Genomic DNA, 110,992 nt, shown 5'->3' with positions numbered 1-110,992 from the left:
GAAAAGCTCGAGCAGGAAGGGCTGACCGGGCAGGTCAAGGTCAAGACGATCGAGCGCGACGGTGGCATCGACCTTCATCCCTTCAACATCCGCTTCGTCGCGCTGTCGCACTCGATCCCCGAGGGCAATGGCGTCCTCATCGATACGCCGCACGGGAAGATCTTTCATACGGGCGACTGGAAGATCGACGAGACCCCGGTCCTCGGCACCCCGACGGGCGACGAGGCAATGCGCAGGATCGGCGACGAAGGCGTTCGCGCGCTTGTGTGCGACTCGACCAACGTCTTCGACAAGCATCCCTCGGGCAGCGAGGAAGGCGTGCATGACGGCCTTTTGCAGGCGGTCCAGGGGGCCACGGGCCGTGTTCTCGTGACCACCTTCGCTTCCAACGCCGCTCGCCTCGAAACGCTCGGGCGAATTGCCCGCGAAACGGGTCGGCAGCTGGTCGTCGCGGGCCGTAGCCTCGATCGCATCATCCGAACCGCGCAGTCGACCGGCTATCTGCTCGATTTTCCCGAGACGGTGCGTTTTGACGAGGCCATGCAGTTGCCGCGCTCGCAGGTCATGATTATCGCGACCGGCGGGCAGGGCGAACCGCGCGCCGCGCTCAATCGCATCGCGCATGGCCAGCATGAACTGAAGCTGGTCGAAGGCGATACGGTGATCTTCTCCTCCAAGCAGATCCCCGGCAACGAGATCGCGATCGGGCGGATCATGAATGCCCTGTCGGACCTTGGCGTCCACATGATCACCGAGAAGCAGTTCCATGTGCATGTCTCGGGTCATCCGGGCCGTCCCGAGCTCAAGCAGATGTATGAGTGGATCCGCCCCGACGTGCTTATCCCCGTGCATGGCGAGAACCGCCACATGCGCGAACATGCCCGACTGGGCCGCAAATGCGGTATTCCGCACGCCATCTTCCAGCAGAATGGCGATGTCGTGCGCCTGGCTCCCGGCGATCCCGCGATCGTCGACCGGGTGCGCACCGGGCGGCTCGTCCTCGACGGCGACATCATCCTGCCTGCCGATGGCGCGACGATGAACCAGCGGCGCAAGATCGGCTATAATGGCGCCATCGCCGTGGCAGTGCCGGTCGATGGGGACAACCGCCTTGCCGGCGAAGTTTGCGTCAGTGCACTGGGCGTTCCGGTGGAAGCCGATCGCGACGATTTTCTGGCCGATTGTGCCGATGCCGCGGGCAAGGCCTGGGACGGCGGGATCGATCCCGAGAAGGCGCGCGAGAAAGTGCGGCTCGCGGTGCGACGCTGCGCCACGCTGTGGACCGGCAAGAAGCCGGTGGTCGAGGTGATGATCGCGCCGTGCAGATAGGGTCGATCATTGCGATCTATTTCCTGTTCTGGGTGGCCACGGCCTTCCTGATGCTCCCGTTCGGGGTGCGCACCGATGAGGAGGTCGGCGCGCCAAAGGTGCCCGGCCAGGCCGACAGCGCGCCTCACAAGTTCGACCTCAAGCGGCATCTGCTCAAGGCAGGCGGGATCGCGATCCTGCTGACCCTGCTTTACGTCGCCAATTATGAATTTGGCTGGATCACCGCCGACCAGCTCGACTTCTACAACTAGCCGCGCCGCGAAACGACCTGCGAAAGGGCAGCGTAAAGCTTGCCCATGTCCGACCCCATCAGCGTCACCGCCATGACGTCGCCGTCGCGCTCGGCGAGAACGCGGCGGAGCATCGCCTCGAAATCCTGCACATAGCGGTTCACCGCGTCCTGGAATTCGGCATCGTCGGAATAATGCTGGCCCAGTGCCCGCGCTTCCGAAGAGGAGAGAAGTTTGACGGCCTTGCGTGTGAAGACGCCGCGTTCGCCCTTGAGATAGGCGGCCCAGCTCTTCTCGTCGACATCGTCGGACAGGATCTTCTCGACGTCGATCGCTGCCGAATGCATCGATTCCATGAGGTAAGCGGTGCGGCGGGCGAACTCCTCGCTCTGCGCGCCACGCTCGTCGGCCTCGATCTCGTTCATATAAGCCTCGAGCGCACCCGCGGTCTGACCGAGCGAGAGCATCTGTGCCGCGAGCTTGTCGGTGGCGCCGCGCGCGGCCTCGACCGCACGGGCAGCCAGCGCATCGACGCCGCGCAGCTGCTCCTCGACACCTTCGCGGACGGCGCGTTCGAGCGCCTCGCGCGCGGCTTCGCTGAGCTCGCCCGCACTTTGCGGAATGGCGGCGGAAATGGCTTCGCGAGCCCGTTCGGCGGCATGGCTGGCAGCCTCGCGCACACGTAGCAGCGCTTCGACGAGGGCAGGACCGGTTTCGCTGGTCAGCTTTTCACTTTCGCCGCCGACCTCGGCAATCATCGCCTTCAGTTCGTCGAGACGACGCTGCGCCATGCCGACACCGCCGTCGACACCCGCCATGAGCTCGCCGAGCCGCTGGTGGCTGGTTTCGATGGTCTCGGCACTTTCGGACAAGCGCTGGCTGGCCTGTTCCGCTTCCTGGCGCATCGCTTCGATGCTGGGCGTGAGTTCGTTCGCGACCGCAACGAGCGATCCGGCCTTGTCGTCGGCTTCGCCGAGAGCGGTCGAGAGCTGTTCGCGAACCTGCGCCGCCAGCCTTGCGACCTGTTCATGAAGGCCAGTCGTCCGCTCGCTCATTGCGAGCAGGCCATTGTCCTGTTCCTGCGCGGCTTCCTCGATCCGGGCGAGTTCTTCGCGAACATTCGCCAGCGCCTCGCGCATCGCGCCGGCCCGCTGGTCGCCACTTTCGGCAAGGCCGGCAAAGCGCTGGTCCAGATCGTCGATCCCATGCCTGAAATCACCCAGCATCGATTGCGTGGCGGCGTCCTGAGCGGCGACGCGTTCGGAGAAGCGCGCGAGCTTCTCTTCGGCCCGGCCGATCTGTTCGCCGAGCAATGCTGCGGCTTCGCTCCCCGAATTGGCCAGACCGGCCTGCGCCTGGGCGACGAGCGCGGAGACGGCGGCGGCCTGCGCATCGATCCCGCCGCGCACTTCGCCGAGCGCCTCCGCAGCTGCGGCGAGCAGGTCATCTACCTTGCTCCGTGCCTCGTCGACCATCGTGCCGGCCTTACCGCTGGTTTCGTCAATAGCGCCGAGCCGTTCGGCCAGCGAATCGCTCGCGGCGGACACTTCCTGCTCGGCTTTTGCCGAGGCTTCGGCGATGCGCTCGATGGCATCGGCCAACTGGCTGGTCTGGTCCGAAGCCGTGCTGCCGGCCTGCTGGAGCTTTTCGCTCAAGGATGCAGCATGTTGATCGGCTTCGGGAAGCTGGCTGAGCAGCGTTTCCATGTCGGCGCGCGCCGCGGCGGCGCTGCGGTCGAACCGCGCGCCATGTTCGGCCATTCGGGCGGTATCCTGCGCGATCGACTGGCTGGCGCCCGCGATCCGCTCGGCGGCTTCACTTGCCATGCCGTCCAGCTCGCTGGTCATTCCGGCCAGCGCGGTGCGGCTGTCGTCGATGCGACGCACCAGCGAGGACAGCTGGTCCTCGAGCGCGCGCGCCTCGGCCTTCATGCTGATCACCGAGCGGGTGAATTTTTCGGCTTCGCGGCGCCTCGTGCGCCCGAACATCAGCCAGGCCAGAGCCAGCATCGCCAGCGGCGCGGCGACGACCGCGACCCATTGCGCGATGGCAGGGGTGGTCAGCGGCGCACCGATCAGCGCCCGTCCCGCCGACCAGCTGGCATAGCCAGTCCAGCCAATCGCGAGGAGCGCGAGCGCCCAGCTCAGCACTGCCCGTCCGCCCGCGTCGGCAGGAGCCTCGGTCTCCGCCGCCTCTTCCCATTGATAATGGTCGAAACCTTCCACGCCTTGCTGGCTGTCCGGGTCGTCGGCCGGAGAGGGGAGGTCAGGCGAGAGCGGTTGCGGGCGGGATGCAGTCATAATGGCGAGTTTACCTATTTTCGGGCTGCTGGAAAGCATCTTTGGCTGGAAATGGGAAAGCGCCTCCGCCATGAATTGGAAATGGACAAAGGGAGGGTCGGGGCATGGCGCTGGCAGCGCTGATCGGTGCCTATGAGGAAGAGGACAAGGGTGGTCTGCGCGCATTGTTGCCGATCGCGGGACGTCCCCTTGTCGAGATGCAGTTGCGCTGCGCCGCGGCGCAGGGCGCATCGCCGCTCGTCCTCCTCGTCGATACGCCTCCGCGCACTCTCGTTACGTTGGCCGACCGCCTGCGGGGGGAGGGGCTGAACATCGTCCTGGCCGAAGGTGCCGAGGATGCCGCCGCCCGCTTCGAGCCCGAGACCCTGGTTATCGTGATGGCGGACGGCGTGGTGCCCGACATGAACGATCTCGATGCCATGATCCGCGCCGAGGAGACTGCCGTTGTAACGGTGCCCGACGATGAACGGCACGAACCCTATGAACGGATCGATCTCGAGCGGCGCTGGGCGGGCCTTTCCATCGTCGAAGGTCGGGAAATCGGTGCGACTGCCGCGATGCTCGGCGACTGGGACCTGCCATCGACACTGCTGCGCCGGATGGTGCAGGCCGGATGCCTGTTCATTCCGTCGGCGACGGAAGAGGGCAAAGGTCCCCTCTGGGTTGCCTCTGCGGCCGATGGGGAGGGCTATTCGCGTCGTCTGCTCGCCGAATCGCGCGGTGCGCGGACCGATTGGGTCACGCGCTACCTGCTTCCTCCGGTCGAGGACGCGCTAACCCGCTGGCTGGCGTCGAGCCATGTCCGGCCCGCCACGATCATGTTCGGCGGGCATTTCCTGACGATTGCCGCGATCGTCGCTTTCTTCTTCGGGCACGGCCTGGCGGCAATCGTCCTGCTTCTGCTGGGCTTGCCCTTCGATCTTGTGGCCCGGAGAGTCGCGGCCCTGCGGCTCAAGCCGATCGCACCCGACGATTGGCGCGACCGGCTCCAATGGCCCTTGTCTGCGGTGCTGCTGGCGGCCCTTGCCGCATGGCGCTTGCCGCTCGATGGCTGGGGAATCGCGGCCACCGCGCTCGCGCAGGCGGTGATCGCCGAAGCGTTGCGACCCCTTCGACGAGGCGCGCGCTTCTCCCTTTGGCTGTTCGACCGACGCCCTGCGATTCTCCTTCTGCTGCCTTTCGCCATCGCGGGAGCCTGGGCGGCGGGTCTGATCGTCCTGATGGGCTATGCCGGAGCGTCACTGATTATCGCACAACGCTTTCGCAGCGATTGACCCTGCGTTAACCATCCATGGGTTAAGCTTGCGACCTATGAATGGAGAATGGCCCATCACCGCCGGTTCGACCAGCGATATAGCCGATGTGCAGAAGGCGTCGATGCTTCGCGCGATCGTCGATGGCGCGGACCATCTGATCGCGGCTGATCCGCCGCTTGCCGACCTGCAAAAAGCGAAGGGCGGCCGTGTTGGCGGAAAGCTCGCGCTTCCCGAGGTCGCCGACGTGGTCAAGCTGGCGCGCCGGCTCGATATGCCGGTCACGCGCGAAGCCAAAGTCGATGGCCAGAGCTTGTGGATCACCGCCGAAAAGGATGACGATCTCGTCCGGCTCGCCGTCGAGCCCTGGGCGGGCCCGAAAAGTGCTGCGGCTTCCGCGAACGGCGAAGAGCCCGACGGTATCGACGATGCCTTGCGCTCCCCGGTCGATCGCATCATCGCCGCGGCCGACGGGATCGCGGGCGAGGCCGATGGCCCGCTACAATCCGATTATGCCACTTATGGAGCCGATATCGCCGCTGCGGGGCGGCATCTCCTGTCGGTTATACGCTCGATGGGCGCACGGATCGGAATGGCTCCCGAAGAGGAAACGGCCGATCTTCGCAAATTGGGCCTCGAGGCGTGCAGCCTGCTGCAGTCCAAGGCGGACGCCAAGAAGGTCGATCTGTCGTTCGCGCCCGGACAGAATGAGGTGCGGGTGAAAGGCAGCAAGAGCGCCATTCTCCAGATCCTCGTCAACATTCTCAGCAATGCTGTGCGACACACACCCGAAAATTCGCGGATTTGTATCGAATTCCCGAAAGAGGCCGGTAAGGGCGCCATCTCGGTGACCGACGACGGGCCGGGCATCGCGCCCTGGGATCAGGAACGGATTTTCGAGGCTTACGAACGTGCCCATGACGATGATGACGGAGGCAAGGGCCTCGGTCTGGCGATCGCGCTTCGCCTTGCCCGCGACAATGGCGGGGACATCACGCTGGAAAGTCCGCCGGGGCAGGGCGCCTGCTTCACGCTGACGCTGCCTGCCGCCGGATAGGCTTTCCTACCGTTCGTCCATCGGGACATAATCCCGCTGCGTCGCGCCGACATAGAGCTGGCGCGGACGGCCGATCTTCTGCTCGGGGTCCGAGATCATCTCGTTCCACTGTGCGACCCAGCCGGTGGTGCGGGCCAGCGCGAACAGCGCCGTGAACATCTCGGTGGGGAAGCCGATCGCGTTGAGGATAATGCCCGAATAGAAATCGACGTTCGGATAGAGCTTCTTCTCGACGAAATAATCGTCGTTGAGCGCGATATGTTCGAGTTCGCGAGCGACATCGAGGACCGGATCGGTGAGGTTGAGTTCCTTGAGGACTTCCTCGGCGGTCTGCTGCATCACCTTCGCACGCGGATCGTAATTCTTGTACACGCGATGCCCGAAGCCCATCAGGCGGAACGGGTCGTTCTTGTCCTTGGCGCGCTCGACATAGGTCTTGATGTTTTTCACATCGCCGATTTCGCGCAGCATGTTGAGCGCGGCTTCGTTGGCGCCGCCATGTGCCGGACCCCAGAGACAGGCGATGCCCGCCGCGATGCAGGCGAAGGGGTTGGCACCCGACGAACCTGCAAGACGCACGGTCGACGTCGAGGCATTCTGTTCATGGTCGGCATGGAGGATGAAGATCCGGTCCATCGCCCGTTCGATGACGGGGTTCACTTCATAGGGTTCCGCCGGAACACCGAAGGTCATCCGCAGAAAGTTGCCGGTGTAGCTGAGATCGTTCTGCGGATAGAGGAAGGGCTGGCCCAGCGAATATTTGTGCGCCATCGCGGCGATGGTCGGCATCTTCGCGATCAGGCGGTGCGATGCGATCAGCCGCTGGGTCGGGTCGGTGATGTCGGTGGAGTCATGATAGAAGGCCGACAAGGCACCCACCACGCCGCACATCACGCTCATCGGATGGGCGTCGCGGCGGAATCCGCGGAAGAAATGAACCAGCTGTTCATGGACCATCGTGTGGTAGGTGATGGTCTTGCTGAACTTGTCGAGTTCATTCTTCTTGGGAAGATCGCCGTGGAGCAGCAGATAAGCGACTTCCATGAAGGTCGAATGTTCGGCCAGTTGGTCGATCGGATAGCCGCGATGCAGAAGCACGCCTTCGCCGCCGTCGATATAGGTGATCGCGCTCTGGCAGCTGGCGGTCGAGGTGAAACCGGGGTCGTAGGTGAACTTGCCCGACTGGCCGTAAAGCTTGCGGATGTCGACGACCTCGGGCCCTACCGAACCGGGCAGGACGGGCAGGTCATATTCATTCCCGTCGGTCGAAAGGGTCGCAGTCTTTTCGGTCATCAATTCGGCTCCACCATTTGATCGGCAATGCGGGCGAGGGCTTCGTCGCGTCCAAGCAGGACGAGCACGTCGAAGATGCCCGGCGATGTATTGCTGCCCGTCAGGGCCGCGCGCAGCGGCTGGGCGAGTTTCCCTAGCTTAACCTCGGCTTCTTCCGCAACCTTCCTTGTCGCATCTTCGACGGCCTCGATTGTCCAATCCGGAACAGCCGAAAAGGATGCATGGGCACAGGCGAGAAGCTGCCGCGCGTCTGCATCGAGAAGGCCTTGCGCTTTCTCGGTCATTGCGAGGGGGCGGGTCTTGAAGAGGAATTGCGCGCCTACGGCCAGCTCATTGAGGTCGCGGGCCCGGGCCTTCAATTCGGGCATGGCGCGGACCAGGAGATCGCGGACGGCGCCTTCGGGCATCTTGTCGAGGACGAGGTCGGCAAGCCGCTCGTCGTCGGCCTCGCGGATGTAATGGCCGTTGAGGTTCAGAAGCTTCTTCATGTCGAAGCGCGACGGGCTTTTCCCGATGCCGTCCAGGCCGAACCATTCGATTGCCTGTTCACGGCTGATGATCTCGTCATCGCCATGGCCCCAGCCAAGCCGCAGGAGATAGTTGAACACCGCTTCGGGAAGGAGGCCCATTTCGTCGCGGTAGCTGTCGACGCCCAGGGCGCCGTGCCGCTTGGAAAGCTTCGCTCCATCCGACCCGTGGATCAGCGGCACATGAGCGTAGACAGGCTCGTCCCAGCCCATCGCGCGGATGAGCGGCAGCTGACGGAAGGCGTTGTTGAGATGATCATCGCCGCGCACGATGTGGGTCACGCCCATGTCATGGTCGTCGACCACCACCGCAAGCATATAAGTGGGTGTGCCGTCCGAACGAAGCAGGATGAAATCGTCCACTTCCTCATTCTGGACCGCGATCCGGCCCTGCACCTTGTCCTCGATGACGGTTTCGCCCTCGTTGGGGGTCTTGAGGCGCACGACGAAGGGCTGGCCCTCCTGCTCGGGCCCCGGCGTGCAGTCGCGCCATTCGGAATTGATACGGAAGGGGCGCTTTTCGGCCTGTGCCTTTTCGCGCCGGGCCTGCAGTTCCTCGCTGGTAAGATAACAGCGATAGGCATGGCCCTTCGCCAACAGTTCTTCGGCGACCTCGACGTGACGCTCGCTGCGCTGCGACTGGAAAACGGGCGGCTCGTCGCCGAGCAGGCCCAGCCATTCGAGCCCGTCATGGATCGCCTCGATCGCCTCGGGAGTGGACCGCTTCTTGTCGGTATCCTCGATGCGCACGAGATATTTGCCCCCCGACGCCCGGGCGAGAAGATAGTTGAACAGGGCGGTGCGTGCGCCGCCGATGTGCAGGAATCCGGTCGGGGAAGGCGCGAACCGGGTGACGACCTGTTTGGTGCTTGCGCTCACGCGCCTGATCCTCTCGTAAGGCTGGTTGGATATGGTCAGCGCCTCCAAGACGGACGCTGCCGCGCCGTTACTGGATGAAAGGCCGAATTTCAACAACCAGTGGCGGCGGCTCGGTCGGCCAGTGAATGCCGCGCTCGAGGCCGAGCGAGCCCAGCTGCCCCTGTGGGCGGTTGTGTCCTTTGGCGCGGGTATCGCTGCCTGGTTTGCCTTGCCGGAACCACAGGTCTGGATGATCTTCCTGCTGGTCGCGGGAGCGATCCTGGCAAGCGGGTTCGTACTTGGCGACCGGCTGGGCCGGGCGTTGAACTGGATGGGCCTGCTGGCCGCCCTGGGATTGTCGCTGATCTGGGTGAGGGCCGAGTGGGTCGTGCCGAGGTCGAGCAGGTCGAGCCGCTGGTGGCGATTTGATCCACGCATGTGCGGCAGCCGATATCGTTGTCGCGGAGCGGCGTAAGCCACGGGCCGGCACGCCGCGCTGGCTCAAGCTCGACCGACTGGCACTGGAGGAGGGCGGCGGCCTCGCCATCTATTTCGAGCGCACGCCGCGCATCAAGAGCGTTCGCGACCGTGTCGGCGCCCATCCCTGGAGAGCGGGCGCCGACAGGCGCAAGGATCAGTAACGGCGGATGATACCCGCCAGGCGACCCTGGATGCGGACCCGCGCTTCTTCATATCGCTGCGGCTCGTAGGACGGGTTGGCGGGATCGAGCCGCACCGTGGCGCCTTCGCGATGGTAGGTCTTGAGCGTGGCTTCCTCATTATCGACCAGCGCGACGACGATTTCGCCGTCGCGGGCGCTGTCCACCCGGCGGATCAAGGCAAAATCGCCATCGAGAATGCCTTCCTCGACCATCGAATCGCCCGACACTTCGAGTGCATAATGTTCGCCGGGGCCTAGAAGGGCAGCGGGAACCGCAAAGCCTTCATTGCCCTGCAACGCCTCGATCGGCGTGCCAGCCGCGATCCGGCCATGCATGGGGATTTCCACGACGTCATTGGCCGCGGCGGGAACCACCGGAGCCGTCTTGGCCGCAGCCTTGCCTTCGTCGACGCCTTCCGGAAGCTTCACCACTTCGAGCGCACGGGCCCGGTTGGGCAGGCGGCGGATGAACTTGCGTTCCTCGAGCGCGCTGATCAGGCGATGCACACCCGACTTGGACTTGAGGTCCAAGGCCTCTCGCATCTCGTCGAAACTGGGCGAAATGCCGGTTTCCTTCAGGCGTTGATGGATGAATTGGAGCAATTCATGTTGTTTGGGCGTAAGCATCGGGCCTCCCCGTTCTTAGGAACGAATGGAGAACGATTAGGCAACATCCCGTTCCGCGTCAAGCGCTTTCCGTAGCGCAGAGCCGAGTGAAACCGCGAAGCAGCGCGAGACCATGTTCGCTGGCGATGCTTTCCGGGTGAAACTGGATCCCGTGGGCAGGCGCATCGCGATGCCGCATCGCCATTACCAGGCCATCATCGCTCCAGGCATTGGCGACGAGAGGGGCAACCGGGTCGGGCACCGCCAGAGAATGATAGCGCGTCGCGGCAAAGGGCGAGGGCAATCCTTGGAACATGCCGCTGCCGTCATGGCGCACCGCGCTGATCTTGCCGTGGCGGGGAGACACGCGGGCGACCATGGACCCGCAGGCAAGTCCCAGAGCTTGGTGACCGAGGCAAATGCCGCAATAGGGGATCGACCGCTCGACCGCCGCCGCGGCAAGCGCGACGCTGATCCCGGCATCGGCGGGATGGCCGGGACCCGGCGAGACGAGGATGCCCGAAGCCCCCCTTGCCAGCGCCTGTTCGACGGTGAGCGCATCATTGCGGAAGACTTCGACCCCGGCGCCCAGCTGCTTCAGATAATCGACCAGCGTGAAGGTAAAGCTGTCGTGATTATCGAGGACCAGGATCAATTGTTGCCAAGCAGCCGCGCCTTGGCCGCCGCGATTGCCTCATCGTTACGGGTGACGCCCACGTCACGGATGATCGAATTGGTGAACTGCTGGGCAAGCTCGTTGGTCATCGCGGGCCGGAACTCATTGGCGAGTTGCGTCACCAACCCCGGCTGATTGCCGGTGTCGCCCGGTACCACCTTGTCCAGCTTGACCACGAAGACCCCCGACTGGTTGGGCGCGGCGGCCATGCGGCTGTCACCCAGGCGCAGGCGGAACAGCATGTCGATGGGTGCAGGAACATTGCCCTGGAACTGGCTGAGGGCCAGGCGCTGCAGGCTGACATTTTCAGGTGCGGGCAGGCTGACCTTGGCTTCGGCGGCTACCGCGCGCACGGCTGCGGCAAAGGCTTCGCCCTTCTTCAGCCGTTCCTGGATCTTCTGCGCTGCGGCGCGGGCGCGCTCGTTGGCCTTGGCCTTCACATAATCGGAACGCACCTGGTCGCGGATATCGGCAAGTGGCGCGGGGGCCGCTTCGATGATGTCGGTCACGCCCACCATGACATAGCCCTTGCCTTCGCCGAGCGGCTCGAGAACCGGCGTATCGTCGGTCTGGAGGGCAAATGCCGAGGGAAGGGCAGGAATCAGGTCCTCGGGAACGCTGTAGCTGCTACCGTCCCGCGCCTTGCCGGCTGCAGTGATCGGCGGAGTTTCGATGATGTCCAGGCCCGCGGCCTGAGCGGCTTCGGTGAAGCTCGCGCCGCTGACGAGGCCGTTCTCGACTTCGCTGGCGAGATCGAAAAGGGCTTCCTGCCGCTTGCGCTCGGTCAGCTGGCGGGTGACTTCGGCGCGGAGGTCGGCTTCGCTGCGGCCATCCTCATTCTCGATGTCTTCGACGCGAACCACGTGCCAGCCGAATTGCGAGCGCACCGGCCCGACGATCGAGCCTTCGCCCACGGAGCGTGCGAACACCGCATTGGCCACTTCACGACCGGCGAGCTGGGTGAACTCCTCGCGGCTTTGCGGGCCGACCGACACGTCGGCGGCGCTGAAGCCCTTGGGCACGACGGCATCGACAAAGCTGCCGCGCCGCGCTGCCTGCGCGACTTCACGGGCTGCGGCCTCGGTCGGAAGGACCGCCTGGCTGATGACGCGGATTTCCTGCGATCCGGTCGCTCCGCCATTCGCCATCGCTTCCTCGATTTCCGCCTGGCTGGGCTTCACGTCGGCGAAGCGGTCGGGCGTGAGGCGAGCGAAGCGGACGACGCGCCGTTCGGGAATGGTGTAGCGGGCCGCATTGTCGCGATAATATTGGGTGATGGCCTTGTCGGTCACTTCGACGCCGGACGCGAAATTGTCCGCAGCAAGCGTCGCAATCCGGCCGCTGCGCTGTTCGAGAAGGCTCGCCGCATAAGGGGTGGCAAAGCTGCTGGGGATGCGCATTTCGCTGGTCGCGGGCATGATCAGCAGCCGCTGGTAAAGCTCGGCTTCGACGAGGCTGCGGAATTGCGCGTCGGTCATCTGCCGCGACTGGAGATAGGCCTGGTAGCTTTCGGTGGTGAAACGGCCATCGAGACCTTCGACGCCCGGGATCTGCGCGATCTCGGCATCGACCAGCGCCTTGGAAAGGCCGAAGCCATGATTGTCGGCAAAGGCGGCCAGCGCCTTGAAGCCGATCAGCTGGCTGAGGATGGCATCGAACTGGCCTTCGAGATCGGCCATGGTCGCATCGGGCTGGCTCTGCCGCACGATGGCCAACTGCTGCTGCATGATGTCGGAAAAGTCGCGCTCGGTGACCGCCCGCCCGTCGGCTTCGGCAAGCGTGTCGCTGCCCAGACCGAACCCGTTCTGCCGGATATTCGAGAGGTCGGCGAGGGCGAAGGAAGCCAGCACCAGGAGAAGGAAAATGACCAGCCCGATGGTCCCGACTGTCGATTTCGACAGGTTGCGAACAGACGACAGCATGCGTGATATCTCTTGTCAGCGAATAGAGTGAGCCGTTGCTTTAAGGTCGCATTCCGCCAAGTTCAATGGGGTGCCCTTGGCGTCGGCCAGCTAAATTGCTACCCGCCCCGCTTCCGACACACATCTGAAGGGGGAAGTGGGCCATGGCACGGCGGATGCTGGTAGCCGGAAACTGGAAAATGCATGGGCTGGGCGCCGATCTTGGCGAAGTGACCATGATTTCGATGGCCGCGGAAAAGAACCGCCGCGTCGACACCGCCTTGTGCATGCCCGCCACGCTCCTCCACCGTGCCGCGGCCGCGGCTCCGGGCTTCGATATCGGGGGACAGGATGTGCATCCCGAAAAAGGCGGCGCGCATACCGGCGAGATCTCGGTCGATATGATCAAGGACGCCGGCGGGGCGCTCACCATTGTCGGGCATAGCGAACGGCGCGAAGCCTGCGGGCAGAGTGACGGGGACATCGCCGCCCGTGCCGCTGCGGCACTGTCAGGAGGCCTCCACGTCATCCTGTGCGTGGGCGAAAGCCTTGACGTGCGCGAGGCCGGCAATGCCGTCGAACGCGTGACAAGCCAGCTCAAGGCCTCGCTTCCCGCCGATCCCGATCCCAATCGGCTCGCCATCGCTTACGAACCCATCTGGGCGATCGGTACCGGCAAGGTCGCCGGTCCCGAGGAGATTGGCGAAATGCATTCGGCGCTTCGCGGCGCGCTTTCCGAAAGCCTGGGCGCCGAATGTGCCGACAAGGTCCGCATCCTTTATGGCGGATCGGTGAATGGCGACAATGCGGAAACCATTTTTGCCGTCGATAATGTCGATGGCGCTTTGGTGGGCGGAGCCAGCCTTTCGGCGGCCAAATTCGTCCCCATCATCGAGGCGGCTTCGGCCCGTTCAGTTTGACTTAAGCCGGCTTCGCTATAAAAAGCCCCGAAATTCAATGGGAAAGGACACCATGAAATCGATTTTTACTGCCGTCGCCGCTGTTGCCATTGCCGCAGCTGCTCCTTCCACCCCGGCTTTCGCGCAGGATGCTGCCGTTGCCATCGCACCGGGCATGACCGTCGTGCATGACAAGACCGGCGATGAAGTCGGCACCGTTGCCAAGCTTGCGGACGGAATGGTTTTCATCTCGACCGACCAGCACAAGGACATCCCGATGCCGGCCAATGCCGTGCTTCTGCACGAAGGCAAGGTGCTGTTCGGCATGACCAAGGCCGACCTCAATGCCGCCGTCGCCGCCGACAAGGCGAAGGCCGCCGCTTCGGTCGCGCTCGGCAAGGAAGTCAAGGACGTGAACGGTGCCGTCGTCGGCAAGTTCGAAGCCATGAATGACGAAACCATCACCATCCGCCTGACCTCGGGCAAGGTCGTCCGCGTCCCCGTCGATGCGGTCCAGGGCGCAAGCACGGGTGCGATCGCGCTTTACAACGCCGCTGATCTCGAAGCCCTTGGCGTCGAACTGACCCCCGAACAGGTCGCCGAAGCCGAAGCGGCTCGCGCGGCCGAAGGCGAAGATGCCGATGAAACCGAGGAAAAGGCCGCTGACGCCAGCGAAGGCGAAGCTGCTGCCGGTGAAGGTGGCACGCTCTAAGCGCTGCCACGACTGATCCAGTCTTCGAAAGAGGCCGGGACGTTCGCAACGAATGTCCCGGCCTTTTCTTTTGGAGGGGCCTTCACTCTCCTTTGTTGAAAAAGTGAGGGCAGGTCGCTAAGTCGCCGCCAATTCCTGTCACGAGAAAGTCTTCCGACCCATGTTCACCTTCCTTCTCATTCTCCAGGCGCTGGTCGCTGTCGCTTTGGTCAGTGTCATCCTGATGCAGCGTTCGGAAGGTGGCGGACTGGGCGTGGGCGGTAACAGCTCGGGTTTCATGTCGGCGCGCGGCGCGGCCGATTTCCTGACTCGCGCGACCGCAGTTCTCGCGACGATCTTCGTGCTGCTCGCCATCGCACTCGCGGCGGTTGCCGGGACCACCGATCGCGGCGGCGAAATCGATACCTCGCTGGTCAATGATCTCGCGCCCAGCGCGCCGATCGCGCCGATCGATTCGGCTCCGGCCACCGCGCCTGCCGACGCCGCCGGCGACGACGCGGCCCCGATCACCGAATAAGTCGCCAAGCCGACCAACTTTTTTTCGCAAAAGCGATTCTTGCGCTTGCCAGACAGGCTCGCCTGTCCCTAAGCCCCAATTCCCATGGCGCGGTTCATTTTCATCACCGGCGGCGTGGTTTCATCGCTTGGCAAAGGTCTCCTTGCAGCGTCCCTCGGGGCGCTTCTCCAGGCGCGTGGCTACAAGGTCCGCATCCGTAAGTTCGACCCCTATCTGAACGTCGATCCCGGGACGATGTCCCCTTATCAGCATGGCGAAGTCTATGTGACCGACGACGGGGCGGAGACCGATCTCGACCTTGGTCATTACGAGCGCTTTACCGGCGTGTCGGCGCGGCAAAGCGACAATGTGACCTCGGGCCGCATTTATTCGGACATCATCGCCAAGGAGCGGCGCGGCGACTATCTCGGCGCGACGGTGCAGGTGGTCCCGCACGTCACCAACGCCATCAAGGAATTCGCGCAAAACGACATTGACGGTCTCGACTTCGTGATCTGCGAAATCGGCGGCACCATCGGCGATATCGAAAGCCTGCCGTTCGTCGAGGCGCTGCGCCAGCTCAAGAATGACCTCGGACCCGGCCAGACCTGCTTCGTGCACACCACGCTCGTTCCCTACATTGCCGCAGCGGGCGAGCTGAAGACCAAGCCCACGCAGCACAGCGTCCGCGAGCTCACCAGCTACGGCATCCAGCCGCAGGTCCTTTTGTGCCGCACCGAGCATCCGATTCCCGACAATGAACGGCGCAAGATCGCGCTATTCTGCAACGTGCCCGAAGGCGCGGTCATCCAGGCGCTCGATGCCCGCTCGATCTATGACGTGCCGCTGCAATATCATCACGAAGGTCTCGACCGCGAAGTGCTGAAGGCCTTCGGGATCGAAGCCGAGGATTCGCCCGATCTCACTCGCTGGATCGACATCATGGACCGGGTCGACAATCCCGAGGGCGAAGTGACCATCGGGGTCGTCGGCAAATATGTCGCTCTTCCCGACGCCTACAAAAGCCTTCGCGAAGCGCTCGTCCATGGCGGTCTCGCCAACCGGGTGAAGGTCAACATCAAGTGGCTCGACGCCGAGATGTTTGAAGGCGATCCTGAAGATCTGGTCCCACAGCTCGAGCCGCTTCACGCCATTCTCGTTCCCGGCGGCTTTGGCGAGCGCGGATCGGAAGGCAAGATCGCGGCGATCCGCTTCGCCCGTACGCGCAACATTCCCTTCTTCGGCATCTGCCTCGGCATGCAGATGGCCTGCATCGAGGCCGCGCGCCACCAGGCGGGCATTGCCGATGCGACCACCACCGAATTCGGTGAACAGGGCGAACCGATTATCGGCCTCATCACCGAATGGATGAGCGAGGAAGGCCTCCAGAAGCGCAGCGAGGACACCGATCTTGGCGGCACGATGCGGCTCGGCGCCTATGACGCCAAGCTGTCGCCCAATTCGAAGGTCGCGAGCGTCTATGGAACGACCGAGATTTCCGAACGGCACCGCCACCGCTACGAAGTCAATTCGCATTATATCCCGAAGCTCGAAGAGGGCGGGCTTATCTTCTCGGGCATGAGCCCCGATGGCGAGCTTCCGGAAATCGTCGAGCGGCCCGAGCATCCCTGGTTCATCGGCGTCCAATTCCACCCCGAACTGAAGAGCCGCCCGTTCGACCCGCATCCCCTTTTCAAGGGCTTCGTCGCCGCTGCGCTCGAACAGAGCCGCCTTGTCTGATCTCTAGACGCTTCCTAGGTAGTCAACCATGTCCGACATCAAGAAAACCAAGCTTCTCGTCCTCGGCTCCGGTCCGGCCGGCTGGACCGCCGCCATCTATGCCGCGCGTGCTGGCCTGAAGCCGATCGTGGTGCAGGGCATCCAGCCCGGCGGGCAGCTCACCACCACCACCGATGTCGAAAATTACCCGGGCTTCCGTGACGTCATCCAGGGCCCCTGGCTGATAGAGGAGATGCAGGCACAAGCCGAGCATGTCGGGACGCAAGTCGAATGGGACCATATTTCCGATGTCGATTTCACCCAGCGCCCGTTCCGCCTGACGGGCGACAGCGGCACCATCTACGAAGCCGACAGCGTCGTCATTGCCACGGGCGCACAGGCCAAATGGCTCGGCCTTCCTTCCGAAGAGCGCGCGAAGGGCAAGGGCGCCAGCGCCTGCGCCACCTGCGACGGCTTCTTTTATCGCGGCAAGAAGGTCGCGGTCATCGGCGGCGGCAATACCGCGGTCGAGGAAGCGCTCTACCTCACCAACCATTCGGATGACGTCACTCTCATCCACCGCCGCGACGAACTGCGTGCGGAGAAGATCCTGCAGGACCGCCTGTTCGCGAACGAGAAGATCAATGTCCTCTGGGACCATACGGTCGAGGAATTCGTGCTCGAAGGCGATCCCGAAGGGCTGGTCGGACTCGACGTCAAGAATGTGAAGACCGGCGAGGTCAGCCGGGTCGAGTGCGAAGGCGCCTTTGTCGCGATCGGCCATGCGCCCGCGACCGAATTGTTCAAGGGCAAGCTCGAACTCGACAGCGACGGCTATATTGTTGTCGAACCCGGCACACCCCGCACCAACATTCCCGGCGTCTATGCCTGCGGCGACGTGATGGACAAGCATTACCGCCAGGCCGTGACGGCTGCGGGAACCGGCTGCATGGCCGCGCTCGATGCCGAACGTTACCTCGCAGAGCTCGAATTCGCCGAAAAGGAAACCGTCGCGGCGGAGTAGGCGCTTAATCCAGCGCCAGGCGCCGGGCCATGGCGGTCAGGCGGCCGAAGGTCATGAAATCCTCGGCCTCGACGGCATCGTCCTCGATGAGGATGCCCAGCCGCTCTTCCAGCGCCGTCAGGAGATGGGCCACCGCCATCGAGTCAAACTCGGGGAGCGCGCCGAACAGTTCGGTATTTTCCTCGAAACGGTCGACTTCGGCCCGGTCGAGCCCCAGCGTTTCGGCAAGGAGCAGGCGCAGGGCATCGTCGACAATTTCCAAATCGCTATCGATCAAGGAATTTCTCCGAGGAACAAGGATGCCGCCGCCCCTAGGGAAAGTGCGGCCTGCTGGCAAGCTTCCAAGGAGGCGCGGTTGGCGCTAGGCGAGGGGAGATGGACATCCGCCCACTCGATCATCTGACAGCTTTCGGCGATCCCGACGCACCGGCACTGGTCTCGGGTCAGGAAGAGCTGAGCTATGGCGAGCTTGAGCGCGATGTGGGCCGGATCGCCGCCCGACTGCTCGCTTTGCGTCTTGCGAAAGGCGATCGCATCGCAACCTGGATGCCCAAGACGCGGCTAGCCTGCCAGATGCCGCTCGCCGCGGCGCGCGCGGGCCTGGTCCATGTCCCGATCAACCCCGTGCTCAAGGCACCTCAGGCTGCGCATATTCTCGCCGATAGCGGAGCGGGCCTGCTGATCGCCAACCAGGGCCGCCTCGGGGGGCTGGAAAGCCATGTCCCGACGATCGCTCTCGAAGACTGGCACGATGGCGAGGAGCACCTCCCGCCATCATCGCACGATACCGACGAACTGGCGGCATTGCTCTATACTTCGGGCTCCACCGGCAAACCCAAGGGAGTGATGCTCAGCCACGCCAATCTCTGGCTCGGCGCGGTGGCGGTCGCTGACTATCTGGGGATGGACGCCACTGAGCGCACATTGGCGCTTTTGCCTCTCGCTTTCGACTATGGGCAGAACCAGCTTCTTTCGACCTGGAAAGCGGGTGGCTGCGTCATCGCTTTCGACTATCTTCTTGCAAATGATGTGAAAAAGGCGGTTCGGCGCCATGACGTCACTTTGCTTGCCGGGGTGCCGCCTCTTTGGCACCAGCTGGTCCGCCTCGACTGGTCGGATGGCGAAGGGGCAAGCCTTCGCACGCTGACCAATTCGGGTGGCCATGTGCCCGAGCCGCTATTCCGCCAGCTTCGCCAGCTGTTCCCTAATGCGGCCATTCACCTGATGTATGGCCTCACCGAGGCTTTCCGTTCGTCGAGCCTCGACCCTGAACTCGCCGACACCCATCCCGACAGCGTGGGCACCGCCATTCCCTTTGCCGAACTTCTGGTGGTGCGCGAAGATGGCAGCGAGGCGGCTCCCGGAGAGGAAGGCGAACTCGTCCATGCCGGACCCTTGGTTGCCAAGGGCTATTGGCGTGACGAGCAGAAGACAGCCGAGCGTTTCCGCCCCGCTCCATCGCACAGCCGCCATGGGGGCATTGCCGCCTGGTCGGGAGACCGGATGGTGCGCGGCCAGGACGGCCTCTTGCGCTTCCGCGGACGTGACAATGCGATGATCAAGGTCAGCGGTAACCGCTTGAGCCCCGACGAAATTGAAGAGGCCGCGCTTGCGAGCGGCCAGGCCGTCGAGGCAGCGGCCATGGGCATCCCCGACGAGGAATTGGGGGAGGCGGTGATCCTCCACTGTGTCGGCAGCGGCGACGAACAGGCATTGCGCCGCTGGTTCAAGGTCAATACGCCTGCCTATATGATGCCCAAAACCATCGTCTGGCACGATCGCCTCCCCACCGGCGCGACGGGCAAGGTCGACCGCGCAAGATTGCGGGAGATGGCCCGGTGAAGGAAATGGGTCCGATCCCACCCTATTTCGATGCGACGCCGACAGGGCATTTACGCATCGGTGGGAAAGAGGCGGGCGACTGGCTCGAAGAGGGTGACGCCCCGCTCTTCGTCTATTCCGCCGACGTCGTCCGTCAAAAAGTTGCGCGCCTCCGCTCCGAATTCCCGGACCGTGTGAAACTGCATTATGCCGTGAAAGCAAACCCTTACCGGCCCCTTCTTGAAATCATGTCGGAGGAGGTCGACGGACTGGATCTCGCATCGCGCGGGGAGTTGGATCAGGTGAAGGGGCTCGGCCTCCCGCTAAGCATGGCAGGGCCCGGCAAGAGCGACGCCGATCTCGCGGCTGCGTTGAAGGCGGGGGTCACCATCCATCTCGAAAGCGAAGGGGAGGCCGAGCGCGCCCTTTCGCTGGGCAGGGAGCTTTCCCTGCGGCCCCAACTTGCCATCCGCATTAACCCGCCCTTCGCGCTCAAGGGCGCGGGAATGAAGATGGGAGGCCTGGCCAGTCCCTTCGGAGTGGATGCCGACCGGGTTCCCGCACTGGTGCGCCTCCTGGTCGAGGCCGATGCCGATTGGCGCGGCTATCATATCTATGCCGGGTCGCAATCGCTAAGCGCCGACGCTCTGATCGAAAGCCATCGGGCCACTCTCGACCTCGTGCGCAGTCTGACCGAAAAGACGGGAAAGATCCCGGCCGAGGTCAATCTCGGCGGCGGCTTCGGCATTCCCTATTTCCCCAGGGAAAAGGAACTCGACAGCGCCGCTGTCGGAAAGGCGCTTGCGGACGCGCTGTCCGACCTGCCTGCCGAATATGCCGACACGCGCTTCATCCTTGAACTGGGACGCTGGCTTGTGGGAGAGGCCGGCATCTATCTGACGCGCGTCCTCGACCGCAAGGAGAGCCATGGAAAGACCTTCCTCGTGACCGATGGCGGCCTCCACCATGTTCTCGCCGCCAGCGGCAATTTCGGCCAGTTCCTGCGCCGCAACTATCCCATCGCCAACACCAGCCGCTTCTCCGAAGAAGCACAAATGGAGGCAAGCGTGGTGGGAAGGCTCTGCACTCCGCTCGATCTCCTCGGCGACGAGGTCATGCTGCCCGACACCAAGGTGGGTGATATCATCGCGATCTTCTGCCAGGGCGCCTACGGCCTGTCAGCAAGTCCCACCGCCTTCCTCGGCCAGCCATCCGCGAAGGAAATCCTGAACGACCAGTGACTTGGCTGTCACTCCGGATAAATCGCCCGAACGAAATAGAGGCCATCCGGTGGAGCGTTCAGACCCAGCTCTTGCCGGTCCCTGGCCTCCAGCGCCGCCTTTACGTCATCGGCTTTCCATTGCCCGCGACCGACCAGCGACAGCGTTCCCACCATCGACCGCACCTGGTGATGGAGAAAGCTGCGCGCTGCCGCTCGGATATGGATCTCGTCGCCGACTCTCTCGACCTCGAGGCGGTCCAACGTCTTCTCGGGGCTTTGGGACTGGCAATTGACCGAGCGGAAGGTCGTGAAGTCGTGCCGGCCCACCAGATGCCGCGCGCCCTCCTGCATCGCCTCGACGTCAAGCGACTGGGGAATGTGCCAGACACGCCCGCGGTCCAGAGTGGGCGGGGCTCGACGGTTGAGGATGCGGTAGAGATATTCGCGGCCCACACAGGAAAAGCGCGCGTGCCAGTCGTCGTCGACCGGCTCGGCGTGCAGGATCGCGACGGGATCGGGGCGTAGCAGCGCATTCAGCCCTTCGCGAAGGCGGTGAGGCGTCACGGACTTTTCCAGATCGAGATGCGCGCTCATCGCGAGGCCGTGAACGCCCGCGTCGGTGCGTCCCGCGCAATGGAGGCGCACCTGCTCTCCGGTCATGTGCTCGGCCGCTTCCTCGATCGCCTGTTGCACCGAGGGGCCATGATCCTGCCTCTGCCAGCCCATGAACGGGCCGCCATCGAATTCGACGGTCAAGCGCCAGCGGGTCATGAAAAGCGCGCGCCCTTTGTAATGGGATAGCCGCGCAGCATCTCTTCGCTGCTCGCGGCTCCCTTTCCGGCGCGCTGCACGCGCGTGACGCGAATTGCGCCGTCGCCGCAAGCGATCGTCAGCCGGTCATCGATCGCCGTGGCCGCTGCGCCTTCGGCTTCCACCTCTTCGGCAGCGAGCAGTTTCAGCCGTTCGCCTTCGTGCATCGTCCATGCGCCCGGGAAGGGCGACAGGCCCTGGATATGGCGCTGGATCTCGGCGGCAGGCCTTTCCCAATCGATCCGCGCTTCCTCCTTGCTGATCTTCCGGGCGTAGGTGACGCTGTCATCGGGTTGTGGCGAGGCGTCATGGGCATCGGGGTCCGCCGCCCATTCCACGACCATCATCGCCCCAAGTTGGGCAAGTTCTTCAGTCAGTTGGGCCGCGTTCTTTTGATCTATTGCAATCTCTTTCCGAAGGATCATCGGGCCGGTGTCGAGCCCTTCTTCCATCTGCATCAGCGTGACGCCGGTGACCGCGTCTCCCGCCATGATCGCCCGCTGCACCGGCGCCGCGCCGCGCCAGCGGGGCAGGAGGGATGCATGGACATTGACGCACCCAAGACGCGGGGCATCGAGAACGGGCTTGGGCAGAATGAGGCCATAAGCCGCCACAATGGCCACATCGGCCTCCAGGTCGGCAAATTCCTCTTGTTCGGCCTCGCTCTTGAGACTGGTGGGACTACGAACGGGGAAGCCCAGTTCATGCGCCCGCTGTTCCATCGCGGTCGGCATCAATTTCTTGCCACGCCCGGCGGGCCTTGGGGGCTGACAGTAGACACAGATGACCTCATGCCCCGCCTCGACCAGGGCATTGAGCGTCGGCACCGCGAAATCGGGGCTTCCCATCATGATCACTCGCATGAGGATCGCCATAGCCGCAGCTTGCATGGCGCGCCAACACCCCTATTGAGTGACCATGGCATCGACCGAACTCGAAGCGCTGACGCAGGCCCTCTCGCGCTTGCCGGGCCTCGGCCCGCGTTCCGCGCGGCGCGCGGTGCTGCACCTCATCAAGAAGCGCGAAGGCGTGCTCGAACCCCTTCTGACCGCATTGGCCGAAGTCAACGAGACGCTTTCCACTTGCTCGATCTGCGGCAATGTCGATACCAGCGACCCATGCGGCATCTGTACCGACACGCGCCGTGACGAGCGGCTGTTGTGCGTTGTTGAGGATGTTTCCGACCTCTGGGCGCTCGATCGGTCGCGACTTTTCCCGGGGCGGTTCCACGTCCTTGGCGGACGTCTGTCGGCGCTCGAGGGTATCCGGCCCGAGGACCTGGCCATCGAAAGCCTGATCGCGCGGATCGAGAAAGGCGGGATCGACGAAGTAGTGCTGGCGATGAATGCGACGCTCGAAGGGCAGACGACGGCGCATTATCTGTCGGAAAGGCTCGAGAAATTCCCGATCCGGTTGACACAGCTTGCCCATGGCCTTCCGGTAGGCGGCGAGCTGGATTATCTGGACGAGGGCACGCTGGCGCAGGCGCTTCGTGCGCGGCGTCCCATCGCTTGATCCGCGGGCATTGACCGCCTAAATGGGGCGCATGGCCATTCTACCGATCTACGAGACGCCGGATCCTGTCCTGCGCGAAATTTCCAAGCCCGTCGAAAATGTCGACGACGATATTCGTACGCTCATCAAGGACATGTTCGAGACCATGTATGCGGCTCCGGGTATCGGCCTCGCGGCGGTGCAGGTCGGAAAGCCCATTCGCCTTCTCGTCATGGACCTCCAGGAACCCGAAAATCCCGACGATCCCGAAAGTCCCGTGAAGAAGGAACCGCGGGTCTTCATCAATCCCGAGATCGTCGAAAGCTCGGACCATGAGGTGCCCTATACCGAGGGCTGCCTGTCGGTTCCCGATCAATATGCCGACGTCATGCGGCCGGACCGCCTCCGCGCGCGCTGGCTCGACGAGAATGGCGAGGCCCACGAGGAGGAACTGGAAGGCTTGCTGGCCGTCTGCCTCCAGCACGAGATGGACCATCTCGAGGGCATTCTCTTCATCGACCATCTGTCGAAGCTGAAGCGCGACATGGTCCTGAAGAAGCTCGCCAAGGCCCGCAAGGTTCGCGGGGCGCGTGCCGCCTAGGCGCTGATCGTCATCGCCGCCTTGCGGCAGTCGTCGGCGCATTCGCGACAGATCTGCGCACACAGCTTGCAATGATCATGGTCATGCTTCTCGCATTCGGCCGCGCAGGCATCGCAGACGCGCGCGCACAGTTCGAGCATGTCCTTGAGGACCTGTTCATTGGTACCGCTGCGCCGTGCGCCCACGCGGCTCATCGCTTCGCAGATGTCCGAACAGTCCGAGCAGACCCGGATGCATTGCGTCATGTCCATTTCCTCGGCGGCGCAGGCGTCGGCGCAGCTCATGCACATCTTCGCGCAATACATGGCGTGATGGACGGCGGTGCCGAGCGGCTCGTTGACATGGCCTGACTTCACGACGTCAGGGTGCAGCGCGATCATCTTGCGAATGGACATGGAATAGCTCTCCTTTTGCTGAAGATGCCGACGCATCGAGAAGGTGAAGGTTCCGCTTGTCGCCATTCCAACGCTCGTCTAGGTTCATGCTTCGTTCTGCATTTTTAGGGGGAGGTATGGACCCGTTTCTCATTCTGACCGCGCTTGGCGGTCTTGCCATCGGCGCTGTGATCGGCTGGCTGCTCGGCAAGCAGGGTGCCGCCCGTGCCGAGGCTTCGGTCGAAAGCCTGAGGATGCAGCTCGACGCCGTGCGCGAGGAAAGGGACGCGGCCCTCAACGAAGTCAAATCGGGGTCCGCCGAGCTGGCGCGGCTCCGCGCGGAGGCCGAGCATTTCGCCCAGCGGATGAAGGATCTCGAGGATTCGAAGGACAAGCTGGTCGCGCAGTTCCGCGAAGTCGGCGACAAGATGCTCGAGAAGGCGCAGCAGGATTTCCTCGAAAAGGCCGGCGCGCGCTTCAGCGAAGCCGACAAGGAAAGCCAGTCCAAGCTGCGATCGCTTGTCACGCCCATTCAGCAACTTCTTGAAGAACAGAAGAAAAAGATCGACGCGGTCGAAAAGGAGCGGGTCGACCATTATGCCGGGCTCAAGGCCGTGGTCGAACAGGTGCGGCAGGGGCAGGGGCAGGTGCGTGACGAGACGCGCAACCTGGTGAACGCGCTTCGTTCGTCACCCAAAGCGCGTGGGCGCTGGGGTGAGCAGAGCCTTCGCAACGTGCTCGAGCAAGCGGGCCTTGCCGAACATACCGATTATGAGACCGAAGTGTCGGTGGACAGCGACGAAGGGCGTCTACGTCCCGATGCGGTGGTGAACCTGCCGGGCGGGCGCAAACTGGTTGTCGATGCCAAGTGCAGCCTCAATGCCTTCATCGATGCCAATGACGAGGTCGATGACGATCGCCGTGATGCGCATTTACAGGCCCACGCCGCTTCGCTGCGCAACCATGCCCAACAATTGGGCTCGAAAAGCTATTGGGCGCAATTCGACGATTCCGCCGACTATGTCGTCATGTACATTCCGGGAGAGCATTTCCTGACCGCCGCGCTCGAAAAGGATTCGGGGCTGTGGGACTGGGCGTTCGAAAAGAAGGTCTTGCTTGCGACCCCGACCAATCTCGTCGCAATCGCACGAACGGTCGCCAGCGTGTGGAAACAGGAAAAGCTCGCAAAGGAAGCGGGGCAGATCGCACAGCTCGGGCGCGACCTTCATCAGCGCATTGCCACCATGGCCGAGCATGTCGCCACGATGGGGCTCAATCTGGGTCGCGCCAACAATGCCTACAACAAGATGGTGGGGAGCCTCGAAAGCCAGGTAATGACACAGGCGAAGCGTTTCGAGGATTTGGGCGCAGGCAGCAGCAAGGAATTGCCCGATCTCTCGCATGTCGAGGCAGCACCGCGCGTCCTGACCAAGCTTGCCGCGCCCAAGGAGCGGGCCAATGACGAGGATGTCGCCTAGCGCGCCCTTCGGGCAGCGATCGTTCCCTGCCGATTGCGAAGCGTCAGCCCGTCGCGTGTCAGAGCGATTTCCGCAGGCGCGCCCAGAATGTTCGAGGCGGCGCTCTCCATGCTCATGTCAGCGCAGGCCATCCGGGTGGACTGTAGTGGGCCGGCGGTCAAAGTCTGGCCCTGAACAGTGACCGTGGCTGAAATGCGGTTGCAGCCGAAGCGGGCCTCCATCGAACCGCCGGGGAGGAAATTGATATAATAGCCGCTACGCGGGACAGGCTGCCCGTTGATCGACATCACGGTCCAGCTGGTGCGTTCGAGCATTGCGGCATTGCCCGAAGGCGGTCCTTCCCCGGCTTCGCGATAGAAGGACTGTGGCGCGCCGCAGCCTGTCCAGCGGTTCTGGTCGAACCAGACCACGACGCTGTTGGGATAGACGCGATCGCTCATGCCATCGGAGCAGCTTCGTGCCTCGATCACCATTACCAGCCGTCGGCCCTCGAAAACCTCACCTGCGGCGGTGGGGCGCACAGGCGGAACGGGTTCGCGGTAACTTAGGCCATCGGCAGTTTTGAACTGCATTTCCCGCCCGTCGAGTTCGAGAGACCAGAAAGGCTCGGTGCCGATTGCCCGATAGGGTTCGTCCTGAAAGGGTAGGGGCATCCCGTAATTGTCGGGGTAAGGCGCCGGATAGGGGGGATAATCACGGCCGCCATAGGGCTCGCGATAAAGACCGTCCGACCCATAGGGGGCCGTCGTGCATGCCGCCAATGCGAGGGCCAGAAGTGAGGCCGCCATTTTCATGCAGAGAGAAACGGCTTTCGCGGCCTAGCGGTTCCGCCAGTGGGAGCGAACCTGGAAGGCCGTGACCGCTGCGGCAATCGCGGCATTGAGGCTGTCGGCCTTGCCGGCCATCGGGATCTTCACCAGCAGATCGCAAGCGTCCTCATATTCCTTCGGTAGCCCCTGGCTTTCATTGCCGATCAGGAGGAAGCAGGGAGCCTTGTAGGGCGCGTCGGCATAATCGAAATCGGTGTTGAGGCTGGTTCCGACCAATTGGCCATCGCCGCACCGTAGCCAGGGAAGGAATTCATCCCAACGAGCCTGTGCGATCCCCTGGGTGAACAAAGCACCCATCGAAGCGCGAACGGTCTCCACGCTGAAGGGGTCGGCGCAATCGTCGATAAGAATCAGGCCTCCCGCGCCCACTGCATCGCCAGTGCGCAAGATGGTGCCGATATTGCCGGGATCGCGCAGCTTCTCGCCCACGAACCATATATCGGCGCTCGACCGGTCGATGGCCGACAGCGAGGTATCGGGCTGGGCATAGGCGCCCAGCAGCATCTGCGGGTTGTCCTTGCCGCTCATCTTGGAAAGGATGTCGGGCGAGGTGACGATGGCATCTCCGCCCGCCGCTTCGGTCTCCGCGATGATTTCCGCCGCGAGGGGGTGGGCCGCGCCTTTCTCGGAGAAAGCGATCAGCTGCGGCAATTGGCCTTCATCGCGCGCTTCGGCGATGATGCGGAGCCCTTCGGCAAGGAAAAGCCCATGCTCGCGCCGCGCTTTCTTGTCGCGAAGCGCGCGGATCATCTTGACCGTGCTGTTGGAAAAGGAACTGATCTCGCGCGGCATGGCGCCCGATCAATCCTCGCCGAACCGGTCTTCGACCAGCTTCGACAATTGCTTGAGCGCAGGCGCGGGATCGTCTCCGGTCACATGGATGGTGATCTTGTCGCCCATCGCGGCGCCCAGCATCATCAGGCCCATGATCGACGTGCCCGTGACCTTGTTGCCGTCCTTTTCGACATGGATGGTGTAGCCCTCGCCAAGCTCGTGGACGAGATTGACGAACTTGGCGCTCGCCCGGGCATGGAGGCCCCGGCGATTGCACACCTTAACCGTCTTTGCCTTATGTCCGTTCAAGCCGCGGCTTCCCCGAGAATTTCGGACGCGACCGAGATATATTTGCGCCCCGCTTCTCTGGCGGCGGCCACGGCGGCCTGCACGTCCATCGACTTGCGCGCGCCTTCGAGGCGGATCAGCATGGGCAGGTTGACGCCTGCGATGACCTCGACATTCTCGCCATCCATCAGGCTGATCGCGAGATTGGAGGGGGTGCCCCCGAACAGATCGGTGAGGATAATTACGCCCTGGCCCTGATCCACCTTGGCGATCGCCGCCCCGATGTCGCTCCTGCGTGCTTCCATGTCGTCATCCGCGTCGATGCAGATGCCGATGATGGCTTCCTGCGGCCCCACCACATGCTCCATGGCCGTGATGAACTCGGATGCCAGCCGGCCATGGGTCACCAATACCAAACCAATCATATAATTTCTTCTACCGCTCCAAAGTCAGTCATTGCCCGAACCGCCGGGCATCGACTCGATGGTGTCACTTGGTGCGGATTGTAGGTCACGATGACGGACATTGACCGTCAACCCCGCTTTACCAAGTCTTTCCGCCATTTCTGCTGCTGCCGCCACGGATCTGTGACGTCCCCCGGTGCAGCCGAATGCGACTGTCAGATAATGTTTGCCCGCGGCCCCATAGCGCGGAATGAGGTCGATAACCAATCCCTCGATCGTATCCAGCGTTTTCGACCATGCCGGGTCCTTCCTGACATGGGCCTGAACCGGCTCGTCGAGGCCGGTCAGCGGTCGAAGTTCGTCGATCCAGTGGGGATTGTCGATGAAGCGCATGTCGAACATGAGGTCGGCGGTGCGCGATGCACCGCGGGCAAAACCGAAGCTTCCCACGGTGATTACCGGCTCACCCCGCGATCCCCCATAACGGCGCTTCAATTCGTCGCGCAGCTCGACCGGTTTCATGTCGGTGGTATCGATGATGCTGTCGGCGGCCTGGCGAAGCGGTGCCGTTAGAGTGCGCTCGAGCGCGATACCGTCCTCGGCAGGACGGTCCATCGCCATGGGATGGCGCCGCCGCGTCTCGTCATAGCGGCGGATCAGCTCGGTTCCGGCGCAATCGAGATAGAGGATTTCGCTTTCGACGCCCTTGAGCGCGCGAACCTTTTCGACGAGCTTCTCGGGTTTGAAGCCCCGACTGCGCACGTCCATCCCCACTGCCATGGGGACAGGTTCCTCGCGAAACCCCGCCCCCGACACGAAGCGCTGGAGAAGCCCGAACGGCAAATTGTCCACGACATCCCAGTTCCAGTCCTCGAGCGTGTCGAGAACCAGCGACTTGCCCGCGCCCGACATTCCCGTGACGAGCAGGAATTGGGGAGCCTTGGCCATCTAGAAATCGAGCCCCAGCCGGTCGAGCGCCAGTTCGACCTTTGCCGCGGCCGACGCGGTATGTCCGTCGATCGCGATGCGGGGCAGATGGACGCCCAGCAATTCTTCGGTCTCGCCTTCCTCTGGCATCCGCCGCACCTGTCCGGCCAGATCGACATAAAGTGCCACCGGCACATCGTCGCTCATCGCCATTTCGAAGATGCCGAGGCCGCGGATCTCAATCTTCCCCGCAATCGAGGGCGGCGCCGATGCACGGATCTGGCCATCCTTCTCTCGCACCAATGTCTGGTCATCCGAGACGAGCGTGAATTCGCGGTCGATCACCAGCTGCAAGGCAAGGTCGGACTTGCCCACGCCCGAAGGGCCGGCCAGCAGGACCGCACGCCCGCGCTTTTCGACGCAAGTCGCGTGGATATTCTGATTGGACAAACGTGTCATTCGCTCCCCCATGCCGGCAGGGTGATGGTGAAACAGGCGCCGCTCGATGCGTCCGTCCTGTCCTCGACAATGATCGTTCCGTCATGGCCTTCGACAATCGCGCTCGCGATGGCAAGTCCCAGGCCCGAATGGCGTCCGAAATTTTCCGTTTCGGGACGGTGCGAATGAAAGCGCTTGAAAATCTTCTCACGCTGGTCCTCGGATACGCCCGGACCTTCGTCGCGGACCTGGACACGAACACGCGAACCGAGGTTGATCACAGAGATTTCGACCACGCTGCCAGGCGGGGAAAAGCTGATCGCATTGTCGATGAGATTGTCGATCGCGCGTGCCAGCCGCTGGTCGTCGCCGGGCACGATAGCACTCGATTTCCGGGGGCGTGCATATGCAAGCCGCACATCACTGGTCTCGCGCCGCTCTTCCCAGCTGGTCACCAATTGCTCGACCAGGTCGCCCAAATCGACGGGCTCGAACTGCGCTCGCGTCAATTCGGCGTCGGTGCGCGCCGCTTCGCTGATGTCGCTGACCAGCCGGTCGAGGCGAACCACATCCTGCCGCACGACATCGAGCAGCTGGCGACGAAGGTCGGGATCCTCGATCCGCTCGAGCCCGTCCACCGCCGAGCGCAGTGAGGCGAGGGGGTTCTTCAGTTCATGCGCGACATCGGCGGCAAATGCCTCGATCTTGTCGATCCGCTGGCGAAGCGACTGGCTCATGTCGCTGACCGAGCGGGCCAGCATTCCGATTTCGTCACGGCGCGATGGCAAGCGGGGGATGCGCACCGCTCGTGCACGGCCGAGGCGCACGCGGTGCGCGGCAATGGCGATGCGGCGCAAGGGGCGAGCGATCGTTCGCGCCAGGAAAAGCGAGAGCAGCACGGCAAGAAGCACCGATCCGGCAAGCGCCATGGCGATGCTTGCCCGCTCGCGCCGGACGGTTCGCGTGTAACTGCGATCATTGAGCGTCGCGAGCATCACCCCGTTAGCGCCCACGGGAGCCGCGGCGCTGAAGACCGGCGTGCGTTCGGGCGCAATGCGCACGCGAGTCACCACGTCGCCAACGCGCGCTTCGGCAAGTTCGGGCCAGGCCGAGGCCCGGTCGATTTCGGGTTCGACGAAATCCTCGGTGGGCGCTTCGCCGACCAGCGCGTTGAAGCCATCGTCCAATGCGCGGGCGACGCGCTTCTGCCACGCCTGTTCGTCGGGATCGCGCAGCCGATAGGTGGGTTCCGAAACATTCCAGCTGTCGGCGACCAGTCGCCCCTGCGGGTCGTAAAGGCGAAAACGCGGACCTTCCGTGCCTGCCATCGCGGCGAGCAGGCCTTCGCGTTCATCGGGGCGGACCCGCTCCGCCGCCGCAGCGGCTGCGCGCGTTGCCCCTTCCATGAGAGCGATCCGCTCTTCGCGGAGCTGGTTGCGATAGACGTCGAGCCAGAGAATGCCGAGCGCGAAGATAAGTACGACGAGCAGGTTGACCGCAAGGATGCGGTGAACGAGCGTCCAGCGCCGCGACCAGACCAGTTCCAGACCGGCCTCGCCATCCCGGTCCTGCGGAGCCGCTTTTCTCATTCCTCGCCGAAGCGGTAGCCTACGCCGTAGAGCGTCTCGATCGCGTCGAAATCGCTGTCCTTGGCGCGAAATTTGCGGCGAATGCGCTTGATGTGGCTGTCGATCGTGCGGTCATCGACATAGACATCGTCTTGATAGGCGACATCGAGAAGCTGATTGCGCGATTTGACCACTCCGGGCCGCTGCGCCAGCGCCTCGAGGATCATGAATTCGGTGACCGTCAGCGTTACGTCCTGGCCGTCCCAGTTCACTTTATGCCGAGCGGGATCCATCGTCAGGCGCCCGCGCTGGAGTAGCGGCGCGTCCTCGGCAAGGCCATCGTCTGTGCCATTCGCTCCGCTGGCGAACTGCTGGCGTCGCAGGATCGCCTTTATGCGCGCGATCAGCAGGCGCTGCGAGAAAGGCTTGGAAATATAATCGTCGGCACCCATCGCGAGGCCCAGTGCCTCGTCCAGTTCATCGTCCTTCGATGTGAGGAAAATGACCGGCATGGCGCCCAGCGCTCCACCGCTCTCGCGCACCCGGCGCAGCAGCTCCATTCCGTCCATCTGCGGCATCTTGATGTCGAACACCGCCAGATCGGGCGGGTTTTCGCCCAGCGCCTTCAACGCGCTTTCGCCGTCGGTATAGACCCGGGTGACGAACCCTTCGGCCTGAAGCGCAATGGAAACGGAAGTCAGGATATTGCGGTCATCGTCGACCAGCGCGATCACTTGGCTCAAGCTGCGGCCCCTTGCCGTTGACCCTCATGGTCCTAGCCAGCGACGAGCCGTTACACAAGCGAGGCCATGGTTTTTGACCCACCGCCAACCCGTCGCTATAGGCCGATCACATACGTATGCATGGGCGGCGCTGACGGGGCGCTGAGTGCTTGATTCGAAAGGAATAAATGTGACCGAGCGGACACCTGCACGAGGCCTTGACCAGCAGGGAATCACCACGGATGCCAAAATCCACTGGAATCTGACCACCGCGCCGCTCGTTGAGCAGGCTGTCGAACGGGGCGAAGGCAAGCTGGCCAAACATGGTCCGCTGGTCGTCAAGACCGGCAAGCACACCGGCCGCTCGGCAAAGGACAAGTTCATCGTAAAGGACAGCGTCTCCGAAGACACCGTCTGGTGGGGCAAGACCAATGTCCCAATGAGCGAGGAACATTTCGATGCGCTCTATGCGGACTTCAAGAAAGCGCTCGCCGAAAAGGAAGAGCTTTTCTGCGCCGATCTTTATGGCGGCTCGCAGCCCGAGCATCGCGTGAAGGTGCGCGTCGTCAATGAATATGCCTGGCACAATCTGTTCATCCGCACGATGCTCGTGCGTCCCGAGAGCGAGGAGCTGCCGGGCTTCGATCCCGAATATACGATCATCGATCTGCCCAGCTTCCGCGCCGATCCGGCGCGTCATGGCACGCGGTCGGAAACGGTCATCGCCGTCAGCCTGAAGCAGAAGCTGATCCTCATCGGCGGCACCGAATATGGCGGTGAAATGAAGAAGTCGGTCTTCGGCCTTCTCAACTTCCTTCTCCCGCAGGAAGGCATCATGCCGATGCACTGCTCGGCCAATATCGGGCCGGACGGCGACACCGCGATTTTCTTCGGCCTGTCGGGCACCGGCAAGACGACGCTTTCGGCCGATCCCAGCCGTACGCTGATCGGCGATGACGAACATGGCTGGTCGGACACGGCGGTCTTCAATTTCGAAGGCGGCTGCTATGCCAAGATGATCCGCCTTTCCGAAGAAGCCGAGCCCGAAATCTACGGCACGACCCGCAAGTTCGGCACGGTGCTGGAAAATGTCGTAATGGACCCGGTCACCCGCGAACTGGATTTCGACGATAACAGTCTCGCCGAAAACAGCCGCGGTGCCTATCCGATCGAATATATCCCCAATACTTCCGAAAAGAATATGGGGCCGGTTCCGAAGAACATCATCATGCTGACGGCCGATGCCTTCGGGGTTCTGCCTCCGATCGCGCGCATGACGCCGGACCAGGCGATGTATCACTTCCTGTCGGGCTACACCGCCAAGGTGGCGGGCACCGAGATCGGCGTCACCGAACCCGAAGCGACCTTCTCGACCTGCTTCGGCGCGCCTTTCATGCCGCGCCATCCGACCGTCTATGGCAACCTCCTCAAGGAGCGTATCGCCAAGGGCGGCGTAACCTGCTGGCTGGTCAACACCGGTTGGACCGGCGGCAAATATGGCGTGGGCAACCGCATGCCGATCAAGGCGACCCGTGCGCTGCTCAATGCCGCGCTCGATGGCAGCCTCAACAATGTCGAGTTCCGCAAGGATCCCAATTTCGGCTTCGAGGTTCCGGTTGCGGTGCCGGGCGTCGATGCGAACATTCTCGATCCGCGTTCCACCTGGGACGACAAGGAAGATTATGACCGCACGGCGGCGAAGCTGGTTGACCTGTTCAACGAGAATTTCGCCCAATTCGCGGACCATGTGGACCAGGGCGTGCGCGAAGCCGGCCCTGTCCAACCTGCGAATGCATGATTGACCCGGTCATCGACCGGGGATGAAGGAGAACCCCGGTCGATGACCGAGCATCCAATCCGTTTTTTCAAGAGCGACGAGGAAATCAGGCGGCTAGGCGAGGGCCTGCTCGCCTGCAATCTCGCGCGCTCCGACTGGACGCACGAAGCACATCTCGGCGCGACCGTTTATCTGCTGCTCAACCGGCCCGATGTCGATCTCGACCGCGAACTGCCGGGCCTCATCCGTCGCTTCAATGAAAGCGTGGGCGGAGTGAATGACGAGACGCAGGGTTATCATGACACGATCACCAAGGCCTATCTGGCGGGCGTGCGTCACTTCCTTGCCACCGAAGGCAAGGGGAGAAGCCTGACGGAAACCGTGAACCGGCTTCTGGCCAGCAATACCGGCAGGCGAGACTTTCCGCTCCACTTCTACAGCGAGGCACGGCTTATGAGTGTTGAGGCCCGGCTCGGCTTCATCGAGCCCGATCGCGCCCCGCTACCCTGCTAGTCGAAGTGCACGACATGGACGTATCGCGCTTCTCGCACCGTCACCATCCGCAACCAGCCCGGCCGTTCCGCCGTTGTCGGGCAGACATGATAGTTCGCCCAGACCGCCTTGCCCCAGCCGATATGCTCGCGGATATTGGGCGGGACGCGCAGCGCCAGCGGCTCGTCCTCGTCTTTGGCGGAGACAACACCCAGCAAGCGCTTGGTCTTGCGCGGCCAGATCCTCAAGGAAGGGCTGCCGTTGTACATCTGCATCCGCCCGCGCACCCAATAACAGTCATATTGCGGCTCCGCGGCGGTCAGCGCGAACAACAGCGCAAGCATCACGCGCCCTCGATATAGCGCGTCACATTCTTCGCCAGCACGTCCATCGGGACATTGCCGCCCGTGATCACGGCGTCATTGAAACCCTTGTAGCTGTAGCGGGCGCCCATTTCGGCCTGCGCTCGGTCGCGCTGGTTGTTGATCTCGATATGCCCGATTTCATAGCTGCAGGCCTGGCCGGGCCAGCTGCAATAACGGTCGATTTCGGGAGCAACCTCGGCGATCGCATTGCCGTTGGTTTCGTGGAACCACTGGACCGCCTGTTCGCGACCCCAACCCATCGCATGCAGTCCCGTATCGACGACCAGGCGGCACCCCCGGAAAGCGATCGACTGGAGGTATCCGAGCTTCAGGACTTTGTCGCCGTCGTAGACGCCCAGTTCGTCGGCCATCTGCTCGGCATAAAGTGCCCAGCCTTCCGAATAGGCACCGAAGCTCAAGAGCGTGCGGATGAGCGGCAAACGGTTGGCATATTCGCCCTGCCACACATGACCGGGGATGGCTTCATGGTGAAGCAGGCTCGGCAGGCTGAAACGGGGGTGGATCGCGGTGTCGTAAAGGTTGATCCAGAATTTTCCCGGAACGCTCCCGTCGATCGAGCCCGCGCCGCCATAGGCGCCCGGCGCGCCGGGTTCCTCTTCGGGCGGCAAGCGGCGGATCTCGACATTGCCGGGTGCCCGCGTGTTGAACGCGTTGGGCATTTCGGCGCGGATGATTTCCAGCCGCTCGTCGAGAAAGGCGAGCAGCTTCTTCCGGCCTTCATCGGTATTGGCAAAAAGATATTTGGGATCTTCGCCGAGCGCCTTCATGCGGTCGCCGACCGTGCCCGACGTGTAGCCGACCGATTTCAGAATGCTGTCCATCTCGGCATAGATTTCACCGAGGCGCTGATGCCCGAGATCGTGGATTTCCCTGGGCGTCATGTTGGTCGTGGTCGAGGCCTTTAGGGCCCAACGGTAGAATTCGGGACCATGGGGCCGGGCATCCATGCCGGGCGCGGAGGAGGCGAGGGGAGCCTGCCGCTTCATTTCGGCCAACTGCCGTTCCATGGCAGCGGCGACCGGTCCGCTGGCAACGGCATGGGCACGTTGCCCCCAGTCGCCTGCAAAGCCCTGCGTGCGTTTCTCCAGCGAGGTGACGAGCGAGCCGTCGCGCTTGCGCATATTCTCCAGCGCCGATTCCATCTGCGGAAGCGCCTTGGCGATCAGGAAATCGGGCGGGACCAGCCCTTCCTCGGCGGCCATGCGCATCCGCACGGTTTCGCCATCAAGTTGGTCGGCAAAGCTCGACAAGCGCGCGAGATAGGCCTCGGCATCCGCGGCATTCTTGACCTGGTGCTCACTGTCGAGAAAGCGCGGCACGTCGAGATAGGCGCCGACATTCTGGATCACGACGTAGGGCGTATTGCGCCACCCACCGACCGGCACGTCGCCATAAGGGAGCGCCAGTCCTTCGAGTGCCACGCCATAGGCCGAACGGACCACCTCCACGCTGGTGCGCTGGTCGGCAGGCAGACTGTCGACATTGACCGATGAGAGCTTGGCAAGATCGCTACGCAGCATCGCTGCCAGCGCTTCCTGGCCTGCGGCGCTGCGATCGGCGAGGCGCGAACGCAAGGGCGCACGCTCACCCTTGTCGATGCCCAGGGTCGTGGCGGTCTCGGGCTGCCGCCACAGCAGGTTTTCGGCAATCTGGTCGAGAAGCCCCGCGACATCGCCTGTGCCGGTGGCTAGCCGGGCCGGTGCACATGCGGTGAGGGCAAGCGTCGAGCTTCCGGCAGCCAGCGCTTCGCGTCGGGTCCACATTCCAGTCATGTCTTGTCCTTTTTACGCAGTAGGAGGCAGCGCCTTGGGTCTTGCGACCACGAGGCGCGTTCCGTCAACGCCTATCACTTCAAGCGGTTCGCCTGCCTTCGCCTCCACTTCGCCATGCGCATTCCATTCGGAATCGCCCAGCCGCACACGCCCTTCGCCATGGCTGAAATCGCCGACTGCAGTGACCTTCCGGCCGACCAGCCGCATCGCCCATTCATTGAGCGTGCCGTCGCTCTCGTCGACGCCGGGCTGGGCGTAAATCCGCTTGCCGATATAGACCGCGAGCGCGGTGTAGAGAGCGAACAGCGCCAGCTGGAAGGTAAGACCAAGGTCGAATAGCCAGGTGAAGATGCCGGTCGCGACCGCAGCAGCGCCAATGAAAACGAGGAAAACGCCGGGCGCGATCAGTTCGGCGGCGAGCAGCAGCAGGCCGAAGATCAGCCACAGCATGCCGGGGTCGAGATTGTCGTTCATTGGCCGCTCTTGGGCACCGACCGGCGGGTCGGCGTCGTGCTCGGGGGGCTGGCCTTGACCACATGATCGCCCAGCGCTTCCTTGGCGATCTCACCGATCCCGCCGATCGACCCGATGAGCTGGGTCGCCTCGACCGGGAAGAGGATCGTCTTGGCATTGGGCGAAGTGGCGAACTTGCCGACCGCTTCGACATATTTCTGCGCGATGAAATAGTTGATTGCCTGGGCATCGCCCTTCGCGATGGCGTTGGAGACCAGTTCGGTCGCCTTGGCTTCGGCTTCGGCCAGGCGGATACGCGCGTCGGCTTCGGCATAGGCCGCTTCGCGCTCGCCTTCGGCTTCGAGGATCTGGCTCTGCTTCTCGCCTTCGGAACGGAGGATTTCCGATTGCCGCTGGCCCTCTGCCTCGAGAATCGCGGCGCGCTTCTCGCGCTCGGCTTTCATCTGCCGGGTCATGGCAGTGACGATGTCGCTCGGCGGGCGGATGTCCTTCACTTCGACGCGGGTGATCTTGACGCCCCAGGCCTCGGTCGCGGAATCGACCACCGAAAGAAGGCGCGCGTTGATTTCGTCGCGCTTCGACAGGGTCTCGTCGAGGTCCATCGATCCCATCACCGTGCGCAGGTTGGTGGTCGAAAGCGCCATGATCGCACTGTAGAGGTCGGAGACTTCATAGGCGGCTTTGGAGGCGTCGAGCACCTGGAAGAAGACCACGCCGTCGACCGACACCATCGCATTGTCGCGGGTGATGATTTCCTGTCCCGGAATATCGACCACCTGTTCCATCATGTTGATCTTGTGCCCGACCCGCTGGAAGATCGGAGGCACGAAATGGAAGCCCGGGGTCGCAGTGCGCGTGAACCTGCCGAAATGTTCGATCGTGTAGCGATAGCCTTGCCGGACGATCTTGATGGCGGATACGACGTAGAGCACTACGAAGAACACTACCGCTGCGAGCACATATTCCATGGATCTTCCCCCGCCTTCGCTGCTTGTCGGAAGCCATGATGCAAGGGGAGAGGCCATGACGCAAAGAAAATTCGCCAACCGGGCCCACCTCTTCGACCGGCCCGCCGTCCTGTTTCTTCCTGCCTCGAGGCCATCGGCCATCGCCAAGGCCCGTGCGAGCAAGGCCGACATGGTCATCCTCGACCTCGAAGACGCGGTCGGTGAAGGCGATAAGGAAATGGCCCGCGAAGCGGCAGTCGATGCGGTCGCCGAATCCTGGAATGTCCCGGTGGCGATCCGCGTCAACGGGTTAGGGACGCCCTGGCACATGGCCGATGTTCAGGCGGTGATGGGATCGGGGTGCGACGTCATCGTCCTCCCGCTGGTGTCCGATCCGGTCGAGGTCGAGGCGGTTGCCGACAAGGCGCCGCAACCCGTCGTCGCGATGATCGAGACCGCGCGGGGCGTGTTGGGCGCCCCCGCCATCGCCGACGTGGCGGCGGCGCTGATCGTGGGAACCAACGATCTTGCCGCCGATCTCCGCCTGCCTGGCGGGCAGGGTCGGGGCGCCATGCAGCATGCCATCCAGCACGTGCTGCTGTCCGCGCGTGCCAAGGGCGTGGCTGCCTTCGACGGGGTGTTCAATCGCATCGATGACGAGGAGGGTTTCCTTGCCGAAGCGCGCGAAAGCCGTGCTCTCGGCTTCGACGGCAAGACACTCATTCACCCGCGCCAGATCGCGCCTTGCCACACGGCCTTCGCTCCGGCCGAAGCGGATGTGGATCGCGCCCGTCGCCTCGTCGCAGCAGCGGAAGGTAGGGGCGGCGCGATTAGCTTCGAAGGCGAGATGGTCGAGGCGATGCATGTGGCCAGCGCCCGTCGCCTGCTCGAGCGTGCGGGGGTTGGCGAATCGGATCGCACATGACAAAGGGCGGGATGGCCCACGATATTCCTCTTGCACTGACCTTCGACGACGTCCTTCTGCAACCGCTGGAATCGGACGTTCTTCCTTCGCAAACCGACACTTCGACGCGCCTGACGCGCTCGATTTCGCTCAACATCCCGCTGCTTTCCTCGGCCATGGATACCGTGACCGAAGCCGACATGGCGATCGCGATCGCGCAGCTGGGGGGCATGGGCGTCCTGCATCGCAATCTCACCGTCGATGAGCAGGCGGCGGCGGTGCGCGCGGTCAAGCGCTTCGAAAGCGGCATGGTGGTCGAGCCGATCACCATGCGCCCCGACCAGACGCTCCACGAAGCGCTGGAACTGATGAAGGCCAACAAGATCAGCGGCATCCCGATTGTCGAGGACAGCGGCAAGCTGGTCGGCATCCTTACCAATCGCGACGTGCGCTTTGCCGAACATCCCGAGCAGCCCGTCCGCGAATTGATGACTTCGGAAAATCTCGCGACCGTCCCGCTGGGAACGAGCCAGGAGGAGGCACGCAAGATCCTCCACCAGCGTCGAATCGAGAAGCTGCTGGTGGTGGACGGCGCCGATCATTGCGTCGGCCTCATCACCGTCAAGGATATCGAGAAATCGGTCGCCAGCCCGCACGCCACCAAGGACGAAGCCGGAAGGCTTCGCGTGGCGGCGGCCTCGACCGTGGGCGACAAGGGTTTCGTCCGCGCCGAGGCGCTGGTCGATGCGGGTGTCGATCTCATCATCATCGACACCGCGCATGGCCATAACAAGGATGTCGCCCGCTCGGTGCGGCGAGTGAAGGATCTCGGCAAGGACGTTCAGGTGATCGCTGGCAATGTCGCGACCGCCGAAGCTACCGAAGCGCTGTGCGATGCCGGTGCCGATGGCATCAAGGTCGGCATCGGGCCGGGTTCGATCTGCACCACCCGCATCGTCGCGGGCGTCGGCGTTCCCCAGTTGAGCGCAATCATCAATGCGGCGCAGGCGGCGGCGAAGAAGGACATTCCGGTCATCGCCGATGGCGGCGTCCGCACGTCGGGCGATGTCGCCAAGGCGCTGGCGGCAGGGGCCAGCTCGGTCATGGTCGGCTCGCTCCTCGCGGGGACCGAGGAAGCGCCGGGCGAAACCTTCCTCTACCAGGGGCGCGCCTACAAGGCCTATCGCGGAATGGGCAGCGTCGGCGCGATGAGCCGGGGCTCGGCCGACCGCTATTTCCAGCAGGACATCACCGACCAGATGAAGCTGGTTCCCGAGGGCATCGAAGGTCAGGTTCCCTACAAGGGGCCGGTGCGCGACATCGTTCACCAGCTCGTCGGCGGGGTGAAGGCGGCGATGGGATATACGGGGTCGCGCAGCATTGCCGAACTGCAGAAGCGCGCCAAATTCGTCCGCATCACGGGCGCGGGCCTCAACGAGAGCCATGTCCATGACGTCGCGATCACCCGCGAGGCGCCCAACTATCCCACCCGCTAACCGGGTTTGCGCTTGCCCAGGCTGGGTTCGTGGGTGAGTTCGCCTTCCTTCATGATCTGCGCGCGAAGCTCACTGCGCTTTTCATGAATGGAGGCGATCACCGGCCCCATCGCAAGGCCGATATCGACCAGCACCGCTTCGGATAGCTGGAGCGAGGATTCAAGCGTTTCCGGCACCGCATCGGTTACGCCTGCCTTGTAAAGCTTGGCGGCATGGACGCTGTCGCGGGCACGCGCGATGATCGGTAAGTCGGGATGCTGGCTGCGCACGCGTCGCGCCAGGCGGGCGGTCAGCACCGGATCGTCCATGGTGAGAACCAGCGCCGCCGCCTTGTCGAGGCCCAGTCGATCGACCAGTTCGGCGCGGGCCACATCGCCATAGAGAATGTCATAGCCCTCGGCACGAAGCCGCGCACAGGTGTCGATATCGCTGTCGACCGCGAGATATGGGCGGTCATGCTCGCTCATCATGTCGGCGACCATCCGGCCCACCCGGCCAAAGCCGAAGATGACCGTACGACCCTTGGCCGGATCTTCCAGACTCTCGGTCGCCGCTTCCTTTTCGACACGCCGCGCCGCCAAGCGGCCAAGGCTGGCGAGGAAGGGCGTGATCGACAGGCCGAGCGCGGTCACCGCCGACCAGAAGGCCACGGTGTCGCTCGCCAGGACGCCTGCCGTGCCCGCTGCGCCGAGAACGATAAGCGTGGTTTCCGACGGGCTCGCCATGAGAACACCGGTCTCGGCGGCCACGCCGCGCCGGGCGCCTGCCAGGCGGAGAAGAATGCCGGTCACGATCGCCTTGACGATGAGGACGCCGAATAGCCCGCCGAGGAGCAGCGGCCAATTCTGCAGCACTTCGACGACATTGATTCGCATGCCCACGGTAATGAGGAAGACGCCCAGCCCGAGGCCCCGGAAAGGCGCGGTGATGACTTCAACCTCGGAATGATATTCGGTTTCGGCAATGAGCAGGCCTGCGACCAGCGCGCCCAAGATAGGCGACAGGCCCACCGCGCTCGTGGCGGAGGCGGCAAGGATCACGACAAGCAAGCTGATCGCAAGGAAGACTTCGGGATTCTTGGTGCGCGCGGCCTGCGCGAACAAAGGCGGCAGCGCGATGCGCCCCACCACCATCATCACCACGATGACCCCGATGCCAAGGAGCATCACATTGGTCAGGCCCGCAACGTCGGCGCCGCCGACGCTGCCGAAGATGAACAGCATCGGGACCAGCGCCACATCCTCGAACAGGAGCATCGCCAGCGCCGCGCGCCCCACCGCGCTCTTCGTCCCGCTGATCGGCAACACGATGGCGGTCGACGACATGGCGAGCGCAAGGCTCAAGGCAGCCGCGCTTCGCATCGGCCAGTCGAAGGCGATCAGAACCATGCCGATGATCGCGGCGGTGCCGAGCATTTCGGCAGCGCCGATGCCGAACACCATTCTTCGCATCGCCACCAGGCGCTTGATCGACAGTTCGAGCCCGATCGCAAACAGGAGGAGGATGACGCCGAAATCGGCGAAAGGTGTGATGGCTTCGGTGTCCTGGATGGTGAAATGCTCGAGCCATCGAAGCTCGCGGTTCACTGCCAGTTGGCCCAATCCGAAGGGGCCGGCGATGATGCCGACCAGGATGAAGCCGATCACCGGGTTGATCTTGAACCGCGCGAAGGTCGGAATCACGATCCCAGCCGCGCCGAGAATGACGAGGGCGTCGCCCAAGCTGCTGGTATCGAATTCGCTAGCCATGCGCCTTTCAATCACGGCGGGGCGCCGCTGTCACTGGCACAATTGTCAAAAAGGCGCGTTTTTTCAAAAAATCGGAAAGGAAAAGATGATGGTCCAGACCAATGCCTTCCACCGCGGGGACCGCGTCGAATGGAACACGTCGCAAGGAAGGATCGAGGGCCGGGTCGTCAAGCGCCTCACTGAAAATTGCAGTATCGAGGATTATGACGTCAAGGCGTCCGAGGATGACCCCAAATATCTGGTCGAAAGCGACAAGACCGGCGAACGGGCTGCGCACAAGCCGGACGCGCTTACGATGATCGAAAGCTCCGACATCGGTTGATCAGAGCCGCGGGCAAATCGGGTGGCTTTATCCCCCGCCCGGTGCCTGCGTTCCCAGAGGATCCTTGCGCGGCGCGGTCTTCCCATGCGCGCCCTTGGGGTCCCATTTGATATCGTAGAGGTCGAAACGGCGATCGGCGAGATTGCGCACCGTGCCTTCGGCTCTCGCCCAGCTGAGGTCGGCCAGATTGACGTCGCTGATCGTCAGTGTCTCGACATTCTCGGTCGCTTCGGCGGCAATCCCGTCCCGGGCGAAGGGGAAGTCGCAGGGCGTGAGGATGCAGCTCTGCGCATATTGGATGTCCATATTGTGGACATTGGGCAGATTGCCGACATTGCCGCTCATGACGACGAAGCACTGGTTCTCGATTGCCCGCGCCTGGCAGCAATAGCGAACGCGCAGATAGCCCTGGCGGCTGTCGGTGCAGAAAGGCGTGAAGATGATCCGCGCGCCTTCGTCGACGAGGCGACGCGCCAGTTCGGGAAATTCGCTGTCGTAGCAGATGAGTACCCCGATCGGCCCGCAGTCGGTGGGAATGGCGTCGATCCCGTCGCCGCCCTTGATGTTCCACCAATAGCGTTCGTTGGGAGTGGGGTGGATCTTTTCCTGCTCATGCACCGCACCGTCGCGCAGGCAGACGAAAGCGACATTCTGGATATCGCCATCCTCGGTGCGCGTCGGATGCGAGCCGCCGATGATGTTGATATTATATTTCATCGCCATTTCGGCGAAAGCGTCGCGGATCTTGGGCGTATATTCGCTCAGCCGCTCGATCGCCTGTTGGGGCGGCAATTCCTCTTTCTCGAAGCTGAGAAGCTGGAGCGTGAAAAGCTCGGGAAAGAGAATGAAGTCGGCTTCATAATCAGAAGCGACATCAACGAAGTAGCGGACATTGTCGAGAAACTCTTCGAGGCTCCTTACCGGGCGCGCCTGTAATTGGCAGGTTGCGATCCGGACGCTCTCGACCCCGCGGGGCAAGCGGAATTTCTTGGGGCTTTCGCGATCGACATAGGGATTGCGCCACACCATGTGGACCGCATGGCCCATCGACCGGCTGTCCTCTCGCAGATATTGCTTGAGGATGCCAATGGGCTCGAAGCCGTTGGCCAGCTGGAAGCGGATCACGGGGTCGTGGATTTCGCCCGCCATGACTTTTTCGAGATAGTCCTGCGGCCCGGTTACGCGCCGCCTCGACCGGCGGTAATTGGGCATTCGTCCGCCAAAGGCGATGCCCGTCAGTTCGAGCTCTTCGGCCAGCTTGCGCCGAGCCTCATATAGGCGTCGCCCGATCCGCGTTCCGCGCACGTCGGGTGAAACGCACATTTCATAGCCGTAAAGCCAGTCGCCGGTGGGGTCGTGGCGACTGCCATAACCACCACCGGTAATTTCGCGCCAGCTATGGGGTTCGAGGGCGATTGCACCCCCGATCCGCATCGAGGCGCAATAGCCGACGATCTCGCCATCCAGCTCGGCGACGAAACAGCCTTGGGGAAAATTGTTGATCTGCCCCGAGATCTCGCCGCGCGAATAGGGCGCGAAATCCTCATAGACGCGGGCAGCGAGCGCCACGACCTTGGGAATGTCGCGGCGCGCGGCCTGGCGAACGTCGAGGCGGGCTTTTGATTTTTGACTTACCATTGGCCCGCCCCCATGTTCCTTACGACCAGTTCGCCATTTCCTTCTCGAAGTTCTGGACGATGGCCTCGAAGAATTGTTCCGTGGTCATCCAGCTCTGGTCAGGCCCGATGAGGATCGCGAGATCCTTGGTCATCTGGCCGCTTTCGACCGTTTCGATGATCACGCGCTCGAGCGTTTCGGCAAAGCGGACCACTTCGGGCGTATCGTCGAACTTGCCGCGATACATGAGGCCGCGAGTCCAGGCGAAGATCGAGGCGATCGGGTTGGTCGAGGTCGACTTGCCCTGCTGGTGCTGGCGGTAATGGCGGGTGACGGTGCCATGCGCGGCTTCGGCCTCGACGGTCTTGCCGTCGGGCGACATCAGGACCGAGGTCATGAGTCCCAGCGAACCGAAGCCCTGCGCCACGGTGTCCGACTGCACGTCGCCGTCATAATTCTTGCAGGCCCAGATGAACTTGCCGTTCCACTTGAGCGCCGAGGCAACCATGTCGTCGATCAGGCGGTGCTGATATTCGATGCCCTTGGCCGCGAACTTGTCGGCGAACTCATTGTCGAACACTTCCTGGAACAGGTCCTTGAAGCGCCCGTCATAGGCCTTGAGAATGGTGTTCTTGGTCGAGAGATAGACCGGCCAGCCACGGTCGAGGCCATAGTTCATGCAGGCGCGCGCAAAGTCGCGAATGCTGTCGTCATGGTTGTACATGCCCATGGCGACGCCCGAGGTCGGGAACTGGTGCACTTCCTTCTCGATCACTTCGCCATCTTCGCCGACGAACTTCATCGTCAGCGTGCCCGGACCCGGAACGAGGAAATCGGTCGCGCGATACTGGTCGCCGAAGGCGTGACGGCCGACGACGATGGGGTCGGTCCAGCCCGGCACGAGGCGGGGGACATTGTCGATCACGATCGGTTCGCGGAAGACCACGCCGCCGAGGATGTTGCGGATCGTGCCATTGGGGCTTCGCCACATCTTCTTGAGGTCGAATTCCTCGACGCGCTGCTCGTCGGGAGTGATGGTCGCGCATTTCACGCCCACGCCATGTTCCTTGATGGCATTGGCGGCGTCGACGGTAATCTGGTCGTCGGTCTCGTCGCGCTTCTGAATCGACAGGTCGTAATATTTGAGGTCGATATCGAGGTAAGGCAGGATCAGCCTTTCGCGGATCCACTTCCAGATGATGCGGGTCATTTCGTCGCCGTCGAGCTCGACGACCGGGTTTTTCACCTTGATCTTGGCCATGTCTTTCCCTGTCGATGCAATGTTTGTTCGGCCCGCGCTCTAAGGATGCGCGGGCCAATAGGCAACCGGTGTGGGACGACAAGCATTGGAGAGGCGATTGTTTCGTCGCGCAACGCGTCCTAAGGAGGCACCATGTCTCAGATCGAAAATCCCGATAGCCAGCTGACCGCCGTGAAATGGCGCTTTCCGGCCGTGCATCCCGAAGGGCGCAAATTCACGCTCATCGCCGCCTTCATCAGCCTGACGCTGTTCTGGCTCCTGCCGGACATCTTCGGTTGGCTGTTCGTCGGCATCACCATCTGGGTCGCGGCCTTCTTCCGCGATCCGGTGCGGACCACGCCTCTCGATCCCAAATATGTGATCGCGCCGGCCGATGGCCTTGTTACCATGATCACCAAGGTGCCGCCGCCGCCCGAACTGGCGGGGGAGGGCGGCCTCACCGATCCCGAAATGTGCCGCGTCTCGATCTTCATGAGTGTCTTCGACGTGCACATCAACCGCACGCCGATCGCGGGCATCATTCGCCGCATCGTCTATGTCCCGGGCAAGTTCCTCAATGCCGATCTCGACAAGGCAAGCGAGGACAATGAACGCCAGCATTTTCTCGTCGAGCGCGAGGACGGGGTGAAGATCGGCTTCACCCAGATCGCGGGCCTTATCGCCCGTCGCATCCTTGCCGAGAGCGAGGAAGGCCAGGCGGTCAAGGCGGGCGAGCGGATCGGCCTCATCCGTTTCGGCAGCCGGGTCGATGTCTATCTGCCGATGGGCACGGGTTCGCGCGTCCTTCTCGGGCAGCGCACCATCGCGGGTGAAACGGTCATTGCCGAACTGGGCGTCGATCGCAGCGTCGCGGGCCGTAGCGAATGACCCCCGAGCCGGTCGATGATATTCCCGCGCGCCGGGGACTGCCGTTCCGCGCGCTCGCGCCCAACGCGATCACCGCTCTTGCCTTGTGCCTTGGGCTCACCGGCGTGCGTTTCGCGGTCGACGGCAATTGGGAAGCCACGCTCTATTGCATCATCGGGGCAGGGGTGCTCGACGGCATGGACGGTCGCATTGCTCGCCTCCTGAAAGCCGCGAGCCGGTTCGGCGCCGAGCTGGATTCGCTCAGCGACAATATCGCCTTTGGCGTGGCGCCAGCACTCATCATGTTCCTCTGGTCGCTGCAATATGCGCCCAAGTTCGGGTGGATCGCCAGCTTGGCGCTCGCGGTCTGCTGCGCGCTTCGACTGGCGCGCTTCAACGCGCAGATCGACGCCGACGAGCAGCCGCACAAGTCGGCGGGATTTCTGACCGGCGTTCCGGCTCCGACCGGAGCGGGGCTCGCTTTCGTCCCGCTCTATGCCTGGCTGATCAGCGGCGATCCCATTTTCAGGGCCTGGTATGTGGTCATGCCCTGGGTTCTGTTCGTCGCGCTGCTGATGATCAGTTCGATCGCGACCTATAGCTGGTCATCGCTCCGGTTGCGGCGCAGTTGGCGCATTCCGGCACTGGCGGGGATCGGCCTTCTGGGTGCTGCGCTCCTGACCATGCCCTGGGTCACTCTTCTCGTGATTAGCATCGGTTATCTCGCGATGCTGCCGTTCAGCGTGGCGAGCTATCGCCGGGTCAAGCAGCGGCGCGCCACTCAGGTGCAATGATCTCGCTGGCGCGGGGGCGGACCCAGCGCAGGGTGACCTGAACGGGGGCATCGCGCCCGTTCGCGATCGGCGAGTTGCCCGCGAGGGCAGCCGAGATCTTGGCGCCATCGCGCACGACCATCACCAGGCCCATGGCCACCAGGAAGAGCGCGGCGACGAAGAACAGTGTGGTAGCAATCATGATCATTCCCCTGTCATTTTGCGGCGGGACCGGTCCGTTTCGACCTGTTCCCCTTCCGTTCTTGTTGGTTAGTTCGCCCTTTGTTCTCATCTTGTCAAGCCCCCGAAACAATTCGGGCGGCAAGCGGTGCGGAAGGGCTTGAACGACAAGGGAAAGTCGGCTAGTTCGCGCGCCATCTCGCAGGCGGGACCACCATACCGGTGCTCCATTATGGGGTGACAGGACCCGCCGAGGATAAACCGGAAGGAGACCAACTATGGCGGCACCTGTCGTCACGATGCAGCAATTGCTTGAAGCCGGATCGCACTTCGGCCACCAGACCCACCGCTGGAACCCGCGCATGAAGCCGTACATCTTCGGCGCGCGCAACGGCGTTCACATCATCGATCTGTCGCAGACCGTTCCCCTGTTCGCCCGGGCGCTCGAATTCGTCCAGCAGACGGTGACACGCGGCGGCAAGGTGCTGTTCGTCGGCACCAAGCGCCAGGCGGCCGATGCGGTTGCGGAAGCGGCCGGCAGCTGCGGTCAGCATTATGTGAACCACCGCTGGCTCGGCGGCATGCTCACCAACTGGAAGACCATTTCCAACTCGATCAAGCGCTTCAAGAGCCTTGAAGAGCAGCTGGCAGGCGACACCGCCGGCCTCACCAAGAAGGAAGTCCTCCAGCTCACCCGCGAACGCGACAAGCTCGAGAAGAGCCTGGGCGGCATCCGCGACATGGGCGGCCTGCCCGACGTCATGTTCGTCATCGACACCAACAAGGAAGAGCTGGCGATCAAGGAAGCCGCGACGCTCGGCATTCCCGTGATCGCCGTGCTGGACAGCAACTCCAGCCCCGAAAACATCGCCTTCCCGGTCCCGGGCAATGATGACGCCAGCCGCGCCATCCGCCTCTACTGCGAAGCGATTGCCTCGGCGGCCAATGCCGGTCGCGGCGACAACGCCGCCGCTTCGGGCGAAGATGTCGGCGCGATGGCCAATCCGCCCGCCGAAACGGCGACCGCCTAAGGCCGGAACCTTGTTGCCCGCCTCGGGCGACACCAGATGAAGGGAAAGGCCGGCACCGCGATGGGTGTTGGCCTTTCCTTGCTAGATAGACCCCCGAAGATGCCCGCGCTGGCGGGCCAGGAAAGGATAACTCAAGATGGCGATCACTGCCGCACAGGTGAAAGAACTGCGCGACCGCACGAATGCGGGGATGATGGACTGCAAGAAGGCGCTTGCCGAAACCAATGGCGACATGGAAGCCGCGGTTGATTGGCTGCGCACCAAGGGCCTCGCCGCTGCCGCCAAGAAGTCGGGCCGCACCGCGGCCGAAGGTCTGGTCGGCGTTGCTGTCGAAGGCACCAAGGGTGCGGTCGTCGAAGTCAATTCGGAAACTGACTTCGTCGCCAAGAACGACACCTTCCAGGACTTCGTCCGCGAAGTGTCGAACCTCGCGCTTCAGGCCGATGGCGACGTCGAGAAGCTGAAGGGCATGCAGATGCCGGTCGGCGGCTCGGTCGAGGAAGTCCTCACCGACAACATCGCCACCATCGGCGAGAACCAGTCGCTGCGCCGCACCGCGCTCCTGTCGGTCGAAAAGGGCGCGGTCGTGTCCTACGTCCATAACGCCGTTGCGCCGAACCTCGGCAAGATCGGCGTGCTCGTCGCTCTCGAAAGCGAAGCCGACGAAGCCGCTCTGATGACGCTTGGCAAGCAGCTTGCGATGCACATCGCCGCTGCCAACCCGATGGCGCTCAATGGCGAGGATCTCGATGCCGACATGATCGAGCGCGAGCGCGAAATCGCCAAGGCCAAGGCCGTGGAATCGGGCAAGCCCGAGAATATCGCCGAAAAGATGGTCGAAGGCTCGATTGCCAAGTTCAAGAAGGAAAATGCGCTTCTGTCGCAGCTTTTCGTGATGGACAACAAGACCCCGGTGGCCGACGTCGTAGCCGCGGCCGGCAAGGAAGCGGGCTCGCCCATCGAGCTGAAGGCTTTCGAGCGCTTCCAGCTCGGCGAAGGTATCGAAAAGGAAGAAAGCGATTTCGCAGCCGAAGTCGCTGCGGCTGCCGGAAACTAGGGCAGATCGCGAATTTTCGATCGTGAAGAGGGGCGTGCGCCAACCGGGCGCGCGCCCCTTTTTTCATGTCCGCTACTGGCCCCTTTTGCCTTGGCAGCGGCCCCTCTGCGCCCTAAGGACAAGCGCGCATCACCATTGGCAGAAATTTGCGGAGCCTTCATGACCCGACCCCATTTCAATCGCATCCTGCTGAAATTGTCGGGCGAAGTGCTGATGGGTAAGGGCCAGTTCGGCATCGATCCCGAAACCGTCACGCGCATGGCGCAGCAGATTGCCGAAGCGAAGGAAGCGGGCCACCAGCTGTGCATCGTCGTCGGCGGTGGCAACATCTTCCGCGGCATCGCGGGTGCCGCCAAGGGCTTCGACCGCACCAGCGCCGATTATATGGGCATGCTGGCTACCGTCATGAACGCGTTGGCGATGCAGAATGCGCTCGAAAAGCTGGGCGTCGACACCCGCGTCCAGTCGGCCATCCCGATGGCCTCGGTGTGCGAACCCTATATCCGCCGCCGTGCCCTGCGGCACATGGAAAAGGGCCGGATCGTCATCTTCGCCGCCGGCACGGGCAATCCTTATTTCACCACCGATACCGCCGCTGCACTGCGCGCCGCCGAAATGGGCTGTGACGCCCTCTTCAAAGGCACCAGCGTCGATGGGGTCTACAATGCCGACCCCAAGTCCGATCCGGGCGCGACCCGTTATGACAGCCTCGGTTTCGGCCGGGTGCTCGCCGACAATCTGAAGGTCATGGACGCCGCCGCCGTGGCGCTGTGCCGAGACAATAATATCCCGATCGTCGTGTTCAACATCCGCGAACAGGGCAATCTTGCCGACGTTCTCGCGGGCGAAGGAACCGCAACGATCGTCCAGAACGAGGAGTGATCTGATGGCTGCTTATGACAAGGCCGACCTTACCCGCCGCATGAATGGCGCGATCGAAGCACTCAAGCATGACCTCGCCGGTCTGCGCACCGGACGCGCCTCGACCGCGCTCGTCGATCCCATCCAGGTCGAGGTCTATGGCGCGATGATGCCGATGAACCAGGTCGCCACCGTCTCGGTGCCCGAGCCCCGGCTGATCACCGTGCAGGTGTGGGACAAGTCCAACGTCACTCCGGTCGAAAAGGCGATCCGCAACGCGGGCCTCGGCATCAATCCGGTGAGCGACGGCCAGATGATCCGCCTGCCGCTTCCCGATCTTACCGAGGAACGGCGCAAGGAGCTTGCCAAGCTCGTTGGCCAATATGCCGAAAAGGCCAAGGTCGCGGTTCGCAACGTACGCCGCGATGGCATGGACGCGCTCAAGACCGATGAAAAGAACGGCGAATTCGGCGAAGACGAGCGCAAGCGTCACGAAGCCGAGGTGCAGAAGCTCACGGACGACAAGGTCGCCGAGATCGACACCGCCGCCGACGCCAAGGAAAAGGAAATTCTCGGACAGTGAAGCCTGATCGCGCCTCTCGGGGGGCGGTGACCGGCGCGTCCGTGGAAGAGGGGGCGGCCACGCCGCGCCATGTGGCCATCATCATGGATGGCAACGGCCGCTGGGCCGCGCGCCAGGGCCTGCCGCGCGTCGCCGGGCATCGCGCGGGTGCAGAGGCCGTGCGCAAGACCCTGAAAGCCGCGGTGAAGGCAGGCGTCGAATGCCTGACCCTTTACGCATTCTCCTCCGAAAATTGGCGCCGCTCCGAGGAAGAGGTCACCGACCTCAAGGGGCTGATGCGCTATTATCTCGAGCGTGAGCTGGACGAATTGGCAGGGCAGGGGGTCCGCCTCGATTTCATCGGCGATCCCAGTGCCTTCGGGCCCGAACTTTGGAAAAAGCTCGAGGCGGCGCGCGACCGCACGCGCGACAATGACCGGCTGCATCTCGTAATTGCGCTCAACTATGGCAGCCGCGCCGAAATCGTCGAAGCGACCCGCGCAATCGCGCGCGACGTAGCGGCCGGCAATCTCGATCCCGATGCCGTGGACGAGACACATCTGGATGCGGCGATGCAGACCGCCGCGCTTCCTCCGCTTGATCTTCTCATCCGCACCTCGGGCGAGATCCGTCTTTCCAACTTCCTGCTGTGGCAGGCTGCCTATGCCGAGCTGATGTTCGTCGACACCTTGTGGCCCGACTTCGATGGCGACGCCCTTGACGAGGCCTTGGCGGCATTCTCCCGGCGGCAACGCCGCTATGGTGGCCGATGAACGAACTCGCGATCCGAAGCATCGCCGGCGTGGCGATGATCGCCATTGCCATTCTCGCAACGGTGACGGGCGGATATGCTTTCGCCTTGCTGGTCGCGGGTGTTGCGACCGCGGTCTATTGGGAATGGATGCGCATGGTGCGGCCTTGGTCCTTCCCATGGAAGATCGGCGGCTTCTTCTACGCGCTCATTCCGGCACTTGCGCTTCTCTGGGTGCGCGATCGGGCCGATAACGGTCTCGAACTGGTTTTCTGGATCTTCATCGTGACTTGGGCGACCGACATCGGCGCCTATGCGGCAGGCCGGAAGATCGGTGGCCCCAAGCTGGCGACCAGGATCAGTCCGAACAAGACCATCGCAGGCCTGTTCGGCGGCATGTTCGCCGCAGGGCTCGGCGGGGCGCTATGGGCTGAATATGCGGGTCTGGGCCCACATTATTTCTGGCTTGGCGCGGTCATGGCGTTCCTCGCACAGGGCGGCGACCTCTTCGAAAGCTGGATGAAGCGCCGGGCAGGCGTGAAGGACAGTAGCAATATCCTACCCGGCCATGGCGGTATCTTCGACCGCGTCGATGGCCTGATGGTCGTGGCCGTCGCCGCCGCCGCGCTTTCATGGGTGAATTTGCTGTGACCCGCCGGATTTCCATTCTCGGCGCGACTGGATCGGTGGGCACCTCGACGCTCGACCTCGTCGAACGGCATCCCGACCGCTTTCGCGTCGAAGCGCTGACGGCCAGGCGAAACGTTGCCGATCTGGCTGAGGCAGCACGCCGCACCGATGCTCGTCTCGCGGTGATTGCCGATGAGGCGTTGCTCCCCGATCTCGAGGAGGCGCTGTCCGGCTCGTCCTGTCGCGCTGCGGCAGGTGAGGATGCCCTGGCCGAAGCTGCAAGCGGCGATGCCGACTGGGTAATGGCCGCCATCGTCGGCTGCGCAGGCCTCGCTCCGGCCATGGCCGCGATCGACGCGGGTAAGACATTGGCACTCGCCAACAAGGAATCGCTCGTCACCGCCGGGCAGCTGATGATGGATCGTGCGAGCGAGCGCCAAGTCGACATCCTGCCGGTGGATAGCGAACATAACGCTATTTTCCAATGCCTTGGCAATCGCAGTTGTGACGATGTCGCACGCCTCATTCTCACCGCCAGCGGCGGGCCTTTTCGCACCTCCACCGCCGATGAGATGTCGGGCATGACGCCCGAACAGGCGGTCGATCATCCCAACTGGTCGATGGGCGCGAAAATCTCGGTCGACAGCGCCACGATGATGAACAAGGGCCTCGAACTGATCGAAGCCCATCACCTCTATGGCCTGCCGTCGGAGCAGATCCATATCGTGGTCCACCCGCAATCGATCGTGCACAGCCTTGTGGAATTCATTGACGGATCGCAGCTTGCGCAGCTCGGGCCCTCGGACATGCGTATCCCTATCGCCCATGCGCTTGCCTGGCCCGAGCGGATGGAGACCCCTTGCGAGCGGCTCGACCTCACCAAAGTGGCACGGCTCGACTTCGAAGCTCCCGACGAAAATCGCTTCCCTGCCTTGCGCCTCGCACGCCAGGCGCTCGAGGCCGACACCTCGCGGCCGGTCGTTCTCAATGCCGCGAACGAGGAGGCGGTCGCCGCCTTCCTCGAAGGCCGGATCGGTTTTGCCGACATCGCTCGTCTCGTGGAAGAGGCGCTTGACGGCGTGGAGGCCAGCGCGCCAGCCTCGATCGATGACGTCATTGCTCTTGACCAGGAAGCACGCCATTTCGCTCGCGATAAGATCGGGGAGATGGTCTGATGCTTGAACAGCCATCGGTCTGGCTCGCGATCATTGCTTTCGTCGCGGCGATCGGCCCGCTCGTTTTCTTTCACGAACTTGGCCATTATGGCGTGGCCCGTCTGTTCGGTGTGAAGGCGGAGGCCTTTTCGATCGGTTTCGGTCGCGAAATCGCCGGTTGGACCGACAAGCGCGGAACGCGGTGGAAGGTGGGTTGGCTACCCCTCGGCGGCTATGTCCGCTTCGCAGGCGATATGGATGCGGCCAGCCGCCCCGCACATGGCGATGGTGATCCTGACCATTTCCAGAACCGCCCCGTCTGGCAGCGTTTTCTGATTGTGTTGGCGGGCCCTGTGTCCAATTTCCTGCTCGCGATCCTGATCTTCGCGGCACTGTTCATGACGCTGGGAACGCTACAGTCGAGCAACGTGGTGGGCGAGGTCGTTCCCGACAGCGCAGCCGCCCGGATGGATCTGCGGCCCGGTGACGAGATTCTCTCGATCGAAGGGCAAGGTACCGAACAATTCAGCGATGTCGCGCGGATCGTATCGCTCCGACCCGACGAAAACGTCGAATTGGTTATCAAGCGGGATGAACGGCAAATCACGCTGAAAGGGCAACTCGGCGCAATCGAGGAAGAGGATCGCTTCGGCCAGAAAGTGCGTCTCGGCCTCCTCGGCGTGGCAAGCGCGGAGGCGCGTTTCGACCGGGCCGGTCCTGTCACGGCATTGGGCCTGGCCACCAATCAGACAGTTGGTCTGACCCGTTCGATCGTAGACGGTCTGGGCCAGATCATCACCGGCAAGCGGTCGATCCGTGAATTGGGTGGTCCGCTAAAAATCGCACAAATCTCGGGACAGGCATGGGTGTTGGGGCTTTACAGCTTCATCTTCCTCGTCGCTCTGCTCTCGATTAATCTCGGATTCATCAACCTCTTGCCAATTCCTATGCTCGATGGCGGACATCTTGCCCTTTACACGATCGAGGCCGCGCGGCGCCGTCCGCTCTCCGAAGCTGCCCAGGAACGTGCGTTTCGTGGTGGCCTGGCCTTTCTCCTGATCTTCGTTCTTTTCGTCACCTTGAACGATACGGTGTCGATAGGACTTTTTGATCGGTTGCAACGCTTGATTGGTTAGGCTGCATCGGGCAGGGGAAGGCACAGGAACCAAGCGCCATCCGAGCATGGGTGGCGCGTCATGATTGAAGAGTAGGCGGGGATCTTGAACCTGAATTATCGCGATCGCTTCAAGCGCGTCAGCACCGGACTTCTTCTCGGCACCGCATTGGGCGGACTGACCCAGCCTGCCTGGGCGCAGGATGACCCGCTGGCACCGCAGCCCGTGCCGCAGGCTGCCGAACCGCAGGTCCAGGCCCAGGCCGAGCCGCGCACCGGCGTCATCCGTTCGATCTCGGTCACCGGCAACAGCCGCATCGAGCCCGAGACCGTGACCGCCTATGCCAATCTGCGTCCCGGCGACAGCTACACCGCCGAAACGCTCGATGCCGCGCTGCGCGCTCTCTATCAGACCGAGCTTTTTCGCGACGTCGTGATCACGGGTGCCGATACCGGCAACATCATCATCGCGGTGCAGGAAAACCCGGTCATCAACCGCATCGTCCTCGAGGGCAACCGTCGCCTGAAGGACGACAAGATCGCTCCCGAAATCCGGCTCGCTCCGCGCCAGATCTTCACGCGCTCGAAGGTACGTGCCGATGTCGAGCGCATCATCGAGCTCTACAAGCGCGAAGGCCGTTTCGCGGCCGTGGTCGAGCCCAAGATCGTCGAGCTCGACCAGAACCGCGTCGACCTCGTCTTCGAGATTGTCGAAGGCGAAGTCTCGAAGATTCGCTCGATCAACATCCTCGGCAACGAGCAGTTCAGCGACGGCAAGCTCAAGAAGGAAATGTTCTCCAAGGAAGCTGGCGGCTTCCTGGGCTTCCTCAAGTCGAATGACAGCTACGACCCCGACCGGCTTGCCGCCGACCAGCAGAAGCTGCGCGCCTTCTACCTGACGCAGGGCTATGCCGACTTCCGCGTCGTTTCGGCACTCGCCGAACTGACCCCCGACCGCGAGGACTTCGTGATCACCTATGTGGTCGAGGAAGGTCCGCGCTACCAGTTCGGCAAGGTCGAAGCCGATAGCGCGCTTCGCGACTTCACCGAAGAACAGGTGATGAGCGCGGTCACGATCAAGGAAGGGCAGTGGTTCGACGCCTCGGCGGTTGAGGACAATATCGACAATCTCAACCAGATTGCCGGTCTCCTCGGCTATGCCTTCGCCGACATCCAGCCGCGCTATTTCCGCGACCCCGAAACGCAGAAGATCGACATCACCTTCCGCGTCGGCGAAACGCAGCGTGTCTATATCGATCGCATCGACATCAACGGCAACACGGTCACCCGCGATAATGTCATCCGCCGCGAATTTCGGGTTGCCGAAGGCGATGCCTTCAACGCCGCGGCGATCCGTCGCTCTGAAGACCGCATCAAGTCGCTCGGCTTTTTCCAGGAAGAATTGGAAATCAAGCAGGAGCCTGTCGGCGAGGACCGCGTCGCGCTCAATCTCGACGTCGAGGAACGCTCGACCGGCGAGGTGCAGCTTTCGGCAGGCTTCTCGAGCCTCGAACGCTTTCTCCTGTCGGCCTCGATTGCCCAGCGCAACTGGATGGGCAAGGGCCAGCAGCTCTCGGCGGGCGTGAACTGGTCGCGCTATTCGAAGTCGGTGCAGCTCGGTTTCGTCGAACCCTATTTCATGGGTCGGCAAATCCTGCTCGGCGGTGACATCTATCGCCGCGATTTCAACAGCTTCAACTTCATCGGCAACCAGCGCAACACCACCTACAGCCAGAACAGCACGGGTGGCGGTATCCGCCTCGGTTTCCCGGTCACCGAATATTTCAGTTTCGGTGCGCGCTATCGCCTCGTCAATGACGAGATCGACTTGTCGCGCAGCCTCTTCTTCACCGATCCCGATGGCGACGGCCCGCTCGAGGCGGAGTGCGATCCGCTCAAGGCCGGCAACTATCTGTGCGACGAACTGGGCACCCGCCTGACTTCGTCGATCGGCTATACGCTCGCCTTCAACAACACCGACGGTCTTCGCGCGACCCGTGGCCAGCGCTTCAGCGTCAGCCAGGATTTCGCTGGCCTCGGCGGTGACGTGAAATATCTGAAGTCGAGTGCCAACGCCGCCAAATATTTCCGCCTGCCCGCCGACTTCATTCTCTCGGTGCAAGGCGAGGGGGGCTATATCCATCCCTTCGAGGATAATGGTGACGAGTTCCGCGACGATATCCGCCTCACCGACCGTTTCTTCGGCCCGCAGAGCTTCCGTGGTTTCGACATTCGCGGCATCGGCCCCCGGGTCGAGCGCGTGCTCTTCGACGAGGATGGCAATCTCGTCGAACAGAAGGACGATTTGGTCAGCAACGCGTTGGGCGGCCGGGCCTATTATTTCGGCCGTGTCGAACTCGAAATCCCGGTTTCGGCCAGCTTCCGCAACTTCGGCCTTCGCCCGTCGGCGTTCGTCGACGTCGGCTCGGTCTGGAGCCTGACTTCGCCCGAACTCACCACGGTGGGGCCGCTCTGCCTGCCCACCTCGACCGACAATGGCGAAGTGCCTGTCCGCGTCGACCCGGGCGCAGACTGTCCTGCCAATTTCGCCGGGACCGGTGATTATGGCTTCACCGAATTTTTCAGGGGGAACTCCGCGAGCCCGCGCCTTTCGGTAGGCGTCGGGGTCAACTGGGTGTCACCGTTTGGGCCCTTGCGCATCGACTTGGCCAAGGCGCTCATCAAACAGGATGGCGATGACACCCGCCTCTTCTCATTCAATGTAGGAACCCAGTTCTAATGATGAAAACTCTTCTTCCGGCGCTGATCGCCGGCTCCATGGCCATTCCCGCTGCCGCGGCTGCCCAGTCGCTGCCTTCGGCTTCGGTCGGCGTCGTCGATTTGAACAAGCTGCGCTCGGAATGCACCGCTTGCCAGACTGCGCTCGCCCAGCTCCAGCAGCAGCAGCAGCAGCTCGGCCAGCGCCGCAACGAGCTGGCCGCTCCCTTGAACACCGAAGGCCAGGCCATCCAGGCCGAGGTTCAGGCGCTCAATGGCAAACAGCCCAGCCAGGCCCTCCAGCAGCGCGTCCAGTCGCTCCAGCAGCGCGAAGCGCAGGCCAATCGTGAACTGGCGCAGCGTGAACAGGTTCTTCAGCGCAACGCTGCCTATGTCCGTCAGCAGATCGACGCCCAGCTTTCGCCGGCGCTCGATGCCGTGATGACGCGCAGGAAGGCAACCGTCATGATCGACGTCTCGCAGAGCCTGCGCCACAATCCGGCGGTGGACCTCACCAACGACGTGATGGCGGAGCTGAACAAGCGCCTCACCACGCTGGCGACCGTCGCTCCCGCGCCGCAGCAGCCGGCGCAGCAGCAGACTCCGCAGGGTCGATGAGCGAACAGGCCGAGAGTGCCGTCATGGGTCCGCTGGATGTCCGGCGGGTCATGGCGGCATTGCCGCACCGCTATCCGCTGCTTCTCGTCGACCGTGTCGAGAAGCTGGTGAAGAATGAATCGATCACCGCGATCAAGGCGGTGTCGATGAACGAGCAATTCTTCCAGGGACATTTCCCCGGACGTCCGATCATGCCCGGCGTGCTTCAGGTCGAAGCGCTCGCTCAGGCAGCAGGTGTGCTCGCGGTGGAGAGCCTCGATCTCGCAGGCTCGGGCAAGCTCGTTTACTTCATGGCCATCGAGAATGCGAAGTTCCGCAAGCCGGTCGAACCCGGCTGCCTGCTTCAGCTAGACGTCAAGATTGTCCAGATGCGCCGCAATATCTGCAAGTTCGAAGGCACGGCCTCGGTCGACGGACAAACCAGCTGCGACGTCTCCTTTACGGCGATGATCGCGGACCCTCCCGCCGACGGCTAGAGCGTCCAGGAGGGCGCCGCGCCATGCAAACGAAAGGTCGCCGCGAACAGGGGTTCGTTGGCGACCTTTTCGCTTTTTCCGTCCGCAATGATCTGGCCCTCGCGCATCAGGAGCAACCGGCCAAAGCGGCCAACCAGCGCGAGATCGTGCAAGGCGGCGATGATCGTCGTCCCGCCCGCTGCCGCATCCTCGAGCAAATCCGTCACCTTCAACACCCAATAGGGGTCGAGATTGGCGAGCGGCTCGTCGAGCAGCAGCACCGACGGCTCGAGCGCAAGCGCGCGTCCCAAGAGCACGCGCCCCCGCTCACCCGTAGACAAGGCATTGGACGGACGGTCGAGCAGCGGCTCGAGTTCGAGATGCGCGACCATCCGCTCGACCGAATCTTCCTCGACCGGCGAGGGCGAAAGGCGCAGCACGCGCGAAACCGGAATGGGCCATTCGAGCAAACGACTGGCGGGCAGATAAGCGATACGATGCGCCCGGGCGGCAGGTGGGAGCGAGCATAGGGGCTCGCCATCGATGCACAGACGGTCTGCCTCGCCTGTTATTCCCGCCAATCCTCGTAAGAAGCTGGTTTTCCCGCTCCCATTGGGTCCGACCAGACCGATCAGCTCACCCTCTCCCGCGGCGAAGTCGCTCGGTGATAGCCTTCCGGCCATGCGAAGGGCGCGTGCTTCGATCCTCATGCCACGCTCCGCGGTCTGAGCGATAAAAGGATCATGACGAAAAGCGGGGTGCCGACCAATGCGGTGATCACTCCGACCGGGATGGGTCGTCCCTCGGGCGCGAACCGTACAAGAATATCGGCCGCCACCAGAGTGAAGGCGCCGAGCATTCCCGCTAGCCCGATGGCCTTGCCCGGATGGCCTTTCATTAACGAGCGCGCGGCGATCGGTGCGATCAGGCCGACGAAGCCGATCGCTCCTGCGACCGAGACACAGGCACCGATTGCCACTGCGCTCAACACCATCGTGCGCCGCGCCAGTCGCGCCGGGTCCACGCCCATTGAAGCCGCCACGTCGCCCCCCAGTGCCATCAGGTCGAAGGCCATGCGATCCTTCCAGATCCACAGACAGGCCAGTGCGGCAGGGACGAGGGCGGCGATTGCCTGCGTCCAGCTGCGTTCGACAAGGCTTCCCATCAGCCAGCGCCACATATCGTAGAATGCGTAAGGCGAGGGAGCGAGGGCGAGCAGGAGCGAAGTGGCCGCGCCCGCGGCAAGCGCGATGGCAAGGCCCGCAAGCAGCAATCGCGCGGGATCGGCTCCGCGTCCGGCAATGAGGAACAAAAGCAGGAGAGCGCCTCCCGCGCCGAACGCGCCGCCCGCTGCCATGGCGAGCGGGGCAGTAAAACCGACGACATGCGCCATGCCAACCGCGCCGAATGCCGCGCCCGAGGAGGCGCCCGTAATGTCGGGCGAGGCGAGGGGATTGGCAAAAATCGCCTGCAATGCCGCGCCCGTGATACCCAGCGCCGCGCCATAGCTGATGGCAAGCAGCGTCCGCGGCGCCCGCAGTTCAAGCAGGATCAGTTCGGCAACCTCGCCATCGACACGCGCAAAGACGTCAAGCGGCCAGAGCAGGTGCATCAGCGCAAGCGCCATCAAGGCGGCAAATGCCAATCCCTGTTTCATCGCCGGCGCAGTTCCTCGGCCAGGTCGAGCATCAGCGGCCCGGCACAAGTGAAGGGTCGTCCGTCCACTTTCCTTGCCCGCTCGATCTTCGCTTTGACCAGCGGATGCGCCAACCATTCAGCATTGCGGCTATATTGTCCGGCCCGATAATCACTCAGCAGCAGTGGATGTCGCGCTGCCGCGACCTGCTCGATCCTCCCTAGACCGCTACCGAAGGGTGCGAGCCGAATGCCCGCCAACCGAAGCCACCCATCGGCGCTTTCTCCCGGGTAGGCACCCGAAGCACTGACCCAATGACGGGGGCGAGGCGGCGGAGCGCTGGCGGCAAGGCGGCGATAGCGCCCGAGCCAGTCCCGCGCAGGGGCTTTACCGCTGAACATGGACGCGAACTTCCGGACATTGTCGGCCACATCGCCCGGACCTCGCGCAAAGCCGAGTGATACCAGGCGAATGCCAAGGCGCTCGGCCAGTCTTCGACGCGACGGATCGATCGGCCGCGTGGTGAAGGCGATCGATATTCCCCGACCGGCAAGGCTCTCCAGGGCGCCATCGTTCGCCGCGACCGACTTTGCCATCGGCGCCAAGGGCGATTCTGCCTCGTCTTTCACTAGATGGCTCACGGACGCGATCCGTTCGCGGGGAGCGAACAGCAACAGATATTCGTCCGCGCAAAGGTCCAGCGAGGCGAAAAAACCCGTCGAGGCGGCAAGACTAGCGAGTGAAAGCAAGGCCAATATGGATTGCCCTTCCCATTGCGTGATAGCCCACGACATCCTGATAATCGCTATCGAACAGATTGCTCCCGCGCAGCGTAAGGCGCAGCCTCGGATTCATCTCATAAGCCACGCGTGCCGAGGCCAATACATAAGGCTCCAGCTTGACCCGCTGCGCAGGGAAAAAGTCGAAGTCGTCGTCGAAACGCGATCCCACGAGAGCGAGCGACGAACCATATTCCCAGCGCCCGTGGATGCCAGTCGCCATGATGGCGGCTCGATGCTGGGGCCGACGGTTTTCGCGCAACCGCTGTTCGCCCGGAGCTTCAGGCCCTTTGGCGTCGAGATAGCTGTAATTGCCGACCAGTTCGAACGCGGGAGAGGGTCGCCAGCCGGCCTCAAGTTCCAATCCGCGACGCTTGCTCTCTCCCATTCCATTCGCGGTGGTGGAGGTAAAGCTAGCCGGGTCGAATATATCGACGATTTCGCTTTCGAGGTTATGGCTGAACCAGATCATGCTGGCGCGCAGTTTGCCGTCGTCGAAACGAAGGCCGACGTCATGGCCTCTGCTGGTCTCGGGCTCGAGCGCCGGATTGCCGACGAAGCTGCCGGGAAAGAAGCCATAGAGATCGTAAAAGCTGGGCTGGGCGATCCCTTCGCCATAATTTGCCACCAGCGAGACATGGCCGCCGAGCGGAAGGAGGCCACCCAGTGAAATGCTGGTCGTATCGGCGAAGGCGCTGAAATCGTCATGCCGGAGGGCCAATTGAAAAGTGGCACCGCTGTCATGCTCGGCAAACCATTCGACGGTGAAGCCCGTACGGTCGCGATCCCGCCGTTGGTCGGTAAAACCGCCATAGATGCTGTCGTCGGCGCGAAAATCTTCGCCTTCATGGTCGATGGCCAAGGTGAGACGGTGGTCGAAAGCCAGGGCCGACGCCCGCACGCTCGCGCGCCCGTCCACGCTATATCGTTCCGCACTAGTCCGGTTGATCTCGGAATTATCGCGATGATGGACATTTTCGGACGCAAGGACACTGCCACCCACGACAAGTTTGAACCACTCGGCAGGAGCAATTTCGATTGCCGCCCGTGCCGCGCCCAGCCGATAGTCGCTCCGGTCTTCGGTATCGGCGCGCCGGAAGGTCAGGGGATCGAAGCCGTCGAACTCGCTTCGTCCATCGACCGCAAAGCCGCTGAGCTGCAAACCCGCGCTCTTGCCCAGCGAGAGGCGTCCGGACAGGCGGGCATTGAGATTGTGAAAGCCGTCCTTCTCGCCGCCGACGCCGAAACTGTCGATCCCGTCGGACCGCTGACCTCCCATTGCAAGGACCAGGCCTTGATCCTCATTCCCGAAATCCAGGCGCGCCTTGCCCGACAGATAATCGAAGCTGCCTGCCTCGGCAGTCAGCGAAACCGTCTCCTCGTCCCCGGCGGGCACGGTGCGCAGCGCGAGTACACCGCCCAAGGCTTCGCTGCCCCAGATGGCCGATTGCGGCCCGCGCGAATATTCTATGATGTCGTAAAGACCGTCCGCCGCCAGTTCGAAGCGCGCTTCATTGCCCGCGGCGGGGTCATTGGCCTTGATCCCGTCGATGAACAGCAGGCTGTGGCTGGCTTCGGCGCCGCGGATCCGCAATTGCGCCTGCGTTCCCGAAGGTCCGGTTTGCGAAATGGACGCGGAGGGCAGCAGGCGCAACAGCCCGATGGCATTGTCCTCGCCTAGCCGCTCGACCGTTTCCGCATCGATGATGCTGATGGGCTTGCTGCTGTCCTCGATCCGCTCGGCTTCGCGGGCGGCGGTGATGATGATGGCGTGATCGTCGCTTGGCGGAGCTTCCTCGATGATCGGGGGAGGGGGCAGATCCTGGAACATGTTCTTTTCCTTCTTCCATGACGAAGTCGTCACGGCGGAAAAGGCAGAGCGGCCGCTATGGGTCGCGCACCCCAGTTCCACGCCCCACCGCTGGTCCCGGCAGAGGAGACGGACGACGAAGCGAGGTCGGTATCTGGCTTGCCTTGCGGCTCACAGTTGCGGGCACAGCGCCGGATTGCTCACCGGCTTCCCTCTTCGTCGCCTCCATTACAGGGGCGAAACCTTGCTTCTGGTGCGGCGGCTATGTCAGGCGGCTTTTGCTTGTCAAGCGGGGCAATAGGGGTTAGGGGGCGCTTCGATCTTTCCCGGACTGGTCGGAAACCAGTCAAACCATGGAAAAAATGATGAAAAAAGATACCCATCCCGATTATCACATGATCAACGTCGAAATGACCGACGGCACCACCTTCCAGACCCGTTCGACCTGGGGCTCGGAAGGCGACACGCTGCACCTCGACATCGATCCCAAGACCCATCCGGCCTGGACCGGCGGCACCCGCCGCGCGTCCGAAGGTGGCCGCGTCGCACGCTTCAACAAGCGTTTCGGCGGTCTTTCGCTCAACAAGAAAGACTAAGGGGTGGGCGCGCATCCCGCGCCGGTCCTGACAACCGAAAGACTGATCCTTCGCGGCTTCGTCGCGGAGGATTTTGTCGCGAAACAGGCAATCATGGAAAAGCCCGAGGTGCATCGCTACCTCGGGTCGCCGATGACCCGTTCCGAGCATTGGCGCCGCGTGGTGAGCGCAGTCGGCCAGTGGATCGTGCGCGGCTATGGCGGCTGGATGGTCGTGCGCCAGTCGGACGACCGCCTGATCGGCGATCTCGGCCTGTTCGATGCGCAGCGCGGCATCGGGTTCGATGGCGAGCCCGAAATGGGCTGGATCTTCGATCCCGAGGCGCAGGGGCGGGGCTATGCCCGCGAGGCCTGCGAAGCGGTGCTGGATTGGGCCGACCGCGAACTTTGCCGCGACATCTGGGCGATCATCGAGCCTGCCAATCGCCCGTCCTTCGCGCTGGCCGAAAAGCTGGGGTTCGCGGTGGTCGACCGGGCCGAACTGAACGGCGAGCCGATCGACATATTGAAAAGGGTGCCGCGCCCCTAGCGCAGCACCCTCCCATCTTCAGTTTGAATAACCCTGGAAAGCGGCCCTAGAAAGCCGCAATGCCGGTGATGGCCCGCCCGAGGATCAGCGCATGGACATCATGCGTGCCTTCATAGGTGTTGACCGTTTCAAGGTTCATGAGGTGGCGCATCGGCACATATTCGGCGCTGATGCCATTGCCGCCATGCATGTCACGGGCAACCCGCGCGATATCGAGCGCCTTGCCGACATTGTTGCGCTTGATGAGGCTGATCGTCTCGGGGATGAGTTCGCCTGCCTCGAGACGGCGACCGACGCGTAGTGCGGCCTGCAGCCCGAGCGATATTTCGGTGATCATGTCGGCGAGCTTGAGCTGCGGGATCTGGTTGGCAGCGAGCGGACGGCCGAACTGCTTGCGCTCCAGAGTGTAGGAACGGGCCGCTTCGTAGCAGGCCTCGGCAGCGCCCATCGCGCCCCACCCGATGCCGTAGCGCGCACGGTTGAGACAGCCGAACGGCCCCTTCAAACCCTCGACGCCCGGCAGAAGGTTTTCCTCGGGCACCTCGACTTCGTCCATGACGATTTCGCCGGTGATCGAAGCGCGCAGGCTCAATTTTTCTTTCACCTTGGGCGCGCTCAATCCCTTCATGCCCTTTTCGAGGATGAAGCCGCGGATCTTGCCGTCATGCGCGTCGGACTTGGCCCAGACGACGAAAACGTCGGCGATCGGCGAATTGGTGATCCACATCTTCGCGCCCGACAGGCTGTAGCCGCCGTCGATCTTCTTCGCGCGCGTCCGCATCCCGCCCGGGTCCGAACCGGCATCGGGTTCGGTGAGGCCGAAGCAGCCGATGAGTTCACCCCTGGCGAGGCCCGGCAGATATTTCTTCCTCTGTTCCTCGGAGCCATAGGCGTCGATCGGATACATCACGAGGCTCGACTGCACCGAGCAGGCCGAGCGGTAGCCGCTGTCCACCCGTTCGATCTCACGGGCGATGAGGCCGTAGCTGACATAGCCGAGACCCGCGCCGCCATATTCCTCGGCGACGGTCGCGCCCAACAGGCCGAGTTCGCCCATTTCCGACATGATGTCGCGGTCGAACTGGTCGTCGAGAAAGGCGTCCTTCACACGCGGCAGGAGCTTCTCCTGTGCATATTGGCGAGCGGTGTCGCGGACCATCCGTTCCTCGTCGGTCAGCTGGCCGTCGAGATCGAGGGGATCTGCCCAGTCGAAGGGCAGCAATTTGGGAGCGTGCGAAGATTTCTGTAACATGGCGCGGCTCATAGCTCGCTCCTTTCGCGGATGCCAGCCCAAGGTGCGCTTGCCGACATGGGAGCGGCGCTTTTGCCAAGCGCTCCGCGCCGCCTTATGGCTGGGAGCGGTTCCAACCGTCGGATGAAAGGCGCCCATGCATAGCGACAGCGTCGTCGAAGCCCTGGCCATTGCCTTCATCTGGGTCATCGGGTTGGCTGCCCTGGCGGTGGTGGTGCTGTTCATCATCGATGTCAGCCAGACCCGCGATGCGGTGCGGCGCAATTTTCCCGTCATCGGACGCTTTCGCCACCTGTTCACCGAACTGGGCGAATTTTTCCGCCAATATTTCTTCGCGATGGACCGGGAGGAACTGCCTTTCAATCGTGCCCAGCGCGAATGGGTCGAACGCGCCGCGAGCGGCAAGGGCAACACCATTGCCTTCGGTTCGACCAAGAACCTCCAGCCGGTGGGAACGCCGATTTTCGTCAACTGCCCCTGGCCCACGCTCGACGAGGACGCGGTCGAGGCCGAGCCCCTGCTGATCGGGCCGGGCGCCGCCAAGCCCTATCTCGCTCCGTCCTTCTTCAATATTTCGGGAATGAGCTATGGCGCATTGTCCAAGCCCGCGGTGCGCGCCTTGTCGATGGGCGCTGCCAAGGCGGGATGCTGGCTCAATACCGGGGAAGGGGGGCTGGCGCCCTATCATCTCGAAGGCGGGTGCGATCTCGTCTTCCAGATCGGCACCGCCAAATATGGCGTGCGCGACAGAGAAGGCCGATTGAGCGACGAGCGTTTGAAGGCGATCGCCGCGCATGATGAAGTCCGGATGTTCGAACTGAAGCTGAGCCAGGGAGCAAAGCCCGGCAAGGGGGGCATTCTGCCGGCTGCCAAGGTCACCGAGGAAATTGCGGAAATCCGCGGCATTCTGCCCCATGTCGCCTCGATCTCTCCCAATATGCATCCCGAACTGGGCAGCAAGGAGGACCTGGGCGCGATGATCCGCCATATCCGGCGGGTCACGGGCAAGCCCGTGGGGATCAAGACGGTGCTTGGCGCCTATGGCTGGCTCGACGAATATTTTGAATGGATCGCGGCGGGGCATGACGAAGAGGCGCCCGATTTCCTCACGCTCGACAGCGGCGACGGAGGGACCGGCGCGGCGCCCATGCCGTTGATGGACAATGTCGGCCTCGTCATCCGGGAAAGCCTGCCGATGGTGGTGGACCTGCGCGACAAGCATGGACTCAAGGAGCGTATCCGCATCATCGCATCGGGCAAGATGGTGACGCCCAGTGACGTGGCCTGGGCGCTGGCGACCGGAGCCGATTTCGTCAATTCGGCGCGCGCCTTCATGTTCTCGATCGGCTGCATCCAGGCGATGAAATGCAATACCAACCGCTGCCCCACCGGTGTGACCACCCACAACAAGCGGCTGCAACGCGGACTGGTGCCCGAGGAGAAAGCGGAAAAAGTCGGCAATTTCGTCAACGGCATGCGCGACGAAGTGGGCATCATCGCGCATAGTTGCGGCGTTAGGAGCCCGCGGGGCCTCAAGCGGTTCCACGTTCGGATCGTCTGCCCGGATGGCCGCTCGCGGGCGATGGACGAATTGCACCCCGCGCCCGTGCGGCAAAGCTGAAGGCGGGGCGCCGCTTTCAATTGCATGCGCAACGCCGCATCGGCTATCATCGCGCAGCAAAGGCCGTCTTCGATGAATTTCGACTATCTTTCCGAATTGCCCGTCTGGCAGGGGCTTGCCATCGCGCTTCTCGTGGTCGCGGCGATGGAAGTGACCGCCTATGCGACCCATCGCTGGATCATGCATGGCAAATGGGGATGGGGCTGGCACGCGTCGCACCATGAGCCGCATGATGGATATTGGGAAAAGAACGACCTCTATGCGCTTGTCTTTGCAGGGCTTTCGATCAGCCTGTTCGCCATCGGAGCGCTCTTTTCGGTGATCGTCTGGTATGTCGGGCTGGGCGTTGCGCTTTACGGGTTGCTCTATTTTCTCGCGCATGACGGGCTGGTGCATGGGCGGCTACCATTCCGCATCGTTCCCAAGACCGGCTATCTCCAGCGACTGTACCAGGCGCACCGCCTCCACCATGCGGTGAAGGGCAGGGAAGGGTGCGTTTCCTTCGGCTTTCTCTATGCCCCGCCGGTGCGCAAGCTGAAGGCCGAGCTCAAGCGGCGCGGCATCGAGGCCTAGTCGAGATCATCGTCGTACAGCGGGTCGGCGAGCGCATCCTGCTCGCTGTCCTCGATGTGGCGTTGCGCTTCGCGTGCGCCTTCGACGATCGCGACATGGAAAAGCGCGTCGCCGCGATTGACCACGGGCAGATTGCTCAACCCGATGATGACGCCGGTATCGCGCGCCTTGAGCGGCTGTTCGCTGCGTCCGAGAGGATCGGCGATGACCGCGATGGTATCGCCCGCCTCGACCCGCGATCCCAAGCGGTAGCGCGTCCGGGCGATGCCGCCGACGGGTGAGCGAAGCCAATGGCTCGACGTGGCGCGAATGGGCTCGGCACCGTCGCGGGGCTTGTGCGGCAGCATGGCAAGCTGGCGCAGCACGTTGAGAATGCCGCGCACCCCGATGCGGATTGCCGAATCGTCGAAGCGCAGCGCTTCGCCCGCTTCGTAAAGGAGCATCCGGCAGTCATTTTCGAGCGCGGCCATGCGGAGCGAGCCGTCGCGCAGCTTGCTGTTGAGCATGACGGGCGCGGCAAAGGCGCGGGCGAGATCGAGCGTTTCCGGATCGTCGAGCGCGGCGCGGATCTGCGGCAGGTTGGGGCGATGGATCGCGCCGCTGTGCAGGTCGATCCCGACATCCGAGCGCGAAACGATCTCGCTCATCATGATATGGGCGAGCTGGCCCGCGAGCGAGCCTCGGGGCGAGCCCGGGAAGGAGCGATTGAGATCGCGGCGGTCGGGCAGGTAGCGCGACCAGCTGATGAAGCCGAAGCTGTTGACCACGGGAACGAGGATCAGCGTTCCGCGCAGTTTCTGCAGAACCTTGAGGACCGAGAGGCGTCGGATGATCTCCACCCCGATGATCTCGTCGCCATGGATCGCGGCGCTGATGAAGACCGTGGGGCCGTCCTGTTTGCCGTGGAGCACCTGCACCGCGAGGCGCATCGGCGTGTGGTCCGACAGTTTGCTGATCGGCAGATCGACATAGGCATGGTCGCCCGGCGCGATCCGGACGCCGCCGATCTCGAACGGTTCGCGTGCCATCAGCCCTTGCCGCGCGTGCGGGTGCTTCCGGTGGCGTGGGTCTTTTCAAGATGGGTGATGATCATGCCCGCGACATCCTTGCCCGTGGCCTTTTCGAGGCCTTCGAGGCCGGGCGAGCTGTTCACTTCCATCACCACGGGACCCTGGTTGCCGCGAAGCAGATCGACGCCGCAGACGCGCAGTCCCATCGCCTTGGCGGCGGTAATCGCGGTGAGCCGTTCGGTGGGCGTGATCTTGACGACCTCGGCGGTGCCACCGCGATGAAGGTTCGAGCGGAAATCACCTTCCTTGCCTGTTCGTTTCATCGCCGCAACGACCTTGTCACCGATGACGAAGCAGCGGATGTCGCTGCCGCCCGCTTCCTTGATGAACTGCTGGGTGAGGATGTTGGAGCCGACGCCGCCGAAGGCCTGGATGATGGATTCGGCGGCCTTTTGCGTTTCGCCGAGGACCACGCCGATGCCTTGCGTGCCTTCGAGCAGCTTGATCACCACGGGAGCGCCGCCCGCCATCTCGATGATTTCCTCGGCGCGGCTCGTCTTATGGGCAAAGACGGTGACCGGAAGGCCGACGCCCTTGCGCGCGAGAAGCTGCATCGAGCGGAGCTTGTCGCGGCTGCGGCTGATCGCGACACTCTCGTTCAAGGGGTAGACGCCCATCATCTCGAACTGGCGCAGGACCGCAGTGCCGTAGAAGGTGACCGAGGCGCCGATGCGGGGAATGACCGCGTCGTAGCGCGGCAGGTCATGGCCCTGGTAACGGATGCTCGGCCGGTTCGAGGTCACGTTGATGTAGCAGCGCAGATGATCGATCACGTCGATATCGTGACCCCGTTCCTTGGCTGCCTCGACCAGCCGCCGGTGCGAATAGAGATTGGCATTGCGGCACATCAGCGCGATTTTCATGACGAGGGTCCTTTGCCGAGAAGATAGGAATGGCCGGGATCGACCAGGAAGCGGCGGTTGATGGCTTCGCGGCCCAGGAGCATGCGGAAGCCCATTTCGTCGCGATTGGTAAGCGTCAGTTCGATGGCGAAGCTTTTCTTGCCGATCCGGGCCTTCGTCTTGATGACATAGCGTTCTTCCTGCTTGCCGTTCGAACTGCGCACATGGCGCTTCTCGAGGACGCGCGCTTCGCATTCAACGGATGGCAGGCGGTGGCGTTGCACGGGGTGGAGGCAGAAAGAGACCCATTCCTCTCCGTCGCGCTCGAACGGGCGGACGTCGAAGGCGTGGATGGCGGAAGTCTTGGCGCCGGTGTCGATCTTGACCTTGATCGTGTCGACGCCGAGGTCGGGCAGGGCAATCCATTCTCGCCAGCCCAGCACGGGTTTCGCCTTGGATTTGCCAGCTGCCACACGGTCTCCAGTTCGCGATCAGGCGCACCGGGCTGCCGGTGCGGCCGGCGGCGGCTTGCCCTGTTGGCGGAGAGGGTGGGATTCGAACCCACGGTACGGTCGCCCGCACGCCGGTTTTCAAGACCGGTGCTTTAAACCACTCAGCCACCTCTCCTTCATCTTCGCCTCGCTATGGCGAAAGGGCGGATCGTGCAAGGGGTGCGATGAAGCCGCTGGCGCGCGAAACCTGGCGCGTTATGGGTGTGAGCGAAGAAAGGTGGTTGAATGATGCGAGTATCGAGCCTGTTGGCGACTTTCCTGGTGGCGGCGACGCCGGCGTGTGGTCAGGAAGCATCGGATCCGCTGGCGCCTCTTCCGACGAGCGCGCAAACGGCATCGCCCGCGATCGTCGTCCCCGCGACCCCGCAGGGCGCGATGGGATGGACGGACTACAAGCAGCATCTGGCGGCGCGGGCACGCGCCGAGGGCATCAGCCAGCGGACGATTTCCGCGGTGCTGCCCTCACTCGATCCCAACCAGCGGGTCATCCAGCTCGACCGCAGCCAGCCTGGCGGATCGCCGGGGTCGTCCTCGATCCCGCCCTATGCGCCCTACCAGCGGCGCCATGTCACCCGCGACATCATCGAGCGTGGCAAGGCCAAGGCGCGGCAGTGGTGGGACACGCTTTACCGCATCGAGCAGCAGACCGGCGTAGACAAGGACGTCATTCTCGCCATCTATGGCAAGGAAACCAGCTACGGACGCATCACCGGCAACTTCGACCTGTTCGAGGCGCTGGGCACGCTCGCCTGGGAAGGGCGTCGCCGCCAATTGTTCGAGGACGAATTCATCGCCGCGATGAAGCTGATGGACCGTGGCTATACGCGCGGGCATCTCAAGGGCAGCTGGGCCGGTGCCGCGGGCAAGGTGCAGTTCATGCCGAGCAATATCCTCCGCCTTGCCGCCGACGGTGATGGCGACGGGTTCGGCGACATCTGGAATTCGGAGCCCGATGCCTTTGCCTCGATCGCCAATTACCTGGTCGATGCGGGCTGGCAGCGTGGTATCGACTGGGGGATCGCGGTCCGCACGCCTCCGGGCCTCGACCGGCGCGCGATCGCCAATCCGGTCGAGCCAACCAAATGCCCGGCGGTCTATCGTCGCCACAGCGTGTGGAAAACGATGCGCGAATGGCGTGAGCTTGGCGTCACGCCGGTTACGACCAGCTTTTCGGACAATGTTCCGCTTACGCTGCTCGAGCCCGACGGGCCCGATGGCACGGCCTATCTGTTGACGCGCAATTACCGGGCAATCCTCGACTATAATTGCTCCAATTTCTATGCGCTCACCATCGGGCTGGTCGCGGACGCGATCGAGCGCTGATAAGGGCTTGGCGGCGCGGGCCTCCGCGCCTTACTGTGCCGCCAAATTCAATGACCGGAGTCTCCATGCGCAAATTTGCCGCCATCTTCCTTGCTGCCGCCGTGACCATGCCGCTCGGCGCTCAACCCGCTTTCGAAACGCCTGCGCAGAGCGCGATCCTGATCGACCTCAGTTCGGGCCGGGTGCTGTTCGAAAAGGATGCCGACCGGAAAATCCCGCCGGCCTCGATGGCCAAGATGATGACGACCGAAGTGGCCTTCGAACTGATCCGCAAGGGCAAGCTCGACGAGCAGAAGATGTGCACCGTGCGTCCCGAGACCTGGCGCAAATGGTCGAACGCCGGATCGACCATGTTCCTCAAGGTAGGCGAGCAGGTGAGCGTGGAAAATCTTCTCCACGGCGTCGTTACGCTGTCGGGGAATGATGCCTCGGTGGTTCTCGCCGAATGTATCGCGGGCACCGAGGAAGCATTCGTCCAGCAGATGAACGTCCTTGCCAAGGAATTGGGCCTGACGAACAGCCGCTTCGGCAATGCCAACGGTTGGCCCGACGAAGGCCAGACGGTGGTGACGGCGCGCGATCTTGCATTGCTCGCCAAGGCGGGAATCGAGCGCAATCCCGATCTCTACAAGAAATATTATGACAAGCGCAGCTTCACCTGGGGCACCACCAATGCGGGCACGCCCATCACGCAGCCCAATCGCAATCCGATCCTCGGGCGGGTCGAAGGCGCCGACGGCCTGAAGACCGGCCATACCGAGGAAGCCGGTTATGGCTTTACCGGTTCGGCCGAACGCGACGGACGGCGGCTGGTGATGGTGGTCACCGGCCTCGATAGCCAGTCGGCACGCACGCAGGAATCGGTTCGCCTCATCGAATGGGGTTTCAATGCCTGGGAAGCGCGCTCGCTCTATCCCAAGGGCGCGCGCGTGGGCGAAGCGAAGGTTCAGCTTGGCAGTGCCGACAGCGTCGGACTGGTTGCGCCCCGCGACCTTGCCGCGACCTTCCCCAAGAACGCTTTTGCCGATCCGCGGATTGCCGTCCGCTACAATGGGCCGGTCAAGGCGCCGATCGCCAAGGGCCAGCATATCGCCGACCTCGTGGTGACCACGCCCGACGGCGAAAGCAAGCTTCCGCTGGTCGCCGCCGAGGACGTCTCCGAAGCGGGCTTCTTCCGCCGGGCCTGGATCGGGTTCAAGCAGCTCGTTGGCCTGGCCTGAGGGCATGGCGGGGCGCTTCATCAGCCTTGAGGGCGGCGAAGGGGTTGGCAAGTCCACTCAGCTTGCGGCGCTCGCGACCGCGCTTGAGGGCAGGGGTATCGAGGTACTCGTCACCAGAGAGCCCGGTGGAAGCAGCGGGGCCGAGGCGATCCGCAAACTCCTGCTCGAAGGCGAGGAGACCCGCTGGAATCCCCGCTCCGAAGCCTTGTTGTTCGCCGCCGCCCGCGCCGATCATGTCGAAAAGACGATCAAGCCCGCGCTCGCCGAGGGCAAATGGGTGCTGAGCGACCGCTTTCTCGATTCCTCGCTGGCCTATCAGGGTGAAGCGGGTGGGCTGGGTATCGAGGCGGTGCGCGACCTGCATCGCTTCGGCAGTCTCGACTTTCTTCCCGACCGCACGTTGGTGCTTCGCCTGGAAAGCGGTGAGGGAGCGCTTCGGGCGCGACGCCGCGACGGGGAGGAAGGCGACCGGATCGGTTCGCGGCCTCCCCGCTATCATGCGGCGGTGGACCGGGGTTTCCGGGTGATGGCGGAGCAGGAGCCCGATCGGGTCAAGCTGATCGATGCCGAGGGTAATCCCGAGACGGTGACGGCGCGGCTGCTTTACGCACTTGGAGACCTGTTGCCATGATCGTCGGGCAAGACGCTGCGATCGACGCATTTTTCAGGGCCTGGCGTGGCGGAACCCCGCATCATGCGTGGCTCCTTTCCGGGCCGCGCGGTGTCGGCAAGGCGAGCTTTGCCAAGGCGGCCGCAACGCGAATTCTTGCCGAGGGGGCGGGGCAGAAGATCGACTTGCCGCCGCCCGCCGTTCCATCGGACAGCCAGACGGTGAGCATGATGGAAGCGGGAAGCCATCCCGATTTCCGCTTGCTCACCCGCGAGATGAACGATCGCAAGACCGCCCAGAAGCGCAACATCAGCGTGGACCAGGTGCGTTCGATCGCGACCTTTCTCGGCATCACGCCATCGCTCAGCCCATGGCGGGTGATTTTGATCGACAGCGCCGACGATCTGGAGGCGGGCGGTGCCAATGCCTTGCTCAAGATGCTCGAGGAACCGCCCGAAAATACGATATTCCTGCTGGTCAGCCATGCCCCCGGCAGATTGCTGCCGACGATCCGCTCGCGCTGCAGAAGACTGGGATTCCAGCCACTTGGCGATGACGTCATGGCGTCGCTGCTCGCCGAGCATTGTCCCGAGATGGAGGCGACGGGGCGGCAGGCGCTGATCGATCTGTCGCAGGGCTCGATCGGCAGAGCGTTGGCGCTCGCCGAAATGGATCTCCTGCCGCAGGTCGCGGCGGCGCGCTCGATAATGTGCGAAGGCGACCCCACGTTGGCGCGGCGCGCGGACCTGGTGCGTTCCTTGTCGAACAAGGCCAATGCCGAGCGCTATGCCGCCTTTCTCGACATGCTGCCTGCAATCGTGGCCGAGGAGGTGCGTCAGGCCGACGCGGCGCAGCGACCGGCCTTGCTCAAGGCCTATGAAGAGGTGCGCCGGATCGCGGCCACCGCGCCGCGCCTGTCGCTCGACCCGGGAGCAACGGTGATGCAGCTTTCCTCCGCCCTTGCACATGCGGCGCCTCAGCCTGCTTGAAGCAGGGGCGCTCGCCGTCTAGGGCGTTGGGCATGTCCCAGCCTTATTATCTTTCCACCGCGATCAGCTATCCGAATGGCGCGCCGCATATCGGCCATGCCTATGAAGCGATCGCTGCCGATGTCATGGCCCGTTTTCGTCGTAGCCAGGGGCGCGATGTCTTCTTCCTCACGGGTACCGACGAGCATGGTTTGAAGATGGCGCAAGCGGCGCGCGAAAAAGGCATCGAACCGGCCGAGCTTGCCCATGAAATGTCCCAGATGTTCAAGGACATGTGTGACAATCTTGACATCACCTACGATCGCTTCATCCGGACCACGGACCCCGATCATGTGAAAGCGGCGCAGACCATCTGGAAGAAGATGGAGGATAAGGGCGACCTCTATCTAGGCCGCTACGAAGGCTGGTATTCGGTTCGCGACGAGGCGTTCTACGATGAAAGCGAACTTACTGAAGGCGAGGGGGGCGCAAAGCTTTCTCCGCAGGGTACGCCGGTCGAATGGACGGTCGAGGAAAGCTGGTTTTTCCGTCTGTCCAACTATGGGGAGAAGCTGCTCGACCATATCGCGGCCAATCCGGCGTTCATCCAGCCCGATAGCCGCCGCAACGAAGTGGTGCGCTTCATCGAGGGCGGGCTGAAGGATTTGTCGGTATCGCGCACCAGCTTCGACTGGGGGGTTCCGGTACCGGGTAGTCCCGACCATGTGATGTATGTCTGGCTCGACGCCCTGACCAATTACATCACGGGCGTCGGCTATCCCGAAGGCGGCGACAAGTGGGAGCGTTATTGGCCCGCCGATGCGCATCTCGTCGGCAAGGATATCGTCCGCTTTCACGCGGTCTATTGGCCGGCCTTCCTGATGAGCGCCGATGTCGAACTTCCCAAGCAGGTCTATGGCCATGGCCATCTGCTCGGCGAAGGCGGGATCAAGATGTCGAAGAGCCTCGGCAATGTCGTCGATCCGCGCGAGATGCTGGGTCGTTACGGCGTCGATGCGCTGCGCTATTTCCTGATGCGCGAAGTACCCTTCGGCCAGGACGGCAGCGTATCGGAAGAAGCACTCGTCACGCGGGTCAATGCCGAGCTCGCCAACAGCTTCGGCAACCTTGCGCAGCGGACCTTGTCGATGATCCACAAGAATTGCGATGCGATCATTCCCGAAGCGGGAAAGGCGAGCGAAGACAGGAAGTTGCTCGATGACGTCATGGCGGCATGCGACGAGAAGCTGCCTGCCGCGTTCGACCGCTGGGCCTTCTCGACCGGGATCGAGGCATGGCTTTCGGCGGTGCACGCCTGCAACGCTTATGTCGATGCGATGGCGCCTTGGGGTCTGAAGAAGACCGACCCGGCGCGCATGGCCGAGGTGCTCGGAACGCTTGCCGCTGCCATCGCGCCACTTGCCCGGGCGATTGCGCCGGTGAGCCCCCACGGGTCGGCCGCGATCCTCGATCAGCTGGCGAAGGGCGAGGAGGGCAATCCCATCGAGAAGCCGACCCCGGCTTTTCCGCGCCTCGAACTGCCTGCGAAGGAGGAAAAATGCGCCTGATCGACAGTCATTGCCACCTCAATTACGAAGGCCTGGTAGAGCGGCAGGACGACGTGATCGCAGCGGCCCGCGCGCGCGGCGTTTCGGGGATGCTCAATATCTCCACGCGTCAATCCGAATGGGAAGCAATCATCGGGACCGCCGAGCGGCACGACGATATCTGGGCGACCGTCGGTGTGCATCCGCACGAGGCCGATAATCATCCCGACCTGGGCGCCGCGGCGCTCGTGAAGGCCGCCCAGCATCCGAAAGTGGTGGCGATCGGCGAATGCGGGCTCGATTATTATTATGACAAGTCCGACCGCGCCGCGCAGCGCGAGCGGTTCCAGGCGCATATCGATGCGGCCCGGGAGAGCGGGCTGCCTTTGGTCATCCACACGCGCGAAGCCGAGGATGATACTGCCGAAATGCTCGAAGCGGCGGCCGAGGCAGGCGGCGTGACTGGCGTTCTCCACTGTTTCACGGGGTCGAGGGCGCTGGCGGAAAAGGGGATCGAACTTGGCTATTATGTCTCGATCAGCGGGATCGTGACTTTCAAGAACGCCAAGGATCTGCAGGAAACGGCGGCGGCGCTGCCGCTCGAGCGTCTGCTTGTCGAAACCGACAGCCCGTTCCTGGCTCCGGTGCCGCATCGCGGGAAGACATGTGAGCCGGCATATGTGGCGGACACGGCGGCTTTCCTTGCGGAATTGCGGGGCGAGACCCTTGAGACCTTGTCCGAAGCGACGAGCGACAACTTCTTCAAACTGTTTGGAAAAGCCGCCGCGTGAAGGCTCGCATCCTCGGGTGCGGGACATCGAGCGGCGTCCCCAGGATCGGGAATGATTGGGGCGAGTGCGATCCCGCCAATCCCAAGAACCGGCGTACGCGGTCGTCGTTGATCCTGGAGTCAGGATCCGAGCGACTGTTGATCGACTGCGGACCGGATCTTCGCGAGCAATTGCTGACGGCCGGGATCGATCATGTCGATGCGACGCTTGTGACGCACGACCATGCCGATCACTGCCACGGGATCGACGATCTTCGGCAGATCGTCCGCCGGAATGGCAAGCGGATGGCGCTATGGGCGCGCGGGGAGACAATTGCCCGGCTCCGTCAAAGGTTTGCTTATGCGTTCGAGGGGCATCGATATTACGAGGCACTTCTCGATCCTGTTCCGCTGGATACGGATGAAGGGGATTGGGGTGCTGGGAAGTTGCGCTTCGTCGACCAGCCCCATGGCGGGATAACCAGTCTCGGCATCCGTTGCGACGAAGGCGCGGGCTCCATTGCCTATGCCATAGACTTCAGTGACTTAACAGACGATATGGCTAGCCTTTATGAAGGCGTCGACGTGTGGATCTGCGACTGTTTGGGGCGCAAGCCACACCCGACGCATGCACATCTCGATGCCGTTCTGGGCTGGGCGCGCGAGCTGCGTGTGGGGCAATTGTGGCTCACGCATCTCGACATCGTGATGGATCATGCCCATCTCATGAAGGAGTTGCCCGATTGGGCGGCGCCCGCGCATGACGGACTGGAAATCGAGGTTTGAGCAGCAATATGGCCACCGGAACGGTTTATCTTCTTCTCGTTCTCGTGCTGGTCGTGGCGATCCTCATTCGTTCGCACGAACCCGCAACCAAGCTTGCAAAGATGGCGCTGGCCTGGATCGCTATCTTCATGGCGGGCTTTGTGCTTTTCACCTTCCGTGACGATTTCGGATATGTTTTCAGTCGCTTGCAGTCCGAAATCAGCGGTGAGCCGGTCGCGGTCGGCGAAGAAATCCGTATCCCGATGGCGATCGACGGCCATTTCTGGGTCGAAGCAGATGTCAATGGAACGCCCGTGCGATTCCTGGTCGATAGCGGCGCGACGATCACGACCATGGGTGCGCGGACCGCACAACAGGCCGGCGTCGAGCGCGCCGCGCAGGCCGACCAGATCGTGCAGACCGCCAATGGGCCGGTTGCAGTCTATCGCGGGCGCGCGCAGCAGTTGAACGTCGGTCCAATCGAACGGCGCAATTTCCGGGTCCATGTCGCCGAGCGCGAGGATCTCAACGTGTTGGGAATGAATTTCCTCTCATCGCTCGATCGTTGGAGCGTCGAAGGGCGTTGGCTTATTCTTCAACCATAGCGGAAGGAAATATTAGATTTCCGTCCCTATTTGCAATTCATGCTTAACATAATATATATTATCAGACTTAGGGATTAGCGGAGTTTGTCATGGTTCTCCCCTTTTCCGCTCGATCTCATTCGCGCCCTTGTTGCGCACCATCACTGCACTTTCGGCTCTGGTCGCAGCCGATCGGGCTCGAAGAGCATCAGCAGGCCGTCGGACCATCAAAGTCGGCATATGACGCTGAACCCCACTCGCCCGGGCGTTGCGCCTCGCGAGGCGGAAGCGCCGCCCGAGCGTGTCAAAGGCTCAGGGTGCGACGATGGCCATCAGCTCGGCGGTGAGGATCGCGCCATAGGTGCCCAGCGCATAGCCGAGCACGGCAAGGAGCACGCCCACGGGCGCCAAGGCGGGATGGAAGGCCGCGGCCAGCACGGGTGCCGAGGCGGCACCGCCGACATTTGCCTTGGATCCGATCGCGATGAAGAAGAAAGGCGCGCGGATGATCTTCGCGACGGTGAAGAGCAGCCCGGTGTGCACCAGCATCCAGATGATCCCCACGAGGAAGATAAGCGGCTGATCGGCCACCGAGAAAATGTCCATGCGCGTGCCGATCACGGTGACGAGCAGGAAGATGAAGACCGTGCCGATTTTCGATGCGCCCGCGCCTTCGAGCCGTGATGCGCGTGTAAAGCTCAGTCCCAGGCCCAGGGTGGTGGCAGTGACGACCACCCAGAAAAAGCCGCTCGCCAGCACCGAATCCTCCATGCCGGCAATGCCGCCGATGAAGCCGGTCATGAGCATGGCGACAAGGTGTGAAAGGCCCACGCCGCCGAAAGCGATCGCGGTGAGCGCCATATAGTCCTCGACCTTCGAAGGGCGTTCGAGTGACGCGCTATAGTCGGCCATCTGATTCTTGAGCCGCTCGATGGCGCTGGAATCGGCTTTCAGCCAGCGGTCGATGGGTTCAGGATTGCCTGCGCCGTAGAGGAGGAAAGCCATCCAGATGTTGGCGACCACGATATCGACCGCGACCATCGCGGCGTAATTTTCGACATTATAGCCATAAACCTCGAGCATCGCGGTCTGGTTGGCGCCGCCGCCGATCCAGCTCCCCGCGACGGTGGCGAGCCCACGCCAAGCGGCGTCGGCCCCCTCGCCTCCGACCGTCTCGGGGCTAAAGGTCCCCACCAGCGCGACCGCGATCGGCCCGCCGATGATGATCCCGATGGTCGCGGTGAAGAACATGATCAGTGCCTTGGGCCCCAGCCCGAGCACGGCCTTGAGGTCGATGCTCAAGGTCAGGAGAATGAGGCTGGCAGGCAGAAAATAGTCTCGTGCGACCGGCCAGAGTTTGACAACATCCTCGCTGATCACATTGAAACTGTTGAGCAAAGACGGGATGAGATAGCAGAGCAGGATGATCGGCACCGTCCGGTAGAAGCGCGCCCAGCCCCCGCCGAGGCTGCGCGTGTAGAAGAGGATGCCGAGGATGGCGCAAAGGATGCCGAAAGTGATCGCAGGGCTGGTGATCAGCGGCTGCACCAAAGGTTCTGTGGTCAAGAAACTCTCCCGAATTTGCCGCAGTCATGCAGAATTGGGCCGGAAAGTGAACCTTTGCCTTTCCCTCGGATGCCCGTCGCGCCAAGGTGTCGGTCGACTGTTGCAGCAAAGGGACATTCTATGAGCCTCGACCGGCTGAAAGCGATCATGCACCGCCTTCGCGACCGCGAAAATGGCTGCGAATGGGACAGTGTCCAGACCTTCGCGACGATCGCGCCCTATACGATCGAAGAGGCCTATGAAGTCGCCGACGCCATCGCCCGCGAGGATATGGACGGGCTGGCCGACGAATTGGGCGACCTGCAGCTGCAAGTCATCTTCCACAGCGTCATGGCCGAGGAACAGGGCCTGTTCACGCTCGACGAGGTGTTCGAGCGGATCTGCGACAAGATGGAGCGGCGCCATCCGCACATCTTCGGCGACGCCAGAGAAGGCGGGCATCACCTTTGGGAGGAAATCAAGGCTGCCGAGCGCAAGGAAAGCGATGACAGGAGCGCGCTTGCCGGGGTGGCGCTCGCCCTCCCCGCGCTCGAACGGGCGCACAAGCTGCAGAAGCGCGCCGCGCGGACCGGCTTCGACTGGCCGGATGCTTCGGGCGCCAAGGCCAAGATCCACGAGGAGCTAGCCGAAGTCGAAGCGGCGCGGACCGACGAAGAGAGACAGGAGGAAATCGGAGACCTCCTGTTCGCCGTGGTCAATCTCGCTCGTTTCCTGGGAGTCGACAGCGAGGAAGCGCTTCGGCAGGCCAATCGCAAGTTCGAGAGGAGATTTCGCGCCATCGAGACCGAGCCCGGTTTCGAGGAAATGCCCCTCGATGACAAGGAAGCCTTGTGGCAGGCGGCCAAGCGCTAAAGTGCGTCGAACCGCGCCTTTGCCTCCGTGGAAAGCTCGACATCTAGCGTCATGACGTCATCTTCCATGCGGCTTTCGCGCACCTTGCCACGGCGGTGCAGCCAGCTGATCCGTGCGCCGTCACTCGCGGGGATGCGGATTTCATAGCGACGCGTCTCGGGGGTCAGCCGCTGGCCGATCATCTCGAGCATCGCGTCCACGCCTTCCCCTGTCACCGCGCTGATCGCGATCACGTCCTCGCGCCGCGCGGCTTCATGCGAAAGCTGTTCGCGGCGCTCCTCGTTCAGAAGGTCGATCTTGTTCCAGATTTCGAGGCGGGGCGGTGCCCCCTCCCCCTCCAGCCCGAGGTCGGTGAGCACGGCCTCGACATCGTCGGCCTGGGCCTCGCTGTCGCCGTGCGAAATGTCGCGGACGTGAAGGATAAGGTCCGCCGAGGCAACTTCCTCAAGCGTCGCGCGGAAGGCCGCGACCAGCTGGGTCGGCAGGTCGGACACGAAACCCACCGTGTCCGAGAGGATCACCTTGCTATGCCCCGGGATCGAGATTTCGCGCATGGTCGGGTCGAGCGTGGCGAACAAAAGATCTTCCGCCATCACAGAAGCGCGAGTCAAGCGGTTGAAAAGAGTGGACTTCCCTGCGTTGGTGTAACCCACGAGCGCGACCACCGGCCAAGGCGCCCGCTGGCGCCTTTCGCGGTGCAGGCCGCGAGTCTTGCGCACCTGTTCGAGCTCGCGCCGGATCTTGGCCATCCGGTCGCGGATCATGCGCCGGTCGGCCTCGATCTGGGTTTCGCCGGGACCGCCGAGAAAGCCGAAGCCGCCGCGCTGTCTTTCGAGGTGGGTCCAGCTGCGCACCAGTCGGCCCGCCTGATAGTCGAGATGGGCAAGTTCGACCTGAAGCCGCCCTTCGGCGGTCGCAGCGCGTTCGCCAAAGATCTCGAGAATGAGGCCGGTGCGGTCGATCACCTTGCGCTTGGTCGCTTCCTCCAGCGTCTTCTGCTGAACGGGCGTCAGCGCGCCATCGACAATGATGAGGCCCGCTTTCGCTTCCTCGGCGCGCTCGGCGATTTCCTCGGCCTGGCCCATGCCGAAAAGGCTTGCGGGCTTGACGTTGCGGATGCGGTAGGCGCCGGCCTCCACCACCTCGATGCCGATCGCCTCGGCAAGGCCCGTTGCCTCCTCGATCCGCGCGTCGGCGGAACGCGATGCAGGTTGGCGCGCGATTTCGGGAACCGCGAGCAATGCCCGTTCGCCATGGACGATGCCGTCATCTTCGTCGCGGTTGAAGATGCTCACGCCTGTTTCCCGTCGGGCTGGAGCGTGGAGACGGCATGCTTGAACAAGAGTTGCGGCCCCTCACCCGTTTCCAGGAGGAGCGAAAATGCGTCATGGGCGACGAGGCGGCCTTTCAGGAGAACGCCGTTCGTAAGGAAGACCGTCATTCCTACATCGACGTGGCGATCGAGAAAGCCGTCCTGGAGACTGTCGCCGCGATGGGTCGGAAGTTCGAGGTCGGGCCGCTCGGCGGGGACGATCGAACAGACGCTATGCTTGTAGACGAGCTGCTCCTGCCCGCCGCGCCGGAGGACGAGCGAATAGCTGCCGAACCCCGTGATCTGCCCCTGAAGGCGGACCCCCTTCATGAGATACATGCTCACCGAAAGACGTTGCTTGCGGCACGCGTTGAGGAAGGCTGACTGTAATTCTGACTGACTGTGCGCCATCGTGCATGAGCTTACTTTTCTTCGCCGCGCTTCTCATTGATGCCCAGCGCTTTCAATTTCCGGTGAAGCGCCGAGCGCTCCATGCCGATAAACGCGGCAGTGCGGGAAATATTCCCTGAAAAACGGCGAATCTGGATTTTGAGATATTCGCGCTCGAAATTCTCGCGTGCTTCGCGGAGCGGCGAGCCCATGATCGCGGCCGACGAGGTGATGCTGCCGGAGGTATTTCCGCTGTCGGTGACTTCGGGCGGTAGCAGGTCGATCTCGATACAGTCGGCGCGGTCGCCGGGCATGAGGATCATCGTGCGCTCGATGATGTTGCGAAGCTGGCGGACATTGCCGGGCCAGTCGTGCGCCTGCAGCGCGGCCAGCGCCTCGTCCGAAACGCGCGGCGGCGCCATGCGGCGATCGGCGGCAAAGCGGGCGAGGAAATGGTCGACCAGCACGGGAATGTCCTCGCGCCGTTCGGAAAGCGGCGGGATGCGCACCGGCACGACATTGAGGCGATAGAAGAGATCCTCGCGGAAGCGGCCGGCGTCGATTTCAGCCTGCAGGTCGCGCGATGTGGCCGAGAGCACGCGCACGTCGACCTTCACCGGGCGCTGGCCACCGACGCGGGTGTAGCTCTGGTCGGTGAGCACGCGCAGGATCTTTGCCTGCGTGTTCATCGGCATGTCGGCGATCTCGTCGAGGAACAGCGTGCCGCCATGCGCTTGCTCCATGAGGCCCGGGCGCGCCACGCCGTCGCGTTCGGCGCCGAACAACTCTTCCTCGACCCGTTCGGGCGCCATCATCGCCGAGGAAACGGTGACGAAGGGCGCAGCGGCGCGCGGGCTCCATTGGTGAATGGTGCGTGCGGCGATTTCCTTGCCCACACCCGCGGGTCCGGTGATCATCACCCGGCTTCCCGTGGGAGCGACGCGCTTCAGCGTGGCGCGGACGGCATTGAGGGCGGCAGAGGTGCCGTCGAGTTGTTCTTCCTGGCCGGCCTGCGCCTTCAGCTGCTCGTTTTCACGGCGCAAACGATCGGTCTCGGTGGCGCGGGCGACGAGGTGCAGCAGTTTTTCGGCCTCGAAGGGCTTTTCGATGAAATCGACCGCGCCCGCCCGGACTGCTGCGACGGCGGTATCGAGATTGCCATGACCGCTGATCATGATGACGGGGAGCGTCGCGTCGCGGCGTTTGATTTCCTCGAGCAACTGGAGACCGTCGAGCTTGGAGCCCTGCAACCAGACATCGAGCAGCGCCAGCTGGGGACGGCGGTGTTCGATGGCGTCGAGCGCGCTGGCGCTGTCGCCCGCGGTGCGCACCTGGTAGCCTTCGTCTTCCAGCACGCCGGAAACCAGTTCGCGAATGTCGGCCTCGTCGTCGACTACAAGAACTTCAAGCGCCATCAGCTTTCCTCATCATATTCATGGTCGTCGCCGCGCTTGATCATGTCGGCGGCGGGACTGTCGGTGGCCATGCCGGCCAGGCGGTCGGCATGGAACAGGATGCGGACATGGGTGCCGCCTCCGATGCGGTCGAGGAAGGCGATCTCGCCTTCATGCTCCTCGACGATCTTCTTGACGATCGCGAGGCCGAGGCCGGTGCCGCGCACACGCGTCGTCATATAGGGTTCGGTGAGCCGTTCACGATCTTCGGGAAGGCCGACGCCGGTGTCGGTGACGTCGATGATCAATTCACCGCCCTCGCGCCGCATCTTGAGTTCGACGCAATCGCCTTCCTCATGCTCCTGCCCCAGCTTGCGCCGCGCCTCGATTGCTTCGACCGCATTCTTGACGATGTTTGTGAGCGCCTGGGAGAGCTGGCGCCGGTCGCAGACCATGCGCATCTCACCATGCGCCGGCTCCATCGAGAAATTGACCCCGGGATGCGCGACTTCATGCAGGAACAGCGCGGCGCGGGCGATGTCATGGACATTCTCGTCGCGGAACACGGGCTTGGGCATCCGCGCAAAATTGCTGAACTCGTCGACCATCCGGCGAAGGTCGCCGACCTGCCGGACGATGGTGTCGGTGAGGCGGCCGAAGGTGTCGTCGCCGATTTCCTTGCCATAGCGACGCTCGAGCCGTTCTGCGGCGAGCTGGATCGGAGTCAGGGGGTTCTTGATTTCATGCGCGATGCGACGGGCAATGTCCGACCATGCCGCGCGGCGCTGGTCCGACAATTGGTCGGTGATGTCGTCGAAGGTCAGCACCGCGCCGTCCTCGTAGCGCACCCGTTTCACCGCCAGCGTGCGCTGCCCGCTTTCCGATGGAATGATCGCATTGGCTTCCTGCGCTTCGCCCGCCATGAATTCGTCCAGCTCCGCCGAGACGTCATGCAGCTCTCGCCCTTCGAGCCCTTCGTCGCCCAGAAGCGCCGAAGCCGAGCGGTTCGTGAGCAGGATGTGATTATTGTTGTCGAGCGCGATCACGCCCGCGGTAACCGACGACAGTACCGCCTCGATGAAGGCGCGGCGGGTGTCGAGCTGGTCGTTGGCAGTCAGCAAGGCGCCCGTCTGCTCCTCGATCCGGTAGGTCATCCGGTTGAATGCCGCGGCCAGAGTGGCGACTTCGTCGGTGGTGTCGATCTCGGGGACGCGCGCGGAAAAATCGCCTTCCTCGACGCGGTTGGCGGCTTCGACCAATTGACCGATGGGGCGCGCCAGCCGGTCGGCGAGCTTGAGCGCGGCGGCAATCGCCAGCCCGACGATGAAGATCGAACCGAACAGCAGGGCGGCATTGAACTGCAGCTGGTTGCGCCGCGATTCCTGGATCAGCTCTTCATAATTGGCGATGATGCTGTTGGTGCGTGCCATCTGTTCGCTGAGGACGGGATCGACATCGCGCGAGACGAACAGGAAGGCATTCTCGACCCCGGGGAGCGGCGTAATGACCTGCACCCTCCCCTGTTCCTCGACCGCGACCGTATCGCCCTCGCCTTCGACGCTGGGTCCGAGTTCCTCGATCGCGGGGATGATGCGCTCGGGGGTGAGCATGCCATCATATTCGTTGATGACGGCATAGGCGCGGACCTGTTTCTCCTCGTCGACGACGATCACCGCGCCTTCGAACAGGCTGCGGACATAGAGCTGGTAGGCGACCAGTTCCTCGAAAACCGGACTGTCGAGCGCGAGGCCTTCTTCGAGCCCCAACACGACGAGATCGTTGGCCATCGCCACCGCTTCGTCCGAAACGTCGAAATATTCGGCCTCGAGCACCGCCTGTCCCATGCTCTGCGTATTTTCGAGCAAGGTGCGCGGGCGGTCGGAAAACCAGAATTCGAGCCCCGACTGGATGAGCAGGGTGGCGAAGATGGCGACGAGAACGGTCGGCACCGCCGCGATGATCGAAAAGAGCGCGACCAGCCGCGTGTGCAGCCGTCCCGAACCCAGCCCCTGCTTGAATCCCTTGCGCTGCGCGACCTTGCGCGAAAGCAGCACCATGAGGACGATCGCTGGGATGAGCGTCCCGATCATCAGCAAGGCGACGGTCGGCAGGTCCACCAGGGCCTGGTCTTCATGGTCGTGAAGGAGGAGGTCGCCCGAAATGACGAGCATAATGACGAGGAAAGCCGCGGCCACCCATGTCGCGATATTCAGCCAGCGATCATAGCGCGGCCGGTCGTCGCTCATCAGGTCAGAATCGGAACGCGCAGCATCCATCACTCTCCCGCCCTAGCACGGAAGCGTTGCATGAAAAACACAGTCTGTGCACATCGCACGCAAACTGCCGTTTTTGATGGAAAATCAAGCCGGTTAGCTGGCGATCAGGCCGCCGCGCGCTTGAGCCACGGTGCGTAGAATTCGCGAAGCATCGCCTTGACCCGCTCGGGATCCTCTTCCTGGTTCACGCGGTTGCGGAACTCGGCCGAGCCCGCCAGCCCCTTGGTGTACCAGCCGATATGCTTGCGCGCGCAATTGACCCCGACGACCTTGCCGTAGAGCGACTGCATGTCGTCATATTGGGCCAGGATGGTCTCGAGCTGCTCGTCCATCGAGGGATCGGGGATGCTCCCCTCGCCCTTCAGCTCGGAAATGACCTGCGCGAGCAGCCACGGCTTGCCATAGGCACCGCGCCCGATCATCACTCCGTCCGCGCCCGATTGGTCCAATGCTGCATGCGCGTCCTCGACCGAATTGATGTCGCCATTGGCAATCACCGGCAGGCTCGTGGCGGCCTTGACCTTGGCGATGAAGGCCCAGTCGGCACTGCCCTTGTAGAGCTGGCAGCGGGTGCGGCCGTGCACCGTGATCATCTGGATGCCGAGATCCTCGGCGATGCGCGCCAGTTCGGGAGCATTGAGGCTGTCATGGTCCCAGCCCATCCGCATCTTGAGCGTCACGGGCACCTTCACCGCCTTCACGGTCGCCTCGATCAGCCGGGCGGCCAGCGGGAGGTCGCGCATCAGCGCCGAACCGGCATAGCCGTTCACCACCTTTTTCACGGGGCAACCCATGTTGATGTCGATGATGTCGGCGCCCTTGTCCTCGTTGAGTTTCGCCGCTTCGGCCATGCGCGCGGGTTCGCAGCCCGCCAGCTGGAGCGAGACGGGCTGTTCGGACGCATCCCAGGTGGCTTTCTGGACGCTCTGCCGGGTTTCGCGGATCATCGCTTCGGACGCGATCATCTCGGACACGGTAAGCCCCGCACCGAAACGCTTCACCACCTTGCGGAACGGCACGTCGGTCACGCCCGTCATGGGCGCGAGGATGACCGGGTCCTCGATGGTGATCGGGCCGATCTGGATGGGTTTGATACGAGACATGGGCGTCGCCCATAGCGATAAGCCCCTTGAGGAGCAAGATTTTCGCGGTTACGCGCGGGCCATGTCCACCGACGCCCTCATCATGGCTGCCGGTAGCGGGACCCGCATGGAGGGTGCGCTTCCCAAGCAATATCGCCACCTTGGCGGCAAGAGCGTTCTGGCCCGCGCGGTCGATGCGCTGGCGTCGCACCCGTCCATCGATCAGGTGCGCGTGGTAATCGGCAAGGACCAGGAAGAAATGGCCCGCGCCGCGCTGGGCGAGCGCGATGTCGGCGAATGGATCATCGGCGGCGACAGCCGCTCGCAGAGCGTTCGCAACGGCCTTGCCGCCGTCCGTGCCGACCGGGTTTTGATCCACGATGCTGCCCGCCCCTTCTGCCCGCTCCCGGTAATCGACCGCCTGCTCTCCGCGCTGGACGAGCATGGGGCGGCCACGCCCGCCCTGGCGTCGGTCGATACGCTGGCGCGGCGTCATGGCGACAGGGTCGGCGGAACGATCGATCGTGACGCCATCGTCCGCGTCCAGACCCCGCAGGCTTTTCGCGCCGATCTTCTCCGCAAGGCCTATGCCGCGCACGAAGGCGAGCCCACCGACGAAGCGCAGGTAGCGCGCGCCTTCGGCGTGGACGTGGCGCTGGTCGAAGGAGACCCGATGCTCGAGAAACTGACCACCGCCGAGGATTTTGCCCGCGCCGAGCGCATGATGGCCGCCCGCACGACGACGCGGGTGGGCATGGGGTTCGACGTTCATGCCTTCGCCGGGTCCGGCCCCGTCCGGCTCGGTGGGCTGGATATCACGCATGACAAGGGCCTGTCGGGCCATAGCGATGCCGATGTGCTTCTTCACGCTCTCACCGATGCGATCCTGGGCGCAGTCGCGATGGGCGATATCGGCGATCATTTCCCGCCGTCCGATCCGCAGTGGAAAGGCGCAGACAGCGAACAATTTCTTCGCCATGCCGCGACGCTGGCCGCCGAAGCGGGCGGGATCATCGAGCATCTCGACGCGACGATCATCTGCGAAGCCCCACGCATCGGACCGCACCGCGACGCCATGCGGGGGAACATCGCACGCATGCTGGAATTGGATGAAGGACAGGTCAGCGTAAAGGCGACTACCAGCGAACGGCTCGGCTTTACCGGGCGCAAGGAAGGCATTGCCTGTCAGGCCGTCGCAACCCTCCGGATGGAGATGAAATGATGGATCACGTCCTGCCCGACGAAATCGTCGAGAAGGCCAAGGCGGTGGTGGATGCCAACCGCGCCGCCGGGCGGCGCATCGCGCTTGCCGAAAGTTGCACGGGTGGGCTGGTCAGCGCCGCCCTGACCGAGATTTCGGGCGCGTCCGATGTCTTCATGGTCGGCTTCGTCACTTATTCCAATGCCGCCAAGCGCATCCAGCTCAATGTCAACGCCGAGATCATCGAACGCGAAGGCGCGGTCAGCGAGGATACGGCGGCAGCGATGGCGCGGGGCGCGCTCCTCGCCAGCGGCGCGGATATTGCGGTGTCGATCACGGGGGTCGCCGGCCCGACCGGCGGCAGCAAGGAAAAGCCTGTGGGCCTCGTCATCTTCGGCGTTGCCACGCGGAGCGGAGAGCGGCCGACCACGCAGCGCCACCAGTTCGATACGGAAAACGGACGGGCGGGAATCCGCTGTCAGGCGGCGCTGACCGCGCTGTCGCTGCTGGAGCCGTAAAGCTCTTTCGCCCGCTCCTCGAAGGCGCCCGTCATCCGCCGTAGCGCACGATCGAACATCTGGCCTGCAAGGCTTTCGAAGATGCGACTCTTGAAGGCGAAATCGACCGAGAAATGGACATTGCTCCCGCCATCGTCGGCGGGCTCGAAATGCCATTCGTTATGCAGATATTTGAGCGGGCCCTCGATATAATCGACGCAGATGCGCCGATCCTCATGGTCCTTGGTCACCTTGCTGGTGAATCGCTCCTTGAAGGCCTTGAAACCGACCACGAGGTCCGCGACCATTTCCTTCTCGCTGTCCGAACGGACGCGAACCGCGGTGACCCAGGGCAGGAATTCGTCATAGCGACCGACATCGGCCACCAGCGTGAAAAGCTGTTCGGGCGAATAGGGAAGATAGCGGGTCTCGCTATGCCGAGGCATTAGCGCGCCCGCTCCTTCTGACGGGCCAGCTGCTTTTCACGCGCCGCACGCATCTCGTTGAAATCGTCGCCGGCATGATAGCTCGACCGGGTCAGCGGCGACGCGGCGACCTGGAGAAAGCCCTTGGCGCGCGCGATCGAGGCATAGGCCTTGAACGCGTCGGGCGTGACAAATTCCTCGACCTTGGCATGCTTGGGCGTCGGCTGGAGATATTGGCCCATGGTGAGGAAGTCGATGTCGGCCGAGCGCATGTCGTCCATCACCTGGTGCACTTCGAGCCGCTGTTCGCCAAGGCCGACCATGATCCCCGACTTGGTGAAGATCGACGGATCGAGCTTCTTGACCATCTCGAGAAGGCGCAGCGAAGCATAATAGCGCGCGCCCGGGCGGATCGTGGGATAGAGCCTCGGCACGGTTTCGAGATTATGGTTGAAGACGTCGGGTCGCGCCTCGACGATCGCCTCGATCGCGGCTTCATGCTTGTTTCGGAAATCGGGCGTGAGGATCTCGATGGTGGTCGTGGGCGTGTTGCGACGCAACGCCTCGATCACCTTCACGAACTGTCCTGCCCCGCCATCGGGCAGATCGTCGCGGTCCACCGAGGTGATGACGATATGTTCGAGGCCCAGTTCGGCCGCTGCGGTGGCGACATGTTCGGGTTCGAGCGGATCGACGCTGCGCGGCATGCCGGTCTTCACGTTGCAGAAAGCGCAGGCGCGCGTGCAGGTGTCGCCAAGGATCATCACCGTGGCATGTTTCTTGGTCCAGCACTCGCCGATGTTCGGACAGGCGGCTTCCTCGCAAACGGTGGCGAGATTGAGCGAGCGCATCAGCTTCTTGGTTTCGGCATATCCTTCCGAAACGGGAGCTTTAACGCGGATCCAGTCGGGCTTGCGCATCTTGGGCGGCACGGGCAGCGGAGCATTCATGGGGGGCGAGATAGCGATGACGCTTGCCAATGCCAAGGCATTGCGGATAGCGGGCGGCAAGCTAGACCCCCGAACCATGTGGAAGGAGCCCATCCATGTCTGCCTTTGTCGAACTGCTTGACGGATACCACCGCTTTCGCCGCAACGACTATCAAGCGCATCGCGGACAATGGGAAGAACTGGCGCAAGGCCAGCAGCCGCCGGTGATGATCATCAGCTGTTCGGACAGCCGCGTTGATCCTGCCACGCTTTTCGACACCGCGCCCGGACAGGCGTTCATCCTTCGCAACGTTGCCAATCTCGTCCCGCCCTTCGAGCCGGGTTCGGGGCACCAGGGCGTGGCTTCGGCCATCGAATATGGCGTGCTCGGCCTCAAGGTCCGTCACATCGTGGTCATGGGCCATGCGGCTTGCGGCGGCATCGCGGCCGCGCTCAACGGGGTCGATCTCGGCCATCCCGACCAGGGCTTCGTGAAGGACTGGATCGCGCTGGTCGACGAGCCGCGTTCAGAGGTGATGGGCGACGACAGCTTGACCGACAAGCAGACCGGACTCGAGATGGCGGCGATCCGCCACAGCATCGCCAATCTGCGGACCTACCCCTACATCGCCGAAGGCGAAAAGGCAGGCACGCTCCAATTGCATGGCTGCCATTTCGCCATCGGCGAAGCGCGGCTGTCGGTTCTCGACGAGAACAGCGGGCAGTTCGTGCCCGAGTGATCGGAGGCTAGCAGCGCGTGTCGTAATCATAGACCGGGTTGCCGTGCTCATCGACATAATAGCAATAGCCGCGGGTATCGCGGTAATATTGCTTGCCCTTGACCACGGCCCCGATCACGCCGCCGAGTGCCGCGCCGGCAATCGCGCCTTCGACCGGCGACACGCCATCGACGACCGCGCCGAGCACGGCGCCGGCAGCAGCGCCCACCGCGGCGCCCTTGGCGGCGCGTTCGGTGCGGCTGTCGCTTGAATAATAGGGGTCATCATAGCCGTAATGATCGCCGTATCGGTTGGTGGCACAGGCAGTGAGGGCCAGGCTGGCGATGGGAAGAAGGATCAGCTTGTTCATATTCCATCCTTTCCGCGCCCGTTGGCGCTGCTTTGACTTGCGATGGGGCATGAAATCATAGCAGGAGTGAACCCAACATGACTGTTTCCAACGATTCCCCCGAGGTCGAACTCAACATCGCCCTGCTGATCGATGCCGACAATGCATCGCCCGAACATCTCGACGAAGTGCTCACCGTTCTTGCCGAACTAGGGGAAATCAACATCCGCCGCGCCTATGGCAACTGGGCCAAGCCCGCGCTCAAAAGCTGGGGCGCCCTGTCGGGGAAACATTCGATCGTGCCCGTCCAGCAGTTCGATATCGTCAAGGGCAAGTCGGCCACCGACATGCGGATGACCATCGATGCGATGGACCTTCTCTATCGCGGCCATGTCGACGGGTTCGGCATCATGTCGTCGGACAGCGACTTCCTTCCCCTCGCCCAGCGCATCCGCGAGGACGGCCTGCCGGTCTATGGCTTCGGCACCGCCAAGACCCCCGAGAGCTTCAAGCAGGCCTGCACGCGCTTTTTCGATGTCGCAGCCCTCGCCAACGAAAATGGCGACGAGGACGAGGACAAGCCCGCCGACGGTAAGAAGGAAGTGGATGCCGAGCTGCTCCATGTGCTCGGCAATGCCTACAAGGCCTCGAAGCGCGACGTGGAGGGCTATGCCTCGCTGTCCGAGATCGGTCAGCGCGCAAAGGCGGTGTCGAGCTTCGCGGTTCGCAATTACGGCTTCACTCGCCTATCCGACCTCGTCCGCTCGCTCGACCAATATGAAGTCAAGGACGGCGCCGACGGTCGATTGGTCGTGAAGAGGCTGCGGTAGCACGAGGAGCTTTGCGCTTTCCCTTTCGTTGAACGGGTAACGAAAGGAAGGACGCATGTTCAATACCGACAAGAGCGATGCCGAAGTCGCTCGCTCTCTTGAAAAGAAATTCTGGAAGGAGCTGTCGAGCAGTCCCTTCATCATGCTCGGCCTGCAGGGCGTCGAGGATAGCCGCACCCGGCCGATGACCGCCCAGATCGATGAGAAGAACGGCAGGACCATCTATTTCTTCGCCGACAATCGCGAACATCTCGTCCAGGGCATGGGGGACCGCCACCGCGCCGTCGCTGCCTTTTCCTCGAAGGGCCATGACATTTTCGCGCATATTCACGGCACCCTCGTTCGCGACGACGACAAGGCGGTGATCGACCGTCTGTGGAATCCGATCATCGGAGCCTGGTTCGAGGAAGGTCGGGACGATCCCAACCTCGTCCTTCTGCGGCTGGACGCCGACAAGGCCGACATCTGGGAAGCCGATACCGGTGCGACCATGAAGGCGGCGGTTCTTTCCGCTCTCGGCCGCGATCCGGGTGACGAATTCAAGGAAGACAATCGAACTACGGTGGAGATATAAGACATGACCGACGATCGCAATCGCCGTGCCGAAACGGCCAAGCAGAATGACGACAGTCATCTGACCGAAGGGCAGCCCGACACGCCCGACCATCAGGGCCGGTCGCAAGGCAATCTCAACCGCGACATCGCCACCCAGGCTTCCGAGGAACGTGTCGACGATCCCGACGCCACCGAGGGCGTCACCAAGCAGGACCAGATCGACCACGGCATGTTCGAATATTCGGACAAGCGCGGCGACCGATAGTCGCCGGACAAGCCTCGATTGATGAAAGGCCGTGCCGAAAGGTGCGGCCTTTTGTCGATTGATCGAAGCCAGCTTGCCGTTCGTCGCCGCAAGGGCGATAATCGCCTCCGTCAATCGGGAGGTATGAATGAAGGGCATTTTCTGGATTGCGGCATGCGGCGTCGCTGCCGTCGCGGGGATCGCGGTCCAAAATGGCGATACGATCGGCGAGGCAATGGATCTCGCCATGGATCGAACGTCGTTCGACATGAGCATCGGCGACGGCGACGCACCCGCGCCCCCTGCCCCGCCGGAACCCCCGCGCCTGTCGGCCGAGCAGGAAAGCGATATCGAAGCGGCGGTTGCCCGTCTTTCCGAAGCGCAAGCCGCGTTGAGCGCGATCCGCGCCAACGGAGAGCTGAGCGACGAGGAGCGGCGCGCCGCTCTCGAAGCCGCACAGGAAGAACGGAGCGAAGCGCTCGCCGCTCTGCGCGAAGCCAGTGCGGGAGACGATCCCGCCGACCAGATCGCCCGCGGCGTCGATGGCGCGATCCAGGGCGTGTTGAGCGCGGTCGAACAGTCCGAAGCGCGCGTCGAGCGTGACGGGCGCGTGCTCGAGGGCGAAGAACGACGCGAAGCGATCGACGAGGCCAAGCGCGAAGTGCGCGCCGCCATCCGGGAATTGCGCGACGAAATTCGCAACTGAGTTTGCGGACCGCATCGTGACGACCCCCGCCGAACCTGTTCTGGACCAGCTCGGCGGGCAGATTTTCGAACAATTGGACGCTGCGACGCATGACCGGTCAAGCGGACTTCATACGCCGGTTCTGGGAACCGCCGATGGCGACCTTCGGATCATGGTGCTTCGCCATGTCGATCCCGACCGCCGCTGCCTGCGCTTTCACACCGACATCCGTTCGCCCAAGGTCTCGCAGATCGAGCGCGAGCGTTCGGTCGGGCTTCTTTTCTACGACCGGAAGGCCAAGCTCCAGCTTCGGTGCCGCGGCGTGGCCCGGATCGAACAGGAGGGCGCCAAGGCCGAGGAAGGATGGCGCGGATCCGACAATTTCGCCCGCCGCTGCTATCTCGCTCCGCAACCGCCGAGCAGCATCGCGGACGCACCGACGAGCAATCTGCCTCCCGATGTCGAAGGTCGGCGACCCGATGATGCGCGGGTCGAGGAAGGGCGCCGGAACTTCGCGGTGCTGCTCGTCCGCCTCGACGAGATCGACTGGTTCCACCTGGACCAGAACGGACACCGCCGCGCCCGTCTCCGCTGGAACGAGGATGGCCAAGTCGAGAGCTGCTGGATCGCTCCCTGAGCGAAATGCGCTTTCAGCAAATTGCGGATTGACGGCGCGGAGGAATTCGCGAGGATGGCTCCTGTGTCGAATCCGCCATGTTGAGTTTGGGAGCTGACATTTTCACTTCATGATTGACCGAACACGCTGCGCTGCGCCCTGATCGGCGCAATCACGCCTGTGCGTTCGGATGGAGCGAAACCCCGGCCCGACATGACGAAGGAAGTTAGGCGGCGATCGGGCGCGTGCCCCGATCTGCTTGCATCGAGACATTCACCGCCTTGGTGGATGGGCAGGTGCCGGGCTTAGTTCACACGTGCATTAGAGCGCCCGGCACCTGTTTTCCTTCCCCGCCTTTCCCGACATCATCCGTTCTTGTCTCCCATCGGCTTTAGGCGTATTATATCACTAATACGGCAAGACAGCCAGGGAGGAATGTGATGCGCGTGGAAGACGCCCGTGAGAAAGCGAAAGAGCATTATGAGCGCGCCAAGAAGGCGGCGCTCGCCGCACGTGACGAAGCGCTGGCCGCTGCAGCGGAAGCCCGCACCGTGGCACTCGAGGAAGCGCATGAAGCCGTCCGGCGCGCGCGCACCGAAGCGGAGAGGTTGCGCGAGGAAGCCGGCCCCATCGCCGAGAAGGTGCGGCTGAAGATCCTCGAAGCCGCGGAAAAGGCCGCCGAGGCCGCCGAAAAGGCCGCGGCCAAGGCACGGCAGGCAGCACGCGAAGGCGACAAGGGCGCCCGCATCGAGATCGAGGCGCGGGAAAAAGGCGAAAAAGGCGACGAAAAATAAGGCTGCGGGGGAGCGGGTCCGCCCCCTCCCCCGCGCCTGTTTTTCCTAGCGGGTCAGCTTCTTGTAGGTCACCCGGTGCGGACGGTCGGCCTCGGGACCGAGGCGACGACGCTTGTCTTCCTCATAGGCCTCGAAATTGCCTTCGAACCATTCGACATGGCTGTCGCCTTCGAACGCCAGGATATGCGTCGCCAAGCGATCGAGGAAGAAGCGGTCGTGGCTGATGACCACCGCGCAGCCCGCGAAGCTTTCCAATGCATCTTCAAGGGCGCGTAGCGTTTCGACGTCGAGATCGTTGGTCGGTTCGTCGAGCAGCAGCACGTTGCCGCCCTCCTTCAGCATTTTGGCGAGATGGACGCGGTTGCGTTCACCCCCCGAAAGCTGGCCGACCTTCTTCTGCTGGTCGGTGCCCTTGAAGTTGAAGGCGCCGACATAGGCGCGCGTGGGCACTTCATGCTTGCCCAGCTTGAAGATATCGAGCCCGTCCGACACCTCTTCCCAGACATTCTTGTCGGGATCGAGTTCGTCGCGCGACTGGTCGACATAGCCGAGCTTGACCGTCTCGCCGATCTTGACCGTGCCTTCGTCGGGTTCTTCCTGTCCGGTGATCAGCTTGAACAACGTGGTCTTGCCCGCGCCGTTGGGACCGATCACCCCGACGATACCGCCGCGCGGCAGCGAGAAGGTCAGGTCTTCGAACAGAAGCTTGTCGCCATAGGCCTTGGACACGCCTTCGACGTCGATGACATTGCCGCCGAGGCGCTCGGGCACCTGGATGAGGATTTGCGCCTTGCCGGGCGCGCGGCTTTCCTGGCTTTCCATCAGCGCATCGAAATTCTTGAGACGCGCCTTGGACTTGGTCTGGCGACCCTTGGGATTCTTGCGGATCCAGTCCAGTTCGTCCTTGATCGCCTTCTGCTTGCCGGCGTCCTCGCGCTCTTCCTGCTCGAGGCGCTTGGCCTTCTTCTCGAGGTAGGTCGAATAATTGCCTTCGTAGACATAATAGGCGCCGCGATCGAGCTCGAGGATCCAGTTCACGACATTGTCGAGGAAGTAGCGATCGTGGGTAACGAGGATGACGTTGCCCGGATAATCCATCAGATGCTTTTCGAGCCACTGGACGCTTTCGGCGTCGAGATGGTTGGTCGGTTCGTCAAGCAGCAGGATCGAGGGCTTTTCGAGCAGCAGGCGGCACAGTGCGACACGGCGCTTTTCACCGCCCGACAGATTTTCGACGCTGCTGTCACCCGGCGGGCAGCGCAGCGCTTCCATCGCGATCTCGAGCTGGTTGTCGAGCGTCCAGCCATCGACCGCATCGATCTTTTCCTGGAGTTCGCCCATCTCGGCCATCAGCGCGTCGAAATCGGCATCCTCGGGAGGATCGGCCATCAGCGTGGAAATCTCGTTGAACCGATCGACGAGGTCAGCGACCTCGCGCACGCCGTCCATGACATTTTCCTTGACCGTCTTGGACGGATCGAGCTGCGGCTCCTGTTCGAGATAACCGACGGTGATATTCTCGCCGGCCCATGCCTCGCCCTGATATTCCTTGTCGCGGCCCGCCATGATTTTCATGAGCGTGGACTTGCCCGAACCGTTGGGGCCGACGATCCCGATCTTGGTGCCGAGATAGAATTGCAGGTTGATATTGTTGAGGATCGGCTTGCGGGTGCCGGGAAAGCCCTTGGTCAGGCCTTTCATCACGTAGCTATACTGGGCGGCCATGGGTCGCGGATGTCCTTGGAAAAAGGGTTGAAAAGGTTGGCGACCGCGTAGCGAAAAGGGCCGCGTGACGCAATGGCGGCGATCAATGCTCCGAAATGGACCGGAAAAGGCAGACAAGCTTGCCGAAACGGATGCTTTTGGACGCGAAAAGCGAAGACCACGCGGTTATCAGGGCTCTCAGAGGAACGATGAACCTGTCGCGGGATTGGCCACGACCTAGGTGGGTGCGGCCCGAAGGGTAGAAGGACCGTCGCCAGCCATCCGACGCTTCGCCTTGAGCTCGGCAAGCGAGACCTCCCCGGCCCAGGACCGGGTTCGTCGTTCCTCAATCAAATATTGACAGGCGCGTTCGGGGCCGAGCGGGAACGCGTACGACTGTCGGGCGCGGACCCCTCTAGTCCCGCCCGACCATTTCCTCGACGCCTTCGAAGCGATAGTCCTTAAACTGTTCGCGCAGCGTCTTTTTCGATAATTTGCCGGTCGCGGTGTGCGGCAGCTCGTCGACGAATTCGACCGCATCGGGAAGCCACCATTTGGCGACCTGCCCGTCGAGCCCCGCGATCACTTCCTCTGCGGTAATCTCGCTGCCGGGTTCGCGTACGCAGACGAGGAGCGGCCGTTCGTCCCACTTGGGATGGAAGATGCCGATGCTCGCCGCTTCGTGGACGCCATCGATGCCGACCGCGGCATTTTCCAGTTCGATCGAGGAAATCCATTCCCCGCCCGACTTGATCACGTCCTTCGACCGGTCGGTAATCTGCATCGAACCGTCGGGATGGAGGCAGGCGACATCGCCGGTGTCGAACCAGCCATCCTCGTCGGTGGCGGGTTCGTCGGCCTTGAAATAGCGATCGACAACCCAGGCGCCGCGCACCTGGAGGTTACCCGAACTCTTGCCGTCGCGGGGCAGGATTTCGCCATCGTCGCCAACGATCCGCATCTCGATGCCGAAAGGCACCCTTCCCTGCCGCGCGGTATAGTCGAGCTGTTCTTCCTCGCTCATTTCGTCCCAGCCGGCGGGCTTGCCGGCAAGGCTGCCGATCGGCGACAATTCGGTCATCCCCCAGGCGTGGCCGACATCGATGCCGCGCGCCCTAAACCATTTGATCATGGCGCGCGGTGCCGCAGAACCGCCGATGGTGACGGTCTCGAGCGCGCCGAGGTTCGCGCCGGTCTTCTCGATATGGGCGATCATGTCGACCCAGATGGTCGGTACGCCCGCCGAATGGGTGACCTTTTCGTTGGTGAAGAGGTCGACCATGCGGGGCGCGCTATAATCGGCCGACAGCACCAGTTTGCAGCCGGTGAGAGGCGCGGCCCAGGGAAGGCCCCAGGCATTGGCGTGAAACATCGGGACGATGGGCAAGGCGCAGGAGCGCTCGGAGAGGTTGAAGCAATCGGGCTGGATCTCGGCCAGAGCGTGGAGGACCATCGAACGATGTTCGTAAATCACGCCCTTGGGATTGCCCGTCGTGCCCGAGGTGTAGCAGAGCCCGATGGGATCGCGTTCATCGGCGTCGACCCATTGATAGTCGCCGTCCTGCGCGGCGATCCAGTCCTCGAAACCCTCATCGCCCTCCCAGTCGGCGGGCGGGTCGTAGACGACATATTTCTCGATCGTTTTCCAAGCGGGCTTCATCGCGTCGACGAGCGGCTTGAAGGCTGCGTCGTAAAGCAGCACGCGGTCCTCGGCATGGTTGGCGATATAGGCGAGCTGCTCGGGAAAGAGGCGGGGGTTGATGGTGTGCAGCACCCCGCCCATTCCGATCGTGCCATACCAGCTGATGAGATGGCGCTCATGGTTCATCGCGAGGGTCGCGACCCGGTCGCCTTTGCCGATCCCCGCCGCTTCGAGGGCCTGCGCCATCTTGCGCGCCTTGGCGGTGATCTCGCCCCAGTTGGTGCGCGTCAGGCTGCCATCGGCCCAGGCCGACACGACTTCATTCTCGCCATGCTCGCGTTCGGCATGATCGACCAGCCGCATCACGTTGAGCGGCCAGTCCTGCATGGTTCCAAGCCTGATGGTCACGCGCCTGTCTCCTCATGCTGACTTTTTTGTCAACATGACCAAAGCGCGCCTTTTGGCAAGTGTTTAGAAGGGCATCTTCATGCCGGGGGGCATCGGAAAGCCTGCCGGGACCGCCTTTTTCATTTCCTCGGCGGCGGCCTGGTCGGCCTTCAGCTTGGCATCGTTGAAAGCCGCGGCGATGAGATCCTCGAGCATGCCCTTGTCGTCGGGCACCATCAGGCTTTCGTCGATCGAAACGCCGATGATCCGGCCCTTGGCCGAAGCGCGGATCTTGACGAGACCGCCGCCCGAAGTTCCTTCGACCTCGACCTTGTCGAGCTCGGCCTGCGCGCGCTGCAGGTCTTCCTGCGCCTGCTGCGCCATTTTGAGGATGTCGTCCATATTGGGCATGTCAGCTGCCTTTCGATTTAACCGTTTCGAGCGCAGCGTCCGGGAAAGTGCTGGTGACCGCTTTCACCATCGGATGCGCGAGAATGTCTTCACGAGCCTTGGCCTCGGCCATCTGCTCCTGTTCCCTCAATGTGGGTTCGCCGCCGCTTTCGGCAAGGACGATCTCCCAATTTTCTCCGGTCGCGGCCTTGGCCTTGGTCGCAAGATCGCGGCTGAAATTGCCGTCGAGCGGCGCGCGCGGCTGCAAGCTGAGCTTGGGCGGCGCATATTCGACCAGCCCTACCTTGTCGTGCAATTCGACCGCGATGGCATGATTGCCGGCATCGTCGAGCGCGGCGATGAAGGCCTGGAAATCGGCAGGCAAAGCCGCTTTTTCCTCGGATTGCGGCGCGGCAGCTTGCCGGGCGTCAGGTGCTTCCGCGCCGTTATCGCCAGGCGTCTCGCCCGGCGAAAGCGCGCGCGCCGGAACGCTCCTGCCTTGCGAGAGAGCGTCGATCACCGCGCCCGGATCGGGCATTCCTGCGGCATGGACCAGTCGGAGGAGCGCCATGTCGAGCGCTTCCCTGGGGTCGGGCGCGACCTGCAGGTCCGATAGGCCCTTGAGCATCAATTGCCAGAGCATGTGAAGCTGGGGCCAGCCAAGTTTCTCGGCGTGGGCCGATGCCGCCGCCCGGTCTTCCTCGGAGCGAAGGATGTCCCCCACCCCGCCCGCCTTGGCTCGGCTGATCGCATGAACGCTTTCCATCAGCCCGCGCATCAAGGCCGCCGGGTCGATCCCGAGGCTGTGCGTTTCGTCGAGCTGCCCGAGGAGGCCCGGAACATCTCCCGCGATGACCGCGTCGAGAACGCGCTGCGTCCGACCGCGGTCGGCAAGACCGAGCATCTTGCGGATCGCATCGGCGCTCACCTTGTCCTCGCCATGCGCGATCGCCTGGTCGAGCAGCGACAATCCGTCGCGCGCCGAACCTTCGGCGGCGCGGGCAATGACGGTCAGTGCCTCATCCTCAACTTCGACACCTTCGGCCTCGGCCACCTTGCCGAAATGACGCGCGAGAAGCTCGGTTGGAATGCGGCGAAGATCGAAACGCTGGCAGCGTGAAAGTACCGTGACCGGCACCTTGTCGATCTCGGTCGTCGCGAAGATGAACTTCACATGCGCCGGCGGCTCCTCGAGCGTCTTCAACAAGGCGTTGAAGGCGTTTTTCGAGAGCATATGGACTTCGTCGATGATGTAGATCTTGTAGCGTGCCGAGACCGCGGCATAGCGCACGGCCTCGATAATCTCGCGCACGTCATCGACGCCGGTGTGGCTGGCGGCATCCATCTCGACCACGTCGATATGCCGCCCTTCGGTGATCGCGATACAGGGTTCGCACTGGCCGCATGGCGTGATCGTCGGGCCGCCCTGCCCGTCGGCGCCGACACAGTTAAGCGACTTGGCGATCAGTCGCGCGGTCGAGGTCTTCCCGACCCCGCGCACCCCGGTCATCAGGAAGGCATGGGCAATCCGGTCGCGCTCGATCGCATTGGCAAGCGTCTGGATCATCGCGTCCTGCCCGATCAGTTCGGCAAAGGTCTGCGGACGATATTTGCGGGCAAGAACGCGATAGCCATCGTCGCCGGAGGACGAAGCCTGGCTTCCCGGCTGGGCAGCGGGCGTCGCGGGCTGGCCGGGCTCGTCGAGCCCCAGTCCCATGGTCAGCGTGTCGCGTTCGGTGTCTTCGTCGGGAAGCGGCGATTCGTGATCATCAGTCATTGCCAAGGACTGTAGGCAGGCAGCCCGGCGAATACCATGCCTTCTGCACGGCGGAAATGCCGCGACGCGCCCGTTGTGTGAAATGTGAGGAGGTGGAAGCCGACGACCCGGCTGTAAACCGTTGTGGCTGCTCCCTTCCGGGCCTGACCAGGTTCACGGACGAGCCGTCCGCCGACTTCCGAGGCTCATATGGCGACAGCGCGCCTCGAATGCAAGTCAGCGGTTTTCGAGATTATGCACTTCGCCGGGCATCCGCACCGTAAGGGTGCCATCGGCAGGCACCTCGACCTGGCAGGCGAGGCGTGAATGACGAGTGACATGGGCGGCAAGATCCAGAAGATCGTCCTCTTCCTCGCACATTGGGCTGAGCCGGTCGAAATCCTCGTCGGCGACGATGACATGGCAGGTCGAACAGGCCATCGAGCCCTCGCAGGTGCCTTCGAGCGGTTGGCCGTTCGCTTGCGCGAGTGCAAGGAGATTGGTGCCGGGCTCGGCTTCGACCTCTCGGTCGATTTCGCCATTGGGCTTCAGGAAGCGGACCCTGGTCATACGCCCTGTTTCCTTGCTGCCTCGTTGATGCGCCCGATGGCCTCGGTCAGATCGCCTTTATCGGTATATCGCCCGAAGCCCAGGCGAATGCTCGAACGGGCCTCGCGATCGCTGAGGCCGAGCGCGCGCAGCACATGGCTGGGCCTGCCCGATCCCGAAGCGCAGGCGCTGCCCAGCGACATGGCGATGTCACGGCATTCCTCAAGAAGCCGTGCCGCATCAAGGCCTTCGCGGCGGATATTGAGATTGCCTCTATATCGGTTTTGGATGTCCCCGTTGATGGTCCATTCGGGGCCCAAAACTGCGGTCGCCGCCTCCCACAGCTGGGCGACATGGGCGCGGTCCTCACTCTGCTTCGACCCGGCAAGCTTTGCCGCCGCACCGAACCCCACGCACAAGGCCGGGCTGAGCGTGCCCGAGCGCAGGCCTGCCTCCTGTCCGCCGCCATGGATCAGGGGAGCGGGTTCACAACCTTCCCGCATCCACAGGGCGCCGATCGCCTTGGGGCCGTGGATCTTGTGCCCGCTCACCGCGACCAGGTCGGGTCCCTCGGGAATGGGGATGCGGCCCAGGCCCTGAACCGCATCGCACAGCATCCATGCGCCCTTGGAATGGGCGATCTCGGCGATCCGGTCGACGGGCTGGATTACCCCGATTTCATTGTTGACCAGCATCGCGGCGACCAGCGCCGTCCGTTCGCTGACCGCTTCACGCAGCTGATCAAGATCGACTAGTCCATTGGAATCGACGGGCAAAATGGTGACGTCATGACGCCGTCCGAGCCATTCCACCGTGTCGAGAACCGCAGCATGTTCGGTGGCAATCGTCACGATGTGCGACCGCTCGGGACGCTTCTCCATCGTGCCGCGAATGGCCCAATTGATTGCCTCGGTCGCCGAGCCCGTGAAAACCGCCTGCCCGCCCGGAAGGCCGATCGCGTCGGACAGCTGGTCGCGTGCCACCGAAATCGCAGCCGCCGCCATCCGCCCTGCCGTATAAGGCGAATGGGGATTGGCGAACTGTTCACCCAGCCAGGGCTCCATGGCTTCCCTTGCCTCGGGAGCCAGCGGAGTGGTTGCCTGGTAATCGAGATAGATCATGCGAATTTCTGGAGTTCGCCCACCATGCGCTCGATGTCGCCTTCGTCCGTCTCGGGACCGAAGCTCACGCGGAGGAAATGGTTGGCGATATCCTCTCCCAGCCCCATCGCCGCAACCACGCGGCTGCCTTTCATGGCCCCCGAGGAACAGGCCGACCCCGATGAAACCGAAATTCCGGCAAGATCGAGCTGCACCAGCATCGAGGCAGAGGTCGCTCCCGGCATGGCAATCCCGCCGATGGTAGGAATGCGCGGCGCATCCTTGCCAACAATAGTCCCGCCCATCTCTTCGACAGTATTTTCAAAAGCTTGTCGCAATTCCTTGAGACGCGGCATCGCCTTGCGGAAACGCTCCGCCTCGACCGCCGCAGCAAAGCCGCAGATCGCCGGGACATTCTGCGTTCCGCGCCGATATCCCTTTTCCTGTCCGCCCACCGGTTCGATTTGAGTAAGATCCTTGGCCAGCAATGCCCCCACGCCCGCAGGGCCGCCGAGCTTGTGGCCCGAAACCGTGATGAAATCGGCTTCGGGAAGGTCGATCTTCCCTGCTCCCTGCGCCGCATCGCACAGGAGTAGCGAACCCCTGGCCCGCACTTTCTCGTAAATCTCGGCGACGGGCTGGATCACGCCGGTCTCGTTGTTGACCTGCTGGATCGCGACCAGCGCCGGCCCCTCCTCCAGCACCTCGTCGAGAGCTGCCATGTCGACAATGCCCGAGGCATCTACCGGAATGCGGATGCTTTGCTCGCCCATTCCGTGGGGAACGACGTCATGTTCGGTCGCGCTATGGGCCCGGCTTTCGATGCGGGCGCGGCGTGCGGCCATGACGATCGCTTCGCTGGCCCCGCTGGTGAAGAGGATGTCATGCTCCCAGCCCAGGGTCGCCGCGATGGTCGAGCGCGCTTTTTCCATGAGGGCGTTGCAGCGCCGCGCCTCGGCATAGGGGCTGTTGGGATTGGCCCAGCAATCGAACGCCTCCCACATGGCGTCACGGGCCTCGGGGTGAAGCGGCGTTGCCGCCGCATGGTCCAGATAAAGTCGCGCGCTCATCCCTATTTCCGCCAAAAACTTCCTACCAGCGGCCATCAATGCGATTGCCAGAAAAGACCTCATCCCTATATAGAAGCCGCAACCGCACGAAACCCCTTCGTGCAATAAACTCCAACGAAGCCGAGTTCACCCATGCCCGAAGTGATTTTTCCCGGACCCGAAGGCCGCCTCGAAGGGCGTTTCACGCCGGGGCCCCGCCCGCGCGCGCCGGTCGCCCTCATCCTGCATTCGCACCCGCAGGCCGGCGGGACGATGAACAACAAAATCGTCCAGTTGCTTCACAAGGATTTCGTTCGCCGCGGCTTTGCCACTTTGCGCTTCAACTTCCGCGGCGTGGGCAAGAGCCAGGGCACGTTCGACAATGGCATCGGCGAATTGTCGGATGCCGCCAGCGCGCTCGACTGGGTCCAGCAGATCCATCCCGAAGCCGAAGTCACCTGGGTGGCCGGCGTGTCCTTCGGTGCCTGGATCGGCATGCAGCTTCTGATGCGTCGCCCTGAAATCCGCGGATTTATTTCGATCGCGCCGCCCGCGAACATGTATGACTTCAGCTTCCTCGCCCCCTGCCCGGCCAGCGGGATCATCATCCAGGGCACGGCGGACGAAGTCGTCACGCCCAGCGCAGTCCAGAAGCTGGTCGACAAGCTGCGCACGCAGAAGCACATCACGATCGAACATAAGGAAATCTCGGGCGCGAACCATTTTTTCGCCGACGAGACCGACGAATTGTTCAAGGCGATCGACGATTATCTCGATTTCCGGCTCGACCCGGACTGCCCGATCCGCTGAGGTCAGATCGTCCAGATCAGGACGTTTCCGGCCAAGACCAGCGCCATCACGAACATCAGGAGACCCCGTCGCCGTGCGATGGGGTCTTTTTTGACGAGCAGCTGCCTCAGCCCGGCTCCCCCGAGGAGGAAAGCGGCAAGCATGGCGATCGAAAGAGTGGCGGCGGCAAGCGGGGGCATGGGCGGCGCCTTAGCACATCGTTAACGGCTGTCAGTGCAAAAGAGGGGAATGGAGAATGTGTCGAGTATTTCCTCCCCTGACGAGGCCTTCGACCGGATCGAGGAATCGATCCTGCCCTGTCTCGCGATGATGATGGAATCGCTGATCGAGGCGTCGGCGGGTCTGGGCAAAGCCAATCCCAAGGCGCTCGCGGCCGAACTTCAGGTCATTTCCACCGAACTCGAAAGCCTGATCGATGCGGTCGAACGGCGCGGTGAAGACAGCGTCCTCCTCGGCCCGGACCGCAGTCACGCTGCCTAGGCCGTGATGTCCCGGTGCAGGCCGGGATCCACATTACCCCCCGAAACGACGATCACATCGCCGTCGCGAAGACCGTGCCTGCCCGACAAGGCCGCCGCCAACCCTGCCGCGCCGCCGGGCTCGACCGTCTCGCCCCACTGGATCCACGCATGGCGAATGGCGGTCTTCACCTCCTCCTCGCTCACCTCAGCGCTTTGCGCACCGGCAGCCACCAGCGTCTCGACCGTCAAGCGGGCGGGCCGGAAGGTCTGGATCGCATCGCACAAGGTCGGGGGCGGATCGACCGGGACCGACCGCGGTTCGCCCGCCTCGAGCGAGCGCGCCATGTCGTTCCAGCCTTGGGGTTCGACGCAGACAATGGTCGCATCGGGGCAAGCGAGCGCGATCCCGCCGCTCAAGCCGCCGCCACCGCAGGGCACGAAAATCTGTCCGGGATCTGCAAGGCCCATTTCCGCCAACTGGTCGCGGATTTCGAGGCCCACACTCCCCTGCCCCGCCATGATATAGGGGTCGTCGAAACTGGGCACGAGCACCGCGCCCCGCTCGGCCGCGATGCGCTCCGCGATCTCCTCGCGGCTCTCGTTCATGCGGTCATAGAGGATGACCTCGGCGCCTTCGGCCCGCGTCGCATCGAGTTTCACGCGCGGCGCATCCTCGGGCATCACGATCGTCGCTTTCATGCCGAGACGGCGGGCTGCGATAGCGACTCCGCGCGCATGATTGCCCGAGGAAAAGGCCACCACCCCCGCTTCGCGTTTCTCCGGCGGCAAGGCCAGCAGCCGGTTCGATGCGCCGCGCAATTTGAAGGAGCCGCCTTCCTGGCGATTCTCCCATTTGATCGCGACGCGCGCCGCGCCGATCATCACGCAGGTGAGCGGCGTGCGGCGAACTGCATCGGCGATGCGATGCGCAGCCTCTTCGACCTCTTTAATGGTGACGGTCATTGCCTATCTTAAGCCGTGGAAACAACGGGCCTTTTACTGGGTCATTTCGCCGGCGATGCCTAGCGGAAAATCCGCTTTACTTCGCCATATTGCATTTCTATATCGCGGCTCGCTGCCCCATGGGACTTCCACCGCAAGGCAGCTACGTACCAAGACTGATCCCTGGAGGTCCCTTGAATTGCACAAGCATCATTCTGCGCTGGGGCTAGCGACGGCCGTCAGGCCCGTCCAGCCGGTAACCCTGCTCCGACCGCACGCGGCGCGCCGCGCGGCCCGATTCTTCGTCGAGAAGTTTCCGGGACGCTCGCTCTATGCCGTGAAGGCCAATCCTTCGCCGGACCTGATCAAGGTCCTGTGGGACGCGGGCGTCACGCATTATGACGTGGCCTCGATCGGCGAAGTGCGCCTTGTGTCGGCGACCCTTCCCGAAGCGACCTTGTGCTTCATGCACCCGGTCAAGGCCGAGGAAGTCATCGCCGAGGCCTATTTCACCCATGGCGTGCGCACCTTCAGCCTCGACAGCCTCGACGAGCTGGAAAAGATCCGCAGCGCGACCAAGGGCGCGACCGATCTCAACCTGCTCGTTCGCATCAAGGTCTCCTCGGACCATTCGAAGCTCTCGCTTTCGACCAAGTTCGGCGCCAGCGACGATGAGCTCGAGCAGCTGATGTTCGAAACGCGTCAGACCGCCGATGCGATGGGGCTGTGCTTCCATGTCGGTAGCCAGGCGATGAGTCCGGCTGCCTATGCCGAAGCGATGGAGCGCGTGCGCGACGCCATCGTCCGTACTGCCGTCACCATCGACATCATCGATGTCGGCGGCGGTTTCCCCTCGGCCTATCCCGGCATGGAGCCCCCTGCCCTCGAACAATATTTCCAGGTCATCCACGACAAGTTCGAAGATCTGCCCGTGTCCTATTCGGCCGAACTGTGGTGCGAGCCCGGCCGTGCGCTGTGCGCCGAATATTCGAGCGTCGTGGTCCGCGTCGAAAAGCGCCGCGGACAGGATCTCTACATCAATGACGGGGCCTATGGCGCGCTGTTCGATGCAGCGCATATCGGGTGGCGCTATCCGGTGCGCCTGCTGCGTGCCGAGGATAGCGAAGCGGCGGTAGAGGATTTTGCCTTCTACGGTCCCACCTGCGATGATCTCGACCATATGGTCGGTCCCTTCGTCCTTCCGGGCGATGTCCGTGCCGGCGATTATATCGAGGTCGGAATGCTGGGCGCCTATGGCTGCGCGATGCGGACCGCCTTCAACGGCTTCGGCGTCGAGGAAAGTGTCGTGGTCTCGGACGAGCCCATGGCCAGCCTTTACGGCTTCACGACGGAACAGGATAGCGGGTCGAACGTCGTTCGCCTGTAAGCCGACCGCCATTTCGATGAACAGGGCCCGCGCACGCGGTGCGGGCCTACAAGATACTTATTGGAGACAGCGATGAGCGAAGATCTCGCCACCCATCCGACCGAAGACCAGATCGACCGCCAGAAGAAGGCCGAGCTCCTGTCGAGCCAAGTCGAACATATCGACATCACCAGCTTCGATGCGCGTCCGATTATCGATGCCATGGGCAAGATGAGCTTCACCAGCCGCGACCTCGCCCGTGCGACGCGCATCTACAACCAGATGCTCGAGGACAAGGATTGCTCGGTCATCCTCGTCGTTGCCGGCTCGACTTCGGCGGGCGGCTGCATGGACCTCTATGCCGAGATGGTGAAGTCCAACATGGTCGATGCGATCGTCGCCACCGGCGCAACCATCGTCGACATGGATTTCTTCGAAGGCCTTGGCCACAAGCATTATCAGGCGCTCGAAATCCCCGACGACAAGGTGCTCCGCTCGCTCTACATCGACCGGATCTACGACACCTATATCGACGAAGAGGCGCTGCAGGACACCGATCATGTTATCGCCAAGATCGCCGACAGCCTCGAGCCCAAGGCCTATTCGAGCCGCGCGTTCATCCGCGAGATGGGCAAATATCTGGTCGAGCATGGCAAGAAGGACAACAGCCTCGTCAAGCTCGCCTATGAGCATGACGTGCCGATCTTCTGCCCCGCCTTCACCGACAGCTCGGCGGGCTTCGGCCTTGTCAAGCACCAGGTCGATGCCATGCATCGCGGCGGCCACTGGATGACGCTCGACAGCATCGCAGACTTCCGCGAACTTACCGACATCAAGATCAAGGCGGGCACCACCGGCCTCCTGATGATCGGCGGCGGCGTGCCCAAGAATTTCGCGCAGGACACGGTCGTGTGCGCCGAAATCCTCGGCCATGAGGATGTCGAGATGCACAAATATGCGATCCAGATCACCGTGGCCGACGTGCGCGACGGTGCGTGCAGCTCCTCGACGCTCCAGGAAGCGTGCAGCTGGGGCAAGGTCGATACCGCGCTGGAACAGATGGTCTTCGCCGAAGCGACCAGCGTTCTCCCGCTGCTCGCGAGCGATGCCTATCATCGCGGTGCGTGGAAAGAACGCGAGAAGCGCCGCTTCGCCAAATTGTTCGACTAGTTCACAAGCGTAACAATATGGTGCAAAAAGCCCTCCACTGTTGAAAAGTGGGGGGCTTTTTCATGTCCGGATCGCTGATCCTTTTGCAGCCGCTCGGGGCTCTGCTGGCCTGGTCGGGCGTCATGCTGCTGTGGCTCTACTTCACGCGGATGCCCGCGCTGAGAAAGGCGGGGATCAATCTCAAGGGCCGGCGCGGTTCGCGCGGCAGCGATCTCGACGGCGTCATAGCCGACGAAGCGCAGTGGAAAGCGCATAATTACAACCATCTGATGGAACAGCCGACGCTATTCTACGCGTCGGTGCTCGCGCTCGTTTTCCTCGGCGATGCGAGTGGTCTCAGTCTCGTGCTCGCATGGGCCTATGTGGCGATCCGCATCGCCCACAGCCTCGAACAGGCGCTCTTCAACCGCATCGCGATCCGTTTCCCGCTCTTCGCGCTCGCATCGCTGTGTCTCCTGGCGCTCATCGCCAAGCTGGCGGTGGCACTGTTTCTCAACGACCTCGGCTAGGGAGAAAGACGATGGAACATATCAGTCCCATAATCGGTCCGGTCATCGCCCTTGTGGCGTGGAGTCTCGTCATGTTGTTCTGGGCGGTCGGCAAGGCGCTTGTCGGTGCGCGGAGCAGCGCCGAAGCCGCGGCTTTGCCCAAGCATGGCACGCGGTTGCGCGATCTCGAACCCGTCAGCCCGCGCGAAGCGGCCTGGGCCCGGCATAATTACGAACATCTGTTCGAACAGCCCACGGCCTTCTATGCGATCGCGCTGGCGCTGGCGCTGATGGATCATGGCGACGGAGTGAATCTGATGTTCGCCTGGGCCTATGTCGGCCTTCGGGTGATCCACAGCCTCATCCAGGCCACGGTCAATATCTCGCGGGTGCGGACGGCCTTCTTCCTCCTGTCCACTCTTGCCCTCATCGGCCTCACCCTCCATGCGGCGATGGAGTTTCTCTATCACGCCTGACGCGTGAAGGCGGCGGCCAGTTCGACATGGGTGGACCAGCGGAACTGGCCCACCGGCTGTACCCATTGGAGGCGATATCCGCCCTTCACCAGCTGTTCGGCATCGCGCGCGAAAGTGGCGGGATTGCAGCTGACATAAGCGACCGTCGGCACGTTGCTCCCGGACAAGGCGGCACATTGTGCTTCGGCGCCCGAGCGCGGGGGATCGAGGATGACCGCCGCCACGTCTTCCAATTCGCTTGGGTCATAGGGTCGGCGGTACAGGTCGCGATGCTCGACCGCGACCGGCAGCCCGGCTCTCGCGGCTCCAGCCTTGAGCGATAGTGCGGCATCGCGCCCCGCTTCGGCGGCGCTGACCGGACGTTCGGCAGAAGCAATGGCGCAGGCAAAGGTGCCCAGCCCCGCAAACAGGTCAAGCACCCTGCCCTTCGCGTCGCCAATGGCATCGCGGACTGCCGCGACCAGCGCCTCCTCCCCGTCGCTCGTGGCCTGGAGAAAGGATCCGGCGGGAAAGGGAATGGCAGTCCCCGAGAGGGTCACCGTCACGGGTCGCGGCTCGTAGCGGGTTTCGAGCCCGAAGCCCTCGTCGATCGAAAGCCGGGCCAGCGCATGTTCGCGGGCAAAATCGATCAGCGCCTCGGCAGCTTCGAGCCCTTCGGCCTCGACGCCCGAAAGGCCGACATCCACGCCCTGGTCGGTGAGGCTCAATTGCACCGCGCCCGGTCGTTTGGGCGCCATCATTTTGGCCAATAGCCCGCGCAACGGTTCGATGATGGTGAACAATTCAGGGGCGAGGACATGACATTCGAGCATGTCGACGATGCGATGGCTGCGCTGTTCGTTGAACCCGATCAGCACCTTCCTGGCCGTCTTCATCGCTTTGAGCGATGCGCGCCGCCGGGTGCAGGGTGGTGAAAGATGCGCGGGCCTAAGTGTCGTTGAAAGGCCATGCTGGTCGAGCGCGGCAGCAACGCGCCCCGAGACGAATTCGGCATAGGCCGCATCGTCGAGATGCTGGAGCTGGCAGCCCCCGCATTCGGGAAAATGGCGGCATGGCGGCTCCTGGTAATGCTCGCCCCGCTCGACCACCTTGCCATCCTCGACACGGTCGCCCGGTGCGGCACCCGCCACGAAGCGTCCCGATGCCGTCACGCCGTCACCGCGCGCGGCGATGCGAAGCACTTGTTCGCTCATGAAAGCGGTCCGAGAGCCGCGACCAGATCGTCCGCGATGAAATTGGGTCCGGCGACTTCGGCGGCACGGCCATGCACCCAGACGGCTGCGCAGGCCGCTTCGAAAGGCTCCATGCCCCGCGCCCGAAATGCGGCGATGATCCCTGCCAGCACGTCCCCGCTCCCCGCCGTTGCCAGGCCCGCGGGCGCGGGCGGAGCGAAGCCGAGACGTCCATCGGGCGCTGCGACCAGCGTGTCGGGTCCCTTGAGAACGATGATCGACTGGCTGCGCTGCGCCGCGATGAGAGCGCGGTCGGCCTTCGTTCCCTCGATCTCGCCGAACAGCGCCTCGAACTCGCCTTCGTGCGGCGTCAGGATGACGTCATGGCCGACGAGACGATCGGGTTCGCCCACCGCCTTGATCGCATCAGCATCGATCACCAGCGGATGCGTCTTGGTCAACGCCAGGGTAAGCAGGGGCGGCACATCGCCCATGCCCGGGCCAACCAGAAGGCAGCCGATCCGTTCGTCGTCGAGGGCATCGGCGCTGTCGGTCTGGACGATGGCGCTGGGCAGGCCGTCGATCATCCTGCTGGTCGAGACGCGGACATAGCCCGCTCCCGCCCGCGCCGCCGCATGGGCCGACAAGGCAATCGCGCCCGGCATCGATCCTGCGAGGCAATGTACCAGGCCGCGGCCATATTTGTGGCCGACGGGATCAGGCGCGGGAAGCTCGGGCTTGCCGATTTCGCGCCAGTCGCTCTCCACTTCACCCAACCCGATATCGGCAAGAATGACGTCGCCCATATGTTGCATTGCGGGGGCAAGGCGGTGCGCCGGCTTGAGCGCTCCGAAAGTGACGGTCGCGTCATATCGGGGAATGGGACTGAGCATTTCCCCGCTATCGGCGTCGACTCCGCTCGGCAGGTCGCAGGCGATGGTCATCGCCGCGCCTTCGGCCAGCCGCATCAGATGCGCCTGCAATTCCTCGCCGAGCGGACGGCCAAGCCCCGTCCCGAACAGGGCATCGACCAGCAGCGGCGCAGGCTCGGTCTCTTCGCTGATCAACTCGACCTCACCATGCCAGCCACCTTTCGCCCAGCGCGCCGCGTCCCTTTTGGGCGCGCCCGTGACCGCGATGCGGACCTGCATCCCCTGTTCGAGAAGATGACGCGCCGCGACGAAGGCATCGCCGCCATTGTTGCCGGGCCCGGCAAGAAACAGAACCGGGCGCCATGGGCTCATCAGCCGGATCGCGCGGGCAAGCGCGGCACCGGCATTTTCCATCAGGTCGGTTTCGGGCGTGCCGCCCGCAATGGCAGCCTGTTCGGCCTCGACCGTCGCGGCGGCCGGAAGAATGGGTCGTGTCATGGCCGTGCGCCTTAGCGCAGGAAGGAGGCCATGTGCCACCATTTGTCGGGACAGGCCGATGCCCCCCGTTCGAGCGCAGTTTCCGTGTCGAAAAGCGCAAAACAGCTCGCGCCACTCCCCGACATGCGGGCCAGTGTGACGCCCGGCTGATCGCGCATCCAGTCGAGGATAACACCGATCGCAGGCACCTCGGCCAGCGCCGCGGGTTCGAGGTCGTTGCGACCGCTTCGCCAATCCTCGCCCAGCGGCCCACGGTCCTCGCCGTCCCACCGCGCGAAAACCTTCGCGGTGGACAGGGGTTCGAGCGGATTGACCAGCAGGATGGGCGTTCCGCTGATATCGGCGGCATCGACAGGCCGAAGCTGATCCCCTACCCCCTCGCCGCGTGCCGTCATGCTAAGCAGGCAGGCCGGCACATCAGCGCCCAAATCGGGCGCCACCGCAGCCGCATGGTCGGGATCGATCTTCCAGAGCCGCGTGAGAAGGCGAAGCGCCGCGGCCGCATCGGCGGACCCGCCTCCAAGACCCGAAGCGACCGGCAAATTCTTCTGAAGGTGCAGCGCAGCCCCCTGCTCCACTCCCGCCGCTCGCTGCAGGTCGCGCGCCGCGCGGAGCACCAGATTGTCCTGCTCACCCCTCAAGGCCGTCGCGAAAGGGCCGCCCAGATCGAGACTGATCTCGTCGCTCGCCTCGGCGGAAAGCCTGTCCCCATCGACACAGAAAGCGAACAGCGTTTCCAGATTGTGCCGCCCGTCGGCGCGTCGCCCGCGCACATGCAGCGCGAGGTTCACCTTGGCAGGTGCCGGTTCGGAATAGCGCATCAGGGAGCGGCGTTATGCGCGGACAGGCCGGTGACGAGCTTGCTGTCCAGGCGGCCGATCCGCTTTTCATCCTCGGCGACGCTGCGCGCCGCCTGCCAGGCAAAGCGCGCTTCGATGACATGGCCTGCCCGCGACAGGGCATCGCCATAATGTTCGTAGATTTCCTCGTTGCCGGGCTCCAGCGCCACGGCCTTGCCCAGCGTCTGGACGGCTTCGTCGATCAGGCCCAGCTTATATTGCGCCCAACCGAGGCTGTCGGTGATCGAGGGGTCGGAGGGGCGAACCTCATGCGCGGCGCGGATCAGAGCGGCCGCTTCCTTGGGGTCCTCTCCCATCTCGAGCATCGTGTAGCCCAGATAATTGAGAACGATGGGCTGGCG

General features: G+C 63.2%; 117 protein-coding genes, 1 tRNA gene, 1 other RNA gene and 1 riboswitch (2 of these 120 only partly in view). Of the genes, 61 read left to right on the top strand and 58 right to left on the bottom strand.

The genetic code is table 11. The annotated features are described in order from the left end of the window. Together FHS50_RS04535 and FHS50_RS10665 are read left to right on the top strand one after the other, a co-directional pair. Positions 1-1,329: the 3' portion of a ribonuclease J gene (locus FHS50_RS04535; RefSeq protein ID WP_183933178.1), read on the top strand. Its footprint begins 309 nt before the window's first position; 1,329 of the gene's 1,638 nt are visible here — the last part of the coding sequence; its start codon lies beyond the left edge, outside the window; its stop codon occupies positions 1,327-1,329. After that, positions 1,320-1,580 (top strand): DUF1467 family protein, encoded by a 261-nt coding sequence (locus FHS50_RS10665; RefSeq protein WP_183933177.1) that lies wholly within the window; start codon positions 1,320-1,322, stop codon positions 1,578-1,580. The genes FHS50_RS04535 and FHS50_RS10665 overlap by 10 nt, the downstream gene beginning before the upstream one ends. On the opposite strand, the gene FHS50_RS04525 is transcribed toward FHS50_RS10665, so the two are convergent. Continuing rightward, positions 1,577-3,859 carry a coiled-coil domain-containing protein gene (locus FHS50_RS04525; protein WP_183933176.1) on the bottom strand — a complete coding sequence of 761 codons (2,283 nt, stop codon included), beginning with the start codon at positions 3,857-3,859 and terminating at the stop codon, positions 1,577-1,579. The two genes, FHS50_RS10665 and FHS50_RS04525, sit on opposite strands and share 4 nt — an antisense overlap. A 104-nt stretch (positions 3,860-3,963) precedes the next feature. Between FHS50_RS04525 and FHS50_RS04520 the strand changes: the two genes are divergently transcribed. Both FHS50_RS04520 and FHS50_RS04515 read left to right on the top strand, forming a co-directional pair. Then, a complete protein-coding gene (locus tag FHS50_RS04520; protein ID WP_183933175.1) occupies positions 3,964-5,133 on the top strand; it encodes a hypothetical protein in 1,170 nt (389 codons plus the stop codon). Between the two features lie 37 nt (positions 5,134-5,170). After that, positions 5,171-6,169 carry a sensor histidine kinase gene (locus FHS50_RS04515; protein WP_183933174.1) on the top strand — a complete coding sequence of 333 codons (999 nt, stop codon included), beginning with the start codon at positions 5,171-5,173 and terminating at the stop codon, positions 6,167-6,169. Between the two features lie 6 nt (positions 6,170-6,175). Here FHS50_RS04515 and FHS50_RS04510 read toward each other — a convergent pair whose 3' ends face one another. Both FHS50_RS04510 and gltX read right to left on the bottom strand, forming a co-directional pair. After that, complete coding sequence (locus tag FHS50_RS04510; protein WP_183933173.1) at positions 6,176-7,462, bottom strand: citrate synthase; 1,287 nt, start codon at positions 7,460-7,462, stop codon at positions 6,176-6,178. Continuing rightward, on the bottom strand, positions 7,462-8,868 hold the full coding sequence (gene gltX, locus FHS50_RS04505; protein ID WP_183933172.1) for a glutamate--tRNA ligase: 1,407 nt from the start codon (positions 8,866-8,868) through the stop codon (positions 7,462-7,464). The genes FHS50_RS04510 and gltX overlap by 1 nt, the downstream gene beginning before the upstream one ends. A gap of 31 nt (positions 8,869-8,899) precedes the next feature. On the opposite strand from gltX, the gene FHS50_RS04500 reads away from it, so the two are divergent. Next, the gene (locus tag FHS50_RS04500) at positions 8,900-9,322 is read left to right on the top strand and encodes a hypothetical protein (protein WP_183933171.1); all 423 of its coding nucleotides are present in this window, start codon (positions 8,900-8,902) and stop codon (positions 9,320-9,322) included. Positions 9,323-9,481: 159 nt separating this feature from the next. On the opposite strand, the gene lexA is transcribed toward FHS50_RS04500, so the two are convergent. From lexA to FHS50_RS04485, 3 genes are read right to left on the bottom strand one after another with little or no spacing between them, the layout of a single operon-like run. Continuing rightward, a complete protein-coding gene (lexA, locus tag FHS50_RS04495; RefSeq protein WP_183933170.1) occupies positions 9,482-10,135 on the bottom strand; it encodes a transcriptional repressor LexA in 654 nt (217 codons plus the stop codon). Between the two features lie 58 nt (positions 10,136-10,193). Further along, entirely contained in the window at positions 10,194-10,769 is a 576-nt protein-coding gene (locus FHS50_RS04490; protein ID WP_183933169.1) for an anthranilate synthase component II, read from the bottom strand. After that, positions 10,766-12,712, bottom strand: coding sequence for a peptidylprolyl isomerase (locus FHS50_RS04485; protein WP_183933168.1), 1,947 nt, complete (start codon positions 12,710-12,712; stop codon positions 10,766-10,768). The genes FHS50_RS04490 and FHS50_RS04485 overlap by 4 nt, the downstream gene beginning before the upstream one ends. 143 nt (positions 12,713-12,855) lie before the next feature. On the opposite strand from FHS50_RS04485, the gene tpiA reads away from it, so the two are divergent. From tpiA to trxB, 5 genes are all read left to right on the top strand, one after another. Beyond that, on the top strand, positions 12,856-13,611 hold the full coding sequence (gene tpiA / locus FHS50_RS04480; protein WP_183933167.1) for a triose-phosphate isomerase: 756 nt from the start codon (positions 12,856-12,858) through the stop codon (positions 13,609-13,611). 52 nt (positions 13,612-13,663) lie between these two features. Continuing rightward, complete coding sequence (locus FHS50_RS04475; protein ID WP_183933166.1) at positions 13,664-14,302, top strand: hypothetical protein; 639 nt, start codon at positions 13,664-13,666, stop codon at positions 14,300-14,302. 160 nt (positions 14,303-14,462) lie between these two features. Next, positions 14,463-14,819: a preprotein translocase subunit SecG gene (gene secG, locus FHS50_RS04470; protein ID WP_183933165.1), complete on the top strand. Its 357-nt coding sequence runs from the start codon at positions 14,463-14,465 to the stop codon at positions 14,817-14,819. An 84-nt stretch (positions 14,820-14,903) separates the two neighbouring features. Further along, positions 14,904-16,538, top strand: coding sequence for a CTP synthase (pyrG, locus tag FHS50_RS04465; RefSeq protein WP_183933164.1), 1,635 nt, complete (start codon positions 14,904-14,906; stop codon positions 16,536-16,538). Between the two features lie 28 nt (positions 16,539-16,566). After that, on the top strand, positions 16,567-17,541 hold the full coding sequence (trxB, locus tag FHS50_RS04460) for a thioredoxin-disulfide reductase (RefSeq protein WP_183933163.1): 975 nt from the start codon (positions 16,567-16,569) through the stop codon (positions 17,539-17,541). A gap of 4 nt (positions 17,542-17,545) precedes the next feature. Here the strand turns inward: trxB and FHS50_RS04455 are convergent, their stop codons facing one another. After that, the gene (locus FHS50_RS04455; RefSeq protein ID WP_183933162.1) at positions 17,546-17,818 is read right to left on the bottom strand and encodes a phosphopantetheine-binding protein; all 273 of its coding nucleotides are present in this window, start codon (positions 17,816-17,818) and stop codon (positions 17,546-17,548) included. Between the two features lie 98 nt (positions 17,819-17,916). Here FHS50_RS04455 and FHS50_RS04450 point away from each other — a divergent pair, with 98 nt between their 5' ends. Continuing rightward, positions 17,917-19,383, top strand: a complete 1,467-nt coding sequence (locus FHS50_RS04450) for an AMP-binding protein (protein WP_183933161.1) — start codon at positions 17,917-17,919, stop codon at positions 19,381-19,383. After that, a complete protein-coding gene (locus FHS50_RS04445; protein WP_183933160.1) occupies positions 19,380-20,603 on the top strand; it encodes a pyridoxal-dependent decarboxylase, exosortase A system-associated in 1,224 nt (407 codons plus the stop codon). Before FHS50_RS04450 ends, FHS50_RS04445 begins: the two co-directional genes overlap by 4 nt. An 8-nt stretch (positions 20,604-20,611) precedes the next feature. Here the strand turns inward: FHS50_RS04445 and truA are convergent, their stop codons facing one another. Both truA and fmt read right to left on the bottom strand, forming a co-directional pair. Further along, a complete protein-coding gene (gene truA / locus FHS50_RS04440; RefSeq protein ID WP_183933159.1) occupies positions 20,612-21,355 on the bottom strand; it encodes a tRNA pseudouridine(38-40) synthase TruA in 744 nt (247 codons plus the stop codon). Next, positions 21,352-22,257, bottom strand: a complete 906-nt coding sequence (gene fmt / locus FHS50_RS04435; RefSeq protein WP_183933891.1) for a methionyl-tRNA formyltransferase — start codon at positions 22,255-22,257, stop codon at positions 21,352-21,354. The genes truA and fmt overlap by 4 nt, the downstream gene beginning before the upstream one ends. A 55-nt stretch (positions 22,258-22,312) precedes the next feature. On the opposite strand from fmt, the gene recR reads away from it, so the two are divergent. Together recR and def are read left to right on the top strand one after the other, a co-directional pair. Next, the gene (recR, locus tag FHS50_RS04430) at positions 22,313-22,909 is read left to right on the top strand and encodes a recombination mediator RecR (protein ID WP_183933158.1); all 597 of its coding nucleotides are present in this window, start codon (positions 22,313-22,315) and stop codon (positions 22,907-22,909) included. 31 nt (positions 22,910-22,940) lie between these two features. Continuing rightward, on the top strand, positions 22,941-23,489 hold the full coding sequence (gene def / locus FHS50_RS04425; RefSeq protein ID WP_183933157.1) for a peptide deformylase: 549 nt from the start codon (positions 22,941-22,943) through the stop codon (positions 23,487-23,489). Here def and FHS50_RS04420 read toward each other — a convergent pair. Continuing rightward, complete coding sequence (locus FHS50_RS04420) at positions 23,486-23,884, bottom strand: four-helix bundle copper-binding protein (RefSeq protein WP_183933156.1); 399 nt, start codon at positions 23,882-23,884, stop codon at positions 23,486-23,488. The genes def and FHS50_RS04420 overlap by 4 nt on opposite strands. Before the next feature lie 116 nt (positions 23,885-24,000). Between FHS50_RS04420 and FHS50_RS04415 the strand changes: the two genes are divergently transcribed. Beyond that, positions 24,001-25,341 (top strand): DNA recombination protein RmuC, encoded by a 1,341-nt coding sequence (locus FHS50_RS04415; protein WP_183933155.1) that lies wholly within the window; start codon positions 24,001-24,003, stop codon positions 25,339-25,341. Here the strand turns inward: FHS50_RS04415 and FHS50_RS04410 are convergent. Genes FHS50_RS04410 through FHS50_RS04375 form a run of 8 tightly spaced genes read right to left on the bottom strand, consistent with a single transcriptional unit; the run spans position 25,338 to position 31,313 of the window. After that, entirely contained in the window at positions 25,338-26,135 is a 798-nt protein-coding gene (locus FHS50_RS04410; protein WP_221184828.1) for an META domain-containing protein, read from the bottom strand. The genes FHS50_RS04415 and FHS50_RS04410 overlap by 4 nt on opposite strands. 24 nt (positions 26,136-26,159) lie before the next feature. Next, positions 26,160-26,963: a TrmH family RNA methyltransferase gene (locus tag FHS50_RS04405; protein ID WP_183933153.1), complete on the bottom strand. Its 804-nt coding sequence runs from the start codon at positions 26,961-26,963 to the stop codon at positions 26,160-26,162. 9 nt (positions 26,964-26,972) lie between these two features. After that, a complete protein-coding gene (locus FHS50_RS04400) occupies positions 26,973-27,254 on the bottom strand; it encodes an HPr family phosphocarrier protein (RefSeq protein ID WP_183933152.1) in 282 nt (93 codons plus the stop codon). Next, positions 27,251-27,658: a PTS sugar transporter subunit IIA gene (locus FHS50_RS04395; protein ID WP_183933151.1), complete on the bottom strand. Its 408-nt coding sequence runs from the start codon at positions 27,656-27,658 to the stop codon at positions 27,251-27,253. The genes FHS50_RS04400 and FHS50_RS04395 overlap by 4 nt, the downstream gene beginning before the upstream one ends. A gap of 24 nt (positions 27,659-27,682) precedes the next feature. Next, entirely contained in the window at positions 27,683-28,585 is a 903-nt protein-coding gene (gene rapZ / locus FHS50_RS04390; protein WP_183933150.1) for an RNase adapter RapZ, read from the bottom strand. Then, positions 28,586-29,023, bottom strand: coding sequence for an HPr kinase/phosphorylase (locus tag FHS50_RS04385; RefSeq protein ID WP_183933149.1), 438 nt, complete (start codon positions 29,021-29,023; stop codon positions 28,586-28,588). It lies immediately after the preceding gene. After that, entirely contained in the window at positions 29,020-30,591 is a 1,572-nt protein-coding gene (locus FHS50_RS04380; RefSeq protein WP_183933148.1) for a sensor histidine kinase, read from the bottom strand. Before FHS50_RS04380 ends, FHS50_RS04385 begins: the two co-directional genes overlap by 4 nt. After that, complete coding sequence (locus FHS50_RS04375) at positions 30,588-31,313, bottom strand: response regulator transcription factor (protein WP_183933147.1); 726 nt, start codon at positions 31,311-31,313, stop codon at positions 30,588-30,590. The genes FHS50_RS04380 and FHS50_RS04375 overlap by 4 nt, the downstream gene beginning before the upstream one ends. A 169-nt stretch (positions 31,314-31,482) precedes the next feature. Between FHS50_RS04375 and FHS50_RS04370 the strand changes: the two genes are divergently transcribed. Further along, positions 31,483-33,090, top strand: coding sequence for a phosphoenolpyruvate carboxykinase (locus FHS50_RS04370; RefSeq protein WP_183933146.1), 1,608 nt, complete (start codon positions 31,483-31,485; stop codon positions 33,088-33,090). A 42-nt stretch (positions 33,091-33,132) separates the two neighbouring features. Then, on the top strand, positions 33,133-33,582 hold the full coding sequence (locus FHS50_RS04365; protein ID WP_183933145.1) for a hypothetical protein: 450 nt from the start codon (positions 33,133-33,135) through the stop codon (positions 33,580-33,582). Here the strand turns inward: FHS50_RS04365 and FHS50_RS04360 are convergent. Genes FHS50_RS04360 through FHS50_RS04345 form a run of 4 tightly spaced genes read right to left on the bottom strand, consistent with a single transcriptional unit; the run spans position 33,579 to position 37,161 of the window. Next, entirely contained in the window at positions 33,579-33,908 is a 330-nt protein-coding gene (locus FHS50_RS04360) for a hypothetical protein (protein ID WP_183933144.1), read from the bottom strand. The genes FHS50_RS04365 and FHS50_RS04360 overlap by 4 nt on opposite strands. Further along, a complete protein-coding gene (locus tag FHS50_RS04355; protein WP_183933143.1) occupies positions 33,905-35,719 on the bottom strand; it encodes a DUF885 domain-containing protein in 1,815 nt (604 codons plus the stop codon). Before FHS50_RS04355 ends, FHS50_RS04360 begins: the two co-directional genes overlap by 4 nt. A gap of 12 nt (positions 35,720-35,731) precedes the next feature. Continuing rightward, positions 35,732-36,193, bottom strand: a complete 462-nt coding sequence (locus FHS50_RS04350; RefSeq protein WP_183933142.1) for an NfeD family protein — start codon at positions 36,191-36,193, stop codon at positions 35,732-35,734. Then, positions 36,190-37,161, bottom strand: coding sequence for an SPFH domain-containing protein (locus FHS50_RS04345; RefSeq protein WP_183933141.1), 972 nt, complete (start codon positions 37,159-37,161; stop codon positions 36,190-36,192). Before FHS50_RS04345 ends, FHS50_RS04350 begins: the two co-directional genes overlap by 4 nt. Before the next feature lie 55 nt (positions 37,162-37,216). Here FHS50_RS04345 and FHS50_RS04340 point away from each other — a divergent pair, with 55 nt between their 5' ends. Both FHS50_RS04340 and guaB read left to right on the top strand, forming a co-directional pair. After that, the gene (locus tag FHS50_RS04340) at positions 37,217-38,065 is read left to right on the top strand and encodes an HpcH/HpaI aldolase/citrate lyase family protein (protein ID WP_183933140.1); all 849 of its coding nucleotides are present in this window, start codon (positions 37,217-37,219) and stop codon (positions 38,063-38,065) included. 11 nt (positions 38,066-38,076) lie between these two features. Next, entirely contained in the window at positions 38,077-39,540 is a 1,464-nt protein-coding gene (gene guaB / locus FHS50_RS04335) for an IMP dehydrogenase (RefSeq protein WP_183933139.1), read from the top strand. Here the strand turns inward: guaB and FHS50_RS04330 are convergent. Continuing rightward, positions 39,537-41,288 (bottom strand): cation:proton antiporter domain-containing protein, encoded by a 1,752-nt coding sequence (locus tag FHS50_RS04330; protein WP_183933138.1) that lies wholly within the window; start codon positions 41,286-41,288, stop codon positions 39,537-39,539. The genes guaB and FHS50_RS04330 overlap by 4 nt on opposite strands. 85 nt (positions 41,289-41,373) lie before the next feature. On the opposite strand from FHS50_RS04330, the gene FHS50_RS04325 reads away from it, so the two are divergent. Continuing rightward, entirely contained in the window at positions 41,374-41,610 is a 237-nt protein-coding gene (locus FHS50_RS04325) for a hypervirulence associated TUDOR domain-containing protein (RefSeq protein WP_246332950.1), read from the top strand. 27 nt (positions 41,611-41,637) lie between these two features. On the opposite strand, the gene FHS50_RS04320 is transcribed toward FHS50_RS04325, so the two are convergent. Further along, positions 41,638-43,248 (bottom strand): bifunctional GNAT family N-acetyltransferase/carbon-nitrogen hydrolase family protein, encoded by a 1,611-nt coding sequence (locus FHS50_RS04320; protein WP_183933137.1) that lies wholly within the window; start codon positions 43,246-43,248, stop codon positions 41,638-41,640. A gap of 19 nt (positions 43,249-43,267) precedes the next feature. Beyond that, positions 43,268-44,488 carry an NADP-dependent isocitrate dehydrogenase gene (locus tag FHS50_RS04315; protein ID WP_183933136.1) on the bottom strand — a complete coding sequence of 407 codons (1,221 nt, stop codon included), beginning with the start codon at positions 44,486-44,488 and terminating at the stop codon, positions 43,268-43,270. A 132-nt stretch (positions 44,489-44,620) separates the two neighbouring features. Here FHS50_RS04315 and FHS50_RS04310 point away from each other — a divergent pair, with 132 nt between their 5' ends. Both FHS50_RS04310 and FHS50_RS04305 read left to right on the top strand, forming a co-directional pair. After that, positions 44,621-45,355 carry a phosphatidylserine decarboxylase gene (locus FHS50_RS04310; RefSeq protein ID WP_183933135.1) on the top strand — a complete coding sequence of 245 codons (735 nt, stop codon included), beginning with the start codon at positions 44,621-44,623 and terminating at the stop codon, positions 45,353-45,355. After that, the gene (locus tag FHS50_RS04305; protein ID WP_183933134.1) at positions 45,352-46,128 is read left to right on the top strand and encodes a CDP-alcohol phosphatidyltransferase family protein; all 777 of its coding nucleotides are present in this window, start codon (positions 45,352-45,354) and stop codon (positions 46,126-46,128) included. Before FHS50_RS04310 ends, FHS50_RS04305 begins: the two co-directional genes overlap by 4 nt. Here the strand turns inward: FHS50_RS04305 and FHS50_RS04300 are convergent. Next, a complete protein-coding gene (locus tag FHS50_RS04300; RefSeq protein WP_183933133.1) occupies positions 46,097-46,315 on the bottom strand; it encodes a hypothetical protein in 219 nt (72 codons plus the stop codon). The genes FHS50_RS04305 and FHS50_RS04300 overlap by 32 nt on opposite strands. A 250-nt stretch (positions 46,316-46,565) precedes the next feature. On the opposite strand from FHS50_RS04300, the gene rpsB reads away from it, so the two are divergent. The 11 genes from rpsB (at position 46,566) to fabZ (ending at position 57,259) form a co-directional block, all read left to right on the top strand. Continuing rightward, positions 46,566-47,318 carry a 30S ribosomal protein S2 gene (rpsB, locus tag FHS50_RS04295; protein WP_183933132.1) on the top strand — a complete coding sequence of 251 codons (753 nt, stop codon included), beginning with the start codon at positions 46,566-46,568 and terminating at the stop codon, positions 47,316-47,318. 136 nt (positions 47,319-47,454) lie between these two features. Continuing rightward, positions 47,455-48,375, top strand: a complete 921-nt coding sequence (tsf, locus tag FHS50_RS04290; RefSeq protein ID WP_183933131.1) for a translation elongation factor Ts — start codon at positions 47,455-47,457, stop codon at positions 48,373-48,375. A gap of 159 nt (positions 48,376-48,534) precedes the next feature. Beyond that, on the top strand, positions 48,535-49,257 hold the full coding sequence (pyrH, locus tag FHS50_RS04285) for a UMP kinase (protein ID WP_183933130.1): 723 nt from the start codon (positions 48,535-48,537) through the stop codon (positions 49,255-49,257). 4 nt (positions 49,258-49,261) lie between these two features. After that, positions 49,262-49,819, top strand: a complete 558-nt coding sequence (gene frr / locus FHS50_RS04280) for a ribosome recycling factor (protein WP_183933129.1) — start codon at positions 49,262-49,264, stop codon at positions 49,817-49,819. A 26-nt stretch (positions 49,820-49,845) separates the two neighbouring features. After that, positions 49,846-50,571 carry a polyprenyl diphosphate synthase gene (uppS, locus tag FHS50_RS04275; protein WP_265569019.1) on the top strand — a complete coding sequence of 242 codons (726 nt, stop codon included), beginning with the start codon at positions 49,846-49,848 and terminating at the stop codon, positions 50,569-50,571. Next, entirely contained in the window at positions 50,568-51,200 is a 633-nt protein-coding gene (locus FHS50_RS04270; protein WP_183933128.1) for a phosphatidate cytidylyltransferase, read from the top strand. The genes uppS and FHS50_RS04270 overlap by 4 nt, the downstream gene beginning before the upstream one ends. Continuing rightward, positions 51,182-52,354, top strand: a complete 1,173-nt coding sequence (locus FHS50_RS04265; RefSeq protein WP_183933127.1) for a 1-deoxy-D-xylulose-5-phosphate reductoisomerase — start codon at positions 51,182-51,184, stop codon at positions 52,352-52,354. The genes FHS50_RS04270 and FHS50_RS04265 overlap by 19 nt, the downstream gene beginning before the upstream one ends. Next, positions 52,354-53,469, top strand: a complete 1,116-nt coding sequence (rseP, locus tag FHS50_RS04260) for an RIP metalloprotease RseP (RefSeq protein WP_183933126.1) — start codon at positions 52,354-52,356, stop codon at positions 53,467-53,469. The genes FHS50_RS04265 and rseP overlap by 1 nt, the downstream gene beginning before the upstream one ends. Positions 53,470-53,559: 90 nt before the next feature. Beyond that, positions 53,560-56,187, top strand: a complete 2,628-nt coding sequence (gene bamA / locus FHS50_RS04255; protein ID WP_183933888.1) for an outer membrane protein assembly factor BamA — start codon at positions 53,560-53,562, stop codon at positions 56,185-56,187. Then, complete coding sequence (locus FHS50_RS04250) at positions 56,187-56,783, top strand: OmpH/Skp family outer membrane protein (RefSeq protein WP_183933125.1); 597 nt, start codon at positions 56,187-56,189, stop codon at positions 56,781-56,783. Before bamA ends, FHS50_RS04250 begins: the two co-directional genes overlap by 1 nt. Beyond that, complete coding sequence (gene fabZ / locus FHS50_RS04245; RefSeq protein WP_183933124.1) at positions 56,780-57,259, top strand: 3-hydroxyacyl-ACP dehydratase FabZ; 480 nt, start codon at positions 56,780-56,782, stop codon at positions 57,257-57,259. Before FHS50_RS04250 ends, fabZ begins: the two co-directional genes overlap by 4 nt. Here fabZ and FHS50_RS04240 read toward each other — a convergent pair. The 4 genes from FHS50_RS04240 to FHS50_RS04225 are packed head-to-tail and all read right to left on the bottom strand — an operon-like array spanning position 57,256 to position 61,484. Next, positions 57,256-57,921: an ABC transporter ATP-binding protein gene (locus FHS50_RS04240; protein ID WP_246333062.1), complete on the bottom strand. Its 666-nt coding sequence runs from the start codon at positions 57,919-57,921 to the stop codon at positions 57,256-57,258. The genes fabZ and FHS50_RS04240 overlap by 4 nt on opposite strands. Positions 57,922-57,944: 23 nt before the next feature. After that, positions 57,945-58,895, bottom strand: coding sequence for a FecCD family ABC transporter permease (locus tag FHS50_RS04235; RefSeq protein WP_183933122.1), 951 nt, complete (start codon positions 58,893-58,895; stop codon positions 57,945-57,947). After that, a complete protein-coding gene (locus FHS50_RS04230; protein WP_183933121.1) occupies positions 58,892-59,623 on the bottom strand; it encodes a substrate-binding domain-containing protein in 732 nt (243 codons plus the stop codon). The genes FHS50_RS04235 and FHS50_RS04230 overlap by 4 nt, the downstream gene beginning before the upstream one ends. Beyond that, complete coding sequence (locus FHS50_RS04225) at positions 59,607-61,484, bottom strand: TonB-dependent receptor (RefSeq protein ID WP_183933120.1); 1,878 nt, start codon at positions 61,482-61,484, stop codon at positions 59,607-59,609. The genes FHS50_RS04230 and FHS50_RS04225 overlap by 17 nt, the downstream gene beginning before the upstream one ends. A 107-nt stretch (positions 61,485-61,591) precedes the next feature. Continuing rightward, a riboswitch (cobalamin riboswitch) is annotated at positions 61,592-61,725 on the bottom strand. A 103-nt stretch (positions 61,726-61,828) separates the two neighbouring features. Between FHS50_RS04225 and rpmE the strand changes: the two genes are divergently transcribed. Beyond that, positions 61,829-62,059 carry a 50S ribosomal protein L31 gene (gene rpmE, locus FHS50_RS04220; protein WP_183933887.1) on the top strand — a complete coding sequence of 77 codons (231 nt, stop codon included), beginning with the start codon at positions 61,829-61,831 and terminating at the stop codon, positions 62,057-62,059. Between the two features lie 3 nt (positions 62,060-62,062). Further along, on the top strand, positions 62,063-62,587 hold the full coding sequence (locus FHS50_RS04215; RefSeq protein ID WP_183933119.1) for a GNAT family N-acetyltransferase: 525 nt from the start codon (positions 62,063-62,065) through the stop codon (positions 62,585-62,587). A gap of 46 nt (positions 62,588-62,633) precedes the next feature. Here the strand turns inward: FHS50_RS04215 and FHS50_RS04210 are convergent, their stop codons facing one another. Then, positions 62,634-63,839: an acyl-CoA dehydrogenase gene (locus FHS50_RS04210; protein WP_221184880.1), complete on the bottom strand. Its 1,206-nt coding sequence runs from the start codon at positions 63,837-63,839 to the stop codon at positions 62,634-62,636. Positions 63,840-63,975: 136 nt separating this feature from the next. Between FHS50_RS04210 and FHS50_RS04205 the strand changes: the two genes are divergently transcribed. Both FHS50_RS04205 and FHS50_RS04200 read left to right on the top strand, forming a co-directional pair. Then, positions 63,976-65,460 (top strand): FMN-binding glutamate synthase family protein, encoded by a 1,485-nt coding sequence (locus tag FHS50_RS04205; protein ID WP_183933117.1) that lies wholly within the window; start codon positions 63,976-63,978, stop codon positions 65,458-65,460. Between the two features lie 72 nt (positions 65,461-65,532). Further along, positions 65,533-66,033, top strand: a complete 501-nt coding sequence (locus FHS50_RS04200) for a sterol desaturase family protein (protein WP_183933116.1) — start codon at positions 65,533-65,535, stop codon at positions 66,031-66,033. Here the strand turns inward: FHS50_RS04200 and FHS50_RS04195 are convergent. The 4 genes from FHS50_RS04195 to FHS50_RS04180 form a co-directional block, all read right to left on the bottom strand. Next, positions 66,030-67,061, bottom strand: a complete 1,032-nt coding sequence (locus FHS50_RS04195; RefSeq protein WP_246332948.1) for a succinylglutamate desuccinylase/aspartoacylase family protein — start codon at positions 67,059-67,061, stop codon at positions 66,030-66,032. The two genes, FHS50_RS04200 and FHS50_RS04195, sit on opposite strands and share 4 nt — an antisense overlap. Beyond that, positions 67,061-67,966, bottom strand: a complete 906-nt coding sequence (gene rimK / locus FHS50_RS04190) for a 30S ribosomal protein S6--L-glutamate ligase (RefSeq protein WP_183933115.1) — start codon at positions 67,964-67,966, stop codon at positions 67,061-67,063. The genes FHS50_RS04195 and rimK overlap by 1 nt, the downstream gene beginning before the upstream one ends. Continuing rightward, on the bottom strand, positions 67,963-68,388 hold the full coding sequence (locus FHS50_RS04185) for an ATP-dependent zinc protease family protein (RefSeq protein WP_265569007.1): 426 nt from the start codon (positions 68,386-68,388) through the stop codon (positions 67,963-67,965). Before FHS50_RS04185 ends, rimK begins: the two co-directional genes overlap by 4 nt. Positions 68,389-68,482: 94 nt before the next feature. Beyond that, positions 68,483-68,572, bottom strand: a tRNA-Ser gene (locus tag FHS50_RS04180). A 110-nt stretch (positions 68,573-68,682) separates the two neighbouring features. Here FHS50_RS04180 and FHS50_RS04175 point away from each other — a divergent pair. The 8 genes from FHS50_RS04175 to FHS50_RS04140 all read left to right on the top strand — a co-directional run bounded on the left by FHS50_RS04175 (position 68,683) and on the right by FHS50_RS04140 (position 76,264). Next, complete coding sequence (locus tag FHS50_RS04175) at positions 68,683-69,780, top strand: lytic murein transglycosylase (protein WP_246332947.1); 1,098 nt, start codon at positions 68,683-68,685, stop codon at positions 69,778-69,780. Between the two features lie 65 nt (positions 69,781-69,845). Beyond that, positions 69,846-71,000 carry a D-alanyl-D-alanine carboxypeptidase family protein gene (locus FHS50_RS04170; protein ID WP_183933113.1) on the top strand — a complete coding sequence of 385 codons (1,155 nt, stop codon included), beginning with the start codon at positions 69,846-69,848 and terminating at the stop codon, positions 70,998-71,000. Between the two features lie 4 nt (positions 71,001-71,004). Further along, a complete protein-coding gene (tmk, locus tag FHS50_RS04165; protein ID WP_183933112.1) occupies positions 71,005-71,631 on the top strand; it encodes a dTMP kinase in 627 nt (208 codons plus the stop codon). Further along, complete coding sequence (locus tag FHS50_RS04160) at positions 71,628-72,599, top strand: DNA polymerase III subunit delta' (protein ID WP_183933111.1); 972 nt, start codon at positions 71,628-71,630, stop codon at positions 72,597-72,599. The genes tmk and FHS50_RS04160 overlap by 4 nt, the downstream gene beginning before the upstream one ends. A 32-nt stretch (positions 72,600-72,631) precedes the next feature. Continuing rightward, the gene (metG, locus tag FHS50_RS04155; protein WP_183933110.1) at positions 72,632-74,146 is read left to right on the top strand and encodes a methionine--tRNA ligase; all 1,515 of its coding nucleotides are present in this window, start codon (positions 72,632-72,634) and stop codon (positions 74,144-74,146) included. Then, positions 74,137-74,916 carry a TatD family hydrolase gene (locus FHS50_RS04150; RefSeq protein ID WP_183933109.1) on the top strand — a complete coding sequence of 260 codons (780 nt, stop codon included), beginning with the start codon at positions 74,137-74,139 and terminating at the stop codon, positions 74,914-74,916. The genes metG and FHS50_RS04150 overlap by 10 nt, the downstream gene beginning before the upstream one ends. Then, positions 74,913-75,680 carry an MBL fold metallo-hydrolase gene (locus tag FHS50_RS04145; protein WP_183933108.1) on the top strand — a complete coding sequence of 256 codons (768 nt, stop codon included), beginning with the start codon at positions 74,913-74,915 and terminating at the stop codon, positions 75,678-75,680. Before FHS50_RS04150 ends, FHS50_RS04145 begins: the two co-directional genes overlap by 4 nt. Continuing rightward, positions 75,677-76,264, top strand: coding sequence for a retropepsin-like aspartic protease family protein (locus FHS50_RS04140; protein ID WP_183933107.1), 588 nt, complete (start codon positions 75,677-75,679; stop codon positions 76,262-76,264). The genes FHS50_RS04145 and FHS50_RS04140 overlap by 4 nt, the downstream gene beginning before the upstream one ends. Before the next feature lie 291 nt (positions 76,265-76,555). On the opposite strand, the gene FHS50_RS04135 is transcribed toward FHS50_RS04140, so the two are convergent. After that, the gene (locus tag FHS50_RS04135) at positions 76,556-77,809 is read right to left on the bottom strand and encodes a DUF819 family protein (protein WP_246332945.1); all 1,254 of its coding nucleotides are present in this window, start codon (positions 77,807-77,809) and stop codon (positions 76,556-76,558) included. Positions 77,810-77,929: 120 nt separating this feature from the next. On the opposite strand from FHS50_RS04135, the gene mazG reads away from it, so the two are divergent. Continuing rightward, positions 77,930-78,661 carry a nucleoside triphosphate pyrophosphohydrolase gene (gene mazG / locus FHS50_RS04130; RefSeq protein WP_183933106.1) on the top strand — a complete coding sequence of 244 codons (732 nt, stop codon included), beginning with the start codon at positions 77,930-77,932 and terminating at the stop codon, positions 78,659-78,661. On the opposite strand, the gene hflX is transcribed toward mazG, so the two are convergent. The 5 genes from hflX to dusB form a co-directional block, all read right to left on the bottom strand. Next, positions 78,658-79,956, bottom strand: a complete 1,299-nt coding sequence (gene hflX / locus FHS50_RS04125) for a GTPase HflX (protein ID WP_183933105.1) — start codon at positions 79,954-79,956, stop codon at positions 78,658-78,660. The two genes, mazG and hflX, sit on opposite strands and share 4 nt — an antisense overlap. Beyond that, positions 79,953-80,384, bottom strand: coding sequence for an RNA chaperone Hfq (gene hfq, locus FHS50_RS04120; protein WP_183933104.1), 432 nt, complete (start codon positions 80,382-80,384; stop codon positions 79,953-79,955). Before hfq ends, hflX begins: the two co-directional genes overlap by 4 nt. Before the next feature lie 11 nt (positions 80,385-80,395). Then, positions 80,396-81,778, bottom strand: coding sequence for a nitrogen assimilation response regulator NtrX (gene ntrX / locus FHS50_RS04115; RefSeq protein WP_183933103.1), 1,383 nt, complete (start codon positions 81,776-81,778; stop codon positions 80,396-80,398). After that, positions 81,778-84,033 carry a sensor histidine kinase NtrY-like gene (locus tag FHS50_RS04110; protein WP_183933102.1) on the bottom strand — a complete coding sequence of 752 codons (2,256 nt, stop codon included), beginning with the start codon at positions 84,031-84,033 and terminating at the stop codon, positions 81,778-81,780. The genes ntrX and FHS50_RS04110 overlap by 1 nt, the downstream gene beginning before the upstream one ends. A gap of 104 nt (positions 84,034-84,137) precedes the next feature. Further along, positions 84,138-85,136, bottom strand: a complete 999-nt coding sequence (gene dusB / locus FHS50_RS04105; protein ID WP_183933101.1) for a tRNA dihydrouridine synthase DusB — start codon at positions 85,134-85,136, stop codon at positions 84,138-84,140. 61 nt (positions 85,137-85,197) lie between these two features. Here dusB and FHS50_RS04100 point away from each other — a divergent pair, with 61 nt between their 5' ends. Continuing rightward, positions 85,198-86,337 carry a bifunctional 2-C-methyl-D-erythritol 4-phosphate cytidylyltransferase/2-C-methyl-D-erythritol 2,4-cyclodiphosphate synthase gene (locus tag FHS50_RS04100; protein WP_183933100.1) on the top strand — a complete coding sequence of 380 codons (1,140 nt, stop codon included), beginning with the start codon at positions 85,198-85,200 and terminating at the stop codon, positions 86,335-86,337. Continuing rightward, positions 86,337-86,834, top strand: coding sequence for a CinA family protein (locus tag FHS50_RS04095; RefSeq protein ID WP_183933883.1), 498 nt, complete (start codon positions 86,337-86,339; stop codon positions 86,832-86,834). Before FHS50_RS04100 ends, FHS50_RS04095 begins: the two co-directional genes overlap by 1 nt. Here FHS50_RS04095 and FHS50_RS04090 read toward each other — a convergent pair. Then, entirely contained in the window at positions 86,795-87,259 is a 465-nt protein-coding gene (locus tag FHS50_RS04090; RefSeq protein WP_183933099.1) for a type II toxin-antitoxin system RatA family toxin, read from the bottom strand. The two genes, FHS50_RS04095 and FHS50_RS04090, sit on opposite strands and share 40 nt — an antisense overlap. Then, positions 87,259-88,188, bottom strand: a complete 930-nt coding sequence (lipA, locus tag FHS50_RS04085; RefSeq protein WP_183933098.1) for a lipoyl synthase — start codon at positions 88,186-88,188, stop codon at positions 87,259-87,261. The genes FHS50_RS04090 and lipA overlap by 1 nt, the downstream gene beginning before the upstream one ends. A gap of 95 nt (positions 88,189-88,283) precedes the next feature. Here lipA and FHS50_RS04080 point away from each other — a divergent pair, with 95 nt between their 5' ends. Further along, positions 88,284-88,907, top strand: a complete 624-nt coding sequence (locus FHS50_RS04080; RefSeq protein ID WP_183933097.1) for a carbonic anhydrase — start codon at positions 88,284-88,286, stop codon at positions 88,905-88,907. A 7-nt stretch (positions 88,908-88,914) separates the two neighbouring features. Here FHS50_RS04080 and FHS50_RS04075 read toward each other — a convergent pair whose 3' ends face one another. Next, a complete protein-coding gene (locus FHS50_RS04075; RefSeq protein ID WP_183933096.1) occupies positions 88,915-89,256 on the bottom strand; it encodes a YMGG-like glycine zipper-containing protein in 342 nt (113 codons plus the stop codon). A 77-nt stretch (positions 89,257-89,333) separates the two neighbouring features. Here FHS50_RS04075 and FHS50_RS04070 point away from each other — a divergent pair, with 77 nt between their 5' ends. The 6 genes from FHS50_RS04070 (at position 89,334) to FHS50_RS04045 (ending at position 92,959) form a co-directional block, all read left to right on the top strand. After that, positions 89,334-90,065 carry an NYN domain-containing protein gene (locus tag FHS50_RS04070; protein ID WP_183933095.1) on the top strand — a complete coding sequence of 244 codons (732 nt, stop codon included), beginning with the start codon at positions 89,334-89,336 and terminating at the stop codon, positions 90,063-90,065. A 55-nt stretch (positions 90,066-90,120) separates the two neighbouring features. Then, the gene (locus tag FHS50_RS04065; RefSeq protein ID WP_183933094.1) at positions 90,121-90,639 is read left to right on the top strand and encodes a pyridoxamine 5'-phosphate oxidase family protein; all 519 of its coding nucleotides are present in this window, start codon (positions 90,121-90,123) and stop codon (positions 90,637-90,639) included. Between the two features lie 3 nt (positions 90,640-90,642). After that, a complete protein-coding gene (locus tag FHS50_RS04060; RefSeq protein ID WP_183933093.1) occupies positions 90,643-90,885 on the top strand; it encodes a hypothetical protein in 243 nt (80 codons plus the stop codon). 127 nt (positions 90,886-91,012) lie between these two features. Beyond that, positions 91,013-91,570, top strand: a complete 558-nt coding sequence (locus FHS50_RS04055) for a hypothetical protein (RefSeq protein WP_183933092.1) — start codon at positions 91,013-91,015, stop codon at positions 91,568-91,570. Between the two features lie 16 nt (positions 91,571-91,586). Next, the gene (locus tag FHS50_RS04050; protein WP_265568991.1) at positions 91,587-92,186 is read left to right on the top strand and encodes a pyridoxamine 5'-phosphate oxidase family protein; all 600 of its coding nucleotides are present in this window, start codon (positions 91,587-91,589) and stop codon (positions 92,184-92,186) included. Between the two features lie 419 nt (positions 92,187-92,605). Next, on the top strand, positions 92,606-92,959 hold the full coding sequence (locus FHS50_RS04045; protein ID WP_183933091.1) for a hypothetical protein: 354 nt from the start codon (positions 92,606-92,608) through the stop codon (positions 92,957-92,959). Between the two features lie 45 nt (positions 92,960-93,004). On the opposite strand, the gene ettA is transcribed toward FHS50_RS04045, so the two are convergent. The 8 genes from ettA to FHS50_RS04005 all read right to left on the bottom strand — a co-directional run bounded on the left by ettA (position 93,005) and on the right by FHS50_RS04005 (position 101,557). After that, positions 93,005-94,684, bottom strand: a complete 1,680-nt coding sequence (gene ettA, locus FHS50_RS04040) for an energy-dependent translational throttle protein EttA (RefSeq protein ID WP_183933090.1) — start codon at positions 94,682-94,684, stop codon at positions 93,005-93,007. 394 nt (positions 94,685-95,078) lie between these two features. Beyond that, positions 95,079-96,692 carry a long-chain fatty acid--CoA ligase gene (locus FHS50_RS04035; protein WP_183933881.1) on the bottom strand — a complete coding sequence of 538 codons (1,614 nt, stop codon included), beginning with the start codon at positions 96,690-96,692 and terminating at the stop codon, positions 95,079-95,081. An 84-nt stretch (positions 96,693-96,776) separates the two neighbouring features. Further along, positions 96,777-97,103 carry a YbaB/EbfC family nucleoid-associated protein gene (locus FHS50_RS04030; protein WP_183933089.1) on the bottom strand — a complete coding sequence of 109 codons (327 nt, stop codon included), beginning with the start codon at positions 97,101-97,103 and terminating at the stop codon, positions 96,777-96,779. A 1-nt stretch (position 97,104) separates the two neighbouring features. Beyond that, positions 97,105-98,859 (bottom strand): DNA polymerase III subunit gamma/tau, encoded by a 1,755-nt coding sequence (locus FHS50_RS04025; protein WP_183933088.1) that lies wholly within the window; start codon positions 98,857-98,859, stop codon positions 97,105-97,107. A gap of 88 nt (positions 98,860-98,947) precedes the next feature. Continuing rightward, positions 98,948-99,042, bottom strand: an RNA gene (ffs, locus tag FHS50_RS04020) — signal recognition particle sRNA small type. Positions 99,043-99,075: 33 nt separating this feature from the next. Continuing rightward, positions 99,076-99,408: a 2Fe-2S iron-sulfur cluster-binding protein gene (locus FHS50_RS04015; protein WP_183933087.1), complete on the bottom strand. Its 333-nt coding sequence runs from the start codon at positions 99,406-99,408 to the stop codon at positions 99,076-99,078. Next, a complete protein-coding gene (locus FHS50_RS04010) occupies positions 99,405-100,508 on the bottom strand; it encodes a cysteine desulfurase family protein (protein WP_183933086.1) in 1,104 nt (367 codons plus the stop codon). Before FHS50_RS04010 ends, FHS50_RS04015 begins: the two co-directional genes overlap by 4 nt. Further along, on the bottom strand, positions 100,505-101,557 hold the full coding sequence (locus FHS50_RS04005; RefSeq protein WP_183933085.1) for a cysteine desulfurase family protein: 1,053 nt from the start codon (positions 101,555-101,557) through the stop codon (positions 100,505-100,507). The genes FHS50_RS04010 and FHS50_RS04005 overlap by 4 nt, the downstream gene beginning before the upstream one ends. Positions 101,558-101,689: 132 nt before the next feature. Between FHS50_RS04005 and FHS50_RS04000 the strand changes: the two genes are divergently transcribed. After that, positions 101,690-102,346 (top strand): alpha/beta hydrolase, encoded by a 657-nt coding sequence (locus FHS50_RS04000; protein ID WP_183933084.1) that lies wholly within the window; start codon positions 101,690-101,692, stop codon positions 102,344-102,346. Between the two features lie 2 nt (positions 102,347-102,348). On the opposite strand, the gene FHS50_RS03995 is transcribed toward FHS50_RS04000, so the two are convergent. Next, positions 102,349-102,525, bottom strand: coding sequence for a hypothetical protein (locus FHS50_RS03995; RefSeq protein ID WP_183933083.1), 177 nt, complete (start codon positions 102,523-102,525; stop codon positions 102,349-102,351). A gap of 58 nt (positions 102,526-102,583) precedes the next feature. Between FHS50_RS03995 and FHS50_RS03990 the strand changes: the two genes are divergently transcribed. Next, a complete protein-coding gene (locus FHS50_RS03990; protein WP_183933082.1) occupies positions 102,584-102,826 on the top strand; it encodes a hypothetical protein in 243 nt (80 codons plus the stop codon). Here the strand turns inward: FHS50_RS03990 and FHS50_RS03985 are convergent. Beyond that, positions 102,823-103,770, bottom strand: a complete 948-nt coding sequence (locus tag FHS50_RS03985; protein WP_183933081.1) for a threonine ammonia-lyase — start codon at positions 103,768-103,770, stop codon at positions 102,823-102,825. The two genes, FHS50_RS03990 and FHS50_RS03985, sit on opposite strands and share 4 nt — an antisense overlap. A gap of 178 nt (positions 103,771-103,948) precedes the next feature. On the opposite strand from FHS50_RS03985, the gene FHS50_RS03980 reads away from it, so the two are divergent. The 4 genes from FHS50_RS03980 (at position 103,949) to FHS50_RS03965 (ending at position 107,249) form a co-directional block, all read left to right on the top strand. After that, complete coding sequence (locus FHS50_RS03980) at positions 103,949-105,136, top strand: type III PLP-dependent enzyme (protein ID WP_183933080.1); 1,188 nt, start codon at positions 103,949-103,951, stop codon at positions 105,134-105,136. A 72-nt stretch (positions 105,137-105,208) separates the two neighbouring features. Then, positions 105,209-106,285 (top strand): 1,9-bis(guanidino)-5-aza-nonane synthase, encoded by a 1,077-nt coding sequence (locus tag FHS50_RS03975; protein WP_183933079.1) that lies wholly within the window; start codon positions 105,209-105,211, stop codon positions 106,283-106,285. Between the two features lie 62 nt (positions 106,286-106,347). Then, positions 106,348-106,794: an MAPEG family protein gene (locus FHS50_RS03970; protein WP_183933078.1), complete on the top strand. Its 447-nt coding sequence runs from the start codon at positions 106,348-106,350 to the stop codon at positions 106,792-106,794. 11 nt (positions 106,795-106,805) lie between these two features. Next, complete coding sequence (locus tag FHS50_RS03965) at positions 106,806-107,249, top strand: MAPEG family protein (RefSeq protein WP_183933077.1); 444 nt, start codon at positions 106,806-106,808, stop codon at positions 107,247-107,249. Here the strand turns inward: FHS50_RS03965 and FHS50_RS03960 are convergent. The 4 genes in view from FHS50_RS03960 to FHS50_RS03945 are tightly spaced (at most 11 nt apart) and all read right to left on the bottom strand, a layout consistent with a single transcriptional unit that may run on beyond the window. Beyond that, entirely contained in the window at positions 107,240-108,442 is a 1,203-nt protein-coding gene (locus FHS50_RS03960) for a class I SAM-dependent RNA methyltransferase (RefSeq protein ID WP_183933076.1), read from the bottom strand. The genes FHS50_RS03965 and FHS50_RS03960 overlap by 10 nt on opposite strands. Further along, positions 108,439-109,791 (bottom strand): NAD(P)H-hydrate dehydratase, encoded by a 1,353-nt coding sequence (locus FHS50_RS03955; protein WP_183933075.1) that lies wholly within the window; start codon positions 109,789-109,791, stop codon positions 108,439-108,441. The genes FHS50_RS03960 and FHS50_RS03955 overlap by 4 nt, the downstream gene beginning before the upstream one ends. Positions 109,792-109,802: 11 nt before the next feature. After that, positions 109,803-110,612 carry a 4-(cytidine 5'-diphospho)-2-C-methyl-D-erythritol kinase gene (locus FHS50_RS03950; protein ID WP_183933074.1) on the bottom strand — a complete coding sequence of 270 codons (810 nt, stop codon included), beginning with the start codon at positions 110,610-110,612 and terminating at the stop codon, positions 109,803-109,805. Further along, positions 110,612-110,992, bottom strand: the 3' end of a protein-coding gene (locus FHS50_RS03945; RefSeq protein ID WP_183933073.1) for a tetratricopeptide repeat protein. Its footprint extends 1,233 nt past the window's final position; only the last 381 of its 1,614 coding nucleotides appear in the window; the start codon falls outside the window, past its right edge; the stop codon is at positions 110,612-110,614. Before FHS50_RS03945 ends, FHS50_RS03950 begins: the two co-directional genes overlap by 1 nt.

It is taken from the genome of Sphingomicrobium lutaoense, from assembly GCF_014195685.1.
Classification (GTDB): Bacteria; Pseudomonadota; Alphaproteobacteria; order Sphingomonadales; family Sphingomonadaceae; genus Sphingomicrobium; species Sphingomicrobium lutaoense.
Note: the sequence above shows the minus strand (reverse complement) of the source record. Positions and strands in the feature narration are given on the sequence as shown.

Coding starts and splice junctions, on each gene's coding strand:
- FHS50_RS04525 (WP_183933176.1), bottom strand. CDS start 3,859: ATGACTGCATCCCGCCCGCAACCGCTCTCGCCTGACCTCCCCTCTCCG.
- FHS50_RS04520 (WP_183933175.1), top strand. CDS start 3,964: ATGGCGCTGGCAGCGCTGATCGGTGCCTATGAGGAAGAGGACAAGGGT.
- FHS50_RS04515 (WP_183933174.1), top strand. CDS start 5,171: ATGAATGGAGAATGGCCCATCACCGCCGGTTCGACCAGCGATATAGCC.
- FHS50_RS04510 (WP_183933173.1), bottom strand. CDS start 7,462: ATGACCGAAAAGACTGCGACCCTTTCGACCGACGGGAATGAATATGAC.
- FHS50_RS04500 (WP_183933171.1), top strand. CDS start 8,900: ATGGTCAGCGCCTCCAAGACGGACGCTGCCGCGCCGTTACTGGATGAA.
- lexA (WP_183933170.1), bottom strand. CDS start 10,135: ATGCTTACGCCCAAACAACATGAATTGCTCCAATTCATCCATCAACGC.
- FHS50_RS04485 (WP_183933168.1), bottom strand. CDS start 12,712: ATGCTGTCGTCTGTTCGCAACCTGTCGAAATCGACAGTCGGGACCATC.
- tpiA (WP_183933167.1), top strand. CDS start 12,856: ATGGCACGGCGGATGCTGGTAGCCGGAAACTGGAAAATGCATGGGCTG.
- FHS50_RS04475 (WP_183933166.1), top strand. CDS start 13,664: ATGAAATCGATTTTTACTGCCGTCGCCGCTGTTGCCATTGCCGCAGCT.
- secG (WP_183933165.1), top strand. CDS start 14,463: ATGTTCACCTTCCTTCTCATTCTCCAGGCGCTGGTCGCTGTCGCTTTG.
- pyrG (WP_183933164.1), top strand. CDS start 14,904: ATGGCGCGGTTCATTTTCATCACCGGCGGCGTGGTTTCATCGCTTGGC.
- trxB (WP_183933163.1), top strand. CDS start 16,567: ATGTCCGACATCAAGAAAACCAAGCTTCTCGTCCTCGGCTCCGGTCCG.
- FHS50_RS04450 (WP_183933161.1), top strand. CDS start 17,917: ATGGACATCCGCCCACTCGATCATCTGACAGCTTTCGGCGATCCCGAC.
- truA (WP_183933159.1), bottom strand. CDS start 21,355: ATGACCCGCTGGCGCTTGACCGTCGAATTCGATGGCGGCCCGTTCATG.
- fmt (WP_183933891.1), bottom strand. CDS start 22,257: ATGCGAGTGATCATGATGGGAAGCCCCGATTTCGCGGTGCCGACGCTC.
- recR (WP_183933158.1), top strand. CDS start 22,313: ATGGCATCGACCGAACTCGAAGCGCTGACGCAGGCCCTCTCGCGCTTG.
- def (WP_183933157.1), top strand. CDS start 22,941: ATGGCCATTCTACCGATCTACGAGACGCCGGATCCTGTCCTGCGCGAA.
- FHS50_RS04420 (WP_183933156.1), bottom strand. CDS start 23,884: ATGTCCATTCGCAAGATGATCGCGCTGCACCCTGACGTCGTGAAGTCA.
- FHS50_RS04415 (WP_183933155.1), top strand. CDS start 24,001: ATGGACCCGTTTCTCATTCTGACCGCGCTTGGCGGTCTTGCCATCGGC.
- FHS50_RS04410 (WP_221184828.1), bottom strand. CDS start 26,135: ATGAAAATGGCGGCCTCACTTCTGGCCCTCGCATTGGCGGCATGCACG.
- FHS50_RS04405 (WP_183933153.1), bottom strand. CDS start 26,963: ATGCCGCGCGAGATCAGTTCCTTTTCCAACAGCACGGTCAAGATGATC.
- FHS50_RS04395 (WP_183933151.1), bottom strand. CDS start 27,658: ATGATTGGTTTGGTATTGGTGACCCATGGCCGGCTGGCATCCGAGTTC.
- rapZ (WP_183933150.1), bottom strand. CDS start 28,585: ATGGCCAAGGCTCCCCAATTCCTGCTCGTCACGGGAATGTCGGGCGCG.
- FHS50_RS04385 (WP_183933149.1), bottom strand. CDS start 29,023: ATGACACGTTTGTCCAATCAGAATATCCACGCGACTTGCGTCGAAAAG.
- FHS50_RS04380 (WP_183933148.1), bottom strand. CDS start 30,591: ATGAGAAAAGCGGCTCCGCAGGACCGGGATGGCGAGGCCGGTCTGGAA.
- FHS50_RS04365 (WP_183933145.1), top strand. CDS start 33,133: ATGACCGAGCATCCAATCCGTTTTTTCAAGAGCGACGAGGAAATCAGG.
- FHS50_RS04355 (WP_183933143.1), bottom strand. CDS start 35,719: ATGACTGGAATGTGGACCCGACGCGAAGCGCTGGCTGCCGGAAGCTCG.
- FHS50_RS04350 (WP_183933142.1), bottom strand. CDS start 36,193: ATGAACGACAATCTCGACCCCGGCATGCTGTGGCTGATCTTCGGCCTG.
- FHS50_RS04345 (WP_183933141.1), bottom strand. CDS start 37,161: ATGGAATATGTGCTCGCAGCGGTAGTGTTCTTCGTAGTGCTCTACGTC.
- FHS50_RS04340 (WP_183933140.1), top strand. CDS start 37,217: ATGACGCAAAGAAAATTCGCCAACCGGGCCCACCTCTTCGACCGGCCC.
- guaB (WP_183933139.1), top strand. CDS start 38,077: ATGGCCCACGATATTCCTCTTGCACTGACCTTCGACGACGTCCTTCTG.
- FHS50_RS04330 (WP_183933138.1), bottom strand. CDS start 41,288: ATGGCTAGCGAATTCGATACCAGCAGCTTGGGCGACGCCCTCGTCATT.
- FHS50_RS04325 (WP_246332950.1), top strand. CDS start 41,374: ATGATGGTCCAGACCAATGCCTTCCACCGCGGGGACCGCGTCGAATGG.
- FHS50_RS04320 (WP_183933137.1), bottom strand. CDS start 43,248: ATGGTAAGTCAAAAATCAAAAGCCCGCCTCGACGTTCGCCAGGCCGCG.
- FHS50_RS04315 (WP_183933136.1), bottom strand. CDS start 44,488: ATGGCCAAGATCAAGGTGAAAAACCCGGTCGTCGAGCTCGACGGCGAC.
- FHS50_RS04310 (WP_183933135.1), top strand. CDS start 44,621: ATGTCTCAGATCGAAAATCCCGATAGCCAGCTGACCGCCGTGAAATGG.
- FHS50_RS04305 (WP_183933134.1), top strand. CDS start 45,352: ATGACCCCCGAGCCGGTCGATGATATTCCCGCGCGCCGGGGACTGCCG.
- FHS50_RS04300 (WP_183933133.1), bottom strand. CDS start 46,315: ATGATCATGATTGCTACCACACTGTTCTTCGTCGCCGCGCTCTTCCTG.
- rpsB (WP_183933132.1), top strand. CDS start 46,566: ATGGCGGCACCTGTCGTCACGATGCAGCAATTGCTTGAAGCCGGATCG.
- tsf (WP_183933131.1), top strand. CDS start 47,455: ATGGCGATCACTGCCGCACAGGTGAAAGAACTGCGCGACCGCACGAAT.
- pyrH (WP_183933130.1), top strand. CDS start 48,535: ATGACCCGACCCCATTTCAATCGCATCCTGCTGAAATTGTCGGGCGAA.
- frr (WP_183933129.1), top strand. CDS start 49,262: ATGGCTGCTTATGACAAGGCCGACCTTACCCGCCGCATGAATGGCGCG.
- FHS50_RS04270 (WP_183933128.1), top strand. CDS start 50,568: ATGAACGAACTCGCGATCCGAAGCATCGCCGGCGTGGCGATGATCGCC.
- FHS50_RS04265 (WP_183933127.1), top strand. CDS start 51,182: ATGGGTGAATTTGCTGTGACCCGCCGGATTTCCATTCTCGGCGCGACT.
- rseP (WP_183933126.1), top strand. CDS start 52,354: ATGCTTGAACAGCCATCGGTCTGGCTCGCGATCATTGCTTTCGTCGCG.
- FHS50_RS04250 (WP_183933125.1), top strand. CDS start 56,187: ATGATGAAAACTCTTCTTCCGGCGCTGATCGCCGGCTCCATGGCCATT.
- fabZ (WP_183933124.1), top strand. CDS start 56,780: ATGAGCGAACAGGCCGAGAGTGCCGTCATGGGTCCGCTGGATGTCCGG.
- FHS50_RS04240 (WP_246333062.1), bottom strand. CDS start 57,921: ATGGCCGGAAGGCTATCACCGAGCGACTTCGCCGCGGGAGAGGGTGAG.
- FHS50_RS04235 (WP_183933122.1), bottom strand. CDS start 58,895: ATGAAACAGGGATTGGCATTTGCCGCCTTGATGGCGCTTGCGCTGATG.
- FHS50_RS04225 (WP_183933120.1), bottom strand. CDS start 61,484: ATGTTCCAGGATCTGCCCCCTCCCCCGATCATCGAGGAAGCTCCGCCA.
- rpmE (WP_183933887.1), top strand. CDS start 61,829: ATGAAAAAAGATACCCATCCCGATTATCACATGATCAACGTCGAAATG.
- FHS50_RS04210 (WP_221184880.1), bottom strand. CDS start 63,839: ATGTTACAGAAATCTTCGCACGCTCCCAAATTGCTGCCCTTCGACTGG.
- FHS50_RS04205 (WP_183933117.1), top strand. CDS start 63,976: ATGCATAGCGACAGCGTCGTCGAAGCCCTGGCCATTGCCTTCATCTGG.
- FHS50_RS04200 (WP_183933116.1), top strand. CDS start 65,533: ATGAATTTCGACTATCTTTCCGAATTGCCCGTCTGGCAGGGGCTTGCC.
- FHS50_RS04195 (WP_246332948.1), bottom strand. CDS start 67,061: ATGGCACGCGAACCGTTCGAGATCGGCGGCGTCCGGATCGCGCCGGGC.
- rimK (WP_183933115.1), bottom strand. CDS start 67,966: ATGAAAATCGCGCTGATGTGCCGCAATGCCAATCTCTATTCGCACCGG.
- FHS50_RS04175 (WP_246332947.1), top strand. CDS start 68,683: ATGATGCGAGTATCGAGCCTGTTGGCGACTTTCCTGGTGGCGGCGACG.
- FHS50_RS04170 (WP_183933113.1), top strand. CDS start 69,846: ATGCGCAAATTTGCCGCCATCTTCCTTGCTGCCGCCGTGACCATGCCG.
- tmk (WP_183933112.1), top strand. CDS start 71,005: ATGGCGGGGCGCTTCATCAGCCTTGAGGGCGGCGAAGGGGTTGGCAAG.
- FHS50_RS04160 (WP_183933111.1), top strand. CDS start 71,628: ATGATCGTCGGGCAAGACGCTGCGATCGACGCATTTTTCAGGGCCTGG.
- metG (WP_183933110.1), top strand. CDS start 72,632: ATGTCCCAGCCTTATTATCTTTCCACCGCGATCAGCTATCCGAATGGC.
- FHS50_RS04150 (WP_183933109.1), top strand. CDS start 74,137: ATGCGCCTGATCGACAGTCATTGCCACCTCAATTACGAAGGCCTGGTA.
- mazG (WP_183933106.1), top strand. CDS start 77,930: ATGAGCCTCGACCGGCTGAAAGCGATCATGCACCGCCTTCGCGACCGC.
- hfq (WP_183933104.1), bottom strand. CDS start 80,384: ATGGCGCACAGTCAGTCAGAATTACAGTCAGCCTTCCTCAACGCGTGC.
- ntrX (WP_183933103.1), bottom strand. CDS start 81,778: ATGGCGCTTGAAGTTCTTGTAGTCGACGACGAGGCCGACATTCGCGAA.
- FHS50_RS04110 (WP_183933102.1), bottom strand. CDS start 84,033: ATGGATGCTGCGCGTTCCGATTCTGACCTGATGAGCGACGACCGGCCG.
- dusB (WP_183933101.1), bottom strand. CDS start 85,136: ATGTCTCGTATCAAACCCATCCAGATCGGCCCGATCACCATCGAGGAC.
- FHS50_RS04100 (WP_183933100.1), top strand. CDS start 85,198: ATGTCCACCGACGCCCTCATCATGGCTGCCGGTAGCGGGACCCGCATG.
- FHS50_RS04095 (WP_183933883.1), top strand. CDS start 86,337: ATGGATCACGTCCTGCCCGACGAAATCGTCGAGAAGGCCAAGGCGGTG.
- FHS50_RS04090 (WP_183933099.1), bottom strand. CDS start 87,259: ATGCCTCGGCATAGCGAGACCCGCTATCTTCCCTATTCGCCCGAACAG.
- lipA (WP_183933098.1), bottom strand. CDS start 88,188: ATGAATGCTCCGCTGCCCGTGCCGCCCAAGATGCGCAAGCCCGACTGG.
- FHS50_RS04080 (WP_183933097.1), top strand. CDS start 88,284: ATGTCTGCCTTTGTCGAACTGCTTGACGGATACCACCGCTTTCGCCGC.
- FHS50_RS04075 (WP_183933096.1), bottom strand. CDS start 89,256: ATGAACAAGCTGATCCTTCTTCCCATCGCCAGCCTGGCCCTCACTGCC.
- FHS50_RS04070 (WP_183933095.1), top strand. CDS start 89,334: ATGACTGTTTCCAACGATTCCCCCGAGGTCGAACTCAACATCGCCCTG.
- FHS50_RS04065 (WP_183933094.1), top strand. CDS start 90,121: ATGTTCAATACCGACAAGAGCGATGCCGAAGTCGCTCGCTCTCTTGAA.
- FHS50_RS04060 (WP_183933093.1), top strand. CDS start 90,643: ATGACCGACGATCGCAATCGCCGTGCCGAAACGGCCAAGCAGAATGAC.
- FHS50_RS04055 (WP_183933092.1), top strand. CDS start 91,013: ATGAAGGGCATTTTCTGGATTGCGGCATGCGGCGTCGCTGCCGTCGCG.
- FHS50_RS04045 (WP_183933091.1), top strand. CDS start 92,606: ATGCGCGTGGAAGACGCCCGTGAGAAAGCGAAAGAGCATTATGAGCGC.
- ettA (WP_183933090.1), bottom strand. CDS start 94,684: ATGGCCGCCCAGTATAGCTACGTGATGAAAGGCCTGACCAAGGGCTTT.
- FHS50_RS04035 (WP_183933881.1), bottom strand. CDS start 96,692: ATGCAGGACTGGCCGCTCAACGTGATGCGGCTGGTCGATCATGCCGAA.
- FHS50_RS04030 (WP_183933089.1), bottom strand. CDS start 97,103: ATGCCCAATATGGACGACATCCTCAAAATGGCGCAGCAGGCGCAGGAA.
- FHS50_RS04025 (WP_183933088.1), bottom strand. CDS start 98,859: ATGACTGATGATCACGAATCGCCGCTTCCCGACGAAGACACCGAACGC.
- FHS50_RS04015 (WP_183933087.1), bottom strand. CDS start 99,408: ATGACCAGGGTCCGCTTCCTGAAGCCCAATGGCGAAATCGACCGAGAG.
- FHS50_RS04010 (WP_183933086.1), bottom strand. CDS start 100,508: ATGATCTATCTCGATTACCAGGCAACCACTCCGCTGGCTCCCGAGGCA.
- FHS50_RS04005 (WP_183933085.1), bottom strand. CDS start 101,557: ATGAGCGCGCGACTTTATCTGGACCATGCGGCGGCAACGCCGCTTCAC.
- FHS50_RS04000 (WP_183933084.1), top strand. CDS start 101,690: ATGCCCGAAGTGATTTTTCCCGGACCCGAAGGCCGCCTCGAAGGGCGT.
- FHS50_RS03995 (WP_183933083.1), bottom strand. CDS start 102,525: ATGCCCCCGCTTGCCGCCGCCACTCTTTCGATCGCCATGCTTGCCGCT.
- FHS50_RS03985 (WP_183933081.1), bottom strand. CDS start 103,770: ATGACCGTCACCATTAAAGAGGTCGAAGAGGCTGCGCATCGCATCGCC.
- FHS50_RS03975 (WP_183933079.1), top strand. CDS start 105,209: ATGAGCGAAGATCTCGCCACCCATCCGACCGAAGACCAGATCGACCGC.
- FHS50_RS03970 (WP_183933078.1), top strand. CDS start 106,348: ATGTCCGGATCGCTGATCCTTTTGCAGCCGCTCGGGGCTCTGCTGGCC.
- FHS50_RS03965 (WP_183933077.1), top strand. CDS start 106,806: ATGGAACATATCAGTCCCATAATCGGTCCGGTCATCGCCCTTGTGGCG.
- FHS50_RS03960 (WP_183933076.1), bottom strand. CDS start 108,442: ATGAGCGAACAAGTGCTTCGCATCGCCGCGCGCGGTGACGGCGTGACG.
- FHS50_RS03955 (WP_183933075.1), bottom strand. CDS start 109,791: ATGACACGACCCATTCTTCCGGCCGCCGCGACGGTCGAGGCCGAACAG.
- FHS50_RS03950 (WP_183933074.1), bottom strand. CDS start 110,612: ATGCGCTATTCCGAACCGGCACCTGCCAAGGTGAACCTCGCGCTGCAT.